Annotated in this window: 94 protein-coding genes, 1 tRNA gene and 1 pseudogene (2 of these 96 cut by a window edge); 45 read left to right on the plus strand and 51 right to left on the minus strand. The window is 70.5% G+C overall.

Annotation, left to right across the window (positions count from 1 at the left end):
• From WA675_RS23135 to WA675_RS23155, 5 genes are all read right to left on the minus strand, one after another.
• Window positions 1-2,861, minus strand: partial view of an amino acid adenylation domain-containing protein gene (locus WA675_RS23135; RefSeq protein ID WP_336087020.1) — the beginning only. The gene continues 14,083 nt to the left of window position 1, outside the view; 2,861 of the gene's 16,944 nt are visible here — the first part of the coding sequence; the start codon lies at window positions 2,859-2,861; its stop codon lies off the left edge, out of view.
• A gap of 58 nt (window positions 2,862-2,919) precedes the next feature.
• Window positions 2,920-10,338, minus strand: a complete 7,419-nt coding sequence (locus WA675_RS23140; protein WP_442945701.1) for an amino acid adenylation domain-containing protein — start codon at window positions 10,336-10,338, stop codon at window positions 2,920-2,922.
• A gap of 160 nt (window positions 10,339-10,498) precedes the next feature.
• Window positions 10,499-16,669: an amino acid adenylation domain-containing protein gene (locus WA675_RS23145; RefSeq protein ID WP_442945706.1), complete on the minus strand. Its 6,171-nt coding sequence runs from the start codon at window positions 16,667-16,669 to the stop codon at window positions 10,499-10,501.
• A gap of 96 nt (window positions 16,670-16,765) precedes the next feature.
• Complete coding sequence (locus WA675_RS23150) at window positions 16,766-24,049, minus strand: amino acid adenylation domain-containing protein (protein ID WP_442945702.1); 7,284 nt, start codon at window positions 24,047-24,049, stop codon at window positions 16,766-16,768.
• Between the two features lie 312 nt (window positions 24,050-24,361).
• Entirely contained in the window at window positions 24,362-25,219 is an 858-nt protein-coding gene (locus WA675_RS23155; protein ID WP_336087028.1) for a M23 family metallopeptidase, read from the minus strand.
• Between the two features lie 263 nt (window positions 25,220-25,482).
• On the opposite strand from WA675_RS23155, the gene WA675_RS23160 reads away from it, so the two are divergent.
• A complete protein-coding gene (locus tag WA675_RS23160) occupies window positions 25,483-26,514 on the plus strand; it encodes a nitronate monooxygenase (protein WP_336087031.1) in 1,032 nt (343 codons plus the stop codon).
• A 75-nt stretch (window positions 26,515-26,589) separates the two neighbouring features.
• Window positions 26,590-26,982 carry an SCO5389 family protein gene (locus WA675_RS23165; protein WP_278264599.1) on the plus strand — a complete coding sequence of 131 codons (393 nt, stop codon included), beginning with the start codon at window positions 26,590-26,592 and terminating at the stop codon, window positions 26,980-26,982.
• Window positions 26,983-27,097: 115 nt separating this feature from the next.
• On the opposite strand, the gene WA675_RS23170 is transcribed toward WA675_RS23165, so the two are convergent.
• From WA675_RS23170 to WA675_RS23180, 3 genes are all read right to left on the minus strand, one after another.
• Complete coding sequence (locus WA675_RS23170) at window positions 27,098-28,735, minus strand: long-chain fatty acid--CoA ligase (RefSeq protein ID WP_336087034.1); 1,638 nt, start codon at window positions 28,733-28,735, stop codon at window positions 27,098-27,100.
• A gap of 113 nt (window positions 28,736-28,848) precedes the next feature.
• A complete protein-coding gene (locus tag WA675_RS23175; protein WP_336087036.1) occupies window positions 28,849-29,229 on the minus strand; it encodes an ArsR/SmtB family transcription factor in 381 nt (126 codons plus the stop codon).
• A gap of 99 nt (window positions 29,230-29,328) precedes the next feature.
• Window positions 29,329-29,925, minus strand: coding sequence for a TetR family transcriptional regulator (locus tag WA675_RS23180; protein WP_336087038.1), 597 nt, complete (start codon window positions 29,923-29,925; stop codon window positions 29,329-29,331).
• Between the two features lie 72 nt (window positions 29,926-29,997).
• On the opposite strand from WA675_RS23180, the gene WA675_RS23185 reads away from it, so the two are divergent.
• Together WA675_RS23185 and WA675_RS23190 are read left to right on the plus strand one after the other, a co-directional pair.
• Window positions 29,998-31,137: an acyl-CoA dehydrogenase family protein gene (locus tag WA675_RS23185; RefSeq protein ID WP_336087040.1), complete on the plus strand. Its 1,140-nt coding sequence runs from the start codon at window positions 29,998-30,000 to the stop codon at window positions 31,135-31,137.
• Window positions 31,138-31,235: 98 nt separating this feature from the next.
• Entirely contained in the window at window positions 31,236-32,009 is a 774-nt protein-coding gene (locus WA675_RS23190) for a DUF1542 domain-containing protein (protein WP_336087042.1), read from the plus strand.
• 77 nt (window positions 32,010-32,086) lie between these two features.
• Here WA675_RS23190 and WA675_RS23195 read toward each other — a convergent pair whose 3' ends face one another.
• Window positions 32,087-32,728, minus strand: a complete 642-nt coding sequence (locus tag WA675_RS23195; protein WP_336087044.1) for a hypothetical protein — start codon at window positions 32,726-32,728, stop codon at window positions 32,087-32,089.
• 200 nt (window positions 32,729-32,928) lie between these two features.
• Between WA675_RS23195 and WA675_RS23200 the strand changes: the two genes are divergently transcribed.
• The 4 genes from WA675_RS23200 (at window position 32,929) to WA675_RS23215 (ending at window position 34,184) form a co-directional block, all read left to right on the plus strand.
• A tRNA-Arg gene (locus WA675_RS23200) sits at window positions 32,929-33,004 on the plus strand.
• Between the two features lie 246 nt (window positions 33,005-33,250).
• Window positions 33,251-33,442 carry a hypothetical protein gene (locus tag WA675_RS23205; protein ID WP_336087046.1) on the plus strand — a complete coding sequence of 64 codons (192 nt, stop codon included), beginning with the start codon at window positions 33,251-33,253 and terminating at the stop codon, window positions 33,440-33,442.
• 179 nt (window positions 33,443-33,621) lie between these two features.
• Window positions 33,622-33,906 carry a type II toxin-antitoxin system Phd/YefM family antitoxin gene (locus tag WA675_RS23210; protein WP_336087048.1) on the plus strand — a complete coding sequence of 95 codons (285 nt, stop codon included), beginning with the start codon at window positions 33,622-33,624 and terminating at the stop codon, window positions 33,904-33,906.
• On the plus strand, window positions 33,903-34,184 hold the full coding sequence (locus tag WA675_RS23215) for a type II toxin-antitoxin system RelE family toxin (protein ID WP_336087050.1): 282 nt from the start codon (window positions 33,903-33,905) through the stop codon (window positions 34,182-34,184). Before WA675_RS23210 ends, WA675_RS23215 begins: the two co-directional genes overlap by 4 nt.
• Window positions 34,185-34,340: 156 nt before the next feature.
• Here WA675_RS23215 and WA675_RS23220 read toward each other — a convergent pair whose 3' ends face one another.
• Both WA675_RS23220 and WA675_RS23225 read right to left on the minus strand, forming a co-directional pair.
• Complete coding sequence (locus WA675_RS23220) at window positions 34,341-34,622, minus strand: type IV toxin-antitoxin system AbiEi family antitoxin (RefSeq protein ID WP_336087051.1); 282 nt, start codon at window positions 34,620-34,622, stop codon at window positions 34,341-34,343.
• 210 nt (window positions 34,623-34,832) lie between these two features.
• Window positions 34,833-35,720 (minus strand): exodeoxyribonuclease III, encoded by an 888-nt coding sequence (locus WA675_RS23225; protein ID WP_336087053.1) that lies wholly within the window; start codon window positions 35,718-35,720, stop codon window positions 34,833-34,835.
• Window positions 35,721-35,922: 202 nt separating this feature from the next.
• Between WA675_RS23225 and WA675_RS23230 the strand changes: the two genes are divergently transcribed.
• The 4 genes from WA675_RS23230 (at window position 35,923) to WA675_RS23245 (ending at window position 43,358) form a co-directional block, all read left to right on the plus strand.
• Entirely contained in the window at window positions 35,923-36,570 is a 648-nt protein-coding gene (locus WA675_RS23230) for a Uma2 family endonuclease (RefSeq protein WP_336087055.1), read from the plus strand.
• Between the two features lie 169 nt (window positions 36,571-36,739).
• Entirely contained in the window at window positions 36,740-38,137 is a 1,398-nt protein-coding gene (locus tag WA675_RS23235; RefSeq protein ID WP_336087057.1) for a lipase family protein, read from the plus strand.
• Between the two features lie 114 nt (window positions 38,138-38,251).
• Complete coding sequence (locus WA675_RS23240) at window positions 38,252-38,638, plus strand: effector-associated constant component EACC1 (protein WP_336087059.1); 387 nt, start codon at window positions 38,252-38,254, stop codon at window positions 38,636-38,638.
• Window positions 38,619-43,358, plus strand: a complete 4,740-nt coding sequence (locus WA675_RS23245) for a caspase family protein (RefSeq protein ID WP_336087061.1) — start codon at window positions 38,619-38,621, stop codon at window positions 43,356-43,358. Before WA675_RS23240 ends, WA675_RS23245 begins: the two co-directional genes overlap by 20 nt.
• Before the next feature lie 55 nt (window positions 43,359-43,413).
• Here WA675_RS23245 and WA675_RS23250 read toward each other — a convergent pair whose 3' ends face one another.
• Window positions 43,414-43,593 carry a hypothetical protein gene (locus WA675_RS23250; protein WP_336087063.1) on the minus strand — a complete coding sequence of 60 codons (180 nt, stop codon included), beginning with the start codon at window positions 43,591-43,593 and terminating at the stop codon, window positions 43,414-43,416.
• A 148-nt stretch (window positions 43,594-43,741) separates the two neighbouring features.
• On the opposite strand from WA675_RS23250, the gene WA675_RS23255 reads away from it, so the two are divergent.
• The 3 genes from WA675_RS23255 to WA675_RS23265 are packed head-to-tail and all read left to right on the plus strand — an operon-like array spanning window position 43,742 to window position 46,796.
• Complete coding sequence (locus WA675_RS23255; RefSeq protein ID WP_336087066.1) at window positions 43,742-45,013, plus strand: hypothetical protein; 1,272 nt, start codon at window positions 43,742-43,744, stop codon at window positions 45,011-45,013.
• The gene (locus WA675_RS23260; RefSeq protein WP_336087069.1) at window positions 45,013-46,332 is read left to right on the plus strand and encodes a lipase family protein; all 1,320 of its coding nucleotides are present in this window, start codon (window positions 45,013-45,015) and stop codon (window positions 46,330-46,332) included. The genes WA675_RS23255 and WA675_RS23260 overlap by 1 nt, the downstream gene beginning before the upstream one ends.
• A gap of 35 nt (window positions 46,333-46,367) precedes the next feature.
• The gene (locus WA675_RS23265; RefSeq protein ID WP_336087071.1) at window positions 46,368-46,796 is read left to right on the plus strand and encodes a hypothetical protein; all 429 of its coding nucleotides are present in this window, start codon (window positions 46,368-46,370) and stop codon (window positions 46,794-46,796) included.
• Window positions 46,797-46,800: 4 nt separating this feature from the next.
• Here the strand turns inward: WA675_RS23265 and WA675_RS23270 are convergent, their stop codons facing one another.
• The 3 genes from WA675_RS23270 to WA675_RS23280 form a co-directional block, all read right to left on the minus strand.
• Complete coding sequence (locus tag WA675_RS23270; RefSeq protein ID WP_336087073.1) at window positions 46,801-47,097, minus strand: hypothetical protein; 297 nt, start codon at window positions 47,095-47,097, stop codon at window positions 46,801-46,803.
• A gap of 123 nt (window positions 47,098-47,220) precedes the next feature.
• The gene (locus WA675_RS23275; RefSeq protein WP_336087075.1) at window positions 47,221-48,219 is read right to left on the minus strand and encodes a helix-turn-helix transcriptional regulator; all 999 of its coding nucleotides are present in this window, start codon (window positions 48,217-48,219) and stop codon (window positions 47,221-47,223) included.
• 116 nt (window positions 48,220-48,335) lie between these two features.
• Window positions 48,336-48,776 (minus strand): DUF6194 family protein, encoded by a 441-nt coding sequence (locus tag WA675_RS23280; protein WP_336087077.1) that lies wholly within the window; start codon window positions 48,774-48,776, stop codon window positions 48,336-48,338.
• Between the two features lie 61 nt (window positions 48,777-48,837).
• Here WA675_RS23280 and WA675_RS23285 point away from each other — a divergent pair, with 61 nt between their 5' ends.
• Complete coding sequence (locus tag WA675_RS23285; RefSeq protein ID WP_336087079.1) at window positions 48,838-49,599, plus strand: MerR family transcriptional regulator; 762 nt, start codon at window positions 48,838-48,840, stop codon at window positions 49,597-49,599.
• Here the strand turns inward: WA675_RS23285 and WA675_RS23290 are convergent.
• From WA675_RS23290 to WA675_RS23300, 3 genes are all read right to left on the minus strand, one after another.
• Window positions 49,533-50,042 (minus strand): pyridoxamine 5'-phosphate oxidase family protein, encoded by a 510-nt coding sequence (locus WA675_RS23290; protein ID WP_336087081.1) that lies wholly within the window; start codon window positions 50,040-50,042, stop codon window positions 49,533-49,535. The two genes, WA675_RS23285 and WA675_RS23290, sit on opposite strands and share 67 nt — an antisense overlap.
• A gap of 106 nt (window positions 50,043-50,148) precedes the next feature.
• On the minus strand, window positions 50,149-51,849 hold the full coding sequence (locus WA675_RS23295) for a SulP family inorganic anion transporter (RefSeq protein WP_336087082.1): 1,701 nt from the start codon (window positions 51,847-51,849) through the stop codon (window positions 50,149-50,151).
• A 10-nt stretch (window positions 51,850-51,859) separates the two neighbouring features.
• Window positions 51,860-52,519: a GAP family protein gene (locus WA675_RS23300; protein WP_336087084.1), complete on the minus strand. Its 660-nt coding sequence runs from the start codon at window positions 52,517-52,519 to the stop codon at window positions 51,860-51,862.
• A 122-nt stretch (window positions 52,520-52,641) separates the two neighbouring features.
• On the opposite strand from WA675_RS23300, the gene WA675_RS23305 reads away from it, so the two are divergent.
• Entirely contained in the window at window positions 52,642-53,100 is a 459-nt protein-coding gene (locus WA675_RS23305; RefSeq protein WP_336087086.1) for a hypothetical protein, read from the plus strand.
• Here the strand turns inward: WA675_RS23305 and WA675_RS23310 are convergent.
• A complete protein-coding gene (locus WA675_RS23310) occupies window positions 53,097-53,954 on the minus strand; it encodes an imine reductase family protein (RefSeq protein WP_336087088.1) in 858 nt (285 codons plus the stop codon). The genes WA675_RS23305 and WA675_RS23310 overlap by 4 nt on opposite strands.
• A 198-nt stretch (window positions 53,955-54,152) precedes the next feature.
• Here WA675_RS23310 and WA675_RS23315 point away from each other — a divergent pair, with 198 nt between their 5' ends.
• Together WA675_RS23315 and WA675_RS23320 are read left to right on the plus strand one after the other, a co-directional pair.
• Entirely contained in the window at window positions 54,153-55,145 is a 993-nt protein-coding gene (locus WA675_RS23315; RefSeq protein WP_442945703.1) for an adenylate/guanylate cyclase domain-containing protein, read from the plus strand.
• Between the two features lie 50 nt (window positions 55,146-55,195).
• Entirely contained in the window at window positions 55,196-55,960 is a 765-nt protein-coding gene (locus tag WA675_RS23320) for an RluA family pseudouridine synthase (RefSeq protein WP_336087209.1), read from the plus strand.
• Between the two features lie 129 nt (window positions 55,961-56,089).
• Here the strand turns inward: WA675_RS23320 and WA675_RS23325 are convergent, their stop codons facing one another.
• Complete coding sequence (locus WA675_RS23325; protein WP_336087092.1) at window positions 56,090-56,530, minus strand: type II toxin-antitoxin system VapC family toxin; 441 nt, start codon at window positions 56,528-56,530, stop codon at window positions 56,090-56,092.
• A complete protein-coding gene (locus WA675_RS23330) occupies window positions 56,527-56,793 on the minus strand; it encodes an antitoxin (protein WP_336087094.1) in 267 nt (88 codons plus the stop codon). Before WA675_RS23330 ends, WA675_RS23325 begins: the two co-directional genes overlap by 4 nt.
• Window positions 56,794-57,051: 258 nt before the next feature.
• On the opposite strand from WA675_RS23330, the gene WA675_RS23335 reads away from it, so the two are divergent.
• The 5 genes from WA675_RS23335 to WA675_RS23355 all read left to right on the plus strand — a co-directional run bounded on the left by WA675_RS23335 (window position 57,052) and on the right by WA675_RS23355 (window position 62,285).
• The gene (locus tag WA675_RS23335; RefSeq protein ID WP_336087096.1) at window positions 57,052-57,831 is read left to right on the plus strand and encodes a metallophosphoesterase; all 780 of its coding nucleotides are present in this window, start codon (window positions 57,052-57,054) and stop codon (window positions 57,829-57,831) included.
• A gap of 69 nt (window positions 57,832-57,900) precedes the next feature.
• Window positions 57,901-59,985, plus strand: a complete 2,085-nt coding sequence (locus tag WA675_RS23340) for an ABC transporter ATP-binding protein (RefSeq protein ID WP_336087098.1) — start codon at window positions 57,901-57,903, stop codon at window positions 59,983-59,985.
• A complete protein-coding gene (locus WA675_RS23345) occupies window positions 59,982-60,722 on the plus strand; it encodes a CbiQ family ECF transporter T component (RefSeq protein ID WP_336087100.1) in 741 nt (246 codons plus the stop codon). The genes WA675_RS23340 and WA675_RS23345 overlap by 4 nt, the downstream gene beginning before the upstream one ends.
• A gap of 48 nt (window positions 60,723-60,770) precedes the next feature.
• Window positions 60,771-61,448 (plus strand): DUF1345 domain-containing protein, encoded by a 678-nt coding sequence (locus WA675_RS23350; protein WP_336087102.1) that lies wholly within the window; start codon window positions 60,771-60,773, stop codon window positions 61,446-61,448.
• Between the two features lie 195 nt (window positions 61,449-61,643).
• Window positions 61,644-62,285, plus strand: a complete 642-nt coding sequence (locus WA675_RS23355) for an ammonium transporter (protein WP_336087104.1) — start codon at window positions 61,644-61,646, stop codon at window positions 62,283-62,285.
• Between the two features lie 150 nt (window positions 62,286-62,435).
• Here the strand turns inward: WA675_RS23355 and WA675_RS23360 are convergent, their stop codons facing one another.
• The 5 genes from WA675_RS23360 to WA675_RS23380 form a co-directional block, all read right to left on the minus strand.
• A complete protein-coding gene (locus WA675_RS23360) occupies window positions 62,436-62,615 on the minus strand; it encodes an antitoxin (protein WP_336087105.1) in 180 nt (59 codons plus the stop codon).
• 72 nt (window positions 62,616-62,687) lie between these two features.
• Complete coding sequence (locus WA675_RS23365; RefSeq protein WP_336087107.1) at window positions 62,688-64,946, minus strand: ATP-dependent DNA ligase; 2,259 nt, start codon at window positions 64,944-64,946, stop codon at window positions 62,688-62,690.
• Between the two features lie 48 nt (window positions 64,947-64,994).
• Window positions 64,995-65,243 (minus strand): antitoxin, encoded by a 249-nt coding sequence (locus WA675_RS23370; RefSeq protein WP_336087109.1) that lies wholly within the window; start codon window positions 65,241-65,243, stop codon window positions 64,995-64,997.
• A 27-nt stretch (window positions 65,244-65,270) separates the two neighbouring features.
• Complete coding sequence (locus WA675_RS23375; protein WP_442945707.1) at window positions 65,271-66,404, minus strand: MBL fold metallo-hydrolase; 1,134 nt, start codon at window positions 66,402-66,404, stop codon at window positions 65,271-65,273.
• A complete protein-coding gene (locus tag WA675_RS23380) occupies window positions 66,404-67,132 on the minus strand; it encodes an enoyl-CoA hydratase (RefSeq protein ID WP_336087113.1) in 729 nt (242 codons plus the stop codon). Before WA675_RS23380 ends, WA675_RS23375 begins: the two co-directional genes overlap by 1 nt.
• 91 nt (window positions 67,133-67,223) lie before the next feature.
• Here WA675_RS23380 and WA675_RS23385 point away from each other — a divergent pair, with 91 nt between their 5' ends.
• Entirely contained in the window at window positions 67,224-68,342 is a 1,119-nt protein-coding gene (locus WA675_RS23385) for an NAD(P)-binding domain-containing protein (RefSeq protein WP_336087116.1), read from the plus strand.
• Here WA675_RS23385 and WA675_RS23390 read toward each other — a convergent pair.
• The 6 genes from WA675_RS23390 to WA675_RS23415 form a co-directional block, all read right to left on the minus strand.
• A complete protein-coding gene (locus WA675_RS23390) occupies window positions 68,323-69,177 on the minus strand; it encodes an aldo/keto reductase (protein ID WP_336087118.1) in 855 nt (284 codons plus the stop codon). The two genes, WA675_RS23385 and WA675_RS23390, sit on opposite strands and share 20 nt — an antisense overlap.
• Window positions 69,178-69,269: 92 nt before the next feature.
• Window positions 69,270-70,787 carry a carboxyl transferase domain-containing protein gene (locus WA675_RS23395; protein WP_442945704.1) on the minus strand — a complete coding sequence of 506 codons (1,518 nt, stop codon included), beginning with the start codon at window positions 70,785-70,787 and terminating at the stop codon, window positions 69,270-69,272.
• Between the two features lie 63 nt (window positions 70,788-70,850).
• The gene (locus tag WA675_RS23400) at window positions 70,851-71,453 is read right to left on the minus strand and encodes a GTP-binding protein (RefSeq protein WP_019044951.1); all 603 of its coding nucleotides are present in this window, start codon (window positions 71,451-71,453) and stop codon (window positions 70,851-70,853) included.
• Window positions 71,434-71,808 carry a DUF742 domain-containing protein gene (locus WA675_RS23405; RefSeq protein WP_019044950.1) on the minus strand — a complete coding sequence of 125 codons (375 nt, stop codon included), beginning with the start codon at window positions 71,806-71,808 and terminating at the stop codon, window positions 71,434-71,436. The genes WA675_RS23400 and WA675_RS23405 overlap by 20 nt, the downstream gene beginning before the upstream one ends.
• A 7-nt stretch (window positions 71,809-71,815) precedes the next feature.
• Entirely contained in the window at window positions 71,816-72,229 is a 414-nt protein-coding gene (locus WA675_RS23410; protein WP_011207200.1) for a roadblock/LC7 domain-containing protein, read from the minus strand.
• Window positions 72,226-76,092 (minus strand): ATP-binding protein, encoded by a 3,867-nt coding sequence (locus tag WA675_RS23415; protein ID WP_336087129.1) that lies wholly within the window; start codon window positions 76,090-76,092, stop codon window positions 72,226-72,228. Before WA675_RS23415 ends, WA675_RS23410 begins: the two co-directional genes overlap by 4 nt.
• Before the next feature lie 330 nt (window positions 76,093-76,422).
• Between WA675_RS23415 and WA675_RS23420 the strand changes: the two genes are divergently transcribed.
• The 3 genes from WA675_RS23420 to WA675_RS23430 all read left to right on the plus strand — a co-directional run bounded on the left by WA675_RS23420 (window position 76,423) and on the right by WA675_RS23430 (window position 80,673).
• Window positions 76,423-78,465 carry an AMP-binding protein gene (locus WA675_RS23420; protein ID WP_336087131.1) on the plus strand — a complete coding sequence of 681 codons (2,043 nt, stop codon included), beginning with the start codon at window positions 76,423-76,425 and terminating at the stop codon, window positions 78,463-78,465.
• 139 nt (window positions 78,466-78,604) lie between these two features.
• Entirely contained in the window at window positions 78,605-79,309 is a 705-nt protein-coding gene (locus WA675_RS23425) for a response regulator transcription factor (RefSeq protein ID WP_336087133.1), read from the plus strand.
• 41 nt (window positions 79,310-79,350) lie between these two features.
• Complete coding sequence (locus WA675_RS23430; RefSeq protein WP_336087135.1) at window positions 79,351-80,673, plus strand: sensor histidine kinase; 1,323 nt, start codon at window positions 79,351-79,353, stop codon at window positions 80,671-80,673.
• Window positions 80,674-80,728: 55 nt separating this feature from the next.
• Here WA675_RS23430 and WA675_RS23435 read toward each other — a convergent pair whose 3' ends face one another.
• Complete coding sequence (locus WA675_RS23435; protein WP_336087137.1) at window positions 80,729-81,382, minus strand: hypothetical protein; 654 nt, start codon at window positions 81,380-81,382, stop codon at window positions 80,729-80,731.
• Window positions 81,383-81,660: 278 nt separating this feature from the next.
• On the opposite strand from WA675_RS23435, the gene WA675_RS23440 reads away from it, so the two are divergent.
• A complete protein-coding gene (locus tag WA675_RS23440) occupies window positions 81,661-82,821 on the plus strand; it encodes a hypothetical protein (RefSeq protein ID WP_336087140.1) in 1,161 nt (386 codons plus the stop codon).
• Between the two features lie 53 nt (window positions 82,822-82,874).
• Here WA675_RS23440 and WA675_RS23445 read toward each other — a convergent pair whose 3' ends face one another.
• The 5 genes from WA675_RS23445 to pdxH all read right to left on the minus strand — a co-directional run bounded on the left by WA675_RS23445 (window position 82,875) and on the right by pdxH (window position 87,766).
• The gene (locus tag WA675_RS23445) at window positions 82,875-83,513 is read right to left on the minus strand and encodes a hypothetical protein (protein ID WP_336087143.1); all 639 of its coding nucleotides are present in this window, start codon (window positions 83,511-83,513) and stop codon (window positions 82,875-82,877) included.
• Between the two features lie 173 nt (window positions 83,514-83,686).
• Entirely contained in the window at window positions 83,687-84,046 is a 360-nt protein-coding gene (locus WA675_RS23450) for an FKBP-type peptidyl-prolyl cis-trans isomerase (protein ID WP_336087145.1), read from the minus strand.
• Window positions 84,047-84,117: 71 nt separating this feature from the next.
• Entirely contained in the window at window positions 84,118-85,428 is a 1,311-nt protein-coding gene (locus tag WA675_RS23455) for a citrate synthase (protein ID WP_336087147.1), read from the minus strand.
• Window positions 85,429-85,723: 295 nt separating this feature from the next.
• A complete protein-coding gene (locus tag WA675_RS23460; RefSeq protein WP_336087149.1) occupies window positions 85,724-87,007 on the minus strand; it encodes an MFS transporter in 1,284 nt (427 codons plus the stop codon).
• A gap of 63 nt (window positions 87,008-87,070) precedes the next feature.
• Complete coding sequence (gene pdxH, locus WA675_RS23465; protein WP_442945705.1) at window positions 87,071-87,766, minus strand: pyridoxamine 5'-phosphate oxidase; 696 nt, start codon at window positions 87,764-87,766, stop codon at window positions 87,071-87,073.
• 127 nt (window positions 87,767-87,893) lie between these two features.
• Here pdxH and WA675_RS23470 point away from each other — a divergent pair, with 127 nt between their 5' ends.
• Window positions 87,894-89,018, plus strand: a complete 1,125-nt coding sequence (locus tag WA675_RS23470; RefSeq protein WP_336087151.1) for a citrate synthase 2 — start codon at window positions 87,894-87,896, stop codon at window positions 89,016-89,018.
• 109 nt (window positions 89,019-89,127) lie between these two features.
• On the opposite strand, the gene WA675_RS23475 is transcribed toward WA675_RS23470, so the two are convergent.
• Both WA675_RS23475 and WA675_RS23480 read right to left on the minus strand, forming a co-directional pair.
• Window positions 89,128-89,700 carry a PIN domain-containing protein gene (locus tag WA675_RS23475; RefSeq protein WP_336087153.1) on the minus strand — a complete coding sequence of 191 codons (573 nt, stop codon included), beginning with the start codon at window positions 89,698-89,700 and terminating at the stop codon, window positions 89,128-89,130.
• A gap of 9 nt (window positions 89,701-89,709) precedes the next feature.
• Entirely contained in the window at window positions 89,710-90,243 is a 534-nt protein-coding gene (locus tag WA675_RS23480) for a helix-turn-helix domain-containing protein (RefSeq protein WP_336087155.1), read from the minus strand.
• A 117-nt stretch (window positions 90,244-90,360) separates the two neighbouring features.
• On the opposite strand from WA675_RS23480, the gene WA675_RS23485 reads away from it, so the two are divergent.
• Window positions 90,361-91,170, plus strand: a complete 810-nt coding sequence (locus WA675_RS23485) for an alpha/beta fold hydrolase (protein WP_336087157.1) — start codon at window positions 90,361-90,363, stop codon at window positions 91,168-91,170.
• Window positions 91,164-91,601, plus strand: coding sequence for a GbsR/MarR family transcriptional regulator (locus WA675_RS23490; protein ID WP_336087158.1), 438 nt, complete (start codon window positions 91,164-91,166; stop codon window positions 91,599-91,601). The genes WA675_RS23485 and WA675_RS23490 overlap by 7 nt, the downstream gene beginning before the upstream one ends.
• A 135-nt stretch (window positions 91,602-91,736) precedes the next feature.
• On the opposite strand, the gene WA675_RS23495 is transcribed toward WA675_RS23490, so the two are convergent.
• Window positions 91,737-92,420: a hypothetical protein gene (locus WA675_RS23495; RefSeq protein ID WP_336087160.1), complete on the minus strand. Its 684-nt coding sequence runs from the start codon at window positions 92,418-92,420 to the stop codon at window positions 91,737-91,739.
• A 372-nt stretch (window positions 92,421-92,792) separates the two neighbouring features.
• Here WA675_RS23495 and serC point away from each other — a divergent pair, with 372 nt between their 5' ends.
• The 3 genes from serC to WA675_RS23510 all read left to right on the plus strand — a co-directional run bounded on the left by serC (window position 92,793) and on the right by WA675_RS23510 (window position 95,977).
• Window positions 92,793-93,914 carry a phosphoserine transaminase gene (serC, locus tag WA675_RS23500; protein WP_336087162.1) on the plus strand — a complete coding sequence of 374 codons (1,122 nt, stop codon included), beginning with the start codon at window positions 92,793-92,795 and terminating at the stop codon, window positions 93,912-93,914.
• A 292-nt stretch (window positions 93,915-94,206) separates the two neighbouring features.
• Complete coding sequence (sepH, locus tag WA675_RS23505) at window positions 94,207-95,205, plus strand: septation protein SepH (RefSeq protein ID WP_336087164.1); 999 nt, start codon at window positions 94,207-94,209, stop codon at window positions 95,203-95,205.
• A 49-nt stretch (window positions 95,206-95,254) separates the two neighbouring features.
• A complete protein-coding gene (locus WA675_RS23510) occupies window positions 95,255-95,977 on the plus strand; it encodes a DUF6928 family protein (protein ID WP_336087165.1) in 723 nt (240 codons plus the stop codon).
• Here the strand turns inward: WA675_RS23510 and WA675_RS23515 are convergent, their stop codons facing one another.
• Window positions 95,978-96,280 (minus strand): DUF2537 domain-containing protein, encoded by a 303-nt coding sequence (locus WA675_RS23515; protein ID WP_336087167.1) that lies wholly within the window; start codon window positions 96,278-96,280, stop codon window positions 95,978-95,980.
• The gene (locus WA675_RS23520; protein ID WP_336087170.1) at window positions 96,277-97,080 is read right to left on the minus strand and encodes a TrmH family RNA methyltransferase; all 804 of its coding nucleotides are present in this window, start codon (window positions 97,078-97,080) and stop codon (window positions 96,277-96,279) included. The genes WA675_RS23515 and WA675_RS23520 overlap by 4 nt, the downstream gene beginning before the upstream one ends.
• 25 nt (window positions 97,081-97,105) lie before the next feature.
• Here WA675_RS23520 and WA675_RS23525 point away from each other — a divergent pair, with 25 nt between their 5' ends.
• Entirely contained in the window at window positions 97,106-97,507 is a 402-nt protein-coding gene (locus WA675_RS23525) for a YccF domain-containing protein (protein WP_336087172.1), read from the plus strand.
• Here WA675_RS23525 and WA675_RS23530 read toward each other — a convergent pair whose 3' ends face one another.
• Window positions 97,508-97,939 carry a MarR family winged helix-turn-helix transcriptional regulator gene (locus tag WA675_RS23530; RefSeq protein WP_336087174.1) on the minus strand — a complete coding sequence of 144 codons (432 nt, stop codon included), beginning with the start codon at window positions 97,937-97,939 and terminating at the stop codon, window positions 97,508-97,510.
• A gap of 68 nt (window positions 97,940-98,007) precedes the next feature.
• On the opposite strand from WA675_RS23530, the gene WA675_RS23535 reads away from it, so the two are divergent.
• On the plus strand, window positions 98,008-98,268 hold the full coding sequence (locus WA675_RS23535) for a DUF2530 domain-containing protein (RefSeq protein ID WP_336087176.1): 261 nt from the start codon (window positions 98,008-98,010) through the stop codon (window positions 98,266-98,268).
• On the opposite strand, the gene WA675_RS23540 is transcribed toward WA675_RS23535, so the two are convergent.
• Window positions 98,265-100,304 carry a neutral/alkaline ceramidase gene (locus tag WA675_RS23540; RefSeq protein WP_336087178.1) on the minus strand — a complete coding sequence of 680 codons (2,040 nt, stop codon included), beginning with the start codon at window positions 100,302-100,304 and terminating at the stop codon, window positions 98,265-98,267. The two genes, WA675_RS23535 and WA675_RS23540, sit on opposite strands and share 4 nt — an antisense overlap.
• Before the next feature lie 119 nt (window positions 100,305-100,423).
• On the opposite strand from WA675_RS23540, the gene WA675_RS23545 reads away from it, so the two are divergent.
• A complete protein-coding gene (locus tag WA675_RS23545; protein ID WP_336087180.1) occupies window positions 100,424-101,050 on the plus strand; it encodes a TetR/AcrR family transcriptional regulator in 627 nt (208 codons plus the stop codon).
• A gap of 2 nt (window positions 101,051-101,052) precedes the next feature.
• On the opposite strand, the gene WA675_RS23550 is transcribed toward WA675_RS23545, so the two are convergent.
• Both WA675_RS23550 and WA675_RS23555 read right to left on the minus strand, forming a co-directional pair.
• Complete coding sequence (locus WA675_RS23550; protein WP_336087182.1) at window positions 101,053-104,109, minus strand: sacsin N-terminal ATP-binding-like domain-containing protein; 3,057 nt, start codon at window positions 104,107-104,109, stop codon at window positions 101,053-101,055.
• 868 nt (window positions 104,110-104,977) lie between these two features.
• Window positions 104,978-105,725: pseudogene (locus tag WA675_RS23555) on the minus strand (DUF3027 domain-containing protein); the annotation flags it as partial.
• An 8-nt stretch (window positions 105,726-105,733) separates the two neighbouring features.
• Here WA675_RS23555 and WA675_RS23560 point away from each other — a divergent pair.
• From WA675_RS23560 to WA675_RS23570, 3 genes are all read left to right on the plus strand, one after another.
• A complete protein-coding gene (locus WA675_RS23560) occupies window positions 105,734-106,510 on the plus strand; it encodes a glutaminyl-peptide cyclotransferase (protein ID WP_336087184.1) in 777 nt (258 codons plus the stop codon).
• Window positions 106,511-106,577: 67 nt separating this feature from the next.
• Complete coding sequence (locus WA675_RS23565) at window positions 106,578-108,500, plus strand: MFS transporter (protein WP_336087187.1); 1,923 nt, start codon at window positions 106,578-106,580, stop codon at window positions 108,498-108,500.
• Window positions 108,497-109,012 carry a DUF2771 domain-containing protein gene (locus WA675_RS23570; RefSeq protein WP_336087189.1) on the plus strand — a complete coding sequence of 172 codons (516 nt, stop codon included), beginning with the start codon at window positions 108,497-108,499 and terminating at the stop codon, window positions 109,010-109,012. Before WA675_RS23565 ends, WA675_RS23570 begins: the two co-directional genes overlap by 4 nt.
• Window positions 109,013-109,052: 40 nt before the next feature.
• Here WA675_RS23570 and WA675_RS23575 read toward each other — a convergent pair whose 3' ends face one another.
• Window positions 109,053-109,472 carry a cold-shock protein gene (locus tag WA675_RS23575; RefSeq protein WP_336087215.1) on the minus strand — a complete coding sequence of 140 codons (420 nt, stop codon included), beginning with the start codon at window positions 109,470-109,472 and terminating at the stop codon, window positions 109,053-109,055.
• Window positions 109,473-109,634: 162 nt separating this feature from the next.
• Between WA675_RS23575 and WA675_RS23580 the strand changes: the two genes are divergently transcribed.
• Window positions 109,635-109,850, plus strand: coding sequence for a hypothetical protein (locus WA675_RS23580; protein WP_336087191.1), 216 nt, complete (start codon window positions 109,635-109,637; stop codon window positions 109,848-109,850).
• Window positions 109,851-110,183: 333 nt separating this feature from the next.
• Complete coding sequence (locus tag WA675_RS23585; RefSeq protein ID WP_336087193.1) at window positions 110,184-110,789, plus strand: transglycosylase family protein; 606 nt, start codon at window positions 110,184-110,186, stop codon at window positions 110,787-110,789.
• Between the two features lie 66 nt (window positions 110,790-110,855).
• On the opposite strand, the gene WA675_RS23590 is transcribed toward WA675_RS23585, so the two are convergent.
• The gene (locus WA675_RS23590; RefSeq protein WP_336087195.1) at window positions 110,856-111,047 is read right to left on the minus strand and encodes a hypothetical protein; all 192 of its coding nucleotides are present in this window, start codon (window positions 111,045-111,047) and stop codon (window positions 110,856-110,858) included.
• 79 nt (window positions 111,048-111,126) lie between these two features.
• Here WA675_RS23590 and WA675_RS23595 point away from each other — a divergent pair, with 79 nt between their 5' ends.
• A complete protein-coding gene (locus tag WA675_RS23595; protein ID WP_336087197.1) occupies window positions 111,127-113,427 on the plus strand; it encodes a helicase-associated domain-containing protein in 2,301 nt (766 codons plus the stop codon).
• Window positions 113,428-113,437: 10 nt separating this feature from the next.
• Here WA675_RS23595 and WA675_RS23600 read toward each other — a convergent pair whose 3' ends face one another.
• Window positions 113,438-113,956: an LppU/SCO3897 family protein gene (locus WA675_RS23600; protein WP_336087199.1), complete on the minus strand. Its 519-nt coding sequence runs from the start codon at window positions 113,954-113,956 to the stop codon at window positions 113,438-113,440.
• Window positions 113,957-114,050: 94 nt separating this feature from the next.
• On the opposite strand from WA675_RS23600, the gene WA675_RS23605 reads away from it, so the two are divergent.
• A complete protein-coding gene (locus WA675_RS23605) occupies window positions 114,051-114,935 on the plus strand; it encodes a hypothetical protein (RefSeq protein WP_336087201.1) in 885 nt (294 codons plus the stop codon).
• A 143-nt stretch (window positions 114,936-115,078) separates the two neighbouring features.
• On the opposite strand, the gene WA675_RS23610 is transcribed toward WA675_RS23605, so the two are convergent.
• On the minus strand, window positions 115,079-115,343 hold the 3' portion of the coding sequence (locus WA675_RS23610) for a M1 family metallopeptidase (protein WP_336087203.1). The gene runs 1,127 nt beyond the window's last position; 265 of the gene's 1,392 nt are visible here — the last part of the coding sequence; its start codon lies beyond the right edge, outside the window; its stop codon occupies window positions 115,079-115,081.

Below are 115,343 nucleotides of genomic sequence, written 5' to 3' on the forward strand. Positions count from 1 at the left end.
ACCGGGTCGAGCAGTTCGACCAGCCGCTCGAAGGGCAGGTCGGCGTGGGCGAAGGCGGCCAGGTCGGCCTGCTTGGTGGCGCGCAGCAGTTCGGCGAAGCTGGTCCGCTGGTCGATCTGCGAGCGCAGCACCAGGGTGTTGACGAACATGCCGATCAGGTCGTCGAGTTCGCGGGCGCCGCGCCCAGCGACCGGGGTGCCGATGGCGATGTCGTCGGCGTGCGCGATCCGGCTCAGCAGCACCGCGAAGGCGGCGTGCACCACCATGAACTCCGACGCGCCGCTGCGCTGGGCCAGCGCGGCCAGGGCCGTGTGCACCTCGGCCGGGATCTGGAAGCTGTACTCTGCGCCGCGGCCGGAGAACACCGGCGGGCGCGGGCGGTCGGTGGGTAGGTCGATGCGGTCGGGCAGTCCGGCCAGCGCCGCGCGCCAGTAGGTGATCTGGGCGGTGGCGAGCGAATCGGGATCGTCCTCGGCGCCGAGCAGTTCCCGATGCCACAGCGTGTAGTCGGCGTACTGCACCGGCAGCGGCTGTTCCCTGGGCCGGGAGCGGTTGCGGCGCGCGAGGTAGGCGCCGAGCAGATCACGCAGCAGCGGGGCGATCGAGGCGCCGTCGGCGGTGATGTGGTGCAGGGCGATGGCGAGGACGTGATCGCGCGGACCGAGCTGGGCCAGCGCCACCCGCAGCGGCACCCCGGCCGCCACATCGAAGCCGGTGGCCGCGAATTCGCCCAGCCAGAGCGGCAATTCGTCCTCGGTGAGCGAATCGACCAGCACATCGGGCACGGCGTCCTCGATCGGCAGCACCACCTGGTGCCCGACCCCGTCAACCGCCGGATACCAGGTGCGCAGTGATTCGTGCCGCCGCACCAGGTCCGACAGGGCGGTGTGCAGGGCGCGCGCGTCGAACGGTCCGGCCAGGCGCAGCGCGAACGGGATGGTCTCAGCGGTGGAGGCCGGGTCGAACTGATTGAGGAACCACATCCGCTGCTGCGCGGGCGAGAGCGGGATGAGCTCGGGACGCTCGCGCGGGGTCGGCGCGGCGTGCCCACCGGCGCCCTCGAGCGGTTCCAGCAGCGCGGCCAGTCCGGCGACGGTGGGGCTTTCGAAGACATGACCGGCGGGCACCCGCGCGGACAGCTCGGCGCCGAGGCGCGCGGCCGCCTGGGTGGCCAGCAGCGAGTTGCCGCCGAGGGCGAAGAAATCGTCGTCGGCGCCGACCGGCTGTTCCGGGGTCAGCAGCTCGGTGAAGACGTGCGCGACCAGTTCCTCCATCGCCCCCGAGGGCGCGCGGAACTCGGTGGCGCGCAACGACGGCGCGGGCAGGGCGGCGCGATCGAGCTTGCCGACCGGGGTCAGCGGGATGACGTCGAGTTCGGTGATCGCGGTCGGCACCATATGCGCGGGCAACCCGGCCTTGGCGTGCGCGAGCAGCTCGTCCGGGTCGATCCGGGCACCCGGGGTGGCGTGCACGTAGGCGGCGAGAATCGTGGTGCCGTTGTCGAGTTCGTGCCCGACGGTCACCGCGAAGTCGACGCTGTCGTGCGCGGTGAGCACCGTGTCGATCTCGCCGAGCTCGATCCGGAAACCGCGCACCTTCACCTGGAAGTCGTTGCGGCCCACGAACTCCACCGCGCCGTCGGGGCGGCGGCGCACGAGATCACCCGTGCGGTACATCCGGCTACCAGCCGTGTCGAACGGGTCGGTGACGAAGCGGGCGGCGGTCAGCGCGGGCTGGTGGTAGTAGCCGCGGGCCAGGCCGTTGCCCGCGATGTAGAGCTCGCCGACCATGCCGTCGGGCACGCGGCCCAGCCGCTCGTCGAGCACGTATTCGGTGACCCCGCGCAGCGGCGCGCCGAAGTTCATGGTGTCGCCGACCAGCAGCGGTGCGCTGATATTGGTGACGATGGTGGTCTCGGTCGGGCCGTAGCAGTCGTGGAAGCGGCGGGTGCCGGTGGCCCAGCGCCGGATCAGGTCCGGCGGACACGCCTCGCCGCCGGTGGTGACCACCGCGAGCTCGTCGAGCCCGGCCGGATCGAGCCCGGCCAGCGCGGCGGTGGTGATGAACATGTGCGTCACCGACTCGCGGCGCAGCACCTCGGCCAGCTCGGGACCACCGAGAATGCCCGCGGGCACGATCACCATGGTGGCCGCGGCACCGACCGCCATCAGCAGTTCCAGGACCGCGCCGTCGAACGAGGGCGAGGCGAAATGCAGAGTGCGCGAGGTGGGTTCGATGACGTACTGCGCGCGCTGCTCGGCGCTGTACCCGGCCAGCCCGGCGTGGGTCACCGCGACACCCTTGGGCAGACCGGTGGAGCCGGAGGTGTACACCACGTAGGCGGGGTGGGTCAGGCGCAGCGGGCGCACCCGGTCGGCGAAGGTCACCGGGTCGCCGGACTGCTCCTCGACGGCGCGGCGCACGGCCGGGTCGTCCAGGCACAGCCAGTCCACCGCGGCGGGCAGGCGGTCCAGGTCGGCGGTGCTCGACAGCCCGGCCACCGCACCGGAATCGGCGAGCATGTGCTCGACGCGGGCGCGCGGATAGTTCGGGTCCACCGGCAGGAAGGCCGCGCCTGCCTTGGTGATCGCCCACATGGCCAGCACCGAGGCGGGTGAGCGCGGCAACCCGACGGCGACCACGTCCTCGGGACCGATGCCGCGCGCGATGAGCAGCCGGGCCAGCCGGTTGGCGCGCTCGTCGAGTTCGGCGTAGGTCCAGCGCACCGGCGCGGACACACCGTCGTCCCAGGTCAGCGCGAGGCCGCCCGGGTTGGATTCCACCGCGACGGACAGCAGTTGCGGCAGCGACTTTCCGCGCTGCCGGGCACGGGCACCGGACGCCCGAGACGCCCGGGTCACGCCAGTTCCCTCCGATCGAGGGTGAGGACTAGCCGCTGCCCGGTCATGCGCTTTCCACCTATCCATCCATGCCGATCACCGCGCGCCGCTGCTGCGGCACTCCGGCGTCGCCGATCATCTCACCCAGCGCCACGATCGTCGCGCCCGCGCCGTCCCCCGGTGCCGCCACCGCCACCGCCGATTCGGTGAACACGTGACTCACCTCGTCCTGCCCGTCGTCGGGGGCCAGCACCACGGTCGCGCCCGCGATACCCGCCGCGACGATCTCCAGCACCGCCGCCACCGAATCGGGCCGCCCGGCGGCGCGGGTGCGCGATTCGAAGTTCAGCCCGGTGCGCTGGGCCACCCGTTCGGCGGCCCCGGCCAGCTCGTCGTAGCTGAGCGTGCGGCCACCGCCGACCAGGGCCACGTCGTCACCGCGCAGGGCACGGGTGCGGTGGGCGTAGCCGATCGGGCGCGGCGACTCGGCGGTCAGCTCGGCTTCGAGCGCCGGGTCGGCCAGGTCGTACCAGTCCAGACCGTCGGGTACATCGTAGATGTCCAGGGTCAGACCGAGTTTCACCTCGAGGCCGTGCGGCAGCCGGGCGTCGAGCCGGGCCAGCGGCACCACGGCCGCACCGGCCTTGAGCACCGCCCAGGTCGCGATCGACGCGTGCACGCCCCGGTCCAGCCGCACCGCAACGCCGGTGCCGGGGCCCGCGCCGCGCGCGATCAGCGAGCGCGCCAACTGCGAAGAGCGGGCGTCGAATTCGTGATAGGTCAGCTCGGTGTCGCCCAGGTCGAGGGCGGGCGCCTCCGGGTCCTCCTCCACGGCCGAGGCAAGTTCCTGGGCCAGGGCGGCGCCATTGGCCGAGGGCACCGGCGCGTAGGCCGCGGCGGTGAGTTCGCGCTCGCGCTGGCGGGCGTCGCGCAGGTCGATATCGCCGATGCGCACGCGCGGGTCGGCGGCCACCGCGGTGACGATCTCGGTGAGGCCGTGGGCGAACATCGTCACGGTGTGCTCGTCGAAAAGGTCGGTGGCGTAGGTGAACACGAGGCCGACCTCGTCGGGGTCGCCCTCGGCGGTGAGCCGCGGTTCCACGTTCACCTGGAGGTCGAACTTGGCGGGCCGGGCGGCCAGGTCCATCGCCTCGATGGTGAGCCCGGGCAGCCGCAGCACCGGCGCCTCGTTGTTGTGGAACGACAGCACGACCTGGAACAGCGGGTTGTGCGAGACGGTGCCGGTGGGGGCCACTTCCTCCACGATCCGCTCGAACGGCAGGTCGGCGTGCGCGAAGGCGGCCAGATCGGTTTCCCGTGCGGCGGTGACCAATTCGTCGAAGCCATGCTGCGGCGATACCTCGGTGCGCAGGGCGAGCGTGTTGACGAACATGCCGACCAGGTCGTCGAGCTCGGGTTCGCCACGGCCCGCGATCGGGGTGCCGATGGTGACATTGGAGCTGCCGGACAGCCGGGCCAGCAGCACGGCCAGCGCCGCGTGCACCACCATGAACAGCGAGGCGTTGTGCGCGCGGGCGATCTCGGTCAGCCGCACGTGGATGTCGGCGGGCAGGGTGCTGGTCACATCGGCGCCGCGCAGCGAGGCGTGCGGCGGCCGGGGGTGGTCGTGCGGGAGCTCGACGGTGCCCGACTGCCCGGCCAGGGTGTGCCGCCAGAAGTCGAGTTGCCGTGCGGCGGTGGAGTTCTCGTCGCTCTCCTCACCCAGCACCGCGCGCTGCCACAGCGCGTAGTCGGCGTACTGCACCGGCAGTGGCGCCCAGCTGGGCGAGCGGCCCTCGACCCGGGCGCGATAGGCGATCACCAGGTCCCGTGCCAGCGGCGCCAGCGAGGCGCCGTCGGCGATGATGTGCTGCACCACCACGGCCAGCACGTGTTCTTCCTCGGCCAGCGGATCGTCGTCGGGGGCGGTGAACAGCCCGGCGCGCAACGGGACTCGCTCGGCGACGTCGAAACCGCCCGCGAGCAGGCGCATCACGCGTTCGCGCGGGTCCTCGCACTCCTCCACCGGCAGGCCGTTCGGCAGCACCGCGCTGACCGGCAGGATCTCCTGGTACGGCACCGCGTCGGGGCCGTCGGCGGGGAAACGGGTGCGCAGCGCCTCGTGGCGTTCGAGCAGGTCGGCCACGGCGTAGCGCAGGGCCGAGGTGTCCAGGGCGCCGCGCAGGCGCAGCACCAGCGGGATGTTGTAGGCCGGGGAATCGGGGTCGATCCGGTTGAGCAGCCACATCCGCTGCTGGGCGGGCGAGAGCGGCACCCGGCCGCGCTCCTGGGCCGGGACCAGCGGCGGGCGCGGGGCGGCCAGCGCGCCGGGACGCACCCGGCTCGCCAGGGTGGCCACCGTGGGCGATTCGAACAGGTCGCGCACCACCAGGTCGGCGCCGAGGGCCTGGTCGATGCGGGCGATGGCCCGGGTGGCCAGCAGCGAGTTGCCGCCGCGATCGAAGAAGTTGTCGTCCAGGCCCACCTCGGGCACGCCGAGCAGCGCGGCGAAGACCTCGGCGATACTGAGCTCGATCGGGGTGGTCGGCGCCCGGAAGACGGTGGCGGCGGTGAACTCCGGGGCGGGCAGCGCGGCCTGGTCGAGCTTGCCGTTGGCGGTCAGCGGCAGGGCCTCGACCACCACCACGGCGTCGGGAATCATGTAGCCGGTGAGGAAGTCGCCGACGGCGCCGCGCACCGCGACCGGGTCGAGCGCCGCACCGGCGACCGGGACGACATAGCCGATCAGCCGGTCACCCGCGTGTTCGTCGGCACGCACCACCACCGCGGCCTGGCCGACGCCGGGCACGCCGAGCAGCGCGGTCTCGATCTCGCCGGGCTCGATCCGGAAGCCGCGCAGCTGGACCTGCTGGTCGCCGCGGCCGCCGTACTCGAGGGTCGGGGTGCCGCGGAAACCGATCCAGCGGCCGAGGTCGCCGGAGCGGTAGCGGCGGGCGCCGGGCGGGCCGAACGGGTCGGCCACGAACCGGGTGGCGGTGAGCCCCGGCTTGCCGAGATAGCCGCGGGTCACCTGGTTGCCCGCGATGTAGAGCTCCCCGGCGACGCCGAAGGGCACCGGTCGCAGCCGGTCGTCGAGCACGGCCACCGACAGTCCGGGCAGGGCCCGGCCGATCAGGCTGCCGGGCAGGTCGACCACCTCGCCGTCGCGGTCGGCCGGGCGCGGCGCGATGGCCAGGTGCGAGACGTGCACGGTGGTCTCGGTGATGCCGTACATGTTCACCAGTTGCGGTGCGTCCGGGCCGAATCCGTAGCGGTCGTACCAGCGGTGCAGCTTGCGCGGATCCAGCGCCTCACCGCCGAAGACCACGTAGCGCAGGGCCAGCGGCGCGGCACCGGCGGCCTGGGCGGCGCGGTCGGCCTCGTCGAGCTGGGCGAAGGCGGTGGGGGTCTGGCTCAGCACCGTCACCTGTTCGCGGGCCAGCAGCTCGCGGAACTCGATCGGCGACCGCGAGGTGTAGTGGTCGACCACCACCACCGCGGCGCCACCGGCCAGCGCGCACCACAGTTCCCAGATGGAGAAGTCGAAGGCGACCGAGTGGAACACCGTCCACACATCGGTCTCGTCGAAGGTGAACAGCAATTGGGTATTGGCGAACAGCTCCAGCACGTTCCGGTGGCTCACGGCGACGCCCTTGGGCAGGCCGGTGGAACCGGAGGTGTAGATGACGTAAGCGAGGTGGTCCGGGCGCAGCGGCGCGTGCCGCTCGTTCGGGCGCAGCGGCGCGGTCGAGTAGGCCGACTGTTCCTCGAGTAGCACCACGGGCAGGCCCGCCGCGGGCACCCGCTCGGCCTCGGCCGAGGTCGTCAGCAGCACAGTCGGTTTGGCGTCGGTGAGGATGTACTCGAGGCGTTGCGCCGGATAGCTCGCGTCGATCGGCAGGTATCCCGCGCCCGCCAGCAGCACCGCCAGCAGCGCGACCGGCAGTTCCTCGGTGCGCGGAACCGCCACGGCCACCAGGGTTTCCGGGCCAGCGCCGTGGGTGATCAGGGCGCGGGCGAGCGCGGAGGCGCGGCCGAGCAGTTCGGCGAAACTCAGCGAGTACTCCCCCGCCCGCACCGCGACGGCGTCGGGACGCTGCTGGGCCTGCGCGGTGATCAGGTCGGCCAGGGTCACCTCGGGCACCGCGATACCCGGCGAATCCCCTTCGCGCAGCACGAGTTCGCGCTCGCCGGGCGCGAAGACGTCGATATCGCCGACCGGGACGGCCGGGTCGGCGACCACGGCGGCCAGCACCCGCGACCAGCGGTCCGCGAAGTCCGCGACGGTGGCCCGGTCGAACAGGTCGGTGGCGTAGACGAACGAGACCGCCATGCCCTGCGGCGCGCCGTCGGCGCCGATGCGCTCGGCCAGCTCCACCTGGAGATCGAATTTGGCCAGCGGCACCGTGAAGTCGGCGCCGGACACGGCCAGGCCCGGCAGTGCCAGGTCGGTGCGGGCCAGGTTCTGGAAGGTCAGCATCACCTGGAACAGCGGGTGCCGCGCCGTCGAGCGGACCGGTTCCAGCAGTTCCACCAGGCGCTCGAAGGGCACGTCGGCGTGGCCGAAGGCGGCCAGGTCACCGGCCCTGACCTCGGTGAGCAGGTCGGTGAAGCGGGTGCCGGGGTGCACCTCGGTGCGCAGCACCAGGGTGTTGACGAACATGCCGATCAGCTCGTCGAGGGCCTGCTCGCCACGCCCGGCGACCGGGGTGCCGATGGCGATGTCACGGGTGCCGGACAGTCGCGCCAGCAGCAGTGCGAGCGCGGTGTGCACCACCATGAACAGGGTGGCGTTGTGCTCGCGGGCGAGCCCGGCCAGCCCGGCGTGCACCGAGGCGGGCACCTGGATGCTCATGGTGGCGCCGCGGCGGCTGGCCACCGCCGGGCGCGGCCGGTCGGCGGGCAGGTCGAGCTGTTCGGGCAGACCCGACAGAGTCGTGCGCCAGAACGCCACCTGGGCGGCCAGCAGCGACTGCGGGTCGTCCTCGGTGCCGAGCAGTTCACGCTGCCACAGCGTGTAGTCGGCGTACTGCACCGGCAGCGGCGGCCACTGCGGCGCACCCCCGCCGCGACGCTCGGCGTAGGCGGTGAGCAGGTCGCGGGTCAGTGGCGCGAAGGAGAATCCGTCGGCGGCGATGTGGTGCACCACGCACACCACCACGTGCTCGGTCGCTGTGCTCGATGGCGCCGCGACCGAGGGCTCTGCGTGGTCACGCTCCGCTACCGCCTCCGAGCCCGCCGGTCGCGACGCGGAAAGGACCAGCACCCGTACCCGCACGGGCGGTCGGGCGGTGACATCGAAACCGGTGAGCGCGGCCTCGGCGATCGCGTCGGTCAGCTCGCTCTCGTCGACCTCGACGACCTCGAATTCGGGGGCGGCGGCGGGATCGCCGGGGGCCAGCACCACCTGGTGGCCCTCACCGTCGAGCACCGTGTCGGCGGCCACGCCGTCGAACACCGGGTAGACGGTGCGCAGCACTTCGTGCCTGGTCACCAGGTCGGCGACGGCGGCCTGGAGGGCGGGCAGATCGAGCCGCCCGGACAGCCGGACGGCGACCGGGATGTTGTCCACGGCCGAGGCGGGATCGAAGCGGTTGAGGAACCACATCCGCTGCTGCGCGTACGACAGCGGGATCACCGCGGGGCGCGGGCGCGGGGTCAGCGCGAGCGCGCGGGCCGACACCCGGTGCTGCTCGGCCTTGTTCGCCAGCGCGGCCACGGTCGGCGCCTCGAACACCGCCTGCACCGGCACCCGCACGTCCAGCGCGGCACCGATCCGGGCGACGGCCTGCGCGGCCAGCAGCGAGTCGCCGCCGAGTTCGAAGAAGTCGTCGTCGGCGCCGACCCGGCCCGCGCCATCGCGCAGCAACAGCGCGGCGAACACATCGGCGACGACCTGTTCGGCCGGGGTGGCGGGCGCGCGGAACCCGCGCACGGTGAACACCGGCGTGGGCAGCGCGGCGCGATCGAGCTTGCCGACCGGGGTCAGCGGCAGCTCGTCGAGCACCATGATGACGGCCGGAATCATGTACGCCGGAAGGGATTCGGCGAGGAACTCGGCCAGCGCGCCGGTATCGACGGTGCGGCCCACGCGCGGCAGCACATACGACACCAGACCGGTCGCCCCCGAAGGCATGGCCTTGCCGAGGGTGACCGCGTAGTCGAGGTCGGGGTGCGCGGTGAGCGCGTTGTCGATCTCGCCCAGCTCGATCCGGAAGCCGCGCACCTTCACCTGGAAATCGGTGCGGCCCAGGTATTCCAGCGTGCCCTCCGGCTCGAGCCTGCGCACCACATCACCGGTGCGATAGAGCCTGCCCGCCCCGAACGGCGAGGCCACGAACCGTTCCGCGGTGAGTCCCGGCCTGCCCAGATAGCCCTGCGCCAGCGCGGGTCCGGACAGATACAGCTCGCCGACCACGCCCGCGGGCACCGGCCGCAGCCGCGCGTCGAGGACATACAGCCCCATGCCCGGGATGGCGCCGCCGATGGTGACCGGCGCGTGCGGGTGCAGCGGTCCGGTGCTGGTGGCCAGGATGGTGGCCTCGGTGGGGCCGTAGCCGTTGTGGAAGGCGCGGGTGTCGGTGGCCCAGCGGCCGACCAGTTCCGGGCCGAACCGGTCACCGGCGACGACGACGGTCCGCAGGTCCGGCAGCCCGGCGGGGTCGACCGACTCCAGCGCGCCCGGGGTGATCAGCAGATGCGTGATCCGTTCGCGGCGCAGCAGATCCGACAGCTCGAAGCCGCCGAAGATGCGCGGCGGTGAGATCACCAGGGTGGCGCCGGTCGCGAAGGCCAGCAGCAGCTCCAGCACGGACACGTCGAAGTTCGGCGAGCACACATGCAGCACACGCGAATCCGGCTCGACGCCGTAGTGCTCGCGCTCGGCGGCCACCAGCGCGGCCAGACCCGTGTGGGTCACCACCACGCCCTTGGGCTTGCCGGTGGAACCGGAGGTGTAGATGACATACGCCGGGTGGTGGTCGTCGATCGGGCGCAGCCGGTCGGCGTAGCTGACGGCGTGCGCGGGCCGCGCGGCGATCCGCTCGGCGACCACCGGGTCGTCGAGTTCGATCCAGTACAGGCTGGTGCCGAGCAGGGCGCGGTGCGCGGCGGTGGTCAGGCCGAGGACGGCGCCGGAATCGGCGACGATGTGGGCGATCCGCTCGCTCGGATAGGCCGGATCCACCGGCACGTACGCGGCACCGGTCTTGGCGATGGCCCAGACCGCGAGCACCGATTCGATGGAGCGGGCGATGGCGACGGCGACCACGTCACCCGCGCCGACCCCGCGATCGATGAGCTCGCGCGCCAGCCGTGAAGACTCCTCGTCGAGCTCGCGATAAGTGAGTTCGCGTTCACCACCGGGCATTCCGGTGGGGTTGTAGCGAACAGCTATCGACCCGGCCGCGGATTCGACGGCGGCCGTGAGCAACTGGCCGAACAATGTACCGGTAGGTCGACGCCTACCGGCACGGCCAGAGCGGCGGGGGTTTTCCACAGACCAATACACCTCTCGCGTCCGGCGGGCCGATTCGGACACAGCATAGCCACACCTACCTTGCTACCGCCGACCGTCGCCGTGGTGTGCGCCACGACACACCAACTCTCTCGAAACGAAATCGTAATCCCCCGGCGACCCGTTACGGGCCGCTATCCGACTACCGCTCGAAAAGGGCGAGGACCTGCGCCGTTACCGGGCCGACCGTGGCCGAGGACACGGGTGAGAGCATTTCGTTATGGGTCGCGTCGACGGGATGATCCGCGATGACCCCAGTGATATGGGCACGCCAGCGCGAGGCGCCACCGCGCAGCGAACGCGGGGTACGCACGGCGGTGAAGTAGGTGAGATCACCGTCGTATCGGCTGGGCGACAATTCGGTCACCGCGGCCACCGCGTGCAACGCGCCGCGATACATGCCGACGAACTGCTCGCGCGAGATCGGCAGATCCGCCGCCAGCGTGGCGTGCAGCGCGGCCACGGCCTCGTCGCTCAGGTCGGTCAGCCGGTCGGCGGCGGGCAGTTGGTGATCCGGGATTCCGAGCTCGACCAGGGCGTGGCGGAGCTCGTCGCGGAAGTCGGCCAGCTCGGCGCCGGGCACGCTGTCGAGCATGATCAGCGAGGCCACCGTCTCGCCGTCGGCCTGTAGCCGGGTGGCGACGGCCTGGGCCAGCACGCCACCCAGCGACCAGCCGAGCAGGTGATAGGGACCGTGTGGTTGCGCGGTGCGGATCTCGGCCAGATACCGGCCGACCAGTTCGTCGGCCGAGCCGGGCCGGAAGTCCGGCTCGCTCAGGGCCGGGGACTGGATGCCGATGATCGGCTGATCGGCGGGCAGGTGCGGTTCGAGGCTCGCGTACGCCCACGCCAGGCCCGAGACCGGGTGCAGGCACAGCAGCGGTGGGCGGGTGCCACCCGCGCGAATCGGCAGCACCACCGCCAGCGCGGCGGCGAGGTCGCCCGCGCCCGCGTGTTCGTCGCCGACGCGAGCGGCCAGCCCGGCCACCGTCGGGTCGACGAAGAAGGCGGCCACGGTGAGTTCGGCGCCGGTGCGCTCGCGCAGCAGGTGCACCACCCGGGTGGCCAGCAGGGAGTTGCCGCCGAGGGCGAAGAAGTCGTCGTCCAGGCCCGGACGTTCGGCGCCGAGCACTTCGGTGAACACCGCGGCCACGGCGATCTCCTCGGGGCTCGCCGGTGCCCGGTAGGTGCGGGGTTCGAGCGCCGGTGCGGGCAGGGCGGCGCGGTCGAGTTTGCCGTTGGCGTTGAGCGGGAGGCGATCGAGGACAACGAACGCGGCGGGCACCATGTACGACGGGAGTACCTGCGCCACCGCGGCTTTCGCTGTCACGGCGGACAGGTCGGCGCCTTGCGTCGGCACCACGTAGGCGATCAGGCGATCACCGAGCTGCGGATCGGTCTGCGCGACCACCGCGGCCTGCGCGATGCGCGGCGCGGCCAGCAGGGCGGCTTCGATCTCACCCAGCTCGATGCGGAAACCACGGATCTTCACCTGGAAGTCGGTGCGGCCCCGGTATTCCAGTTCGCCGTCGGCGGTCCAGGCCACCAGGTCGCCGGTGCGGTACATGCGTGCGGCGGGCGCGGGTCGCTCGCGATCGGCGGCAGGGGCGAACGGATCGGGCTGCCCAGCGCCGGTGGACGCGGGTCGCCCGCGATCCCCGCCGGGCGCGAACGCACCAGGCTGATCGGCGCCAACGGACGGGCGATCGGTGGGTCCACTGGGGACAGCCGCGGCGAACGGGTCGGCGACGAAGCGGTCGGCGGTGAGGTCGGGGCGGGCGAAGTAGCCGCGGGCCAGCTGGTCACCGGCGAGGTAGAGCTCGCCGGAAACGCCGACCGGGACCGGGCGCAGGCGGGCGTCGAGCACATAGACGCGACTGTTCCATTCGGGGGCGCCGATCGGGACGGTGGTGCGGTCCTTCGCGGTGACGCGGTGGTCGGTGATGGAGACCGCGGCTTCGGTGGGGCCGTAGAGGTTGTGCAGGGCGGCGGTATTGCCGTCGAGGAAGCGCTGGGCCGTGGCGGCGGGCAGCGCCTCACCGATGGCGAGCACGCGACGCAGCGAATCCGGCAGGGCGCCACCGGCTTCGGTGAGCACGGCGTCGAGCATGGACGGGACCGCGTGCAGGGTGGTCACTGCCTGTCGCGCCAGGATCTGGAGCAGGTACGCCGGATCGCGATGCCCGTCGGGCGCCGCGATGACCAGCCGCCCACCGCACACCGCCGCCGACCAGAACTCCCACACCGAGAGGTCGAAGGTCGCGGCGGTCTTCAGCAGCACCGAGTCGTCGCGCCCGAGTCCGAATCGTTCTGTCTTCCAGAGCAATTGGTTGACGATCGCGCCGTGCGAGACAGCGACACCCTTGGGCTTGCCGGTCGAACCGGACGTGAAGATCACGTACGCGGTGTTCTCCGGCCGCAGCACACCCCGCCGCTCGCTCGCGGCGATCCGCGTGCCAGGGATGGCGGACAGATCGACGGTGTCGATCACGATGACCGGCGGGGCGGCGTGGAGCACGTCGCCGCGGTCGCCGATGCCGCGATCGACGGCGGTGGGTGCCGCCGCGCCGTCAGCGAGTTCATCCGTCGCTGCCCCGCCCGGTGCGGGCGAGAGGCCGGTCGCATCGACGTCGGGCAGCGGGTGGTCGGCGGTGACGACCCGATCCGCGACCGTGAAGGTCGCGCTGCCGTGGCTTTCCCCGACCGTGGTGATCCGTGCGGTCGGACGACCATCGGAGTCCGGGACCTGGTCGGCGGGGGCGGTGAACGCCTCGCGGGTGGTGGTCAGCACGCAGACCGGCGCGGCGGTGTCGAGGATGTGGGCTACCCGGTCGGTGGGCTGGTCGGGGTCGATCGGGACGTAGGCGGCGCCGGTCTGGGTGACCGCGTACATGGCGACGACCAGGTCGGTGGAGCGGCGGATGGCCAGGGCGACACGGTCTTCCACGCCGACGCCCTGGGTGATGAGGTGGCGGGCGAGGCGGTTGACCCGGTCGGCGAAGGCGCGGTAGGTGAGTTCGGTGCCGTCGGGGTCGACCAGGGCGACACCGGCCGGGTAGGTGGCGGCGGTGTCCGCGAACAGGGCGGCCAAGGTGGTCGGGGTGACCGGATGACCAGTGGTGTTCCAGCCGTGCAGGATTCGCTCGCGCTCGGTGTCCGAGAGCAACTCCAGTTCGTCGACCGGGCGCGCGGGGGCGGCGGCGATGGCGGTGAGGACGCGGGCGAAGCGGTCGGCGTAGGACTGGGCGGTGGCCTCGTCGAAAAGGTCGGTGGCGTAGGTGAAGACGCCGCTGATGCCCTGGGCGGTGCCGTCGGCGTCGTAGTGGTCGGCGACGATGGCGTGCAGGTCGAACTGGGAGACGGCGAGGTCCACGTCGACCGCCTCGACCGCCGCCTGGCCGAGTTCGAGGCCGGTGCGGGTGAGGTTCTGGAAGGACAAGCCCACCTGGAACAGCGGGTGGCGGGCCGTCGAGCGGGCGGGGTTGATCGCCTCGACCAGGCGCTCGAAGGGTAGGTCGGCGTGCGCGAAGACCTGGAGGTCGGTATCGCGCTGGCGGGCGAGCAGGGCGGCGAAGGGCTCGCCGGGGGTGAGGGTGGTGCGGAAGACGAGGGTGTTGACGAACATGCCGATGAGATCGTCGAGCGCGGCCTCACCACGGCCCGCGATCGGGGTGCCGATGGCCAGGTCGTCGGTGCCAGCCAGCCGGGCCAGGGTCACCGCGAGCGCGGTGTGCACCACCATGAACAGGGTCGCGCCCTGCTCGCGGGCCAGGGCCACCAGCGCGCGATGGGTCCGCGCGTCGATCTCGACCGGCACGCGCCCACCGGCGAACGACTGCACGGCTGGACGCGGCCGGTCGGCGGGCAGGTCCAGCTGGTCGGGCAGGTCGGCCAGCGCGTCACGCCAGTAGGCCAGCTGGGCCGAGGCCAGCGAGTCCGGGTCGTCCTCGCTGCCGAGCAGCGCTCGCTGCCACAGCGCGTAGTCGGCGTACTGCACGGCCAGCGGCGCCCAGTCCGGCGCGGTACCGGCCGCGCGGGCGCCGTAGGCGAGCATCAGATCGCGGGTCAGCGGGGTCAGCGAGGAGCCGTCACCGGCGATGTGGTGCACCACCACGGCCAGCACGGACGCGTCGTCACCGAGCTGGAACAGCGCCACCCGCACCGGCACCTGGCCACGCACATCGAATCCGGACGAGCCGAGTTCGTGCATGGCGGCGGTGAGCTGATCGGCAGTGATCCGCCGCACCTCGAGCTGCGGAGTCGCGTCGGAGGCGGCCAGCACCCGCTGCACCGGACCGTCGGCGGTCTCGGGGTAGATGGTGCGCAGCGTCTCGTGCCGGGCGACCAGATCGCCCACCGCGGCCCGCAGCGCCTCGACATCGATGGCCCCGTCGAGCCGCACCGCCATCGGGATGTTGTAGGCCACCGAGCCGGGATCGAACTGGTTGAGGAACCACATCCGCTGCTGCGCCAGCGAGAGCGGAATCCGGTCGGGCCGCTCCCCCGCCACCAGCGCGGGCCGCGCCCCGGCACCCGCGGTCTCGGTGAGCCGCTGGGCCAGCGCGCCCACAGTGGGCACCTCGAACAGCAGCCGCACCGGGAAGTCGGTGTCCAGCGCGGCACCCAGGCGCGCGGCCACCTGGGTGGCCAGCAGGGAATTGCCGCCGAGGGCGAAGAAGTCGTCATCGAGGCCGAGGGTCGCGTCCTCGGCCAGGTCCAGCACCTGGGCGAAGGTCCCGGCGACGATCTGTTCCACCGGCGTGGACGGCGCGCGGAATTCGGCGTGCTCGAGCACCGGGTCGGGCAGTGCGCGCCGGTCCAGCTTGCCGACCGGGGTGAGCGGGATGGTGTCCAGCGCCATGATCACCGTGGGCACCATGTGCGCGGGCAGGCTGCGCTCGGCGAAGGCGGTGAGCGCGGCGGCGTCGACGGTGGCACCCGGGGCGGCGTGCACATACGACACGAGAATGGTGGCGCCGCTGTCGAGTTCGTGGCCGAGGGTGGCGGCGAAATCGAGGCTGTCATGACCGGACAGCACCGCGTCGATCTCGCCGAGCTCGATCCGGAAGCCGCGGATCTTCACCTGGAAGTCGTTGCGGCCCACGTACTCCAGGGCTCCGTCACCGGTCCAGCGGACCAGGTCACCGGTGCGGTAGAGCCGGGAACCGGCCGGGTCGAACGGATTCGCGACATAGCGCGCGGAGGTCAGGCCGGGGCGGGCGTGGTAGCCGCGGGTCAGCTGGGCGCCGGTGATGTAGAGCTCGCCGGTCACCCCGGGCGGCACGGGGCCGAGCCGGTCGTCCAGGACATATTCGGCCACACCACCGATCGGCCCGCCGATGGTCAGCGGATCACCGGGCTTCAGCGGCACACTGATATTGGTGACGATGGTGGTCTCGGTCGGCCCGTAGACATTGTGGAACTCGCGCAGCGTCCCGTCGGCCAGCGGAATCGCCCAGCGCCGCAGCAGATCCGGCGGGCACGCCTCACCACCGACGGCGACCACCCGGAAGTCGTCGAGCCCAGCCGGGTCGATCGAGGCCAGCGCGGCGGGGGTGATGAACGCGTGGCTCACCCGCTCGCGGCGCAGCAGCGCGGCCAGGTCGTCACCGCCGAACACGCTCGGGTCGACGATCACCATCGTCGCGGCGGCACCGACCGCCAGCAGCAGTTCCAGCAGCGACGCGTCGAACGAAGGCGAGGCGAAATGCAGGGTGCGCGAGCCGGATTCGACACCGTAGAGCCTGCGCTGCTCTTCACAGAACGGCGCCAGCCCGGCCTGGCTCACCGCCACGCCCTTGGGCAGGCCGGTGGAACCGGAGGTGTAGATGATGTAGGCCAGATCCTCCGCGCGGACCGGACGCAACCGGTCGGCATTGGTGATCGGCTCGCCGGACACCTCGTCGAGCAGCGCCGACGCGTCCGGCCCGTCGATGGCCAGCCAGTCGACCTCGGCGGGCAGCCGGTCGGCCACCCCGGTGACGGTCAGGCCGAAGACCGCGCCGGAATCGGTGACCATGTGCGTCACGCGATCCGGCGGATAGTTCGGGTCCACCGGCACGAAACCGGCGCCGGTCTTGGTGACCGCCCACACCGCCAGCACCGACTCGATCGAGCGGGAGATGCCGATGGCGACCAGGTCACCCGCGCCGATCCCGCGCGCGATGAGCAGCCGGGCGATCCGGGTGGAGCGGTCGTCGAGTTCGGCGTAGGTGCGGGTGCCGAGGGTGCGGGTGGCGTCGGCGAGCACGACGGCGGTGCCGTCGGGCGCGGTCTCGACGGCGGCGGCCAGCAGCTGCGCCAGGGTGGTCACCCGGGGGCGCCGGGTGCGTACCGGTCGGGTCCGTGCCGGACGTGTCATTGCTGTTCCACCTCACCCATCACCGAAACTTGTTGCGCGAAGGCCGGTTCAGGCGACCGGCGCGCGCAGCTCACCGAGTACCAGGACCACCTCGGCGGGGCCGGGGTTGCCCGGCGCCGCGTCCTCGGCGATCACGGCCCGCAGGTCTTCGAGCGCCGCGGTGTCGAGCGACTCGAGACCGGCCCGGTCACCGAACAGGTGACTCACCCATTCCTCGGCGAGCTCGGCCGAGCTCGCCAGCACCATCGACGCACCGGCCACACCGGCCGCGACGGGTTCCACCAGGGCGGCGAAGCTGTCGGCCGCGGCGTGCCCGAAGGTGCGCGATTCGTAGGTCAGCTCGGCCTCGGCGCGCACCCGCGCACCGGCGGTGGCGAGTTCGTCGTAGCTGCGGACGCCGTCGGTGCCGACGAAGGCCGGGTCGCCGCCGCGCAGGGCGCGGGTGCGGTCGGCGTAGGTGACCGGACGCGCGGACTGCGTGGACAGCTCGGTGCGCACCGCCGTGTCGTCGAGCACCACCCAGTCGATCTCGCCCGCGGGCGCGCTGCCGCGGGTGATGCCGATCTTGGCGCACGGCTCGTCGACCGCCCGCGCACCCGGCAGCGGGACAACGGCGGCACCGGACTTGAGCACCGCCCAGACCGCGACCGCCCAGTCGACGCCACGCGGAAGATCCAGGGCCACACCGGTTCCCGGGCCGAAACCGCGCCCGATCAGCAGCCGGGCCAGGCGCGAGGAACGCGCGTCGAGCTGCTCATAGCTCAGCGCTTCCTCGCCCCACACCAGGGCCGGACCGTCCGGGTCGTCCTCGGCCGCGGCGGCGAAGGCCTGGGCCAGGGTGGTGCCGCCGGTCGGCGCGCTCGCCGCGGCGGCCGGTTCGGCGCCGCCGAGCAGCCGGGCGCGTTCCTGCTCGTCGAGGATGTCGATATCGCCGACACACAGCTGCGGGTCGGCGGCGACCGCGGTCAGGATGCGGGCGAAGCGGGTGCCGAGGGTGCGCACGGTGGCCTCGTCGAACAGGTCGGTGGCGTAGTTGAACAGCGTCACCAGCTCGTCCGGCTCCCCGGCCGCGGTGAAGCGCGGTTCCACGTCGACCTGCAGATCGAACTTGGCCGCCACCGCGGTCTCCAGCGCGTTGACCGTCAGGCCCGGCAGTTCGAGCGCGGCGGCCTCGTTGTTGGAGAAGGTCAGCGCCACCTGGAACAGCGGGTTGTGCGCGCTGCCCTTGCCCGGCGCGACGACCTCGACGACCCGCTCGAACGGCAGGTCGGCGTGCGCGAAGGCGCCCAGGTCGGTGTCGCGGGCCAGGTCGACGGCCTCGTCGAAGGACCCGGCCGGATCGAGCGCGGTGCGCAGGGTCAGCGTATTGACGAACATGCCGACCAGCTCGTCGAGGGCGCGCTCGCCACGACCGGCGACCGCCGTGCCGATGGCGATGTCGGAGGTGCCCGAGAGCCGGGCCAGCAGCACCGCCAGCGCCGCGTGCACGACCATGAACAGCGACGACTTGTGGTCGCGGGCAAGCTGATTCAGCCGCGTGTGCACCTCGGCGGGCAGCCGCAGTTCGGTGGTGGCGCCGCGCAGCGTCGGCACGGCCGGACGCGGGCGGTCCTGCGGGAGTTCGAGCAGCGGCGGCAGCCCGGCCAGCTGTTCGCGCCAGTAGTCGAGCTGTCCGGCGGCCACCGAGCCCGGCTCGTCGTCGGCGCCGACCACCTCGCGCTGCCACAGCGCGAAGTCCGCGTACTGCACCGGCAGCGGGGTCCAGGCCGGAGCCTGCTGCCCGGCGCGGGAGACATAGGCGGTCATCAGGTCGCGGGCCAGCGGGGCCAGCGAGGCGCCGTCGGCGGAGATGTGGTGCACCACGAAGACCAGCAGCCAGTCGGCGGCCGAACCATCGGTGAGCAGCCGGACCCGCAGCGGCACCTCCCTGGTCACGTCGAATCCGGCCTCGGCCAGTTCGGCGACCCGGGTGAGTATATCGGCGCTGGTCTCGACCTCGAGACCGTGCGGCAGCACCTCGGCCACCGGCAGGATCTCCTGGGTCGCCGTGCCGTCGGGCACGCCACCGAGTCCCGCGCTACCGGGCGAGTCCGCGGCCGTGGGCACCGGATCGGACCCGGCCGTATCGCCCCCGCGTCCGGCGAGCCGGGAGCCCGCCACCGGGAAGCGAGTGCGCAGCGACTCGTGCCGGTCGAGCACATCGAGCACGGCGGCGCTCAGCGCGGCGGTGTCGAGTTCGCCGGTGAGCCGGATGGCGAAGGGGATGTTGTAGGAGCCCGAGGCGGGATCGAGCTGGTTGAGCACCCACATGCGCTGCTGGGCCAGCGAGAGCGGAATCCGCTCCGGGCGCGCGGCGGCGACCAGGGCGGGCCGGGCCGACCCGTCGCGCGGCACCACGCGCGCGGCCAGCGCCGCCACGGTGGGTGCCTCGAACAGGTCGCGGATGGCGAGCTCGGCGTCGAGAGCCTCGTTGATCCGGGCGACGGCGCGGGTGGCCAGCAGCGAGTTGCCGCCGAGCGCGAAGTAGTCGTCGTCGGCGCCGACGCGGGCCAGGCCGAGCAGATCGGCGAAGACGCCCGCCACGATCTCCTCGGTGGGGGTGCTCGGCGCGCGGAACGCACCGGCGGTGAAGGTCGGCGCGGGCAGTGCCTTGCGGTCGAGCTTGCCGCTGGTGTTGAGCGGGAACGCGTCGAGGGAGACCAGCGCGGCCGGAATCATGTACGCGGGCAGCGATTCCCCGATGGCGGCCAGCAGCGCCGCCTGCTCGATCTCGGCACCCGGCTTGGGCACCACATAGGCGACCAGCTGCTCCCCGGCCGCCGAATCGGCGACGATGGCCACGGCCTGGCTCACCGCGGGCTGGGCCAGCAGGGCGGTCTCGATCTCGCCGAGCTCGATGCGCTGACCACGGAACTTCACCTGGAAGTCGGTGCGGCCCAGGTATTCCAGCACGGGCGTCTCGGCGGTGGGCGTGCGCCAGACGACGAGGTCGCCGGTGCGATACATGCGCGCGCCGGGCTCGAAGGGGTTGGCCACGAACCGATCCGAGGTGAGATCCGGCCGGGCGACATAGCCGCGGGCGAGCTGGTCACCGGCGAGGTACAGCTCGCCGACCACCCCGGCGGGCACCGGACGCAGCCGCGCGTCCAGCACGTAGACCCGGGTGTTCCACTGCGGCACACCGATCGGCACCGAGCCGCGGTCGGTCTCCCCGGCGGGCCAGTAGGTGACCGAGACGGCCGCCTCGGTCGGGCCGTACAGGTTGTGCACCTGCGCGGTGGACACCGCCCGCAGCGCCTCGACCGTCTCCGGCGGCAGCGCCTCGCCGATGGCGAAGACATCACGCAGCGTGGGAATCGAGCCCGCGGGGGTGTGCGCGGCGAACACGGTCAGCATCGACGGCACGAAGTCGGTCACCGTGACGCCCTGGGCGGCAATGGTTTCGGCGATGTAGGCCGGGTCGCGATGCCCGTCGTGGGTGGCCACCACCAGCTTGGCGCCGGTGCGCAGCGGCATGAAGTAGCCCCACAGCGACACGTCGAAGGTGGTGGCGGTCTTCTGCAGGTACACATCGCCCGGGCCCAGCGGGTATTCCGCGAGCATCCAGGCGGTCTGGTTGTCGATGGCCGCGTGCGAGACCGCGACACCCTTGGGGCGGCCGGTCGAGCCCGAGGTGAAGATGACGTAGGCCGGGTGCTGCGGCAGCACCGGGCGCAGCAGCTCGGAGGCGGTCAGTGGCCCGGCCGGGAAGTCTTGCAGCGCAACGGTATCCATGGTGATCACCGGAGTACCGGCGGGCACCTCCACGGCGTCGGCAGTGGTGGTGAGCACGCACACCGGCTGCGCGGTGTCGAGGATGTGCGCGATGCGCTCGGCCGGGTGGTCCGGGTCCAGCGGCACGTACGCGCCACCGGCGGTGACGATCGCGTACATGCCGACGACCAGGTCCAGCGAGCGGCGCACGGCCAGGCCGACCAGCGATTCCGCGCCGACCCCGCGCCGCACCAGCAGCCGGGCCAGCCGGTTCACCCGCTCGTCGAACTCGCGGTAGGTCAGCTCGGTGCCCTCGTAGGCCACCGCCACGGCGTCGGGGTGGGCGGCGACGGCCGCGCGGTAGCCGTCGAGCAGCAGTGCCGACGGCAGCGCGTGCGCGGTGTCGTTCCAGCCCACCAGGATTCGCGCGCGCTCGGCGGGCTCGAGCAGCTCGATCGCGCCGACCGGGCGGGCCGGATCGGCGACGACCTGGCCGAGCAGGCGCACCAGCCGGTCGGCGAATCCGGCGACGGTGGCCTCGTCGAACAGGTCGGTGGCGTAGGTGAACGCGGCCGAGACGCCGTCGGCGACCCCGTCGGTCTCGCGCGGCACCATGGTCAGTTCCAGATCGAACTTGGCGAACGGCGTGGCCAGGTCGACCCCGGCGACGGTGAGCCCGGGCAGCTGGAGTTCGGTGCCCGCCAGGTTCTGGAAGGTGAGCATCACCTGGAACAGCGGATGCCGGGCCATCGACCGGGCCGGGTCGAGCAGTTCGACCAGGCGCTCGAACGGCACGTCGGCGTGGCCGAAGGCGGCCACGTCGGTGGCACGGACGGTACCGAGCAGCTCGTCGAAGCTACGAGCCGGGTCGATCTCGGTGCGCAGCACCAGGGTGTTGACGAACATGCCGATCACGTCGTCGAGCACGGCCTCGCCGCGCCCGGCCACCGGGGTGCCCACGGCGATATCGGTGGTGCCCGAGAGCCGGGCCAGCAGCACCGCCAGCGCGGTGTGGACCACCATGAACAGCGTCGAATTGTGTTCGCGCGAGAGCCGATCCAGCGCGGCGTGCACCTCGGCGGGGATCGCGAAGTCGTAGCTCGCGCCGCGGTTGGTCATGGCGGCGGGGCGCGGACGGTCGGCGGGCAGGTCCAATTGTTCGGGCAGCCCGGCCAGTTCGTCGCGCCAGAACGAGATCTGCTGGGCCAGCAGCGAATCCGGGTCGGATTCGGCGCCCAGGGTGGCGCGCTGCCACAGCGTGAAGTCGGCGTACTGCACCGGCAGCTCGTGCCAGCGGGGGGCACCGCCGCGCAGGCGGTCGGAGTAGGCCGCGATCAGGTCGCGGGTCAGCGGGGCCATCGAGAAGCCGTCGGCGGCGATGTGGTGCACCACGCACAGCAGCACGTGCTCCTCGGCGCCGAGCCGGAACAGGCGCAGCCGCACCGGCGGCGCGAGCGTCACGTCGAAACCGGCCACGGCCTGTTCGCCGATCAGCGCGGGCAGCTGCTCGGCGGTCGCGTCGACCACCTCGAGCCGCGGGACCGCGCGCGGATCGCGCACCGGCAGCACCAACTGCACGGCGTCACCGTCGACCTCGGGGTAGATGGTGCGCAGCACCTCGTGCCGGGTGACCAGATCGGTGACCGCGGCGCGCATGGCGGCCAGGTCGAGCACGCCCGACAGGCGCACCGGCAGCGGAATGTTGTTGGCGCCACTGGCCGGATCGAACCGGTTGAGGAACCACATGCGCTGCTGCGCGTAGGACAGCGGGATCTGCTCCGGGCGCTCCTGCGCGGTGAGCGGATTGCCGGTGCCCACGCCGACGTGCGATTCCACCCGGGCCGCCAGCGTCGACACCGTCGACGCCTCGAACACCAGCTGCACGGGCACCCGGGTGTCGAGCGCGGTACCGATGCGGGCCACCGCCTGCGCGGCCAGCAGCGAGTTGCCGCCGAGCTCGAAGAAGTCGTCGTCCGCGCCGACCCGCTCCCCCTCTTCGGGCACCAGCAGATCCGCGAATACCCGCGCCACGATCTCCTCGACCGGGGTGCTCGGGGCGCGGTAGGCGCGGGCGGTGAAGGTGGGCTCGGGCAGGGCCTTGCGGTCGAGCTTGCCGACCGGGGTCAGCGGGATCTCGTCGAGCAGCATGACCGCCGCGGGCACCATGTACGCGGGCAGCAGCCCGGCCAGGTGGGTGGTGAGCTCGGCCGGGGTCACCGTGGCGCCCGCGCGGGGCAGCACATAGGACACCAGCGAGGTCGCGCCGCTGGGCAGCGTGCGGCCCAGGGTGGCGGCGAAATCCACGTCGGGGTGGGTGGTGAGTGCGTTGTCGATCTCGCCCAATTCGATGCGCAGGCCACGGATCTTGACCTGGAAGTCCGAGCGGCCCAGGTACTCGAAGTCGCCGGAGGTGTTGCGGCGCACCAGGTCACCGGTGCGGTAGAGGCGGCCACCGGGCGCGCCCGCGTCGGCGCCGAACGGATTGGCGACGAAACGCTCGGCGGTGAGACCCGGGCGGTCCAGATAGCCCTGGGCCAGTGCGGGACCCGCGAGATAGAGCTCGCCGACCACCCCGGCGGGCACCGGCCGCAGCCGCGCGTCGAGCACGAACGCGGCCACCCCGGGGATCACCGAACCCAGCGTCACCGGCTGACCGGCGACCATCTCGCCGGTGGTCACCATGACGGTGGCCTCGGTCGGGCCGTAGGCGTTGAACACCGAACGGCCCTGCGCCGCCCAGCGATCCACCAGTTCCGGGCCGAGCTTGTCACCACCGGTGACGACCACGCGCACGCTGTCCACGGCGTGCACGTCCACCGACTCCAGCGCGCCCGGCGTGATCAGCAGATGCGAAACCTGCTCGCGGCGAACCAGATCGGCCAGCTCCACACCACCGAAGACCGTCGGCGGCACCACCACGAGGGTCGCGCCCGCGCTGAAGGTGAACAGCATCTCCATCAGCGAGAAGTCGAAGCTGGGCGAGCTCAGGTGGGTCACCCGCGCGCCCGCCTCGATGCGGTACTGCCTGCCGACCGCGGCCATGGTGGCCAGTCCGGCCTGGGTCACCGCGACGCCCTTGGGCAGACCGGTGGAGCCGGAGGTGTAGATGAGATAGGCCGGGTGGCGCTCGTCGAGGGTGCGGACCCGGTCGCTGTAGGAGATGGCGTGCGCGGGGCGGGCCGCGACGGCGGCGGCCAGGGTGGGGTCGTCGAGTTCGAGCCAGGCGGTGCTGTCGCCGAGGCTGTCGCGATGCGCGCCGGTGGTGATGCCGAGCACGGCCCGCGAATCGGTGACGATGTGGGCGATGCGGTCGGCCGGGTAGGCCGGGTCGATGGGCACGTAGGCCGCGCCGGTCTTGGCGACCGCCCACACGCTCAGCACCGACTCCACCGAGCGGGTGCTGGCGACGGCGACGATGTCACCGGGGCCCACGCCGCGGTCGATCAGTTCGCGGGCCAGCTGGGAGGAGCGCTCGTCGAGTTCGCGGTAAGTGAGTTCGCGCTGGTCGGCGGGGTCACCGGTGGGGTTGAACCGAAGGGCGACGGCCTCGGCGGCCGATTCGACCGCTGCCGTCAGCAACTGCCCGAATGTCGGACTGCTCGACCGGCGACGGCGGCTACCGCGGGCAGAACGACGGGCAGTTTCCATTCGGGTTCATTCACCTCTCATCGAGCCTGGACGCGCGGCGACACCGCACCGTGCAGATCGAGCCATCATATCGACCGGTCACATCGCGCTGCCGGTCGCGCCGGTGCCCCCGGCACTCGGGGCCCTGAGGAGTATCGGCCGCAGCACAATCATTGTTGCCGGATCAATAGCAAAGTGACGGGGGTCATACCAACCACCGCCACTGTGCCTACGCGAACGATCCGCGTGGGAGGAAACGCGCACTCAGTGCGAGGAGGGACCCCATTCCAGCGGGACACCCTTGGAAGCGAGGTACGGCATCGGGTCCATCTTGGCGCCGCCCTGGTCCCAGATCTCCAGGTGCAGGTGCGGGCCGGTGGACTGGCCGCGGTTGCCGACGGTGGCGATGACGTCACCGGCGTTGACCCGCTGACCCTCGCTGACCAGCATCTCGTTGACGTGGCCGTAGACGGCGGTGGTGCCGTCGTCCTGGAGCACACGCACCCACAGGCCGAAGCCCGAGGCCGGGCCCGCCTCGATGACGGTGCCGCTGGACACCGAGTGGATCGGCGCGCCGAGCTGGTCGGCGAAGTCGATGCCGTAGTGCATGGCGCCCCAGCGGGAGCCGAAGCCGGAGCTGATCGGGCCCGCGACCGGGCGCACGCTCTGCGGCGGCGCGACCTGGTGCTGGATGCCCTGGAGGATGTCCTCGACCTGGCTGAGCGGGCCCGCGATCTCCGGCGGCAGGTTGCCGATGCCGAACGGCGCGGCCACGGGGGCGGCGATCGGGGCGGCCACGGCGTCGACCTGGACGGGGGCCTCGGTGTGCGCGGAGACTTCCTGCGCGGCGACCAGGTTCACGTCCTGGCGGGCCGACTCGGGGACGACGGAATCCTGCACGTCGTTGTGGGTCGGTAGCAGCGGGGTGGCGTTGGCGATGGTCGGGGCGATCTGCGCGGCGACGCCGACCAGGGCGCCGGTGGCGACCGCGGCGCTGGCGGCGGCGCGCACCCGGTCGGTGCGCGAGGGCTCGGCACGGTGCCTGCTGGGGCGCCCGGCCACTCCGTCACCCAGCAGGGCCTGCACGGAGATCGATTCGGGGCCAACCCGGTGCTGCGACAACGTTTCGTCCTAGCGTCCGACTACAGGGATAACGTCACCGGCGGGCCGGTCCGGGAGCCACCGAAGTGTTCCCCGGTGCCGAACTGTCTGTAACGGTTCGGCATCCGTTGTGACGGGAACTCTACTCGGCCGTGATCATTCCGCAACCTTCTGGGGAATAAACGCAGGTAGATGACGTGTCTCATAGTCACCGAAGCCGTGTCCGGCGGCTCACACGCCCGTCATGGGGGCTGAACGCGCGCCGAACGAGCAGACTCGAGGCCATGGTGATCGAGAGCTTGCGTGTCCCCATCGTCGCCGCGCCCATGGCGGGCGGCCCGACCACTCCGGAACTCACCGCCGCGGTCTCGGCCGCGGGCGGCTTCGGCCAGGTGGCCGCCGGATACCTCACCGCCGATGCACTGGCCGACCAGATCGCGGCCACCAGAGCCGCCACCGCCGCGCCCTTCGGCGTCAACCTCTTCGCCCCGGGACCGGTCACCGAACCGGCCACCTACGCGGGCTTCCTCGCCGAACTCGGCGCGCGGTTCCCCCTGGGCACCCCCAAACACGACACCGACGCCTGGACCGAGAAGCTCGACCTGCTGGTCGCCGACCCGGTCGCGGTGGTGTCGACGACCTTCGGCTGTCCCACCGCCGTGGAGATCGACCGGCTGCACGCGGTCGGCACCGAGGTCTGGGTGACGGTCACCTCGCCCGCCGAGGCGCTGATCGCCGTCGACGCGGGCGCCGACGCGCTGATCGCCCAGGGCGCCGAGGCGGGCGGGCACCGCGCGAGCTTCCTCGACGACCCCGCCGATGACCCCGTCGACCCGCTCGGCCTGCTCACCCTGCTGCAACTGCTCACCGCCACGACCGACCGGCCGCTCGTCGCCGCGGGCGGCATCGCCACCGGCGCGGGCGTGGCCGCCGTGCTCGCCGCGGGCGCGCGGGCCGCCCAGCTCGGCACCGCCCTGCTGCGTTGCGCTGAGGCGGGCACCAATGCCGTGCACCGCGGCGCGATCGGCTCGGCCGAACCGACCATGCTCACCCGCGCGTTCACCGGACGCAGGGCCCGCGGCATCCGCAACCGTTTCCTGGTCGAGCACTCCGCCGACGCGCCCGCCGCCTACCCCGAAATCCACTACGCCACCGCACCGTTGCGGGCTACCGGCCGGGCCGCGGGCAACCCCGACGAGGTGAACCTGTGGGCAGGCCAAGCGCACTCGCTCAGCACCGGGCAATCGGCAAGCGAACTGGTCAGCGACTTGGCCGCGGACGCGAAAAGCGCACTCCGGAAAGCACTTTCGGAATGAATCCAGGGTTATTGACAACGAATTTCGTTTAGACTCGGAGGGGCAGACAGCCCGCCCCAAGCAGGAGGAAGCGCCATGTCCCTCGATGTACCCGCCGCCTTGCTCGAACGCGCCGAACAGGGCGATATCGACGACGCGGAATTCGTCGAATGCGTCCGCACATCACTGCCCTACGCCTGGGAGGTGGTGAGCCGCGTGGCCGGTGAACTGCGGGACGGTGACGCGGAATTCGCCGACAATGTGGTGCCCCCGCCGGACGAGGTCGCCCGCGGCCAGCTGCTGCGCGCCCTGGCCTCCGACGCCATCCGCGGCGGCCTCGAGCGCCACTTCGGGGTGAAGCTGGCCTTCCAGAACTGCCACCGCGTCGCGGCGTTCCCGCTGTCCTCGGTCGGCGGGGAGACCTACACCCGCTACATCAGCCCCCGCGCCCAGCTGCTCAACCAGAGCCCGGAGCTGCGCAACTGCTGACTTTTCGATCGACAACTGAATATCGACAACTGCATCGCACAACAGAATCCGACAACTGAATACGACACAGCGGGCGTGGAAGCGAATTCCACGCCCGCCGTCGTTGTTCGGGACCTCAGCCCAGGGTGACGACGTCCAGCTCGCCCTCGGCGTACTGGGCCCGCAGCCGCTTCTTGTCGAACTTGCCGACGCTGGTCTTGGGCACCTCCGCGATGAAGGTCCAGCGCTCGGGCAGCTGCCACTTGGCGAACTTGTCGGCCAGGAAGTCGCGCAGCTCGGCCGCCTCGGTGCTCACGCCGTCGGCCAGCACGATGGCCACCAGCGGGCGCTCGTCCCACTTCTCGTCCGGCACGCCGATCACGGCGGCCTCGGCGACCGACGGGTGGCCCATCACCGCGTTCTCCAGGTCCACCGAGGAGATCCACTCACCGCCGGACTTGATCACGTCCTTGGAGCGGTCGACCAGGGTGAGGTAGCCGTTCGGGCTGATCTTGCCGACGTCGCCGGTGCGCAGCCAGCCGTCGTCGAACTTGTCCGGGTCGATCTCGGCGCCGGTGGGCGAGTAGTAGGAGCCGGTGATCCAGGCGCCGCGCACCTCGAGCTCGCCGAGCGATTCGCCGTCGTTGGGCACGACCTTGCCGTCGTCGCCGACCAGGCGGGCCTCGACATTGGCCGGGAAACGGCCCTGGGTGTAGCGGTAGGCCCAGGCCTCCTCGCCCTCGGCACCGGCGGGCGCGTGCGCGACGCTGCCCAGCGGGGAGGTCTCGGTCATGCCCCACGCGTGCAGGATGCGCACGCCGTGCTTCTCCTCGAACGCGCGCATCATCGACGGCGGCACCGCCGAACCGCCGACCACGGCGGTGCGCAGGTGCGAGATGTCCTGCGGCTGGGCGGCCAGCGCGGCCAGCACGCCACCCCAGATGGTCGGCACGGCGGCGGCGAAGGTCGGCTTCTCGGCGGCCATCATCTCCAGCAGCGGCGCGGGCTGCAGGAAGCGGTCCGGCATCAGGATGTTGGCACCCGACATCAGCGCCGCGTACGGCAGGCCCCACGCGTTGGCATGGAACAGCGGCACGATCGCCAGCACGTAGTCCGAGCCCTCGAAACCCATGCCGTTGGGCGAGTTCACCTGCATGGCGTGCAGCCAGTTGGAGCGGTGCGAGTAAACGACGCCCTTCGGGTCACCGGTGGTGCCCGAGGTGTAGCACATGGCGGCGGCCGAGCGCTCGTCGATCACCGGGAAGTCGAACTCGGCGGACTGGCTGTCGAGCAGCTCGCGGTAGGCGTGCACCTGGATGCCCTCGGGCGCGGTGAGGGCGGCGGCGTCACCGTTGACGACGATCACGTGCTTCACGGTCTTCAGATTCGGCAGGTACTGCGCGAACAGCGGCAGCAGCGTGCCGTCGACGAGCACGACCTGGTCCTCGGCGTGATTGGCGACGAACACCAGCTGCTCCGGGAACAGGCGGATATTGAGCGCGTGCAGCACCGCGCCCATGGCGGGCACCGCGATGTAGGCGGTCATGTGCTCGTTGTTGTTCCACATGAAGGTGCCGACGCGGTCGCCCTCGCCGATGCCGAGCCCACGCAGCGCGTTGGCCAGGCGGGCCGAATCGGCGCCCAGCTCGCGGTAGGTCATGGTCCGCACGCCGTCACCGGTCCAGGTGGACACGATCGAATCGCCCTGGAAAGTGGCGGCGTACTTCAGCAGTGTGGCCAGCGACAGCTGGTCGTTCTGCATGGTGCTCAGCATTGTGGTGCTCCTTCGGTCCCTGCCATGGCATGAGCCACGTCACACCGGATGCTACCGAAAAGTATGCGTTCGGAGATCGTTTCCTCCGGCAACATTCCTGCAGGTCTGTAGGGTCACCGCGAAGTCGGCGGCACCTCGTGCGGCGGCTCGGCGCCGGGGCCGCGATGGTGCGCCGGAACGCCCGGTCCGGCGTGCTCGGCGTTGTGCACCGCGTCGACCACCAGGCGCCGGACGTGGTCGTTGTCGAGGCTGTAATAGATGGTGGTGCCCTCGCGCCGGGTACGCACCAGCCGGGCCATCCGCAGCTTGGCCAGATGCTGGGACACCGAGGGGCCCGGCTTGCCGACCCGCTGGGCCAGTTCGTTGACCGACAGTTCGGCGTCGGCCAGCGCCCACAGCACCTGCACCCGGGTGGGGTCGGCCAGCATCCGGAACACCTCAACCACCAGGCCGACCTGGTCCTCGGCCAGCGGCGGGCGCTTGTCTGCGGTCATGCGCAGATAGTAGAGAACCGCCGAGGGTCGTGTCGTCGACGAGCGCGGCGAGCTCGTCGCTCGCGGCACATGACCTGCCTGATCCAGCCGCTCGGCTGATCAGCGCAGGGCGGTCTCCGCCAAAGTGGTCCAGTCGGCGAGCACCTGTTTGCGGCGGGCGCGGTCGCGGCCGACCATTTCGTCGAGGGTGGCGCCCCGGACGAGGTTGATGGTGAGCCAGAAGGTGCTCTCCAGGCGTTCGCGGGCGATATCGCGGGCGATCAGTGCGGCGCAGCGGTCGAGGAGTTCGACCGTGAGGTCGTGCTGGACGCGCAGCATCTCGCGGCGCAGGGGCGCGTCGTTGGCTATGCCGACGTAGAGCTCGACAGCGGCCCGGCCCAGTTGCCCCGCGAAGGTCGCGGTGACCAGCTGCACCAGCACCGCACCGGCGGTCTCCCCGACGAGGGCTCTCGCCTTGCGCTGCATGGCCTCTCGCTGCCGCTCGGTGAGATGCCCGATGGTCTGGGCGAAAAGCTCCGCGCGCGTGTGGAACTGGTGCAACTGCGCCCCGCGCGTCACTCCGGCGCGGGCGGTGATGTCGGCGATCGAGGCACCCGCGTATCCCACCTCGGCCAGGCTCTCGATGGCCGCGTCGAGCAGCAGCGTGCGCGTGCGCAGGCTCTTCTCCTGATGCTTGTTCGGTGGCAACCCCGGCATCCGCCCAGTATAGAGGGAGAAAATTCCGTGCTCCCTTGCATGCAATTCAGTGCTACCCGTACTGTGATCGGCATGGCTGTTGACCGGATGCTGCCCACCGACGAGGCGCGCGAGCTGATCGAGCTGACCCGCGACATCGCCGACAAGGTGCTCGAACCCCGCGTCGCCGAGAGCGAGAAGACCGGCGTCTTCCCCGAGGGCGTGTTCCCCGCGCTCGGCGCGGCCGGGCTGCTGAGCTTGCCGTACCCGGAGGAGTTCGGCGGCGGCGCGCAGCCCTACGAGGTGTACCTGCAGGTGCTCGAGGAGCTGGCCAGCCGCTGGGCCGCCGTCGCCGTCGCCGTGAGCGTGCACGGACTGAGCTGCCATCCCCTGTTCACCTACGGCACCGACGAGCAGAAGCAGCAGTGGCTGGCGGGCATGCTCTCCGGCGAAACCGTCGGCGCCTACAGCCTTTCCGAGGCCCACGCCGGGTCCGACGCGGCCGCCCTGCGCTGCCGCGCCACCCCCGTCGACGGCGGCTACCGGATCACCGGCACCAAGGCGTGGATCACCAACGGCGGCCGCGCCGACTTCTACACCCTGTTCGCCCGCACCGGCGAGGGTTCGCGCGGCATCTCCTGCTTCCTGGTCCCGGCGGACACCGAGGGCCTGAGCTTCGGCAAGCCCGAGGAGAAGATGGGCCTGCGCGGCATCCCCACCACCACCGCCGCCTACGACGACGCCTTCCTGCCCGCCGAACGGCGCGTCGGCGAAGAGGGACAGGGCCTTTCGATCGCCTTCAGCGCCCTGGACGCGGGCCGCCTCGGCATCGCCGCCGTCGCCACCGGCGTCGCCCAGCGCGCCCTCGACGAGGCCGTCGCCTACGCCAAGGAACGAGAGGCGTTCGGCCGCAAGATCATCGACCACCAGGGTCTCGGTTTCGTCCTCGCCGATATGGCCGCCGCCGTCGACACCGCCCGCGCCACCTACCTCGACGCAGCCCGCCGCCGCGACGCCGGGCTGCCGTACTCGCGCCAGGCCAGCGTCGCCAAGCTGGTCGCCACCGACGCCGCCATGAAGGTGACCACCGACGCCGTGCAGGTCTTCGGCGGTTACGGCTACACCCAGGACTTCCCGGTGGAGCGCTACATGCGCGAGGCGAAGGTCATGCAGATCTTCGAGGGCACCAATCAGATCCAGCGCCTGGTGATCGCCCGCCACCTCGCCGGGTAGCTATCCCGCCACGCGCTGATCAACACGGGTCGGCGCGTTCGGGCAACCAGCCAGTAAACTGGACGGCATCTCGAGACCTCGGGCGAAAGAGGTGCGCGATGCTGTGGTGGCTGGTCGTGATCGTGATCGTCTGCGTGGGGCTCCTGCTGTACCTGCGGGCCGAACAGAATCGGCGCACCGCCAGGGAGCTCGAGGAGGCTCAGGCCGAGGCCAGGGTGACCATCGAGCGGCTCGGCGGGCAGGTCTACCAGCTCACGCCCCGCAACGAAGCCGCCCGGCAGGCCCTGGCCGACGCCGCCGAGCGTTACAACGCCGCGGGCGGCCAGCTCGACCGCGCCACCTCCCCCGCCCAGGCGGGTCTGGCCAAACAGTCCGCCGTCGAGGGCCTCTATTACATCGCCGCCGCCCGCACCGCCATGAACATGGACCCGGGTCCGCCGATCCCCCCGCTCCCCGGCCAGGACATCGCGGGCCGCGTCGACCAGCCCCGCGTGATCGAACACAACGGCCGCCGCATCGCCGCCTCCCCCGCCGCCTCCCCCGGGACTCCCAACTACTACCCCGGCGGCCGCGTCGCCGGGCGTCCGGTGCCCGCGGGCTGGTACTCCGAGCCGTGGTGGCGGCCCGCCCTGATCGCCGGTGCCTGGGGTGCGGGCACGGCGCTGCTGTTCACCTCGCTGTTCGCCGGGATGCCCGGGGTCGGTTACGACGCGCAGGCCTTCGAGGACGGGACCGGCGAAGCCGAGCCGGACATCGGCGACGCGGGCGTCGACCCCACCGGATTCGACGATCCGAGCGGGTTCGACGACCCGAGCTGGGGTGGCAGCACCGACGGCGGGTTCGACGGGGGCTTCGATGGCGGGTTCGCCTGAGCCCAGCACGATCCGAGCCGACAGCAGGCGCCCGCGACCAGGTCAGCCGGGACCGGGCAGACCCCTGGTCGACGCGGTCAACTCCGCGTCTGGCACTCGGCCAGCTCCGAGGTCGCCCGCCGCACCGGCTCGGAGGCGGGCAGCCGATCGGCGACCAGCCGCACCCGCGGATTCTGATTCTCGATCTGCTCGGCCGAAGCGGCGATGAGATCACGCGCGGCGGTCTTCAGATGCTCCGCATCGGCCGGATCGACTGCGGCCATCTCACTCGCCCGCGCGCGATCGGCCAGGTGCAGACCGTCGAAGAGCAGGATCAATTCCGCCTGCGCGGACCGCCATTCCTCCGGGAACAGATCCGGGATGGGCAACTCCGCGACCCCGCGCCGCGCGGAATCGGCCGCCGCGGCCCGCGCGCTCAACATGCCCGCCGCCGCATCGCGATACCGCACCGGCGTGAGCTGTCCACCCGCCGCCTCCGCCGCCTGCAGATCCGCCCGATACCGCGTCTGCACCACACACACCGACCGGAAGAACGCCACCATGCTCGCCTGCGTCCCCGGCCCCGCCCCCTCGATCTCGGCCGCCCGCGCCACCACCCCCGGATCCGCCTCCCGCGTCACCGCCGACCCCACCAGCCCACCCTCGACCGCACACCCACCCAGCACCCCACCCGCCGCCACCGCGACCACAACCCCCAAGAATCCCGCCCGACCAGCCATGACCACGCACTCCTCAGAAGAAGAACACTCAGCATGTGCACCAGAGCCCCAGGGGGCCGAACCGAACCGAACGCTAGATCACCACCCCCCGAGTACCCCCACCCACACCCATTTCACTTCCCCGTGTCGCCCCACCGCCCATGTTTGTCACCACCCCACCCCCACCCGGTAGACTCCCTACTCGTCCACCGAGGACCCCCGCCTTCGTAGCTCAGGGGATAGAGCACCGCTCTCCTAAAGCGGGTGTCGCAGGTTCGAATCCTGCCGAGGGCACCAGCATTTATGCAGGTCAGGCAACTTTCCTGTCGTCGCCATCGAACCCTTCCGCCGCTTCTGTACGCAGTTTGTACGCAGTAGCGGCGTAGCCCTTGCGCGCGGAGTCGAGTTTGAAGGCCCACGTCGTCCAGGTCGTCATCGAACAGGCCCGAGTAGAAGTCCAGGGTGGTACTCGGCTTGTCGTGTCCAAGCATCCGCTGGAGCGCCAGCACCGAGGCACCTTGCGAAACGGCGAGCGAAGCGGCGGTGCCGAAGCTCGTGCGGGGTGAGCCCTTCCAGCCTGGCGGCTTTCGCGGCAGCGTCGAACCAGTCCCGTCGCATGTTCCGCAGCAGTCCCTCGCGCTGATCGGATCGGTCGCGCTGGCGGTGGCACTCGGCGTCGCTTCGGACGAGATCCTGGATTCCGATGAGAAGGTCGACTCCTACTTCCTCGACTAAGTGAGCGAGGGCCGAACTCGGGCGCGTGCTACGGGCCGAGATTGCGTCGGAGGCCCGCGGGCGGCATGGTCGACTGCCCGGACCAACTCGTTGCCGGATATCGACAGCTGCCGCTACCCTTGCCGAGCCAACAGGTCAGAGTACTGGTCGCAATTATGACCGACTGATACCATGTACAGATGGAGATCATCCCCATCACCGATGCCAAGGCGCGCATTGCCGAGCTCGCCGACCGAGTGGCGCGCGAGCACGATCACTTCACCATCACTCGCAACGGCCGTGCCGACGTCATGCTGATTTCCGTCGCAGAGTACGAGTCGATGCAGGAGACGCTGGAGATCCTGAGCGACAGCGACACCATGTCCGACCTCCGCCAGTCCAAGGAAGACTTCGCTTCCGGCGACACCTTCGATGTCGATGAGGTCCGCGCCGAGCTGGAGAAGCGCCGTCGCGGTGCGGCGTGACCACAGCACCTGAGCCCTACTCCGTGATCATGTCCGCCCAGGCTCGCCACAATATCCACGAGAACCTGCCCGCTGATGTCGCGTTCGCCGCCATGGAGACCATTACCGGACCGATCTCCACCAATCCACACCGAGTTGGCAAGCCCCTGGATGAGCCATTCGATGGATTCTACTCAGCTAGACGCGGAACTTATCGAATCGTATACCGCATCAACGAGGACAAGCACGCGGTCGAAATCCACTCGGTTCGCCACCGGCGCGACGCCTACCGGTCGTAGACAGACCCCCGCAGCGCCGACGGAGAACGCGATGCGGGCCGAACTCGGATTGCCTCTATGAGGCAGTGGATTTCGACTTCGATGAGCAAGTGAACATCTGCGCGTTCCAGTCGCGCTCGTCCGGTGCACGATCGAACAATTGCGGAGTGGGGATACTCATGCCCCCGCCCAATCCTTCGCACGCCGAAGCGCCGCGCCCAGACGTTGGTCCGTGGCGAGCTGTGCGAGTCTGGCGGAATCGCACCGATAGTAGAGCGTCTCGATCGCTGGACGAACCTTCGTTTCGGCATTGCCCAGTTCGGGTCGCCGGGCGAGATCGAGTACGGTCTGCTCGGGCGTCGTGACCAGTGCCGGGCCCAGCGGCGTTTCGACACGCTCCGCGTCGAGCGCCTCGGTGTCGCGGCGGACGAACCGGTGCAGCGCGCCCCGATCGACCATCCGCGCGATCTCGGGTCGCGGTTGGGCGTAGATGTGAGCCAAGTCCTGCGGCCGCAAAGTCCGAAGCGGTGCCGCCAGAGGTCACCGAGGAGCACGGTGCTGCGATGCTCAGCCACCGGCACCACCTTCCCGGAAGTATGCAGATAGTTGGCTTATTCCCAACTATTTGCATACTTATCGCCACCTTGCCTGCCATTGCCCCAGAGCTTCTCAGTCAGGCATCGCCGAGTAGGTCACCACGAGGGGCGCGTGATCGGAGAGTCGCTCGGTGGGTGACGGTTCCTTGTCGACGACGACAGACGTGGCGTGGCGGGCGAGACCGGGTGTGGCGAGTTGGTGGTCCACTCGCCAACCAACATCCTTGGCGAACGATTGGCCCGCCCAACTCCACCAGGTGAGTGGACCAGGATGATCGCCGTGCACCTGTCGCACCACGTCGACGAGGCGGCGCGTGCCGAGAATCGAACTGAACCATTCGCGGTCGGCGGGCAGGAAGCCGTCCATCGTGCGGGCGGCGCGCCAGTTGGTCACATCGTGCTGGGTGTGCGCGATGTTCAGATCCCCGGTGAGGACGAACTCGCGTCCCGCACTCAACGCGGCGAGCCGGTTCCGGTGCACTTCGCGGGCGAACGCCGCGAGGAACCGCTGCTTGCGTTCGTACTTGACCCCACCGTCGGGCTGTTCGCGCATCGATCCCGGGCGTTGGAGGTGCGCGGGCAGACCGCCCTTGGGGAGATAGAGAGAGGCCACCGTCACCGGACGGTCGGCCAGATCCACCTCGATATAGCGTCCCTGCGCGGCGAACTCACCGAGTCCGCGGGCCCTGGGTGGGTGGGTCACCCAGGTCCGCACGGCAGCGGCGGGAACCCTCGTCAGTACCGCCACGCCGTTACGACCGGCGACGGAACCGACGTCCACCGCCGCCGAATAGCCCAGGAAGGTGCCTACATCGGCTGCGGGACAACGCAACTCCTGCAACGCGACCACATCGACCGACCGCGCCCGCAACCACTGGTCGAATCCACGACGACATGCCGCGCGGATTCCGTTCACGTTGAATGTGGCGACAGTGAAAGTGTCAGCGACCGACGAACCCATGGCAACACTGTGCCGGAGCCCCCGGCCACCCACCCGGGCAGCTCCGGTACGCGACCCGCGACCAGTGCGTGTCGCAGGTTCGCATTCCGCCGTGGGCACATCGGAGATGGGGACGCGATAGGATCGGCACCGGCGAACCGGAATCGCTGGATCGTGGCCTGACGAGGACACCAGAGTACGCCTGGCGCGAGGAAGAACGGCCATGTCGAACCCGTCGACGCACGTCCCCCCGCTGCCCGATCGCATGACCTGGGCCGAGTTGAGTGCCCTGCCCCCCGACCAGGCAGCACGCATCGAACTGATCAAGGGGCGCCCGGTGTGGGTTCGTACCGGCCCGCCGGAACACCAGCGCTTCGCCACTCGCCTGCGCAACGCGCTGGAGAACGCCGCGCGAGGCAGCATGAAAGCCCGGCCCGGTGAGCGCTGGCAGGTGGACACCGAGACCAATGTCTTCCTGAGTCGCGCCAAGGATGATTTCCTCACCCCGGATTTCCTGGTCTATCACTGCCCTGACGAGCCGTGGACGCCGATCTTCGCCGAGGATGTCGTCATCGTCGGCGAAGTGCTCTCCCCGTCCAACCACATCGGCCAGATGCTGACGAAACAGGCGCGCTACGCCGAGGCCGGGATCGACGAGTACTGGGAAGTGCTGCTCGATCGCGAAGGCCGCCGGATCGACACCATCTTGACCTACGTGCTGGCGACTCCCACCGACCTTCCGCCCGGTGTCACCCCCTTGCGCCCGCGGCAGTACGCACTGGTCAGCGAGTGGTCCCCGAACGTCCACCCCGAAATCGACCTGAACCACCCCTTCCCACTCACCCTCAGCTGGGCCGACCTCGAATACTGAGAACCGGTCGAGCCCGCGTTGCCCAGTTCTGGCGGCCGAGCGAGCCGAGAACGCCCGCGCACGGTGGCCCGCGACTGACTCAGACAGGCCCTTGCCAGTGAGCTGTGACCCAGGTAACCTCACCCTCCAGATTTGAGACGATCGCGTCTCAATGATGGAGGAGCGGAACATGATCATGCGGACACGGTTGTCTCGCAGGGTGGCGGCGCTGGCTGTCGCCGTCACGGCCATCGGCCCCATGGTGAGCGGCGCAGTGGCGTCGGCGGAACCCGCTGGGACAGTTCCGGTGCAGCCCGCGCCCGCGATCGCGGTGCCGCCGGAGCTCGACGCGGCGTTCTATCGACCGCCCGCGGAGGTGGTGGCGGGTAAGCGGCCCGGGGAGATCATCGCCGCGCGGGAGGTCCACGTGGCCAACGCGGGGCTGATTCCGCTCAATGTGGACGCGTGGCAGGTGTCGTATCGGTCGAACAACACCAGGGACGAGCCGATCGCGGCGGTCGCGACCTTGTTGAAGCCGCGGGGGTCGGCGCCGGACAAGATGGTGTCGATGCAGATCGCCGAGGACTCGCTGGCGGCCTACTGTTCGCCCTCGTACGCAGTGCGGCAGTGGTCGGTCGCGACGGCGGTCGGGCAGATCGTGGTGCCGCTGGAATTCGTTGTCGCCCAGGCGCAATTGCAGCAGGGGTGGGCGGTGGTCATCCCCGATCACCAGGGGCCCGACAGCGCGTTCGGGGCCGGGCCGCTCGGCGCGCGGATCACCCTCGACGGCATGCGCGCGGCGCGCGACTTCGCGCCGATGCGCCTCGCGCCGGACACCCGGATCGGCATGTACGGCTACTCCGGTGGGGCGATCGTGACCGGGCACGCCGCCGAGCTGAAGCAGACCTACGCGCCGGAACTGAATATCGTCGGCGCGGCCGAGGGCGGTGTCCCGGCGGACTTCGGGCCGCTGCTCGATATCGGCAACGGGCAGATGTGGTCGGGCATGATCATGGCCGCCGTGCTCGGGCTCGGGCGCGAGTACCCGGAGTTCGGCGAGCTGCTCGCCCGCGACCTGGACCCGCTCGGCCAGGGACTGGCGCTGATCAAGGGCGGGCTGTGCGTGCAGTACAACACCGCGCTGCTGCCGTTCGCGAATCTCAAAGGCATGCTGCGGGTTCCCGAGGGCGACCCGATGCGCAACCCGGTCGTGCGCGAGGTGCTCGACCAGACCCGGATGGGCAAGGCCGTCCCGGACATGCCGATGTTCATCTGGCAGGCCAACCCCGACGAACTGATCCCGGTGGGTCCGGTCAACACCTTGGTCGACACCTACTGCCGGAACCCGGAGGCCGATGTCCAGTACGTCCGTGAGCATCTCGGCGAGCACATCACCACCGAGGTCTCCGGTTCGGCCACCGCGCTGCTGTGGCTGCGCGACCGCCTCGACGGGGTGCCGGTCGCCCAGGGGTGCAGTACCTCCGACGCGGGGCTGCTCGCGCTCAACCCGGACGGGTTGTCCCTGCTGGCAGGCACTTTCGGGGAGACGATCGCGTCGCTGTTCGGCAAGGCCGTCGGGACTCGCTGAGCGCGCGTAGACTTCGAAGGTGTTGGTTGCGAAGGCATCTGCGGTAACGCCGGGCGAACGGTAGCCGACAAGGTAGCGAAATCTCCGTCTGTCCCGTTCGAGAATGGACGTGCCATGCCTGATGCCGGTTTCCCTGTGTTGCTCATTCCCGCCGACGAGCGGTTCGACGAGGATGATCCGATGTTCCTGGACGAGGTCGGGTTGCTCCGCCGGGAGTTGCGGGCGGCCGAGGTGGAGGTGGTGGAGCAGCCGTCCTCGGGGGGTAAGGGTGCCGAGCTCGCGGTGCCGATCATTCAGGCGGTGGTAGCCGGGGGTGCCGGGATGGGCACGATCGGGTTCGTCATCCGGGAGTGGATCAAGCGGCGGGGGACGCGGTCGGTGCGGGTGGAGATCGAGGCCGGGGGGAAGAAGTCCACCTATGACGTGACGGCGAAGAACGTCACCGACGAGACCTTCATGGCCGGAATGCGGGAAATCCTCGATGCCGCAGAGGAATCGTAGCCGCCAGCGCCGCCCCCCTCGTGCGCTGCTCATCGGCGTCACCGACTACACCGAGGGCTTCGATCCGCTGGTCGGCCCGAAGAACGACGTCGCCGAGCTGGGCAAGCTGCTCGACTCGACGACGGGAGGGATCTATGAGGTCACGCCGGTCGACAATCCCACCTTCGAGATGGGCAACACGATCGGCGATTTCCTCAAGGCCGCGACATCGAAGAGCGACCTGCTCATCTATTTCAGCGGCCACGGAGCGGTGGATGATCGCGGCAGGCTTCACCTGACCCACGCGAAGAGCCAGCCTTCGCTCGGGGCATCCGCACTCAAGTACGACGACCTGAATGAATGGGTACTCGATTCACCGGCGCGCTCGGTGCTTGTGGTGCTCGATTGCTGCCGGGCAGGCAAGGCGGGGGCGAAGGGGTCCGACACCGCCGCCGCCGACGTGCGAGAGGCCCTGCGGAAAGCCCGCACCCAGACCGAAAAAGTACGGGTCGTGCTCGCCGCGGTGCCCGCGCATCTGCGGGCCGAGGACGCCGAACGCCCCGGCGACATGAGCCCGTTCACCGAGCGCTTCGTCGCGGCGATCAAGACGGCCTACCCGCACGACGACGGCATCGTCGACCTGACGCAGTGCCTGACCCGGCTCGGGGAGATCTACGACGAGGCCGATCTGGTCCGGCCCACGCCAGCGGGCTCGCATCGACTCGACGACATTCACCTGGCCCACCGGCCGGATTTCGTGGTCAAGCTGCTCGAACGCGAAGGGCTGACACCGAATCTGCCGCAGCGCAACGGCGGTGCGACGCATCGCGGTGTGGCGATCGTCGTGCCGACGGCGGCGGCGAATTCGGTGTTCAGCGGGCTGGAGAAGAATCATCCGGCGGCCGTGCTGGTGGGTGGCAAGGAAGGCACCGGTAAGACCTGGCTGCTGTGTGAGGTCGTCGAACGGATGCGGGCGGCGCAGTGGAACGTGCACGGGTTCCGGCCGAGTGGGAACGCGCCCGCGCAGCCGACGGCGCTGGTCGACGCGATCGGTACCTATCTCGAGGCCCATCGCTCCCCCGACAAGACGCTGGTGGTGGTCGACGGAATCGAGTGGAGCGAGCAGTGGCGGCGGGTCGTCGAGGAGATCAGCCGGATCGTCTACGAGCGGGATGTGAGCCTGCTCGTCGCGGTGGAAGGGCTGAGTACGACCGAGTGGAAGATGCCCGGCGCCACCACCGTCGCCGCCCCGGGGACCATGACGGCGATCAACGAGTTCCTCCGTGACCTGCTCGCTGGCGACTACTACCCCGAACTCGCCCAGCTCCCGATCGCCGATCGGCAGGGCTTGGCGGCGGAGTTGAAACGGCAGGCGACCACCGACCTGTGGGCGGCGGTGCATCTGGCGCCGCTGGTCACACAGCCCGACGGGCTCCGGATCGCCGGGGAGCGGCTGTGGCGTGATCGGGTCGGCAATATCGACGACCCCGACCTGTTGCTGGCCATGAAGGTGATCGCCGGGCTCTCCTCGTTCGGGATCTGGGCACCGATCGAGCCGTGGACCGAACCCGGCGTCGCGGCCGCGCAGCGTCTCGGGGCCGATATCAGCGCGGCCGGGATACGGATCAACAGCTTGTTCGTCAACCGCGCGCTGCTGGCCCGGATCGGCGGCGGCGGTCTCCATCTCGACTTCAACTGGCACTCCGCCACCAGGGAAGCCAGTGCCTTCATGCGTGAGTACATCACCACCAGCCTGAAGACACCCAGCAGACACAAGGACGCGACCGCCGCACTCGCGCGTCTCAAGCTGTACAACAAGGGTTTCGACGACTATGTGACCGACCTGGCGGAAGCCCCGTCGTTTTCGTGGCAGACGTGGGAGACGATCAGCGTCTCGGCGGCCTCGGTGGCCGCGACCTTGCTGGTGATCCGCTCCAGCCTGCCCCCCAAAACGGCTATCGCGCTGGGCAGACGGCTCGCCGGACGGGTCGAGGACGGCCAGCTCGACCATGCCACCTTGCCGGTGGTGCTGGACTGTCTCCAGGTGTTGCGCCTGACCCCGGGCATGCAGAACGACGCCGATATGAGCGCGGCGTGGCAGACGCTGCTCACCCTGGTCGAGCGGCAACTGACCGACCAGAGGTATGGCGCGGAGACCCGGATCCGCGCGCTGAAGGTGATCCACCGGTTCGGCAACGCCGATTCCATTGCCGCGCTGCGCAGAATCGGACCGCCGCTGATCGCGCGACACGGTGAAGTCGGGCAGGAGGACCTACGTGTACTGATCGAACTGAACCGGTTGCTCGAGCGATCCGGGACCGCGGATGGCCGGGGCCTGCGCGATCAGCTCGCCGCTTGGCCGGAGGCGGTGGACCTGGTGCAGGAAGGGACCAGGAGTACGGCCTCGCGGTCAGCGGGCTACCTCGCGAGATGGCTGGTCGCCGCCCGGATCATCGACCGCCTACCCGTCGACAGCCCCCAGCAACAGCGGCTCCTGCGCGTGCTGCGGTCGGCGGCGGTCAACGAGCTGCGCCCGATCGTCGACTTCTGCCACACCCACCATCCAGCCCTCGCCGCCAAGATCCTCGACACCCTGGAACAGGACCAGTGGCTGCGCAGGCGGCTGCTCGATACCTCGCCCACCGACCTCGCCGACTGGATACAGACCTTCGGGCGGCGCAGTCCGCGCAAGGCCGCGATGCAATTGCGCAGTGGCCCACGCACTCTCGATCACGCGCTGCTCAACGCGCAGGAGAAGGCGCTGCGGGTGTCCTCGGACCGGGTGGCGTGCAGCAAGCTGCTGACCGTCACCGCCCGCATCGAGGATCAGGCCGGGCTGCTCGAAACCGGGTTCGCCGCGGCGCTCGCCGCGCGGCTCGGCACGAAATTCCTGGCCGACCAACTCGTCGCCGAGCATCGGCCGTCGGTCATGGCGCATCTGGTCGCCGCCTTTCTGGGAGCGGGCACCGCGCTCGACGACGAGTTGGTCAAGGTGGCACTGGAGATCGTCAGCGAGGGTGTGCGTTCCGATCGGACCGGGCGAAGTCCCCGGCTGGCCCTGATCCTGGCCGCCGACAGCGCGGATGGACAGCAGTTCCTGGAGCAGCTGCGCGGCTTCGCGCCCCGCTCGCGCGACAAGCCGATGTCGCGCGACAAGATGCGCGTCTACATGCAGACGACGCGGGATCCCGGCGCGTTGGCGGCGTTCCATCGGCTCGGCGTGCTGCTCTATCCCGATCTCGCCGCCGACTACCTCGACTGGCTCGACGAGGGCGATCTCAAGAACCGGACCTTCCTGCGTGACGTCAAGGAAGGCATGGAGCCGCTTCCCGCGCTGACGGCGGCCGCGGCGATCGCGTCCACGTTGCGCAATGCCGGTGACGTCGAGGTCGGCAGGCACATCCTCGGAGTGCTCGAACAGCACTCGCCCCAAGCCAGTTGGGCGCGGGAGATCCTGCAGTCGGAGCTGGTGGATCTCCCACCGTCCCTGTCGCTGCTGTACAAGCTCTCGCCCGAGGACGCGCACGCGCTGGTCGCCGAGCCGACGAACGCGAAGATGTTGTTCCGGAAACTGTCGAGCTGCGCGGAGATTCCGTCGATCTTCTTTGCCATCCTGCACGTGGCCGCGCGTGCGAACGGCGCGGCCGTCGGCGAGTTGATCGACCTGCTGGACGCGCAGGGCACCTTCGTCCTCGCCGTCGAGCATCTCGGCACCGAGGCCGATCTGTTCACCCAGATCGAGATCCTGCGCCAGATCATCTACACCAGCGACCGGGCCGCCAAGCGGATGGTGCCGGACGTCCTGCTCGACGAGCTGTTCACGACCGCGCGGGAGAACCTGCCGGTGCTGACCAATCCCCGGGCGGTGGCGCGGCTGCTGGAATCGCTGGCCGCCTGGCGGCGCCCGGTGGCGGACCGGGCGGTGACGACCCTGAACACCACCGGGCTGCGGATGCGGTTCGGTCATCGCAAGCAGACCGAGAGCCAGGACACCGTGCATCTGGCCGATGTCGTCTTCGACCTCGACCCGGCGCGGGCCCGCGACCTGCTGGACGAGGAGACCTTCGCCTGGCTGCTCGCCAAGACCCCGGTCGAATACCTCGGCAATCTCGTGGAGATCGGGCTGCGGCAGTTCCCCGGGGTCGACACCGTGCGGATCGTGGGTGACCGCTTCGCCGATATCGGTGTCCGGCCGTTCACCCACGACATGTGGGAGGTGTGTACCGCGCTCGGCGATGTCGCCTGGGCGATCCAGCGCTTCGGTCTCGCGCCGCTGGAGATTCCGGAGCCCGCCGATATCGAGTTGATCACGCGGTTGCCCGCCGACACCGTGCTGCACGGCCTGGCCTGGCTCGCCCCGAGCGACTGGCGTGACCAGGCGCTGGCCGGACTGCCGACCAGCGCCGCCTCGACGCCGAACGACGCCGCCACCCGCTTGGCCGCCTACCTGCACCTCGGCCTGCGCGACCGGTGGGCGGCGGCGGACGCGGCGGAATCGGTGTGGCGACCCGCCCTCGCCGCCGCTGCCCCGCGCTTGCGGCCGCTGCTGGGCGCGCTGGCCGGGTTGCCACCGGCGGATCGAGAGGTCGTCCGCCGCCATCTCGACGACCTCGATGCGGTGCGCGCACGGCTGCGTTCCGGAGCCGCCGCCTGGCGACGCCACGCGACGGAGTCGATCGTCCTGCTGGACACCGTGCTCGACCCCACCTGGCTGGGGAGCCCGGGGCCGGTGACGAGCTGACGTGGCGGTCCCCGCCGACCAGGTATCGGGGGGCGGCGGGGATTCGCGGGCGGGGTCAGTGGGAGTAGTCGCGGAAGGTCATGACGCCGCCGACGAGGACGAGCATCACCGTGAGAATGTAGACGGTGACGCGGATCCAGGTGGGGCCGTAGAAGCTGACCGCCATCGACGCGCCGAGTGCCGCGAGAATCAGCACCACGCCGTAGAAGGGTGTGCGTTGCTCTCTGTCAACCATTCTTCCAGTGTCCGCCGTGCGGGGGCGGGCGGCAATGGTCGGGGGTGACGCGGCGGGTCACCTTGCTCTCGGGGGAGAACGTGTGTTTGCGTAGCCGGAGTGTGTCGTGCTCGGTCAGACGGTCGTCTTTCGGAAGGCTGGAACACTGATGCGGATCGGCAGATTTCTGCGGGTGGCCGCGCTTTCTCTCGCTACTGTCGCCGGGCTGGGGCTGGTGGCGGCGCCGGTGGGCGCCGAGGACGAATTGGCGCGTTATCTGGATTTGCCGCTGGTCAACCGGGACGCGGCGCAGGGACCGGGTGGGGTGAATCCGGAATTGCCCTATGACGGGGCGCGGTTGCGGGAGTTGCTGGACGCGGCCAGGGCGCGTGGGGTGGCGCCGCCGCGTTATGCGGCGTTGCTGTATCAGTACTGGCTGGTCGATGTCACCGGGAAAGCGGGGATCGACCTGCGAAGCTGGGATCCGCGGGCGGGGGTGCGGGCCAATCGGCAGAATCTGATCAATTCGTATCGGTATTACGAAGACCTGCAATTGGCACACCGCGAGTTGCAGTGGGCGGGAATGGGCGGGCAGGTCGGCGCCGATTTCGGAGGCGGGCTCGAGGATTTCGAGCTGATGACCGATATCTACAGCACGCCGGGCATCGCCGAGTCGGCGCGGGCGGTGATCGGGGCGGTGCGGCAGGTGGCGGGCCCCCAGGCACTGGCCCTGCTGCCGCGCGGGCTGTTCGCGCTGGCCGAGGCCGGATCGCAGATCACGCCCGCGGACCTGCGGTATCTGATCGGCGCGATCCTGGTGATGCAGAAGAACATCTTCTCGGATCTGATGCCCATGCACGACGCGTATGTCACCGAGGGGCTCGGCGCGCTCGCCGAATTCCAGGCGGCGGGGCTGTTCGGCGAGGACATCATGAACGCCTGGCGCGATATCGCCTCCGGTGACGACGACCGCGTCGCGCGCGGCAACGGCCTGCTGCTGCGGCGCGAGCAGGACTGGGTCATCGGCGAGCAGTGGAATCAGGCGCGGGCCTACAAGGGCGCGGTCGGCGAGGCGATCACCTATGCCAGCGGGGCGGCGGGCTCGCCGTCGGTGGCGGGCGTGCGGCCGCCGCGGGAATTCCGGCCGGTGCGGATTCCGTTCACCATGGCCGACGGGAAACCCGCGCTGCTGACCTTGCCCCTGCCCGACTGGAACTGGTCGGAACTGGATCCGCGCTGGGACTACATCACCACCGAACTGCTCCCCAAATACAAGGACCAGGTCGAGCACAACTGGCCCGCGCTGGAAGCGACCATGCGCACCCCCTACGAGGTCCAGATGGAATCGCACCGGCCGCTGCTGACCATTCCGCAATTGCTGGACTCGGCGATTCGCGGCTTGCGGATCACGCCGGTCGAGCGGGAAACGGCGGTGAATTGATGAAGTATTCGATCGCGGCATTGGCCGCCACGCTGGTGCTGGGTGGTGCGGGAATCGCGGCGGCGCAACCGGTGCCGCCGCGCACGCCGGGCCTGGGCGAGATCTTCAACGGGTATGTCGTCGGTTCCCTGCAGGGCGCCACGCCCGGTTCGCCGGAAGAGATCTTCCACGGTCTGCTCGCGAACGACCCGTTCTACGCCGAACCGCCGCTGACCGGCACCGAGCGGCCGGGCACGCTGCTGAAGTCGAAGAAGGTCGACGTGCTGTTCAGCGGCCTGAAACCGGCGAATCTGGACGCCTACAAGCTCATGTATGTCACCACCGGGCTGGACGGGGTGACCCCGGAGATCAGCACCGGGATCCTGATGATCCCGCGCGACGGGCAGCCGGTGGCGGACAAGAAGCTGATCTCGTATCAGGAGGCCAACGACAGCGTCGGCTGGTCGTGTCATCCGAGCACGCAGTGGACCGGCGGCGCCCCGTTCGACGGGTCGTCCTGGTCGGCGCTGGGTCCGCTGGCGCTGATGTTCGGCAAGGGCTACGCGGTGATGATCTCCGATGTCGGCAATGACGCCGACCGCGCGCCGCACGGGGTGTTCGCGGGCAAGTACGCCGCGCACACCCAGCTCGACGGGGCCCGCGCGGCACTGAACTTCGGCGAGGCCGGGCTGGATCCGGCGGCGCAGATGGCGCTGTTCGGGATCGCGGGCGGCGGGGTGGGGGCGGCGTTCTCGGCCGAATTGCAGCCCACCTACGCGCCGGAGCTGAATGTGAAGTCGACGGTGCTGGAGGGGATGGTCGTCGATCAGCGCAATTTCCTGCGGGTGGCCGACGGGTCGGTGGGCTCGGGGTTCGGGTTCGCGACGCTGCTCGGGCTCGAGCCGCGGTATCCGGAGATGCGGGTCGACGAGAAGCTGAATCCGATCGGGCGCGCGGTCGCCGATTTCTACCGCACGCGCTGCCAGGACGCCTATTTCACGATGCCGTTCGTCCCGCTGCACGCGCTGTTCGCGACCGGCCGCAGCCCCGCCGACGAGCCCGATTTCCAGCGCGCCTTCGACGACAATCTGCTCGGCCGCTCCGGCGCGCCCGGCACGAAGGTCCTCATCGCCTCGTGCGCGGCCGACGACTCGTTCATGTCGCTGGTGCCCGCCCAGGACGCGCGTAACCTGGCCGACGCCTACCGCGCGCAGGGCACCGACGTGACCTACCAGCCCACCGACTGCGGCATGCTCACCATGCTCACCGACCTCTACGGCTGGGGCACCGATCTGTTCGGCATGCAGACCATCGACTGGCTGGCCGCCCAGTTCGACTGACCCCACGCGGCGGCGTCGTCGGTCAGAATCGAGGCATGGGTACCGCATCGGCTGTCGCCGTCGCCGTCGTGTTCGTCTGGCTGGGCATGGTGCTGGCCATCTCGTTCCTCGAGGCTCCGCTGAAGTTCCGCGCGCCGGAGGTGACGCTGGCGATCGGGTTGGGGATCGGGCGGCTGGTGTTCCGCGCGCTCAACGGGTTCGAGATCCTGTGGGCCGCGGCGGTGCTCGTGACGCTGATGCTCGACCCGCCCGGCGCGACCGCGCTCGCCGCCCTGGTGACGGCGGTGCTCGCGCTGGCGGTGCAGCTGATCGCGGTGCGGCCCGGGCTGACCCGGCGCAGCGACGCCGTGCTGGCCGGGCTGGACGCGCCCCGCTCGGGCGGCCACTACGTCTACATCGGGCTGGAAGTGGTGAAGACGCTCGCCCTGCTCGTCGGCGGGATCGCGCTGCTGGCCGCGGCCTGAGCCGTCAGCGGGAGTGGGTGCGGCGGTAGGCGGCGACGAACATCGCCACGCCCACCGACAGGGCCGCGACGACGGCGATCGCCAGCAGGATCACCGGCGTGGTCGCGGCGGCGTCGGTGCGGCCCGCGCCGTTGTAGCGGATGAGGACGGCGGCGGCCAGCGGGCCGATCATCGCCAGCCCGACGGCGCTCAGCAGCATGCCGCCGGTGATCAGTTCGACCGGGCCGAGCGAGACGCCCGCCGAGCGGGCCCGTCGCACGGGTCTGACTCCGGCACCCAGCAAACGATGCTCGACGGACATGGCTACCCCTTTCGGTTACCACGCGGACACCCTGTTGAACTGGTAACTGAAAGGTACCCGTCGCTGGGCTGTCCCACGCCGCACCGTGATCCGACTGACGCCGGGACCGACAACAGCTACTTTCTAGCGACCGTCCGTGCCACTCCGGCCGATCGACAGCACGATCTCGCGGTACTCCGCGGGCGTCATTCCGGTCTCGCCGCGGAAGACCCGATAGAAATTGCGGTCACCGGTGAACCCGCAGGCGTGCGCGATGGAGGCCACCGTGCGGTCCGGCGCGGCGGCCAGCAACTGGCGCGCGCGATCGATGCGCAAGGTGCGCAGCAGGGCCATCGGCCCGCCGGATTCGTCGCCGAGCAGGCGGAACAGGGTGCGCCGGGACATGCCGCAGGCGTCGGCGATGCGGTCGACGGTCAGGCGGGGGTCGGCGAGGTTGTCGCGCAGGTAGCGCAGCAGATGCTCGCGTTCGAGGGTCTCGCTCGCCGGGCTCGCCGCGACGCCGCCACCCAGCGCCAGCGCCGCGCCGAGCAGTTCGATGCCCGCGTTGAGCACCGGGACGGCGCCGATCGTCTCCCCCGGCAGGGTGATCAGCCTGCGGAAGAAGTCGGTGACCAGCGCGCCGTGGGCGACCGGCTCGACCAGGGTGAAGGCCGGAAAACTGTCCTCACGCAGGCCCGATGCCCGCATGAGCGCGTCCTTGCGCACCCGGATCAGCAGCGCGGTGTAGGCCGAGGTCCTGGCCTCCTGCGGCCGCTCGCCGTCGATGAGGAACATCGACCCGATCGGCACGCGTTGCCGGTGCTCGCCGGTGGTCACCTCGGACACGCCCGCGAGGGTGAGCCCGGCGAGCACATACGGCGCGGGCACCCGGGCGATGTGGCGCGGGGTGCGCCGGGCCAGTTCGGCGGAGTTGGACGCGACGGCGATCGAGATGGCCTCCGCCATCACCTGCGGTGTCAGCGAGCCGTAGTGCGGCCCCTCGCCGAGCGGCTCCATCGAACACGGCAGGACCGATTCGCTCATGATCGAGGACCACATGTCGAAGGACTCGCGCGGCGTCACCGCCGCCGTCGAGATCACCGGGCCGCCGACCACGACCTCGCCGTCCACCATGTTCTCCATGCTGGCACCGATTCCTGTCCCCTGCCTGCATCAACACCCCGCCGAGCGGGTTGTCGAGCTTCGCAGATCGAGGCGCGGTTCGTCCGGGAAACGCCGGAATCGATAGCGGCGGGCGCTCACCCGGCGTGGCGTTCGACGCGTGCCCGCGCGCGTTCGTGGGCCGTGCGCAGGAGCGCGCGGACCGTGGCTTCGGTGCGCTCGGCCGGGTCGACCACGGCCAGCCAGGAGGCCGCGCCGTAGACCGGGTGGGCGTGGACGGTGTCGGGGACGCTCGGGTCGGTATCGGGCCGGGCGTGGTCGAGGAATGCCTGTTTGCCCGCGGCGATATTGACGCGGAAGGCGCCGGGACGGTCGAGGTGGGAGCGGTCGTCACCGGGGTAGTCCTTGGTGACGATGGTGGCGAAGGGCTGGGTGCGGGTGGGGACCTCGCCGTCGGGGGCGTAGTAGAAGAAGTGGTCGCCCAAGCTGAGTTCCGGGTGGCCGCTGCCCTCGGTGGGGCTGAGGACGAGCACGCCGCCTAGGCCGCGGATGTAGTCGATGATGTCGGTTATCGTCATGGTTCGAGCGTCTCATTCATGTGCTTGTGTGGACTTTTCCGACGATGTCCTGGGGGTTTCGGTGGATAACCTCAACTCGGTGGTCGGGCGCACCGCCGATGTCGCGCGGGGCGCGGGGTACTCGGTGCAGCAGGTGCGGAATCTGGAGCGGGCGGGGGTGCTGCCGCCCGCCGAGCGGACGGCCGGGGGGCATCGGGTGTATCGGCGGGTCCATCTGAGTTCGGCGCTGGCCTATCGGGCGCTGGCGGCGGGGGCGGGGCCGGTCGAGGCCAGGGCGATCCTGCGCGCGGTGCAGGCGGGGCGCACCAGAGAAGCCCTGGCGGCGCTCGACGAGGTACACGCGCGGCTGCACACCGAGCGGGTCGATCTCGGGCTCGCGGTGCGGGCCGCGGCGGCGATGTCGGGCGAGCCGATCGCCGAGGTGCGGGGTTCGGACGCGCTGACCATCGCCGAACTCGCCGGTGCGCTCGGCATCCGGGCGTCGGCGTTACGGCATTGGGAGGTGAGCGGTCTGGTGGTGCCGGATCGGGCCGGTACCGCCCGGCGCTACTCCCCCACGCAGGTGCGGGACGCGCGGATCGTGCATCAGTTGCGGCAGGCCGGGTATCGCATTCCGCAGCTGCGCGCGGTGCTGCCGGAGCTGGTGCGGGCTGGGGGATCCGGGGATCTGCGGGCCGCGCTGGCGGCCAGGGAAGACGCGCTGACCGCGCGCTCGCTGGCCCTGGTCGACGGTGCCGCGGCGCTGGCCGCGGTGCTTCAGTCCGCGGCGGGCTCGGCCGTGCTGCCCGACAGCGGCATGGCGGGCAGGCCGAGCTTGCGGTGATCCCAGGAGCGGACCCGGGCGGGCTCGACGCGCACCACGATGCGCTTGTTCATCATGGCCTCGACGAGCGGGTGCGCCTCGGGGCTGTACGGGCCGACATAGCGCTCGTAGATGTCGACGGCCGCCTTCCAGTACTCCGGGTCGGCGGTGTCCTCGAGCAGGCGCGCGGTGCCCTCGATCGCGACACCACGCAGCTGGTCGTAGGTGTCGCCCGCCTCGGCCATACAGGTGATGGTGGGGTCGCGGCGCAGGTTCACCGCCTTCTGCGACTTGGCCTTGGTCTCGAAGTAGATCACCCCGTCGATGTGCCCGAACCACATCGCCGTCAAGTGCGGTTTACCCGCCCGGTCGAGCGTGGCCAGCGTGAGCACCCGGCTCCGGTCCAGAAACCGCGCGATCTCGTCGGCGCTCATCTGCACCGCCGCCCGCTGATTGACTCCCACCACGCCCACCTTCCACTCCGAACCCCCGACCCTACCCACCCCGACCTCCCCCCGAACCGAAACGAACGAACCCCACCGACGACCGAGCCCCTGAGACGGATGACGCTCACTTCTGGCGGGGGGTCGGCGGGTGTTCGGGGAGGTCGGTGGCGGCCGCGGCGACGGTGGGGTAAATGCCGATGGGGGTGTCGCCCGCTTCGGCGGAGCCGAGGGTGTCGCCGAACTGGGCGACCGAGCGGGCGATGCGGAAGTCGATGCGGCGGTGGGCCAGGGTGTTGCGCAGGTCGAGCAGCATTTCCGCGGCGCTCACGTCGAGGCCAGGGGAGGTTTCGGCGTCGAGGACAACCAGGCGGGTGCAGTCGGTGCACAGGTGCTGGATGCGCTCCTTGACGTAGTCGGCGTTGGCGAAGAACAGGCCCGATTCCACCCGGACGACGAGCAGGTCGGGGCGGGGGGTGAGGTCGGGGTGGCGGGCCGTATCGACCCACAGCCCACCCGATTTCGCCAGTGCCGCGATGTGCGGCTGGGAGGCCCGATAGACCAGCAGCAGCACCGAGACGCCGACGCCGATCAGCAGGCCGGGCAGGGTGTCGAACAGCAGCACGCCGAGCATGGCGGCGAGGGCGGCCAGGAAGTCGGCGCGGGCGGCGTGGCCGTAGATGCTGCCGAGCAGGTGGGTCCAGACCCGGTAGAGGCGGCGCAGGGCGGCGATATCGACGAGTTCGATCACCGCGGCGATCACCACCGCCGCCAGCGTGGCCTCGGGTAGCTTCTCGAACAGGCCGGTCAGGAACAGCAACGTCAGCACCGTGAGCGCGGCGACGACGAGCCCGCTGACCTGCGTCTTCGCCCCGGCACCACCATTGACCGCGGTCTTGGACAGGCTGCCGTTCACCACCATGCCCGACCCGAGCCCGGACCCCAGGTTCGCCGCACCCAGCCCGAGCAGCTCGCGGTTGGCGTCGATGGAGTATCCCGCCTTGGCCGCATAGGTTTTCGCCGCGCCGAGCCCCTCGGCGAACCCGATCAGCAGCACGCCGACGGCCGGTCCGAGCAGGTCGATGTAGTCGTCGAAGCCGACACCGCCGGGCAGGCCGACCGTGGGCAGGCCCGCGTCGATGTGGCCGACGATGTCGACGCCCTTGTCGTCGAGCCCGAACAGCCGCACCGCGACGATGCCGAACACCACGGCCAGCAGCGAACCGGGCACCAGCGGCAGCCAGCGCTTCACGCCGAGCACGATCGCCAGGCTGAGCAGGCCAATCAGCAGTGTGCGCCACTGGGTGTCACCGAGATTCCCCAGCAGTCCCCAGGTCTGTTCGAAGAAGTTTCCCTCGTGCTTGGGCACGCCGAACAGCTTGGGGACCTGGCCGATGATGATCGTCAGCGCCAGGCCGACGATGAAACCCTTGAGCACCGGTTCGGAGATGAACGCGGCGATGAAACCGAGCCGGATCAGCCCGGCCAGCAGGCCCGCGATGCCGGTGGCCACGGCCAGTGCCGTGGACAGCGCGAGGTAGCGTCCACCGTCGGCACCGGCCAGCGGGGTGATGATCGCGGCCGAGAGCGCCGCCGTCGCCGACATCGGCCCCACCACCAGGTGCCGTGAACTGCCCGCCACGGCGTAAAGGACCAGCGCGGGCACCGCCGCGTAGAGACCGACGACCGGCGGCACCCCGGCGATGGAGGCGTAGGCCAGCGCCTCGGGCACCAGCACCGCCCAGACCGTGAGCCCGGCGATCACATCGGGTCTGATCCAGCCGCGCTGATACCCGCGCAGCGACTCGAACACCGGCCACGACTTCACCCCAACCCCCTCAGAGCCCGCCGATGCCCTTGCCGACCACCACCGCGCCCATCACCAGCAGCACGATCGCCATCACCGCGTGGTTGTTGGCCTGCAACCACTGCCGGGCGCGGTCGAGGGTGGGGCCGAGCTTGTCGGCGGCGAGCGCGTAACCGATCACCACGGCGAGCACGCTGGACGAGGCCAGCAGGGTGAACACCACGATCGCGATGAGGTCGCCGCCCGCGCTCAGCCCGCCCGCGCCGATGGCCACACCCGCCGACACGCACAGCAGCAGGTTCTTCGGGTTCACCGCCGAGAGCACCGCGCCCAGGCCCGCGGCCTTGACCACGGTGAAGGTGTCGATCGCCTGCATCCAGCCGGGGACCGCGATGTCGGCGCGGGCGGCCCACTGTTTGGCGGCCAGCGCGAGCAGCAGCACGCCCAGCACGATCTTGATCCAGGCGGCCGCGGCGGAGGGTTCCTTGGCGCTGGAATCGCCCAGCACGCCCGCGAGCAGCGTCACCACCACGGTGACGGCCAGGATCCCGCCGACCCACCCGGCCGCGAATCCCTTCGCCGCACCGCCCGCGTTCTTGGACAGGATCATGAGAATGGCAGCGACGATCGGGATCGGCGAGATCGCCACACCCACCGCCAGCGGAAGCAGATCACCGATGACAGAGCCCATGCGGCTCACGCTAGGAGCGGGGAACCCCTGGCGCGTCACACGTTGCGGGTGATATCCAGGCAGGCGTTAACAGAGTTCGTGAGCAAGGCGAAATATCAGAAACACGAGAGGGAGGACGTCGTATGTCGTATCGATCCATGCTCGCCGCACTGTCCGGGCTCGCGTTGGCGCTGATCGCCGCCGGTCCCGCCACCGCCCAATCGGAACTCGACGACTACACCCCGCTGGACCCCGTCGACTTCCAGGTGCCCGGCCCCGAACACGCTGGCTCGGTCTTCTTCACCACCCCCGACGGCCGCCACTGCGCCATCTACTGGAACAACGGCCCCGCGGGTTGCGACGCGGTGCCGATCGACGCGCCGGAGGGCAGCAATCAGCTGCGTGTGGGGATCGTCGAGCCCGCGCACTTCGTCACCGCGGAAGAACCCGGCTTCACCCACCCGGACGCGCGAGTGCTGCCGGAGGGCCATCGGATCACGCTCGAGAACACCACCTGCGGTGTCGGGTATCAGGGCACGGTCAGCTGCGAGGTGGGTGAGCACGGCTTCGTGCTGGCGGCCACCTACAGCGTGCTGCGTTAGGCCCGGATCAGCTCGAACAGCGCGGTGACGCTTTGATCGCCACGGCCTGCCGCGACCGCGCGTCGCAGCAGGTCGTGCATCGGGGCGTGCCAGGACAGGTCGACCCCGGTTTCGGCGGCGAGCTGGGCGTCGTCGTCGAGCGCGGTGTGGAACAGCGCGATCGACGAGCCGAGCCGGGTGTAGTCGGCGCTGTCGATCTCCTCGGCCAGCACCGGCAGGATCGACTCGATCATCCGCAGCCACTTCACCGAGTGCCCGACCATGGTGTGCGCGGGCAGCCCCCGCGCGGCCAGCATCGCCGCGCCTTCGAGGAAGCCGAACAGGGCCGGGAGCAGGGTGGCGCCGACGGCCGACTCGTAGAGGGCGGCCAGATCCGGTGCGGGGCCGAGGAATTCGAGGTCGCCGCCGAGGACGCGCAGGGTGTCGGCGTGGTCGTCGAAGACCTGCCGGTCACCGCCGAAATACAGCAGCGTGTCCGGATCGCCCACCGCCGCCGGGACATTCTTGATCGCGCCACCGAGATAACGGGCGCCGCCGCAGTGCGCCCAACGGGCGAATTCCCGTGCCTGGGCCGGTGTTCCGCTGTTCAGGGTGACGAGGTCACGACCGGCGAGCGCATCGGCGGGCAGGCTCTCGCGGATCGCGTCGAAACCGACCGGAACCGCGATGGTCAGCGCGCTCGCGGCGACGGCCTCGGCGCTCGCGGTGTGCGCGATCGCGCCCGCGGCCACCAGGGGCGCGGTGCGCGACGCGGTCCGGTTCCAGACGTGGGTGCGGTACCCGGCCGCGAGCAGGGCGGTGGCCAAGGCACTGCCCATCGACCCGGTTCCGAGCACGGTCACCGACTTGTTCATCCCGACTCCGATCGTCCGGGAGATCCGGCGATCTCCGCTGCTGACGAGTCTCGGCGCGACCCGCGCGGCCCCACAAGTACGCACTTTGCCCGGTAGTTGCGCACTTTCGGGTAAGGAACCAGCTCCGGTGGCTGTGAAGTGTCCAGGGTCGGTGCGCGGAATCGCCGGGGTGTCGGGCGGGCGTCGTAGAGTTTGCGTATGTCGGACGGCGAAATGACCGAATTGGTGCAGCGCGAGGTGGACGAGGCGCTGCTCGGTGGGCCCCGGGTCTACACGCGCACCCAGGTGGGCGAGCAGTCCGGGGTGCCGGAGGCCGAATCGCGGCGGCTGTGGACCGCGCTGGGGTTCCCCGCCACCGATGACGACCAGGTCGACTACACCCAGCTCGACATCACCGCCGTCACCAATTTCCGCAGCATGAAGGTGGTGGCAGCCTCCGGCCTGCGGCAGCAGGCCGCCGCCGCCCGCACCATCGGACAGGGCATGGCGCGGCTGGCCGAATGGCAGGCCGACCTGGTGGTCGCCGAGATCAAGGCGCGCGTCGCCGACGCCGATCCGGCGCTGCCGCTCGACGAACGGGTCAGGGCAGCCACCGAATCGACCATGGCGAGCATCGAGCAGCTCCAGTCGTATGTGTGGCGCAGGCATCTGGCCGCCGCGGCCGCGCGGGTCATGGACGACACCACCGGCGCCGAGGGCTCGCTGCGCACCCTGGCCGTCGGCTTCGCCGATATGGTCGGCTTCACCCGCCTGACCAGGCACCTGCACCCGGACGAATTGTCCACGCTGCTGGAGGCTTTCGAGTCCACCACCACCTCGGCCATCACCGACAACGGCGGCTGGGTGATCAAGAACGTGGGCGACGAGGTGATGTTCGCCGCCGAGACCGCCGAGGACGCGGCCCGCATCGCGCTGTCCATCCAGGAGTCCACCATGCTGGTCGGCGGCACCCCCGAGCTGCGGGTGGCCCTGGCCTACGGCGAGGTCCTCCAGCGCTTCGGCGACCTCTACGGCTCGGTCGTCAATATCGCCGCCCGCCTCACCGGCGTGGCCCGCCCCGGCAATATCCTCATCGACGACGCCGCCGCCGCGGCCCTCGACGGCAACCCCGAATTCGCCATCCGCCACCTGCGCAGCGTCCGCGTCCGCGGCTTCAACCGCCTGCGCCCGCACCGCCTGCGCCCGGCCTGAGCACCGACGTGCGGCGAGACGACACCGTTGCCTAGGGTATGCGGGTGGAGATGGACTGGGAGGGCGTGCGGGACCGGTACACGGTGTTCGCCGACGACGCGGTGCTCGCGCTGAACAAACCGGCCGGGATCTCGGTGACCGGGGAGCGGCACGACACCGATCTGGTCGAGTTGGCCCAGGCCGCCGGGACGCGGCTGTATCCGGTGCACCGGATCGACAAGGTGACCTCCGGGCTGGTGCTGCTGGCCACCGACCTGGCCGCGCACGGGCAGCTGACCAAGCAGTTCAACAAGCAGACGGCGCGCAAGCGGTATCTGGCGATCGTGTCGGGGGCGGAGCTGCCCGAGCGCGGTGAGATCGATCTGCCGTTGAGCGTGGGGCGCAAGAACCGGGTGCGGATCGCGGCGCAGCGCGAGGCCATCCAGCGCGCGGGTGATCGCTGGTTCGTCGACGAGGCCGACCTGCTGCCCGCCAAGAACTACCCCTCACGGACCCGTTTCGTCACCGTCGCCCGGCACGGCGACCACGCGCTGCTCGCCGTCGAACCGATCACCGGCCGCCGCCACCAGATCCGCGTCCAGCTGGCCTGGATCGGCCACCCCATCCTCGGCGACCCCCTCTTCGACCGCACCGCCACCCACCCCCGCACCCACCTGCACTCCTGGCGCCTGACCCTCGACGCCGACTGGCTGACACCCCCGATCCTCGCCCTCGAGGCCACCCCCGGCCCCGACTTCTGGACGCCCTTCGGCGCCGGAGCCGGGACCGAACTCCTCCACACCGCCGCCCAGGCGGTCGACGGTTCACGCGGCTAGCTCGCCGTTGGTATCAGGCGGATTCGGCCGTCAGCCGGGTTTCCACGTCGGAGTACATGGTCGGCACCATCAGGCTGACCAGCAGCAGCAACAGCACCGGCCACAACTTCTTCGGCCGTGCGGGGCCCCTCACCGACCGGTCGGCTGGAGCGGGTTTCGCCAGCGGAGTTGTCCGAACCTGGCGAAGTCGGAATCGTTGGAGACCATCTCCGCGTCGTATTCGATCGCGAGAGCAGCGAGTTGGGCGTCTGTTGTCAGGTTGGCGCCCGTCCCTTCTTTACGCAGCAGCTCGAAGGCGATTTCCAGATGGCGCGGCCCGGGAACCACATGGCTGACGTTGGGCTGACGCAACCAGTCGGAGACGAAGTCCAGCGCGGTATCGATGGACATCGGTGGCGACATCACCCGTGGATTCGTCGCGATCCGGATGAACCCGAAGACGGCCGGTGCGGCGAGCCCGATCTCCTCGCCGGAGTTGATCGCGTCCTCCCACCACGACTTGGCTGCCTCATGCTGTGGATACACCGAGATCGTGGCGTAGAGCAGGAGGTTGACGTCGGGAACGATCACGACGCGCCACGCTCGCGCATCGAATCGACAATGGCCTGGTCCTCGAGCTCGTCGGCCAGCCGGTTGAATCCGGCCAAGTCCAGCCCGGGCGCGAGGGTGGCCACATGCACCTGCTGCTGAAACGCCTCGCCCTGCGCGCGTGGCTGACTCAGCGCTCGACGTAGCGCATCGTTGATGACCTGCTTCATCGATGACCGGGCACGATGCACCGCGTCCTCGACCAGCCGTGCGACATCCGCATCCAGAGTCAATGTGGTTCGCATGATGACATCATAGTGCCGTCAAGTTCAGGCATCAAGATGCCTTACCTGCTCCGCACAGCCCGCAGACGACTCAGGGACGAAGGCGCGCACAGATTTCCGGACAGTGAGGGCCGACACAGACCGGGGGTCGGGTTTCGGGTGGTGGTGCGGCTCATGGAGACGGATAAGCGCAGGTCATCTAGCCTGGATGGGTGCCGATGAGTCATACCGGCGCACTCTGACGCAACGGAGCGATCCCAGAGAAGAAAGCGACTGCCGATGATCCTGGCGGCTCAGCTCAGCGACACCCACTTCGACCTCAGCGCACGCAATACCGAACGGGTAGCGGCGGTGATGGGCTACCTGGCGGAGCTGCCGCGCAGGCCCGACGTCATTCTCGTGACCGGCGACCTCACCGATTCCGGCAAGCCCGAGCAGTACGCCGAGGCCCGCCTCGCCCTGCGCTCCGACATCCCCGTACACGTGCTGCCCGGCAACCACGACGACCGCGCCACCCTGCGCACCGAATTCCTCGGTGAACCCGCCACCACCACCCCCGTGAACAGCGCGCACCGCGTCGGCCCGCTCACCGTACTCATGCTCGACTCCAGCATTCCCGGCGAACCCAGCGGCCGCCTCGACGAGGACACCTACGACTGGCTGCGCGCCGCCCTCGCCGACGCACCCGCCGACGGCCCCATCCTGCTGGCCCTGCACCACCCCCCGAAACCCCTGTTCAGCCCCATCGTCGACGTGATCGCCCTGGCCGACCCCGGCCGCCTGGCCGCCGTCGTCGCCGGTGACACCCGCATCGTCGGCACCCTCACCGGCCACGCTCACTCCCCCATCGCCACCACCTTCGCGGGCAAACCCATGATCACCTGCCCCAGCACCGCCTCTGTCCTCGGCGGCACCTGGGAGGTCACCCCACCCCACCGCGTCATGGACTACGCCCCCGACCCCGCCATCGCCCTCCACGTCATCGACGAATCCTTCGGCCTGACAACCCACTTCCGCACCGTCGCGATGGGCGGCTGGCTTTCCGAACCCCCGGCCTGACGACTTCGGGGCCGGAAACCCCCCACCAGCTCTCACAGTTCGCACAGCCGCTCCTGGCAGACTGGACGCGTGACAGACACGCCCGCGGCGCAGCTCCGCGGACCCCTACGCCCGATCGAACTGGCCACCGCCGCGGTGATGGCCGGTCTCACCGTCGGCCTGATCACCGTCGGTTCGCTGGTCCCGATGGCCGCCGCGCTCCAGCTGGTCGCGGCCGTCCCGCTGGGCTTGCTGGCGCACCGCTACCGCCTGCGCGCCCTGGTCACCGCGACCATCGCCGCCACCCTGGTCACCTTTGTGGCCGCGGGGATCATGCCCGCGTTGGGGGTGCTCGGCGCGGCCACCCTGGCGGGCATCATCGGCACCGTGAAGCGCCGCGGTGGCGGATTGCCCACCGTGCTGGCGTGGTCGGTGGTGGCGGGGATCAGCTGGTCGCTGTTCACCGTGGGCACCCTGCTGCTGTTCAGCCGGACCAGGCAGCTGTTCTTCGACGCCATCCGCAATACCGCCGAGGGCATCGAGAAGCTGGCCGCGCGCCAGCCCCAGCTCGAGCCGCTGGGCCGGATGACCGCCGAGGCCACCGACGCGGTGCTGCGCTGGTGGTGGCTCTATATCGGCGGTTCGGTGGCGCTCGGCGTGATCACCAGCGCGGTGATCTCGTGGTTCGTGCTCGGTTCGGTGCTGGACCGGCTGGCCTGGCTGCCTGGCAGCGACCGCCTCGACGCCCCCGCCGACGACCGGCCGATCGCCCCGCTGCCGGTCAGCCTGCACGAGGTCGGCTACCGGTACGACGGGGCGAGCACCGAGGCGCTGTCAGGGATCGAGCTCACCATCCGGCCCGCCGAGTTCGTGGCCGTGGTCGGCCACAACGGGTCCGGCAAGTCCACGCTGACCCGCGTGCTGGCGGGCAGGCCGCCGACGACCGGCACCGTGGTGCGTCCCGGCTCGGCCGGGCTGGGCGAGCTCGGTGGTACCGCGCTGGTGCTGCAACGCCCGGAGAGCCAGACGCTGGGCGTCTCGGTCGCCGACGACGTGGTGTGGGGCCTGTCGGCCGAGCTGGCCGCCGAGGTCGACGTGGACGGCCTGCTGGCCGAGGTCGGCCTGGCCGGGATGGGCGCGCGCGAGACCGCGGCCCTGTCCGGTGGCCAGCAGCAGCGCCTCGCGGTGGCCGCGGCCCTGGCCCGCAGGCCCGCCCTGCTCATCGCCGACGAGGCGACCTCGATGATCGACCCCGATGGCCGCCGCGACCTGGTCGCCCTGCTGGCCGAACTCCCCCGCCGCCACGGCACCGCGGTGGTCCTGGTGACCCATCACGAAGCCGATGCCGCCGCCGCCGACCGGGTGATCCACCTGGCGAACGGCCGGATGGTCGAGCACCTGGCCAGCTGGCCGCAACCGGCCCGCGACCAGCGCCGCCGCCCGATGGGCGCGCCGATCCTGGAACTGTCCGGCGTGCGCCACACCTACCACCGCGGCACGCCGTGGGAGGCGCCCGCGCTGCACGGCGTCGACCTGTCGGTGCGCCAGGGCGAAGCGCTGCTGATCGTCGGCGGCAACGGCTCGGGCAAGTCGACACTGGCCTGGATCATGGCCGGGCTGGTCGACCCGAGCGAGGGCCGCGCCACCCTGCGCGGCGCCCCGGTCGCCAGGAAGATCGGCGATATCGCGCTGGCCTTCCAGCACTCCCGCCTGCAATTGCAGAAGCAGACCGTCGGTGCCGAGATCGCCGACTGGGGCGGCCGGGCCACCGGGTCCGGCGCGGTCGGGCAGGCGCTGGACGCGGTCGGCCTCGACCGCACGCTGGCGGCCCGCTCGATCGAGGAACTCAGCGGCGGCCAGGCCAAACGCGTGGTGCTGGCCGCGATGGTGGCCAGCCGCCCGCAGGTGGTGGTGCTGGACGAACCGCTCGCGGGCCTGGACCCGCAGGGCCGCGCCGAGATCGTGGAACTGCTTGCCCGGCTGCGGGATTCGGGGCTGACGCTGATCGTCATCTCGCACGACGTGGCCGATATGGCCGCGGTGTGCGACCGCACGGTGCACCTGGACACGGGCGTGATCGTGGAGACCGCCCGCCAGCCGGTCGCCACCGCGGCCGGGCGCGGACCGATCTGGCGCCTGGACAATCCACCACACAAGGAACCGGGGATCCGATGAGCACCGTTCTGCTACGCGAGGTTCCGGTCGACAGTGTGGTGCACCGGCTCTGGGCCGGTACCAAGATGATCGCCGCGTTCGGCATCAGTCTGCTGCTGATGTTCCTGCCGATGTGGCCGGTGCTCGGCCTGGTGATCGCCTTCCTGGTGGTGATCTGGCTCGCGGCCCGGCTGCCGATCCGCACGGTGCCGCGGCTGCCGTGGTGGTTCTGGGGGCTGGTCGCGGTGGGCGCGCTGATCAACGCGCCGATCGGCACCAAGGCGCTGCTCGGCTACGCCCAGGTGTTCGTGTTCGGCATGGTGCTGGTGGCCGCGTCGTTCCTGATCGCGTACACCACGCCGATGGGTGAGGTGGCGCCCGCGCTGGCGAAACTCGGTGCGCCCCTGCGCAAACTGGGCCTGCCCGTGGACGAGTGGGCCGTGGTCGTCGCGCTCACCCTGCGCGGCCTGCCGCTGCTGCTCGACGAGATCCGGGTGCTGCGCGCGGCCCGCAAGCTGCGCCCCAAGGACAACCTCCTGCACCGCGCCGCCGACCAGAACCCGCTCATCGACATCCTCACCGCCTGCATGGCGGTGGCCTCGCGCCGGGCGGGCGAACTCGGCGAGGCCATCACCGCGCGCGGCGGCACCGGCATGCTCACCGCGCACCCGAGCAAGCCCGGCCGCGACGACGCCGTCGCGCTGCTGATCGTCGGCGTGGTGTGCGCGGGCGGCGTGGTGCTCGGCACCGCGCTCTGAGGCCCGGCCTCCCCGCCACCGCGCCCACCACGGGCGATACTGACTCGCGTGACCGACAGCGAGCGCGCGGTACCCACCTGGCAGCTGCCCAGCGAGGGCGAGTCCCGGCTCGCCGCCACCGCCGCGGTCCTGGGCATCGTGGTGGTACAGGTGTTGCTGCCCAACGAGTTCCTGCCCTCGCCCGCCTGGGTGCTGCCCGCGCTGGAACTGGGCGTGCTGGCGATCCTGGTGATCGTCAACCCGAGCCGGATGGACCGGGAGGAGCGCTGGATTCGCGGCCTGAGCCTCGTGCTGACCGGGCTGATCAGCATCACCACCGCGCTCTCGGCGATGCGCCTGGTGCGCGATATCGTCGCGAGCCAGGTCGACCAGGAGCCGACCGAACTGCTGGGCAGCGGCGCGCTGATCTGGGCGACCAACGTGATCGCCTTCTCGCTCTGGTACTGGGAGTTCGACCGGGGTGGCCCCGCGGCGCGGGCCAACGGCCGGGAACCGGTGCCGGACTTCCTGTTTCCGCAGATGCAGGACCCCACGACCGCCGACAAGGACTGGCGCCCGGAGTACCTGGACTACCTGTACCTCTCGTTCACCAACGCCGCCTCCTTCGCGCCCGCCGACGTGCTGCCGCTCTCGCGCTGGTGCAAGGCGGTGATGCTCGCGCAGTCGGCGATCTCGCTGGTCATCGCCACGCTGGTGATCGCGCGGGCGATCAGCATCCTGCACTGATCTCATAGCAAATATCTATGAGAAAACTCAGGTTTAAAATCGGAATTCCCTCGTCGGCAACCCGATAGCGGGCTATGGTTCAACGACAATTCGAGCTGGACCGCTTTACGCGCCGTCACTCGGTTCTCGGGGGAGCCACGACCGCGGCGCTGTCGTTTGGGTACGTCACCTGATGAACCAGATGGGAATGGTTACATGATCATCCGTAAGATCGCCGCGGTCGCTATCCCTGCGCTCGCGGCAGCACTGGTCGGCACGGGAATCTCGCACGCCGACCCGGTCACCCCCAATGTCGACTACCGCACCGAGCTGGTCGGCAACAAGGTGGTTACCACGCTGACCCACGGCACCTTCGAAGTCACCGGCAGCGGGGTCGAGATCCGCGACGAGGCCGGTGGGACGCTGGTCGCGCTGCCGCTGTCCGTGCGCGACGGGAGCTTCGAATACCCGCTGCCGCACTCCGTCAGCCAGGATCGGACAGTCCTCGAGATCACCCCGGTCAAGGATGTCGCGGCGGCCAAGCCGAACCTGACGCCGGTCGCCTCGCCCGCGGAAAACTATGCCGCACAGGCGAACTTCGCCTCCACCTTCGGTCTGGCGACAGCTATCGGCAGTTTCGTCGGTATGGGCCTGGGCGCGGTCATCGGCCTCATCGTCGGCGGCGTGGTCATCCCCGGCATCGGCGCCGTTCCCGGCTTCATCACCGGAGCCAGCGTCGGTGGCATCATCGGCAGCCTGATCGTCGGTGGTCCCACCCTGATCGTGGCGGGCATGGACCTGATCAACACCCTCGCCGCTCCGCCCGGCACCACCCAGTGGGCTCAGCAGACCAACTAGCCCGCACCACAGCCACTCTCGCGCCGAAGCCACGACCGGCCCGGCGCGAGAGTGCCAGCGGAACAATCGTGCCGAGCCCGGCGAACAATCTCCGGGCAAACTCTCGGCACGCTGATCCTGCGGGCCCGTGGCGGCGGGCCCGCAGGATTATCAGCGCTGTTCGCGCAGCGCCTTCTTGGCGGCTTCCTGGGCCGAATCGACCTGACCCGCGAACTTCCCGCCGGTCTTGGCGTCGACCACATCACCGGCCTTGTCGATGACGCCGTCGACCTTGTCGGCGTTCTTGACCGCCAGATCCATCGCCTTGCCCGCCAGGTTCTTGAAATCCACCGTGCACTCCTCGTGTGTCCAACCGGTCCAACGCGATCACCCTAGCAACACCACAGCTTTCGTGGACAGGGCTCAGTGCCGGGAACCGGTCAGACCGTCCCACACCGGGTGCCACAGCCTGCCGGTGTCGGTCCAGGCCTGGAAGCGGACGGTGCCGGTGAGTTCGGGTTCGACCCACTGCGCGTCGCGGCGTTCGTCGGCGGTCATCTCATTGGCGAACGGCGAGGTATCGCGACGCAGGCGCTGTAGTTCCGCGGCGATCCGGCCCGCCTGTTCGTCACCGAAGCCGGTGCCGACCCGGCCGATGTAGATCAGCCCGGTCTCGTGCGGAATCCCCAGCAGCAGCGACTTGAACTGCCGCTTCTCGCTGCGCCGCCAGCCGCCGACGACCACCTCCCTGGACCGCCAGTTGCGTTCCTTGAGCCAGGTCTGGGCCCGTTTGCCCGGCTGATACACCGAGTCCCGGCGCTTGGCGACCACGCCCTCCTGCCCCTGATCACGACTGTCGGCCATGGCCTCGGCACCCGAACCATCCAGCAGCTCCGACACATTCAGCGACGGCGCCAGCCTGCCCAGCGCCTCGAGCACGGCCCGCCGGTCGGTGTATTTCTTGCGCAGCAGCGAGGTGCCGTCCAGGTGCAGCACGTCGAAGGCGACGAAGATCGCCCGTGCCGAATCCGCTTGCAGCGCGGAGATATCCGAGAGTCCGGCGGCATCGAGGACCACCGCTTCCCCATCCAGGACCACCCGGTGATTCGCCAGTTCCTGACCGAGCGCGGCGAACCGGGGGTACCGGGCGGTCACGGTATTGCCCGCCCGGCTGCGCACGGTGACGGTGCCGTCGTCGACCTCGACGATCACCCGGAACCCGTCCCATTTGGTCTCGAACGCCCACTCGCGGGCCGACAGCGCAGTCACCTCACCGGCAGTGGCCAGCATGGGCGACAGGCCGCGCGGGAGTGCACCGGACCCGTTGTCCGGCACCGCTTCCCGTCGGCTCTGATCACGCATGTAGTGCATGAGCCACTGGTCGCCCTTGGTCTGGATGAAGGCGTAGCGACCCTGGAGACGCTCACCGTCGAGTTCGACGATCACCTCGTCCTCGCGCCACTTCTCGGTGAGAAAGGTCCCCGAGTCCCAGATGGTCATCTCCCCCGCGCCGTATTCGCCTTTGGGGATGGTGCCGTGGAAGTCCAGGTACTCCATCGGGTGGTCCTCGGTGCGCACGGCGAGGCGATTGTGCTTCGGCTCGGTGGGCGGGCCCTTGGGGACGGCCCAGGAGGCGAGCACGCCGTCGTGTTCGAGGCGCACGTCCCAGTGCAGGCGGCGCGCGTGATGTTCCTGGACGACATAGCGATTGCCGGGGCCGGGCGCGGGCGCGGCGGCGGGCACCGGTTCCGGGGTCCGCTCCGGATCGCGCATGCTGCGGTACTTGCTGAGCGCGTCGGGCAGTGCCGGGTCGAGCTCCGCGAGCAGGTCGCCATCGGCGTGCCACCGGGCCAGTACCTCGTCGAAACGCAACTGGCGCAAGGTATCCGAGTCCTCGAGCTCGGCCCAGGTGCGCGGGGCGGCGACATGCGGTTGAGCGCGACCGCGCAGGGAGTACGGGGCGATGGTGGTCTTGGCGGCATTGTTCTGGCTCCAGTCCAGGAACACCTTGCCGGTGCGCGCGGATTTCGCCATGGTCGCCGTCACCAGATCCGGGTGCAGCTGTTCGAGATTGGTGGCCACCTGCTTGGCCACGGTCGAGGCACCGCGCGAACTCAGCGGCGGGTCCAGTGGCACGTAGAGGTGAATTCCCTTGCTACCACTGGTGACCGGGAAGGCACGCATGCCGATCCCGGCGACCATCTCGCGCACGGCCAGCGCCACCCGCGCGCACTCGGCCAGCCCGGCCTCGGGCCCGGGGTCGAGATCGAGCACGATACGGGTGGCGGGCCCGCGCTGGTCACCGTCGAAACGCCATTGCGGCACATGGATTTCCAGCGCGGCCTGCTGACCCAGCCAGGCCATGCCCGCCTCGGAGTCGATCAGCGGATACACCACCCGACGGCTGGAATGCTCCATGGCGACCCGCGTGATCCAGGCGGGCGCGTGCTCGGGCAGGTTCTTCTCGAAGAAGTCGGCGTGATCCACGCCGTTGGGCCACCGCTTACGAGTGACCGGCCGCCCCACGACGTGGGGCAGCAGGGCGGGGGCGATCGCCGAATAGTAGGCGATCACCTCGCCTTTGGTCGTTCCGGTCGCCGGGTACAGCACCTTGTCGAGGTTGCTGAGCTCAACCTCGATGCCCGGTTCACCCGGCGCGCCCCGGAACTCCCGGCGGACCATCGACGCGGTCCGGCGGCGGGGACCGATGCCCGGCCCCCGCGTGCCGAATCAGGCCTGCGGTCCCGGATCGGTCGGGGCGGGGCCGCCGGTGGCAGGCCCGCTACCGGGCTGCTGCGGCGGAACGACCTTCTTGGCCGCGTCCTTGCCCTTCTCGATCTTGTCGCTGTACTTGCCGCCGGTCTTCTCATCGATGAACGAACCGGCCTTGTCGACCGCGTCGTTGATCTTGTCGGCGTTCTGGGCGGCCGCGTCCTTGCCCTTACCGAGCAGGCCCTTCAAGGTATCCACGAGACTCATCTGCCGAAATTCCTTTCGCGAGGAGGTTCACTCCACATCTTCCCACCACGTCACCCGTGGTGGGAGGTCATTCGGAACCACCCGCTGGCCCGGCTTGGGCACCACCGTCGCCGTTCCGGCCGCGTCGGCGGCCTCGACCAGCCGCCGCACGGGCTCGGCCCAGCGATGGAAGGCCAGATTGAAGGTGGCCCAGTGGATCGGGACCAGCAGCCCGAAGCCCGGATCGCCCAGGCACAGGTCGGCGTGCGCGCGCACCGCCTCCTCGGGATTCATGTGCACATCGGTCCAGCGCTCGTCATAGGCGCCGATGGGCAGCAGGGTGAGGTCGAACGGGCCGAGCACCGCGCCCGCCTGCGCGAACGCCTTGGTGTAGCCGGTGTCGCCGCCGAAATAGACCCGCTTGCTTGGCCCGGCCAGCGCCCAGGACGCCCACAGCGTGGTGTTGCGGACCAGGCCGCGCCCGGAGAAGTGCCGGGCCTCGGCGCAGGTGATGGTGAGGCCGCGATCGTCCTTGCCGTGCCCGAGCGAGACCGAGCCACCCCAGTCCAGCTCGATGATGCGGTACTCGGGCACACCCCAGTGCCGCAGGTGCGCGCCGATCCCGGTGGGCACCACGAAGGGCGCGAGCTGGCCGCGGACCAGGGCGTCGACGGTGGCCTTGTCCAGATGGTCGTAGTGATCGTGGGAGATGATCACCGCGTCGACCTTGGGCAGCGTCGCCAGCGCGCCGGGCACCGGGTGCAGCCGGGCCGGGCCGATCAGCGGCGAGGGCGAGACGCGCTCGCTCCACACCGGGTCGGCCAGCACGCGGTAGCCGTCGAGCTCGATCAGCGCGCTCGCGTGCCCGTACCAGGTCACCGCGAGCTCGGCGGCCTGCTCGGGCACCGCGGGCGTGACCAGCGGCACCGGCTTACCGGGCCTGCCGACTCGGCCCTTGGTGAGTCCGGACCACAGCAGCGAGGGCGCGGCACCGGCCGCGAGCATGCTGCTGGGTTCGGTGTTGTGGAAGCGGCCGTCACGATAGGACGACTTGCCAAGGGCGGTCGGCTCGATGGCCGACGGCCCGGCGCCGAGCGCGGTAGGCAGACCCCACACCGCGCGCGCCACCCAGGCGAGCCCGAGCGAGCTCGCCACCGACCCCGCGACGCGCGCGAGGCGTATCACCGGCCCACGAACTTCGCGGGGCGCTTCTCCTGCCGAGCCAATCGGCCCTCCTTCGCGTCGTCACTGCTCCAGGCGGCTTCCAGCGCGGCCTGCTGGATCGCGCTGGCTGGTTCCCTGGTGCCGTCGTCGTTGAGCATGAGCTTCATCGCCCGCAGCGAGAGCGGGGCCAGCGCGGCGATGGACTTGGCCCAGTCCTTGGCATCGGCCAGGGTGCCGAGTTTGTTGGCGAAGCCGTAGGCGTAGGCGTCGTCGGCCGAGACCGACTCGGCGCCGAGCAGGATGGTGCGGGCCGGTCCGCCGCCGATCAGCGAGACCAGCCTGCTCACCGTCCAGCGGTCCACCGAGATGCCCAGCTTGGCGGCGGGCACCGCGATGTACGCGTCGGGCTCGATCACCCGCAGGTCCGAGGCCAGCGCCAGCTGCACGCCAGCGCCGAGCGCGCCGCCGTTGATCGCCGAGATCACCGGCACCGGAAGCGCTTCGATGGTGTGCAGCATGTCGAGCAGGCCGGTCAGGAACGACTCGGAGTACACCCCGGTCAGATCGGCGCCCGCGCTGAAGATGGGACCGCGGCCGGTCAGCACGATGACGCGGGCACCCTGGTCGACCGCGTCGAGCATGGCGGTCCGCAGCTGACCGACCAGCTCCTCGTTGAGCGCGTTGCGGCGCTGTTCGCGCTGCAATTCGATCGTGATCACGTCACCGTCACGGGTCACGCCGAGCATGGATCCTCCCCAGTAAGGACGGGTTCACTGAACGTCTTCACTTTGCCACAGGCCGGGGTCGACGCCACGCAAGGCGATACCATCGGCGGCTGTGGCGACCGACTTCGACATCCTGGTGATCGGCGCGGGCCAGGCCGGGCTGTCGGCCGGGTATCACCTGCGCAGGCGGGGGCTGGTGCCCGAACGCGATTTCCTGATCGTCGACCACGCGCCCGGTCCCGGCGGCGCCTGGCAGTTCCGCTGGCCCTCGCTGACGCTCACCACCGTCAACCGGGTGCACGATCTGCCCGGAATGTCCTTCGCCGAGACCTTGCCGCCCGGTTCGGCATCCGCGCCCGCCGCGACCGCGGTGCCACACTATTACGAACTCTACGAAAAGCGCTTCGACCTGCGCGTACACCGCCAGGTATCGGTGCGGGTGGTCTGCGATCGCACCGCCGACGGCCAGACCTGCGCCGGGCGCGGCGAGGTGCTGCAAGTCGAGACCGAAGGCGCGGGCACGCTGCGGGTGCGCGGCCTGATCAACGGCACCGGCACCTGGGAACACCCGTTCATCCCGGTGTATCCGGGCGCGAGCGGCTTCGCCGGACGCCAGCTGCACACCCGCGACTACCGCACCGCCGCCGAGTTCGCTGGCAAGCACGTGGTAGTGGTCGGCGGCGGGATCTCGGCGGTGCAGCTGCTCGACGAGATCTCCCGGGTGACCTCCACCACCTGGGTCACCCGCACCGAACCACGCTGGCGCGAGACACCGTTCGCCGAACAGGACGGCCGCGACGCGGTGGCGATCGTGGAGGACCGGGTGCGGCGCGGACTGCCGCCGGGCTCGGTGGTCTCGGTGACCGGGCTGCCCCTCGACGACCGGCTGCGGGCCGCCCGCGATCGCGGCGCGCTGGACCGGCTGCCGATGTTCGAGCGGATCGAGCCCGACGGCGTGCGCTGGGCCGACGGGCGGTTCCAGGCGGCCGATGTCATCCTGTGGGCCACCGGGTTCCGCAGCGCGCTGGATCATCTGGCGCCGCTGCGGCTGCGCGGACCCGGCGGCGGGATCACCATGACCGGGCGGTTGGCCACCCAGGTCGAGGTCGACCCGCGCATCCACCTGATCGGCTACGGACCCTCGGCCAGCACCATCGGCGCCAACCGGGCCGGGCGCGCGGCGGCCGCCGAACTGACGGGGTATCTCGGGATCAGTCCAGACCGGCGCTGAAGGTGCCGGGGTCGGGGCCCACGCGGGTGCCGTTGTCGAGGCGGTTGATCGCCTCCATGGCCTCGGCGCCGAGTTCGAAGGTGAACACGTCGAAGTTCTCGGCGATCCGGGAGGGCGTCACCGACTTGGGGATGACGATATTGCCCAGCTGCAGGTGCCAGCGGATGATCACCTGGGCGGGCGTGCGGTCGAGTTCCTCGGCGATGCTCGCGATGGTGGGGTTGTCGAGCAGGGTGCCCTGGCCCAGCGGGCTCCACGCCTCGGTGGCGATGGCGTGGTTGGCGCCGTACTGGCGCAGGTCGCGCTGGGCGAGGGTGGGATGCAGTTCGATCTGGTTGACCGCGGGGGTCGTGCCGGTGTCGGCGATCAGGGTCTCCAGGTCGATCACCCGGAAGTTGGAGACGCCGATCGAGCCGATCCGGCCGTCCGTCTGGAGTGCTTTGAACGCGCGGAAGGTGTCGACGTAGCGCGCGGCCGAGGGCACCGGCCAGTGGATGAGATACAGGTCTAGATAGTCCAGACCAAGACGTTTCATGCTGGCATCGAAGGCCCGCAGGGTGGTGTCGTACCCCTGATCGGCGTTCCACAGCTTGGTGGTCAGGTAGATCTCGTCGCGCGGGATGCCCGACTCACGGATGGCGCGGCCTACGCCTTCCTCGTTTCCGTAGACCGCGGCCGTGTCGATACTGCGGTAGCCGACCTTCAACGCCTCGGCCACCACTCCGGTGACATCGTCCGCGGGCACCTGGAACACGCCGAACCCCAGCTGCGGGATCACGTTCCCGTCGTTGAGCACGATGGTGGGAACGGGGCTGCTTGCGCTACGGAAGGTCACCCTTCCGACCGTAGAAGTGCTTCGCCGTACCGTCAACGACGCCGACCTGCGTGTTTCCCCGAGTCCGGGTTGGGTAGGAACCGGGGCGCGAGTCAGTAGACCACCCCCGTGAGCCCGAGGCGGCGGTAGCGCACCTGCCGCAGGGCACGCAGCTCACCGGTCGGGGTGGCGCGCAGCGCGGCCAGCTCCTCGGTGACGGCCAGTACCATGCGCCGGGCGAAGGCCACGGGTTCGGCTGCGGCGTCCGGGTATTCGCCGACGATCCGGTCGACCACGCCGTCACGGTGCAGGTCGATGGCGCGAATGCCTTGCGCGTCGGCCAGTTCCGGCGCGTGCGCGGTATCGCGGAAGACGATGGCGCTCGCGCCCTCCGGCGGCAGCGGCGCGAGCCAGCCGTGTCCGGCGGCCAGCACCCGGTCGGCGGGCAGCAGCGCGAGCGCGCCACCGCCGGTGCCCTGGCCGAGCAGGATCGACACGGTCGGGGTGTCGAGGGTGACCAGATCGGCCAGGCAGCGGGCGATTTCGGGGGCCAGGCCGCGTTCCTCGGCCTCCTTGGACAGGGCCGCGCCGACGGTGTCGATCACCAGCACGAGCGGCAGCCGCAGCTCCTTCGCCAGCGCCATCGCGCGCCGGGCCTCACGTAATGCGGCCGGGCCCATGGTGTGTTCGCCGCGCTGACCCGCGCGATCGTGGCCGAAGACCACACAGGGCTGGCCGCCGAAGCGGGCCAGGGCCAGCACCACGGTGCGATCGGACTCCCCCTGGCCGGTGCCGCTGAGCGGAACCCGTTGCGTGACATGGCGTAACAGGTCACGAATGCCCGGTCGGCCGGGCCGCCGGGTACTCAACACCGAATCCCAGGCGCTGGCCGAGGGATTGGCCGCCGTCACCGGACTCAGCACGGGCGCAGCCCATCCCGGCTCCGCCGACACCGGCAGCACCGCGCCACTGGCCACGCTCAACGCGCGATGGGCGATGCGGCGGAACACCTCCACCGGCACCACCCCGTCGATGACGCCATTGCGATAGAGGTTCTCGGCGGTCTGCACCCCGGGCGGGAAGGGCTTGCCGTAGAGCGCCTCGTAGACGCGCGGGCCGAGGAAACCGATGAGCGCGCCGGGCGCGGCGAAGGTGATATGACCGAGCGATCCCCAGGAGGCGAACACACCGCCCATGGTCGGATCACGCAGGTAGACGAGATAGGGATAGCCCGCGGCCTTGTGCACGGTGACCGCACCGGCGATCTTCACCATCTGCACGAAGGCGACCGTGCCCTCCTGCATGCGGGTCCCGCCGGAGGTCGGCGAGGCGATCAGCGGCAGGCCCAGTTCGGTCGCGCGCTCGACCGCCGAGACGATCCGCTCGGCCGCGGCCACACCGATCGACCCGGCCAGGAACGCGAACTCGCACGCGATCACCGCCACCCGGCGCCCGCGCAGCAGGCCCTCGCCGGTGAGCACCGACTCGTCGGTGCCCGCGCGCACGGCGGCCTCCACCAGCTCCTGGCGGTAGCGCGGCGTGATCGGGGGCTCGACCGGAGGCCGATCCCAGCTCACGAAGGTCCCGGAATCGAGCAGCTGACCCAGCAGCTCATTCGCCGATATGCGCACGAACAGAGCCTAGCGGGAGCCGGGAACAGGGGCTGCGGCCTTCATCGCGGCAGCCCCGTCCGGTCAGTAGCCCTGCATGACCTTGCGCAGCGCGTACTCGGTGAGGGAGACCAGGGCCTGCTTGGCGGGCTCCCGGCGACGCGCGTCGATCGACATGATCGGCACGTCGGCGGGGACGGCCAGGGCCTGGCGGATGTCCTCGAGCGGGTACTTGGGCGCGTCGTCGAACTCGTTGAGCGCCACCAGGAACGGCAGACCGCGAGCCTCGAAGTAGTCGACAGCGGCGAAGCTGTCTTCCAGCCTGCGGGTGTCGACCAGCACCACGGCGCCGATGGCACCGCGGATCAGGTCGTCCCACATGAACCAGAACCGGTACTGGCCCGGGGTACCGAACAGGTACAGGACCAGGTCGTCGGCGAGGCTGATGCGGCCGAAGTCCATCGCCACCGTGGTGGTCGACTTCATCGGAATACCGGTCAGGTTGTCGATTCCGGTACTGGCGTTGGTGACCAGCGCCTCGGTGCGCAGCGGAACGATCTCCGACACCGCACCGACCAACGTGGTCTTACCGACACCGAAGCCACCGGCGACAACGATCTTCGCCGAAGTCGGCTTGCTCGTGCGGGTGTCGACCTGCGCCGTCGAATCAAATACGCCGGAGTCCACTGAGAACCCTTTCGATCAGCTCGCGACGTTCATCGTCGCTGGAATCGTCTTTCAAAGTCGCCGAGACTCGCACGTGACCGGCCTCGATGAGGTCGGCGACGAGAACCCGCGCTACACCGATGGGTATACCCAATTGGGCAGCTATCTCGGCAACGGACGGCGATTGCCTGCACAACTCCACGATGGACGTTTCGAGGTTGTTCAGTTCGAACTGCCGCTCCATGGCGACCGGATGCGATGCGACGAGTGCCTCCAGCGCCAACTCGACCGCCGGCCTGGTGCGGCCGGCAGTCAAGGAGTACGGGCGAACGAGGCTGGGCTCGGCGCTCCCCATGCGGTGATCGTCTATGTCCATCCCACCATCAGGAACCCATCGTGACGCGTGGCGTGGCCTGGACGGTCTGGCCCACACGCTCGACCAACAAAGCCATTTCGTAGCCAACCTGACCGATGTCACACGAGGTGTTGGTCAGGACCGCGAGGTAGGAGCCGTCGCCCACTGCCATCAGCAGCAGGTAACCGTGCTCCATCTCGACGACGGACTGCAGTACAGTACCGCCTTCGAACAGATTCGACACGCCGACGGACAGACTCGCCAGGCCGGCGGTCACCGCGGACAGCTGCTCCGCGCGGTCGACCGGGAGCTGGGCGCTCGCGGCCATCAGCAGGCCGTCAGCCGAGACCAGGACGGCATGGGCTACGCCAGGAACCTCGTTGGCGAAGTTCGAAACCAGCCAATCCAGCTGACGGTTCGTACCACCTAGATCGGGGTTCATCGGTCTCCTTTATCTCCGGTTAGGTTCATTGCCTTCATTGCGCGGCCATCCCGGACGCCCTGCTGGTGACGACTCAAGCTGGACCTGATCGTTTCGGGATCACGTTGCGGAGTGCTGTCGGCCTTGCCGGTGACACCACCGGGCACGAGCCTGCCGCCCGGATTGCGCTGAGGCAAGCCCGCGGCGGTACGGACCTCGGGTTTGGCCTCGCTGGCCCGGCGCGCGGCCTGCCAACCCTCGTCACCGGGTGATTCGAAGGCGGCGGCCATCTGGGACCGGTCGGAATTCTCGTCCGTGAGCCACGCCGACATCATCTCCGCGAAGATCGGCGTTCCGCCCATGACGGAATCGCCTTCCGGTGCCGGCTGCAACCTGGTCTGGAAGAACGACGCAGCCTTGGCCGGATTCGACCGGAAACTGTGCCGACCCGGATCGCGCCCTGCCGACGCAGCGTTCTCCGGCCCCGCAGGTTCCCGATCCCGTTGCGGCAGAGCCACTCCTGGCCCCGCGGTCGCCTGCGGTACCACAGTAGCGCCGGGGGCGCGCTGCGGCAGCCCATTCGGGCCGGACGGATCGTCGGCCGGGGGCTGTGGCTGACCGGCCGCGGGCGCCCGCTGGGGCAGACCCGAGCCCGCGCCCCGCTGGGGCAGGCCGCCGGCCGGATCACGCTGCGGCAGACCACCTGTGGTTTCCCGCTGCGGCAAGCCACTGGCGGGGTCACGCTGCGGAAGGCCGCCGGTCTGGTCGCGGTGCGGCAGACGCGGGGTCGGCTCACGCTGCGGGAGACCGTTGCCCGCGCCGCGCTGCGGCAGGCCGGACGACGGGTCACGCTGGATCGGTGCCGAGTCACGCTGCGGCGCACCGGTACCGCGCTGCGGGAGCCCGGTGGCCGGGTCACGCGGGGTGGCGGCGGAATCGCGCTGGGGCAGGCCCGTCACCGGGTCACGCTGCGGGAGTCCACCGGTGGTGTCGCGCTGCGGCAGGCCACTGGCCGGATCACGCTGCGGGAGAACACCAGTCGTCTCACGCTGGGGTAGACCACCGGTCGTCTCACGCTGCGGCAAGCCGCCCGGGGTTTCGCGTTGAGGCAAGCCACCAGCCGGATCACGCTGCGGGAGTCCACCCGTTGTCTCACGCTGGGGCAGACCACCAGCGATGTCACGCTGCGGGAGTCCACCGGTCGACTCACGCTGAGGCAGACCGCCCGCCGGGTCACGCTGGGGCAGACCACCAGTCGTCTCACGCTGCGGCAAGCCACCGGCGGGATCACGCTGCGGGAGACCGCCGGTCGACTCACGCTGCGGCAGGCCACTGGCCGGATCACGCTGCGGCAGACCGCCGGGCTGGTCGCGCTGGGGCAGGCGGTTGGCCTGGTCGCCGCGCTGCGGAAGTCCGGCCGACGGGTCACGCGGCGGGGCGCCGTTGGCACCCGGCGAGCGCTGCGGCAACCCACCCGGGGTCTGCTGCGGCTTGGCCGGTTCGCGCGGCGGCAGGCCGCCCGCGGGCGCGGCCGACTCGCGCGAAGGAGCGCCGTTGGCACCCGGCTGACGCACGGGTAGGCCACCGGCCGAAGACTGCGGGGCACCGGCGGGCTTGGACTCGCCGGGCTGGCCGGGGGCACCCGGCGCGGCGGGCGGACGCGGCGGTCCACCCGGGGACAGGGTGCGCTTGGGCAGCGCGGCGGCGGCGAGCTTGCCCCGCTGCGGGGCATTGCCCTGACCGGGTGCGGACGGGCGCAGGGTCGGCGCCGACTGCTCGGCCGCGCCCTCCTGGGCACCCTGGGCCATCGAGTTGCCCGGCTGCCGTTGCGGCAGCCCGCCCTCGGTCCCGCTGACGCCGGGATCGACGGTCACCATCATGTTGCCGCCGGGCGTGCGGGTGATCGCCCGGGTCTGCATGGTGCTGGGCTGGTTCTGCGGGGCCGGGCGCTGCTGCTGGGGCTGCTGCGGCGCGGGCGCCTGCTGCGGTGCCACGACCGGGCCACCGGCACCGGAGACGATCAGCCCGACCGGCACGTGCACCGTGACGGTGACGCCCGGATCGCGCGCGGTGTCGAAGGTCGCCCGCAGCCGCACGGTGAGCCCGTGCCGCTCGGCCAGGCGGCCGACCACGAACAGACCCATGTGGCGAGCGGTGTCGGGACCGGGCTCGGCGGTCTGCTCGAGCCTGCGGTTGATCTCCGACATCTCCTGCGGCGGCATACCGATACCGCGGTCGGCCACCTCGATCAGCAGACCCTGGTCGTGGGCCTGGGCGAAGGTGAACTTGACGTCGGTCTCCGGCGGGGAGGCCCGCAGCGCGTTGTCGAGCAGCTCGGCGAACAGGTGCGCCAGGTCGGAGGCGGCCGGTTCGACCAGCGAGCCACGCGGGGTGGCACCGAGCTTGACCCGCTCGTAGTCCTCGACCTCGGAGATCGCGGCACGCAGCACGTCGGCGATCTCGACCGGGGCCGACTTGGTCCGGCGCTGCTTGGTACCAGCGAGGATGAGCAGGTTGTCGCCGTTACGGCGCATGCGCGCGGCGAGGTGGTCGAGGCGGAAGAGGTTCTCGAGCAGGCGCGGGTCCTTCTCGTCGTACTCCATCGCCTCGATGAGGGTGAGCTGATGGTCGACAAGCGACTTGGAGCGCCGGGCCAGGGTCTCGAACATGTCGTTGACCTGGGAACGCATCTGCGCCTGATCACTGGCCAGGCGCAGCGCCTGCCCGTGGATGTCGTCGACGGCGCGGGCCAGCTGGCCGATCTCCTCGTCGGACCGCACCGGCATCGGCTCGAGCGGCACGTCCTCGGGGGCGGCGCCGTTGCGGAGCTGGGCGACCTCGTGCGGGAGGTCGGACTCGGCCACGCGCAGCGCGGCCAGGCGCAGGCGGTGCAGCGGCACGATCATCGAGCGGGCCACGAACACCGCGAGCAACAGCGCGGCGAGGATGGTCGCGATGACGACCGCCGTGTAGGACCAGGCGCCGGTGGCGGCGGCATTGGTCAGCTCGTCCATCGAGGACTCGATGGCCTTGGTCGCCTGCGAGACGACGCCCTCGTAGCCGGACAGACTGGAGTACAGCGAGGTCCGCAGGTCGCCGACGGGCAGCTTGCCCGCCTGGACCTCGGGGCTGCTGATGGCGTTCTTGCGGAGGTCGGCCTGGGCCTTGAGGTCGGCGACCACGCGGTCACCGTCGGGGAAGCGGTTGGCGAGCACGTCGAGCAGGTGCCGCTCGGTGCTGACACCGGTGAGGAAGTTCTGCACGCCGGTCGGCATGCCGCGCAGCATCTCGGAGGCACCGGCGAGCTGGTCGACCAGCAGCGAACGGGTGTTGAGCGAGTCGACCAGGCGCAGCTTGGCCGTGTCCATCACCGGGTCGCTGACCTGCGCGACGGTGGTCTCGACGATGTCGACGCTGTCTTTACGCATCTGCTCGACGGCGGCGAGCGCGGGCTCCGGCGAGGCGGTCAGCGCCTTGCCCTGCGCCCGCACCGCCTTGGCCTGGCCGATCATCCGCTCGAGCGCGGCGTGCGCGCGTGGCAGCTCGCTGACCCGGCCGATCGACTTCTCGGCGGCGGCGATGGCGGCGTCGAGGTCGGACAGGTCCTGGTCGGAGACCAGGGTCGCGCTCGGCCCCGCGGGCACCATCTGACCACCGGCCACCTTCGCCGAGGTAGCACTCAGCGCGGTGACCGACGGAATCGTGTCTACCTGCTCGTTGATGCTGGAGAGCCGGTTGGCCTCCGAGAACTCGGAGGTAATCCTCGACACGCCGAGCCCGACCGCGACCGCGAGTGGCACGGCCAGTACGGCCGTAACCTTCCAGCGCAGGTCCCAGTTGCCGAGCGCCCAGCGCTTGCTGCCGGACCTAGCGGCGTCACGCATCTCCCACTCACTTTCCAAACTGGCCTCGTATACCAAGCGGTCTACCAAGCGCCACCAGCGAACCTTCACACCAATGCTGGCTCGCCAGGCGGTGCTGGCCGAGAACTGCGGCTGGCCGAGAAATTGCGTCTACGACTGCCCTAATAAGTGACATCAGATTCTAACGGATCAATAACTTCTTGGCTCACTCCCGGTAGAGGTCCGCGCGATGACCTGCCCGTTCCAGGCAAAACCAAAGGTCGCGGCACCCCCTCGGGTGTCGCGTGAAGTCTGCCACAATCATCTGGATCTATCGAGCGGGCATCGAAGCGAGGCTAGGGAGTCACGGGCTTGGACACCGAACACGAGTACCGGCCGGTCTATCAGACCAGTCTGGTCGATCCAGCCCACTTCTGGTCCGCCGCAGCTCAGGCGATCGAGTGGGACGTGGCACCGGAGCAGATCGTCGACGCGGCGGACAAGCGTTCGGCCCGCTGGTTCCCCGACGGCAGGCTCAATACCTGCGTGAACGCGCTGGACCGGCACGTGCGCGCGGGCACCGTCGCCGAGGGGGGACACGCCGATCAGGCCGCCCTCATATATGTCTCCGCTATGACGGACACCACGACCGTTTATACCTATGCCGAATTGCTCGACGAGGTCGCGCGCTTCGCCGGCGCGATGCGAGATCTCGGCGTGGTCGCCGGTGACCGGGTCGTGATCTATCTGCCGATGGTGCCCGAGGCCGTGATCGCGATGCTGGCCTGCGCGCGCATCGGCGCGGTGCATTCGGTGGTCTTCGGCGGCTTCGCCGCGCCCGAACTGGCCGCCCGGATCGACGACGCCGAGCCGGTATTGGTGGTCACTTCCTCGGGCGGGATCGAGCCCGGCCGCCGCATCGACTACCCGCCGATCGTGCTGCAGGCGCTGGATCTGACCACCACCACCTCGGTGCGCACGGTGATCGTCAAGCAGCGGCCGCAGTTCGCCACCATCGAGTTCCCCGCTCCCCTGCCCGCCACCGACGTGCTGCCCGCCTCGGAGCAGACCGTGGCCGCGCGCTGGGTGGACTGGGACGCCACCGTCGCCGACGTCGAGCCCGCCGAGCCGGTGCCGGTCGCGGCGACCGATCCGCTCTACATCCTCTACACCTCCGGCACCACCGGAAAGCCCAAGGGCGTGGTGCGCGACAACGGCGGGCACGCGGTGGCGCTGTCCTGGTCGATGCGCAATATCTACGACGTCGGCCCCGGTCAGGTGTTCTGGGCGGCCTCGGATGTGGGCTGGGTGGTCGGCCACTCCTACATCGTCTACGCGCCGCTGCTGGTGGGCGCCACCACCGTGCTCTACGAGGGCAAACCGGTCGGCACCCCCGACGCGGGTGTGTTCTGGCGGATCATCGACGAGCACGACGTGCGGGTGCTGTTCACCGCGCCGACCGCCCTGCGCGCGATCCGCCGCGCCGACCCCGAGGCCACCATCGCCCGGCGCTCGGATCTGTCCAAGCTGCGCGCGCTGTTCTGCGCCGGGGAGCGGCTGGACCCGGCCACCTTCGAATGGGCCACCGACACCCTGCTCGCCGAGCACCCCGACATCCCCGTGGTCGATCACTGGTGGCAGACCGAGACCGGCTGGCCCATCTGCGCCGACCCGCTCGGCCTGCAGGAACTGCCGGTCAAGCCCGGTTCGGCGTGCGTGCCGGTGCCCGGCTACCGGCTGCGGGTGCTCGACGCCAACGGCAATGCCGTGCCCGCCGGGGTCGAGGGCAATATCGTCATCGGGCTGCCGCTGCCGCCCGGCACGCTGACCGGCCTGTGGCGCGACCGCGACCGGTTCATCCGCTCCTACCTGGCCACCTTCCCCGGTCACTACCTCACCGGCGACTCCGGTTACTTCGACGAGGACGGCTATCTCTACGTCCTCGGCCGCAGCGACGACGTCATCAATATCGCCGGTCACCGCCTGTCGGCTGGCAGCATCGAGGCCGCGATCTCCGGGCACGATGCGGTGGCCGAATGCGCCGTGATCGGCATGCCCGACGAGCTCAAGGGCAGCCTGCCGCTGGCGTATGTGGTGCTCAAGCAGGGTGTCGAGATCGATCAGGAGCAGTTGCGCGCCGAGCTTGTCGAGCGGGTGCGCACCCAGATCGGGGCCATCGCCAGCCTCTACGACGCGATCATCGTCACCGGGCTGCCCAAGACCCGCTCCGGCAAGATCCTGCGCAAGACCATCCGCCAGCTCACCGCGGGCGAGCACGTCGAACCCCCCGCCACCATCGAGGACCCCGCCGTCCTCACCGCCCTGGCCGACCGCATCCTGGCCAACCCACCCCTGGGCATCCCGGCCACCGACACCCCGGACCTCGACGGCGACCCGGTCGCACCCACCTCCTGAGGGCGGCACCCTGCGTCCCGTTCTCGGCGCGCCTCCGCCTCTGGACTGACCGGAGGGTGCGACGAAGGAGTGCCCGCAGGGAGGGAAGAGGCGGAGTCAAGCGCCGAGAACCGCGGCGCCAGCCGCTAGTGTCACAGCCGTGACCGAACGTGCCGCCGCTACTGTCCTGGTCGTCGATGACGACGAGGACGTCCTCGCCTCCGTCGAACGTGGCCTGCGACTGTCCGGCTTCCGGGTGCTGGTGGCTCGCGACGGTGCCGCGGCGCTGCGCGCGGTGGCCGAGCACGGGCCCGACGCGGTCGTGCTGGACATGAACATGCCGGTGCTCGACGGTGCCGGGGTGGTGACGGCGCTGCGGGCGATGGGCAACGAGGTGCCGATCTGCGTGCTCAGCGCCCGCTCCTCGGTGGACGACCGGATCGCGGGTCTGGAATCCGGCGCCGACGACTACCTGGTGAAACCCTTCGAGCTGGCCGAGCTGGTAGCCCGGATCCGCGCGCTGCTGCGCCGCCGCACCGACACGCCCGAGCCGAGCGCGCCCGGCGCCATCGCGGTGGGCCCGCTGCAGGTGGATGTGGCCGGTTATCGCGCGCTGCTGCACGGGCGGGAAATCGAGCTCACCAAACGCGAATTCGAATTGTTGTCGACCCTGGCCAGGAATGCCGGTGTGGTGCTCACGCGGGAACGGCTGCTGGAATTGGTGTGGGGTTACGATTTCATAGCGGATACGAATGTCGTCGATGTGTTCGTCGGATACCTCCGGCGCAAACTCGAAATAGATGACACGCCAAGGATTCTGCATACGATCCGTGGCGTCGGATTCGTGTTGCGGGAACCCAAATGACCGAGGCACCGCCGAAACGCCGTCGGAGACAATCGTTTTCGTTGAGAACGAGGGTCGCGGGGGCGGCCGCGGCCGGTGCCGTCCTGATCGTCGGAATCGCGACTTTCGTCAGTTTCCAGGCCATCGAACGCAATAACGTGACCCAGACCGATCAGCAGCTGGAGATCGCCTCGCGCATCGTGCTGATCGAGCCGGTGCTGGCCACCGGTTTCGTCAACCTGACCGGCCTGCAGAACACCATGGCGCTGACCGTGCGCGACGACGGCCAGGTGACCGCCTCCAGCTCCACCCAGCTGCCCGCGCTGGCCCCCGGTTCGCAGACCGTCGAGGTGAACGACCAGCCCTACCGCGTGCTCACCACCACCGAGAACCAGCCGGAGGGCCGCACCGTCTCGCTGGCCATCCCGACCACCGAGTCGGCCAAGGCCACCGCCGACCAGCAGCGCTGGGTGCTCGCGGGCGCCGGTGTCGCGGTGGCCGCGGCCGCGGCGCTGGGCTGGCTGCTGGCCGGGCGGGCGGTCGGACCCATCGTCACGCTGACCCGGCAGGTCTCGGCCCGCAGCGCCGTCCCCGATCCGGCGAATCCGGCGCGCCCGGTGGACGGTTCCGGTGTCGACGAGGCGGTGAAGCTGGCCGACGCGGTGAACACCATGCTGGCCCGGGTCGACGAGGCCCAGGCCGAGACCGCCGCCGCGCTGGAGACCGCACGCGATTTCGCCGCCGTCTCCGCCCACGAGCTGCGCACCCCGCTCACCGCCATCCGCACCGACCTCGAGGTGCTGCGCACCCTCGACCTCACCGACGAGCAGCGCCGCGAGATCCTCGACGACCTGGCCCGCAACGAGACCCGCGTGGAGACCACCCTCACCGCGCTGGAACGGCTGGCCCGTGGCGATCTCACCGCCGAGGCCGACCACGTGCCCACCGATGTCGCCGACCTGTGCGACCAGGCCGCCCACGACGCCATGCGGCACAACCCCGGCCTGCGGGTGCGCATCGAGACCGATGCCGAGCTGATCACCCTCGGCCTGCCCGCCGGGCTGCGCCTGGCCGTCGACAACGCGCTCACCAATTCGGTCAAGCACGGCGGCGCCACCCACGCCGTGGTCTCGGCGCACCGCTACCCCGGCGACCACATCGTGATCGCGGTGGACGACAACGGCACCGGCGTCCCGCCAGGCGAGCGCGAGGCCGTCTTCGCCCGTTTCGCCCGCGGCACCAATGCCACCAAGGGTGGTTCGGGCCTCGGCCTGGCGCTGGTGGCCCAGCAGGCCCAGTTGCACGGCGGGCACGCCTATTTCGCCGAGAGCCCGCTCGGCGGCGCCCGGCTGGTGATCGATCTGCCCATCCGCCGGGCCTACTGACGACGAGACCCCCGCGTCCGGCTGGACGCGGGGGTCTCGGTTATCGATCAGCTGATCAGGGCAGCACCTGCGGCACCGACTCCGGGATCACCAGGCCGATGACCGCGCCGATCACGGCACCGGTCAGGGCGCTGGAGACCACCGAGGGCAGCGCGCAGACGAAGTAGCCGATGATGAAGGCGGCCAGCGCGGGCAGGCACAGGATGGCCGAGGCGATCGCGCCGATGGCCGCACCCGCGGCCGCGGCGTTCTGCACCGGGTCGGAGTTGGCGGCGTTCGGGTCGGTGGCGATGTTCTTCAGCTCGGTGCTGGTGTCGGTGGACAGCTGCGGCGCCATCTGCAGGGTCTTGCCGTCGGCGGAGACCACCGAGGCGACCGCGATCGCGTTGCCGGTGACGGTCTCGAACTTCAGCGGCAGCTCGCCCACGGTGGCGCCGGAGTCGGAGACCACGGTGACGGCGTCGGGGGTGAGCACGAAGCGGCCCGCGTCGACGGTGGCGGAGATGGTGCGCAGGTCCGGGGAGACCGTGGTGGTGTAGGCGACCCCGTCGGCGACGCCCTGGCTCGACAGCCCGGTGGCGATCTCGGCCTGACGCTCGACGGTCACATCGGCGGCCGCGGTGCCCGCGGTGACCAGCGAGGTGGCCACGGCCAGCGGCAACGCGGCGACGGCCACGCGACGGGTCGCGCGAGTGATGGTGTGGAACATGTTCGGTGTCTCCCTCCCGACGCCCCCAAGGATTCCCCGAAACCCCCGGACGAATCGAAACGTTCTCGATGTCGATTGACTCGAGATTTGTACCTGACCGAACACGATCTTGTAAGCCGTTGTGACACAAGGCATATCGAGCCGAGGAGGCGTCGCCGGGCAAACGCCGGGTAACCGTGGGCCAGCATCCGGGCAGCTACCGCCGCGCACCGGGTTCCTCAACGAACTCTCAGACCTCTCCCAGAAGTCGCAGCCAACTGGCCGGATACCGTCGCCCCGTGATCGACAAACGCGCCCGCTTGCTCAGCCTCACCGTCGCCGCGCTGCTGACCGGCGGCGCGCTGGCCGCCTGCGCCGGGCCGGACTCCGCGCCGACCGGCATCGCCCTGGTGAACGCCGATACCGGCCCCACCGGCGAACGCGTCGCCAAGGCCGTGCAGGACGCGGGCGGCTACGAATGGACCCTCGCCAAACCAGGCGAGGTCGATGCCGCCGACTACGCCGCGGTGATCACCCTGCCCGCCGACCTCACCGCGTCCATGGCGACCCTGGCCACCCCGGACCCGAAGCGCGCCAAGGTCACCGTGACCACGCACGAGGGCGCCGACACCGGCACCGTGAACGGCGCGGTCGACGTGGTGACCCATCGCATCGGCGCCTCGGGTGTGGACGCGGCACTGGCCGCCGTCGCCCAGGCCCGTAACCAGATGACCTCGGTGCAGTTCACCGCCCAGCTGCTGAGCGCGGGCGTGAACGCGGCCGCCGCGGGGGCCGACCAGTTCAGCGGTGGCGCCGAAGAGATGCTCGGCTTCCTCGATTTCGCCAAGCAGGGCGCGGGCGAGCTCACCGCGGCCATCGAGTTGCTGAACCAGACCGTGGACGGCGCGGCCAAGCAGGCTACTCAGCTCGCGGACGCGCTGGACGCCACCGGGGTCACCGTCGCCGGGGTGCAGCGCAGCGCGGCCGCCATGGGTTCCGGGCTCGATCAGATCCTGCCGCCGCTGCGGAGCCTGCCGTTCGCCAACGATCCCCAGCTCGCCGAGATCATCACCAAACTCGAAGCGCTGCAGACCGTCTCGAAGCAGGCGGGCACCCAGCTCGACGGGCTGAGCGAGCTCACCGGCGCGGCCGTCGACCCGAATACCGAGCTGGGCACGCTGCTGCGCACCGTGGTCGAACGGCTCAATACCGCCCGCGACCAGCTCACCCAGGGCGCCGCCCTCGCCGAGGGTCTGCCCGCGCTCGCCGAACAGGGTGGCGCGCAGTTGGTCTCGGCCATGGAGCAGCTCACCAGCGGGGTGGGCGCCATGCAGAACATCGTCGGCAACCTCAATACCCAGACCGGCAAGGCGCTGGAAGCGCTGCCGCCGCGTGGGCAGGCCCAGCAATCCGCACTGGCCCTGGCGCTGACCGACCCGGTCGAGGTCGTGCGCGAATAGTCGAAACGGCCCGCGCCGGAGAACCGGTGCGAGCCGCTCGCGAACTCAGCCGATCAGGGCAGCACCTGCGGGATGATATCCGGCGCGACCGCGCCGACCACCGCGCCGATGAGCGCGCCAACCAGTGCGTTCGGCAGCCCGACCAGGCCGACGCACGGCAGGTACAGGATCATCGTGGTGATCATCGGAATGCACACGACGGCAGCGGCGATCACACCGATGCCCGCTCCGACGGCGGCGGCATTCTGCACCGGATCGGGGAACTGGGCGGTGGGCGAGGTGGCGATGTCCTTCAGTTCGGTGGCCGCCGCCGGGGTGATCCGCGGGGTCACCGTGAGCCCGCGCCCATCGGCGGCGATCTCGGTGGCCAGCGCGATGACCTCGCCGCCGGCCGTGTGGAACTCGGCGGGGATCTCCCCGATCCGCTCCCCCGCCGCCGACTCGACGACGACACCGTCCTCGGCCACGACGAACCGGCCCGAGTCGATCGAGGCGGACACGGTCTTCAGATCCGGTGCCACCGTGCTGCGGTAGCCGACGCCGTCGGTCACCCCCACACTGGACAGGCCTTCGGCGTAGCGGGTCTGCTGATCGACCTCGGCCGAGCCGGTGCCCGCGCCCACCAGACTCACCGCCACCGCGATCGGCAACGCCGCGGCGAGTACGTGTCGAGCACCCTTGCGATGGAACATGATCGAGAAACTCCCTCCCGAAACCCCCGAAGAAAGCCCCGAACCCCGGGCGAATCGATCAGCGCACTGTCATGGACACCAGCAGTAGTAGCCCACGGACCGACTGATAGCAAATCGACACGACCGCGGCCCGCCTTCCGGGGTGGAAAGCGGGCCGCGGTGCGGTTTTCGGATCAGTTCGCGTTGAGCAGGTCGATCACGAAGACCAGGGTCTTGCCCGAGAGGCCGTGGCCGGAACCGGCCGGGCCGTAGGCGAGCTCCGGCGGGATGGTCAGCTGACGGCGGCCGCCGACCTTCATGCCGGGGATGCCGTCCTGCCAGCCCTGGATCAGGCCGCGCAGCGGGAAGGTGATGGATTCGCCGCGGTCCCACGAGGAGTCGAACTGCTCGCCGGTCTCGAACTCGACGCCGACGTAGTGCACCTCGACGGTGCCGCCGGGCACCGCTTCCTTGCCTTCGCCCTCGACGAGGTCCTTGATCACGAGCTGGGTGGGCGCGGGGCCCTCCTGGAATTCGATCTCCGGCTTGGTCATGCGCTATCCCCTTCGATAGGGCTCATCCCCGCGCGTACGGGGAACACGGTCGTCAGTGACAGGGTGCTCGGTCAGCGAGTACCGATGTCGAGGTAATCACGCTCACCGTAACCGGTGTAGATCTGGCGCGGGCGGCCGATCTTCAGCGGCTCGGAGTGCATCTCGCGCCAGTGCGCGATCCAGCCCGGCAGGCGGCCCATCGCGAAGAGCACGGTGAACATGCGGGTCGGGAAGCCCATGGCCCGGTAGATGACGCCGGTGTAGAAGTCGACGTTCGGGTACAGGCGGCGCGAGACGAAGTAGTCGTCGGTGAGGGCGGCCTCTTCGAGCTGCTTGGCGATGTCGAGCAGCTGGTCGTCGCCGCCGATCTTCGACAGGATCTTGTCGGCGGCCTGCTTGACCAGGGTCGCGCGCGGGTCGTAGTTGCGGTAGACGCGGTGCCCGAAGCCCATGAGCTTCACGCCGTCTTCCTTGTTCTTGACCTTGCGGATGAATTCCTTGACGTCGCCGCCGTTGGCCTTGATCTCGTCGAGCATCTCGAGCACGGCCTGGTTGGCGCCACCGTGCAGCGGGCCCCACAGCGCGTTGATGCCACCGGACACCGAGGTGAACAGGTTGGCGTCGGAGGAGCCGACCAGTCGCACGGTCGAGGTGGAGCAGTTCTGCTCGTGATCGGCGTGCAGGATCAGCAGCATGTCCAGCGCGGCGGCGATCTCGGGGTCGACCTCGTAGGGCTCGGCCGGGAAGCCGAAGGTCATCCGCAGGAAGTTCTCGACCAGGCTCAGCGAGTTGTCCGGGTAGAGGAACGGCTGGCCGACCGACTTCTTGTAGGAGTAGGCCGCGATGGTGGGCAGCTTGGCCAGCAGGCGGATGGTGGACAGCTCGACCTGCTCGGGGTCGCGCGGGTCCAGGGAGTCCTGGTAGTAGGCCGACAGCGCGTTGACCGCCGAGGACAGCACCGGCATCGGGTGCGCGTTGCGCGGGAAGCCGTCGAAGAACCGCTTGAGGTCCTCGTGCAGCAGCGTGTGGCGGCGGATGCGGTCGGTGAAGTCGTCGAGCTGGGCCTGGGTCGGCAGCTCGCCGTAGATGAGCAGGTAGCTGACCTCGATGAAGGTCGAGCGGCCCGCGAGCTGGTCGATCGGGTATCCGCGGTAGCGCAGGATGCCCGCCTCACCGTCGATGTAGGTGATGGCCGACTTGGTCGACGCGGTGTTCATGAAACCGGGGTCGTAGGTGACGTAACCGGTGCTGGCCAGCAGCTTGCCCAGGTCGAGTCCGTCGTTGCCCTCCGCGGCCGAGGTGACCGAGATCGGGAACTCGCCCCCGGGGTACTGGAGTACCGCCTTGGCGTCGGCGACGTTGGTGATGTTCTCAGCGGGCACGGAAGGATCCCTCTCAGGCTAGTTGAGATTCTCGCCGAGCCCTGAAACCCGGCGCCGAACCGAAGACGCCGATGCGGTCGGCATAGGCGCGCTTGATGTAACGCTAACTGTTGCCGACCCGGGAGTAGCAATCAGGGTTGGCATGCGCTCTCCTCACACTCGGACCATCACTCGGTGAGGTCGGCGCAGGTCGCTGGACCTGCGCTGATCCTCGGTTCTCGGCAGTGGCACGCCACGGCGGCGCCCGCCGCGGGGGACCCGTGCCGCCCCGGCCGGTATCCCCGCCCTGACCAGGCTATTCCGCCGCGGTCACCGCATGCGCACGGACCACCCGGTAGCGGATGAACGCCGGGAAGGCGAGCGCCGCGAGAACTACGCCGATCACCACCAGCACGCCGCCACCGGCAGCCGCTACAGCGGTACCCAGGCTGGCCGCGGCGAAACCGTGGGCAACGTCACCGATCCGCGGCCCACCTGCGACGACCACGATGAACACGCCCTGCAACCGCCCGCGCATCTCGTCGGTGGAGACATTGAGCAACATCGCCGTGCGCAGGGCCGCCGAGATCATGTCCACCGCGCCACCCAGCGCCAGGAACGCCACCGCGATCCACAGCCACACCCCCAGCCCGAACAGGTGCCCGGTCAACCCGACCGCCAGCCCGAAACCGACCATCGCCACACCCCAGATCGCGATGCACACGATCACCGCCAGCCCCTGCCTGCGGATACGCGGCACCCAGCCGGAGAACACCCCGCCCAGGACCGCGCCCGCCGAGATCGCGGCGAACAGCAGGCCCAGCGCGACACCGCCCTCGGCCGGGTCGTGGAAGGTCTCGTGCGCGATCTGCGGGAACAGCGCGCGGGGCATGCCGAAGACCATGGCGATGATGTCGACGACGAAGGAGGCCAGCAGGATGCGCTGGGCGGTGAGATAGCGGAAGCCGTCGATCACCGTGCGCAGCCCGGCGCGACGCTGGTCGCCGGTCGGCGGGAAGGACGGCAGCTTGCTCACCGCCCAGAGCGTGGCGAGCAGGGCGATGGCGTCGAGCAGATACAGCGTGGGCAGGCCGAGCACCGGGATGAGCAGACCGGCCAGCACCGGACCGGCGATCATGCCGACGTTCTGCACCGTCATCGACAGCGAACTGGCCGCGGCGATCTGTTCCGGTGGCAGCAGCCGGGCGATGGCGGCGCCGCGGGTGGGCTGGTTGACCGCGAAGAACGCCTGCTGCACCGCGAACAACCCCAGCACCAGCCACACATTGCTCATCCCCAGCGCGGCCTGCACCCAGAACGCGACCGCGGTGACGCCGGTGCCCGCGGTGGTGATGATCAGCAGCGTGCGCCGGTCCATCACGTCGGCCAGCGCCCCGCCCCACAGCCCGAACACCACCAGCGGCACCAGGCCGAACAGCCCGGCCAGGCCGACATAGCCGGAGCTGCCGGTGATCTGGAAGATCTGCTGCGGCACCGCGACCACCGAGAGCTGCGCGCCGACGACCGTGACGATATTGGTGGTCCAGAGCCTGCGATAGTCGCGATTGCGCAGGGGTTCGGTGTCGGCGAGCAGTTTCACTTACGGCACGTTAGCCAGTGCACCGGTAAACGTCCCACGATTTTTCTCGGTGAGATAGCCCACTCAGGGCTGCAGGCGCTCGACGTTCACCTGCGCGCCGTCGACGCGCACCACGATCCGGTTGTGCAGGCGGCCGTGCCTGCCTTGCCAGAACTCCACTTCGTCCGGGCGCAGCAGGTACCCGCCCCAGTGCGGGGGCACAGGGATGTTCTCGGTGTCGGCGAAGCGGGCGGTGGTCTCGGCCAGCGCGCGGTCGAGGTCGGCGCGCGAGGCGACCGGGCGCGACTGCTGCGAGGCCCAGGCGCCCAGCCGCGATTCGCGCGGGCGCGACTGCCAGTAGGCGGCCGTCACCTCGGCGGAGACCCGCTCGGTGCGCCCGCGCACGTGCACCTGCCGGGCCAGCGACGGCCAGACGAAGGTAGCGGCGGCGTAGGGGTCGGCGGCGAGCTGGTCGCCCTTGGCGGAGTCGTAGTTCGTATAGAAGGTGACACCCTCGGGCGACAGCCCCTTGCACAGCACGGTCCGCGCGACCGGGCGCGGCGCCGGGCCGGTCAGCGCGACGGTGGCCAGCACCATCGCGTTCGGTTCGGCCACGCCGAGGCTGCTGGCCTGATCGATCCAGCGGCGCAGCAACGGTTCCCAGCCGCCGGCCACCCAGCTCTCGTCGAGATCGGCTTCGGTGGTGGGCACGGCCAGCGGGTCGCCGTAGTCCACGCGCATCGCGGCGAGATCGCCCGCCAGGGGTTCCGGGTCACGCATGGGCACAAACGCTACGCCGAGCTCGCCGGTGCTCGTCGCCACGGCGGGGCGAGGGGTGGGGTTACCAGCGGGTATCCACAGGTCTATCGTTCAGGAAGATCGGCATTTCCCGGCAAGGAGAGTCACCATGACGGCCAGCGCGGTACCCCAGGATTTCGTCAGCGGATTGGAAGGCGTGGTGGCCTTCACCACTGACATCGCCGAGCCGGACAAGGACGGTGGCGCGCTGCGATATCGCGGCGTCGACATCGAGGATCTGGTCGCCAATCGCGTCACCTTCGGCGATGTCTGGGCCCTGCTGGTCGACGGGGAGTTCGGGCGCGGCCTGCCGCCCGCCGAGCCCTTCCCGCTGCCGGTGCACACCGGTGACGTGCGCGTCGACGTGCAGGCGGGCTTGGCCATGCTCGCCCCCATCTGGGGCTACGAGCCGCTGCTCGACATCGACGACGAGACCGCCCGCGAGAATCTCGCCCGCGCCTCGGTGATGGCGCTGTCCTATGTGGCCCAGTCCGCGCGCGGCATCTACCAGCCCGCCGTCCCGCAGCGTCAGATCGACGAATGCACCACGGTCACCGAACGTTTCATGACCCGCTGGAAGGGTGACCCGGACCCGCGTCACACCGAGGCCATCGACGCCTACTGGGTCTCCGCCGCCGAGCACGGCATGAACGCCTCCACCTTCACCGCCCGCGTCATCGCCTCCACCGGCGCCGACGTGGCCGCCTCCCTGTCCGGCGCGATCGGTGCCATGTCCGGCCCGCTGCACGGCGGCGCCCCCGCCCGCGTGCTGCCGATGATCGAGGCCGTCGAGCAGTCCGGCGACGCCCGCGCCCTGGTCAAGGGCATCCTGGACCGCAAAGAGAAGCTGATGGGCTTCGGCCACCGCGTCTACCGCGCCGAGGACCCCCGCGCCCGCGTCCTGCGCGCCACCGCCCAGCGCCTCGACGCCCCCCGCTTCGAAGTCGCCGCCGCCCTCGAACAGGCCGCCCTCGCCGAACTCCGCGAACGCCGCCCCGACCGCGCCATCGAGACCAACGTCGAATTCTGGGCCGCCGTCATCCTCGACTTCGCCGAGGTCCCCGCCCACATGATGCCCGCCATGTTCACCTGCGGCCGCACCGCCGGTTGGTGCGCCCACATCCTCGAACAGAAACAACTCGGCAAACTGGTCCGCCCCGCCGCCATCTACACCGGCCCGGGCCCCCGCACCCCCGAACAGGTAGCAGGCTGGTCCACCATCGCCCGCTCCTGAATCACTGCACCTGAGTAGGTCCGGTCCGACCTCCCCGACCGGACCGACTCGGTTTCCTCCCGCTGACTACCTCGTCGGCAGGACCTCACGGAATGTTGTTCCAGCTAGCTCAACTAGCGGATCGCAAGAGTTCGACGGCATCATCCATCCCGTAACGCGATACCAGGATCTTCAGCGCGTCCTCCTCCGCGACAACCGGGTTCCGGTATCGGCTCAGCATGGTGCGCAGCGCGTATACGGCCGTATCCGGCGAGACCGCCACCGTGTCGGCAGCGAATTCTGCCGCCGTCCGAACCGATACCCCGTCCGGCATGCGATCAGCCGGGAAGTCACGCAGATTCTGGGTGACGATCGCGTCGGCTCCGCCGACAACCGCCGCCGCCACGACGTGCTCGTCATCGGGGTCAGGAAGTCCGAAGGTGCCCTCGTGCGGCTCCCAATTCAGGACCAGGGCATCGTCGAACCGCGACTCCAGCGTGGCGACGAGCCGACGGGCCCGCGATGCTCCGGTTCGGTCATCTTCGCCCCGGGCAACGAGTTTCGCCTGTTCGCTCAACTCCAACTCCAACAGGATCCGCTCGGACCACAGCGGTCGGTAGAGACCCTCGATGGCGAGCGACAGCAAGAAATCGCGCTGCAAGCTCGGCCAGAGAACACACGTATCGAGCAGTACCGCGAACACCGATCCCCCTCAGTCGTTGCGCTTGCCTCTGGTCCGTTCCGCTGCCAGGCGGCGTGCCTCACGCAGGTGACGCTCGATATCGGCGGGATCGTCTTCGATGGAGATGTCAACTGCCGTTTCAGCGAGGGCGTCGTACTGACGGCGACGGCGCACCTCGCGGTAGTCGAGGACATCATCGAGTTCGAGCCGGTGCCGCGTGCCGATCCGCTGGGCGGGCAGCTCACCCTTCTCGATGAGACGCTTGACGGTCGGCCGGCTGACACCCAGCAGGTCAGCCGCCTGCTGCGAGGTCAGAGTCATACTGCGCGGCGCGATCGTGACAGCCCGGCCGGCCAGCAAGGCCGCGACCACCTGTTTGAGTGCCTGGTGCACGTCGGCGGGAAGTTCGATCCGATCCCCTTCGTCGGTGCCTACCAGCGCATAGCTCGGCTTCGCCGCGGCACCCCACCGGCGCTCGTGCGCTTCCAGGAAGCTCATGACCGGTGCCAACCGGCCACGATCTTCAGGCAGGAACGTGCGCTCTTCGAGCGGTTCCGAGACCACCACACCTCCTCGGTTCCGAACGTTTCGAAATATCGTTCGATTCGTTCGAATACTACCTCGCTCCGTGTTGAAGCACTACGGGCGGCGCACCTCCATGATCTGATCTATATTCAGAGAATGGTGAAACTGAATCGGCGGATGCGGCGGGCTGGGGCGGAGATCGCGTTTGCCGACGGTGGGGGTGATGGGCCGGTGGTGGTTTTCACGCACGGCGCGGGGATGGATCACAGCATGTTCGACGCGCAGGTCGAGGTATTGGCCGCGAGTGGGTATCGGGTGATCACGTGGGATCTGCGGGGGCATGGGGAGTCGGTGTCGGGGGAGGGGGTGCGGTTCGTCGGGGTGGATGCGGTGGAGGATATGGCGGCGCTGATGGCGGAGTGCGGGGTCGGGCGGGCTGTGCTGGTGGGGCATTCGCTCGGGGGGAATATCGGGCAGGCTTTCGTGCGGGCGCACGGTGAGCGGGTGGCGGGGTTGGTGGTGCTGGATTCGGCGTGGAACGCGGGGCCGTTGACGTGGGGTGAGCGGGTCGCGTTGCGGGTGGCGGCGCCGTCGCTGGCGGTGGTTCCGGGGCGGGTGTTGCCGGGGGTGATGGCTCGGGCTTCGGCGGTGACGCCGGACGCGATCGCCAGGGCGGAGGCGGTTTTCGCGCGGATGCCGAAGCGGGTGTTTCTGGATGTGTGGCGGGCTACGGTGTCGTTCGTCGAGCCGGAGCCGGGGTATCGGTGTCCGGTGCCGCTGGCGTTGCTGCGGGGTGCGCGGGATCGGACGGGCAACATCGCGACCGCGATGCCGCGGTGGGCGCGGGCGGAAGGGGTTGCGGAGCAGGTGATTCCGGGGGCGGGACATATCGTCACCTGGGACGCACCGGAGGAGACCTCTCGGGTGCTGCTGCGGACGCTCGCGCACTGGGACCTGGCGTGCTGAGCCCGGAGCGGGAACAGTTCGTCAACGCCATGGGCGACACCCTGGCGACCTGGCACCTCCCCCGCGCGACCGGCCGCGTCTACGGCTACCTGCTCCTGCACAGCACCCCGTCGACCTCCGAACAGCTGCGCGCCGACCTGTCCCTGAGCTCCGGCGCGGTCAGCACCGCCATCCGCGAGCTGGTCTCCTGGGGCCTGGCCCACACCATCCCCAGCCCGGGCTCCCGCCGCCTGCTCGTGGAAGCCGCGGGCGGCTTCGAACAACTCCTCGCCGCCAGCCACGAACGCACCCGCGCCTTCATCCGCACCCTCCGCGGCGCCGAACACCTCACCGACGACCCCGCGACCCGACGTCTGCGCGATGTCACCGACCTGTTCACCACCTACGTCGACGCGGGCGAACGAGTCCTCCGCGAGCGCGCCCAGAGGTGAGCCGACTCCTCGACGACACCCCCGATCGGCCGCTGGGCGAGCGCACCCAGGGATTGAGCCCACACCTCGACGGCGGCCCCTGCGCAAGCGCGTCGAACGGGCTGACCGAGGCGGGTCGACGAGCACCAGGCGACGTCAGCTCGGGTCGGGCCCGCGGTTCATCGACCGGTCGGTGGCGGCGCCGCGCGTCAAGGCGGCGAAGTCGAGGGCGACGGAGTCGCCCCGGTCGACGGTGAAGAAGGCGGCGGCGAGGCGGGTGCCCAGTTCTATGTAGCCGACGGCGGCCAGCGGGACGGGCTGGATGAGGCGGACACGCCAGGGGGACGGTTCGTCCCAGGCGCGTAGTTCGAGGTCCAGGCGCAGGACCGGGTCGTCGCGGCCGGTGTAGTCGGCGGCGATGGGGGCTACGGCGAGGACGGTGGCCTCGGCGCGGCGGCCGTTGGCGAGAATCTTCGCGGCGGCGCTGCGGCCGGATTCGGGGACCTCGGGGACATACAGCACCACCCGGTCGCGGTCACCGGGGTCGACCCGGCAGCTCACCGCGTCGCCGGGCTGCATCCACTCCAGGTCCTGGCTGCGTACCCGCTGACGAACCCGCGCGTCGTAGGCGAGTTCGCCGGGAATTCGCACCCGCACCGAGAAGCGATACCCGCCCTCACCCCGCCGCGATCGCACCGAGAGCACCGTCGCGGTAGCGGGCATCCCCCGCATCAACAGCTCCCGCCGCGCCCCCTCCGTCAACAACCCCGGTCGGCGCCCCAATGCCCACGCGATCCGGTCGACCAGGCCCCACCCCGGATCGGCCACAACAAGGCTCATCCCGGAAGAGTAGACCGAACCCCGGCCCCACAAGGGCAAATTCCCCGCACCCGCACAACCACCCGAATCACACACCGCCACCTCCCCGCACTCCCAGCCACACAGCACCCCCGAAGTGCGTCACCTCCCGCACTCCCCAGCCCCGCACATCCCGACCCCGAGGAGGGATCCGCCGCGCAGCGGCGGGTCGCGGCCGGGTCGCCGGTCAGCGCTCGAAGCGCATGCGCCGCAGGCGCGAGTCTCGAGCGCTGACCGGCGGCCCCCAGGGGCCGCGACTCGAGCGCGCCAGCGCTCCAACAAACACAGTGGCCCGTCTCACAGGCGGGCACCCACCACCACCACGACAATCCCCCGACCACTAAACTCGCCCGCATGACCAGTGCGTTCCCGACGATTCCCGCCGACCTCAAGCCCGCCGACGGACGGTTCGGCTGCGGCCCTTCCAAGGTCCGCCCGGAGCAGCTGCAGTCCCTGGTGACTGTGGGCGCCTCGGTGTTCGGCACCTCCCATCGCCAGAAGCCGGTCAAGGACGTGGTCGCGCGCGTTCGCAACGGCCTGCGTGAGCTGTTCTCGCTGCCCGAGGGCTACGAGGTCGTCCTCGGCAACGGTGGCACCACCGCGTTCTGGGACGCCGCCGCGTTCGGCCTGATCCGCGAGCGTTCGCTGCACCTGACCAACGGCGAGTTCTCCTCGAAGTTCGCCTCGGTCGCCAAGGGCAACCCGTTCATCGGCGACCCGATCGTCGTCTCGGCCGAGCCGGGCAGCGCGCCCGAGCCCGTGTCGGACCCGAGCGTGGACCTCATCGGCTGGGCCCACAACGAGACCTCCACCGGTGTGTCCATCCCGGTGTCGCGTCCGGCCGGTTCGGAGAACGCCCTGATCGCCATCGACGCCACCTCCGGCGCGGGCGGCCTGCCGGTGAACATCGCCGACTCCGACGTCTACTACTTCGCCCCGCAGAAGTGCTTCGCCGCCGACGGTGGCCTGTGGATCGCGATCATGAGCCCGGCCGCGCTGGCCCGCGTCGCCGAGATCAAGGAGTCGGGTCGCTGGACCCCGGAGTTCCTGTCGCTGCCGATCGCCATCGACAACTCCACCAAGGACCAGACCTACAACACCCCGGCGCTGGCCACCCTGCTGCTGTTCGCCGACCAGATCGAGTGGATGAACGCCAACGGCGGCCTGGACTGGACCGTCAAGCGCACCCTGGACTCGTCCTCGCGCCTGTACTCGTGGGCCGAGTCGAGCTCCTTCGCCACCCCGTACGTCACCGATCCGGCGCACCGTTCGCAGGTCGTGGGCACCATCGACTTCGACGACGCGGTCGACGCCGCCCAGGTCGCCAAGATCCTGCGCGCCAACGGCATCGTCGACACCGAGCCGTACCGCAAGCTGGGCCGCAACCAGCTGCGCGTCGGCATGTTCCCGGCCATCGATCCGGACGATGTTTCGCAGCTGACCCGTTCGATCGACTGGGTCGTCGGCCAGCTCTGAGATAAGACCGCAATCAGCGCCGGTGCGCGGTGAACCATTTCGGTTCGCCACGCACCGGCGCTTTGCCATGTGTTCGCAATATTTGCATTCTCGAGCGTCGCTAAATGATGTTGATCCATCACCAAAGTCCCTGCACAGGACCGGAATTCGGGTGGGGAGCCGCTCAGATTAGCCGGAGCGGGAGCCCCCGTGCGCGATTTCGGTCGTGCGTGTCTGCTGCCGCGGGCAAGTAATGTGCACTACTGTCTAGGAAAGTGGGCGGTGTCGTAGCCGACTCGATAAGGAGGTAACGGTGCGTGAACTTCGAGTGATCGGGGTGACGCCCGACTCCACGCACATCGTGTGCAGCGACATCGAGTCCGGTACCAAGTTCCGGCTGCCCGCCGACGACAAGCTCCGCGCGGCGGCGCGCGGCGACCTCGCACGATTCGGCCAGATCGAGATCGAAACGGAGGCGTCGATGCGTCCTCGCGATATCCAGGCCCGTATTCGAGCCGGGGCGTCCGTCGAGCAGGTCCAGGCGGAGTCCGGCATGCCAGCCACCAAAGTCGAACGTTTCGCCTACCCGGTGCTGCTCGAGCGCGCTCGCGCCGCCGAACTGGCGCAGAAGGCACACCCGGTGCGGCCCGACGGCCCCGCGGTGGAGACGCTGCACGAGATCGTCACCGCGGCCTTCGCCGAGCGCGGCCACACCATCGAGCAGGCCGAGTGGGACGCCTGGAAGGACGAGAAGGGGTTCTGGGTCGCGCAGTTACAGTGGCGGCACGGTCATTCCGAGATCGCCGCGCACTGGCGCTACCAGCCCGACGCGCACGGCGGCTCGGTCTCCCCGCTCGACGACCCGGCCACCGACCTGATCGACCCCGATTTCGGTCGCGCGCTGCGCGGGCTGGCCACCATCCTGCCCGAGCCCGCCGCCCCGGTCGTCGAGTCGCCGATCCCGGTGGAACCGCGTCCGCGCGAACAGCTCACGCCCACCGCGCGCCCGACCGCCCGCCCGCAGCCCAAGTTCGACGAGTTCTACGAGCAGCGGCAGGTCGCCGCGGGTGGTGGCACGGCGGCGATTCCGGCCGCTCCGGTCCCCGCGCCGCCGGTCCCGGCCACGCCGATCCCGGCGGCTCCGGTGCCCGCGGCGCCGAGTCAGCCGGTGGCCCAGCAGGACCCGCCGACGGCGGAGGAGCCGGTGGCGGCCGAGAAGCCCGCCCCGAAGCCCACCCGCCCGAAGCGCGGCAAGGCCCCGATGCCGTCCTGGGAAGACGTCCTGCTCGGAGTGCGCAGCTCCGGCCACTAGGCACGCAGGTACCCCGGCTCTTGTTCGATGAGGTGGGAGGTGGGTTTCTGTGCGTTCGGCTTCCACGATCTGGTACATCGATACCGCTGATCCGCTGGCGGTGCTGAAAGAAGGACCCGATCCCGATCCGGCCGCCGCGGCCGCCCTGGCCGGGCAGCTCTACAGCGAGTACGACGTGCGGCCCATCATGATCGGCACGCTGGAGGGTTGCGCGGCACCGGATCGCGACGAGGTCTACATCGGCTGCTATCCGGGCCTGACGGTCGTCTGCACGGCCGAGGCCGCCCTGGTGCGGCCGACCAAGCTGCCGGATCTGCTGGTGCGCCCGCTGGCCTCCGAGCACACCTTCCTGGTCTCGTTCGACTCCACCGTGCACTGGGGTGCGTTCGCGCACTGGGAGCGTGGGGAATTCCGGCGCTCGTTCAGTTCCACCCGGGTCGACATCCTGGAGAACGAAGGGCTGCCGATGGTCTGGGAGCGGCCCTACTGGGCCGGCGACCATCCGGTGCCGTGGCGCGGGGCCGATCATCCGGAACCGCGGTCGCTGCCGTTCGATCCGCCGGAGTTCGCCGACGCGGCCAACGACGAATGGCTCGGTTTCCGCTATCTCGGCACCGGCGCGGAGGACCTGACCCCGGGCGCGCTGGCCGTCTGCGGCTTCACGCTGTATCCGAAAGGGCGCGCGCCCCAGCCCACCCCGCATCCGGTCGCCGCGCCGCGCAGCAGGCACCGCCTGTTCGGCTGGCTGCGCGGGGCCGATCGGGTGCGGTGATCAGAGCAGGCCGCTGATCCCGTCGACCAGGATCGCCAGCCAGCCCAGCACCAAGCCCACCGCGGCCCCGGCCAGCACCCAGCGCACCACCGGCGTGTACCGCCAGCGCCACGCCGTCGGCGCCACGCCGAGCACGGCGACCGCGTTGACCGCGATCGCGATGAGCGGGTGCACCGCGGCCAGCGCGGCCCCGAAGGCGTACACCGCGACCGCGCCCAGCGCGGCGACCAGCACCACCACGGTGCCGCCCGCCGCCCACGGGACGGAGTCCGGGTCGGCGCGGTAGGGCCCGTCGGGCTTCACGAGGTCCGCACCCGCTCGTAGAAGGCCATGGCGGCGGCGGTGGCCACATTGAGCGAATCGGTGCCCGGTGACATCGGGATGCGCGCGCGAACATCGGTGGCGCGCATGGCCTCCTCGGTCAGTCCCGGCCCCTCGGCCCCGAGCAGCAGGGCGACCCGCTCGCCGGTCATGGCCGTGGCCAGATTCGCCGCCTTCGGGTCGGGGGTGAGCGCGATGATCTGGAAGCCGCGCTCGCGCAGCAGATCCAGCCCACCCGGCCAGGACGGCAGCGTCGCGAACGGCACCCGCAGCACGTGGCCCATGGACACCCGCACCGCCCGGCGATAGAGCGGATCGGCCACCCGGTCGCCGAAGAGCACCGCGTCCGCGCCGAGTCCGGCCGCGTTGCGGAACATCGAACCGAGGTTCTCGTGATCGTTGACGCCCTCGAGCACGGCTACCGTGCGCGCGCCGTCGAGCACCTGCTCGGGCGTGAGCTCGGCCGGGCGCGGGGCCACCGCGAGCACCCCGCGGTTGAGGTGGAAGCCCACCACCTGGGCCATCACCTCGGCGGTGGCGCGGTAGTAGGGGATGTCGCGGTCGGCGAGATCGTCGGCGAGGGCCTCGTAGCGCTTCGCGACACCGAGCAGCGCGCTCGGGGTGAACCGGGAATCGAGCATTCGCTGCACCACCACCACGCCCTCGGCGATCACCAGGCCCTTGCGGCCGGGTAGATCGGGCCTGCGGTCGGCGGAGGACAGATCGCGGAAGTCGTCGACCCGGGGGTCGGCGGGATCGTCGATGTCTATCACTGCGGCCACGCGCTCATCCTGGCATGCTGGACACATGAAGGTCGTACAGTTGATCTTGAACATTCTCTGGGTGGTGCTGTGCGGTTTCTGGATGGCACTGGGCTACCTGCTCGCCGCCATCATCTGCTTCATCCTCATCATCACCATCCCCTTCGGCATCGCCTCGCTGCGCAACGCGGGTTATGTGCTGTGGCCGTTCGGCCGGACCGTGGTGAGCAAGCCGAGCGCGGGCGCGGGCTCGCTGATCGGCAATGTCATCTGGTTCGTCTTCGCGGGCTGGTGGCTGGCGCTGGGGCACATCACGACCAGCATCGCGCTGGCCATCACGATCATCGGGTTGCCCTTCGCCTGGGCCAATCTCAAGCTGGTGCCGCTGGCGCTGTTCCCGCTCGGCCACGAGGTGGTCGCCGCCGACGACGCGCGCGCCCAGGTCTGATCACTCCGAGTTCGCGACGATCTCATTCATGATCGCGACGGCCTGATCCAGCACCGCGAGCTGCTGGGAATCGAGGACCGACAGCTGGTCGGTCATCCATGCCTCGCGGGCGTGGGTCTCGTCGGCGACCAGGGCCCGGCCCGCGGGCGTGAGCGAGACGATGATCTGCCTGCCGTCGGTGGGGTGCGGGCGGCGGTGCACCAGCTCCAGATCCGACAGTGAGGCGATGACGCGCGTCATCGACGGCGGTTGCACGCGTTCCTTGCCCGCGAGCGTGCCGGGCGTCATCGCGCCATCGCGCGCCAGCGTGGCGAGTGCCGACAGCTGGGTGAGCGAGATCTGCGCGTCGGTACGGCGGCCGCGCAGGTGTCTCGTGAGCCGCACGACCGCCAGTGAGAGGTCACCGGCCAGGGCGCGGACGTCGGATGGCATTGTCACAGTGCAGAACTCTACGGTACGTCCGGCTGCCGGATCGCGTTTCACCCGGCTACTGTTTGGGTATGGAAGCCGGACCCGCCACCCCCGAGATTCCGCACCTGCCCCGATACCTGGTCGATCCGCGGCCGGTGGTGCTCGCCGGATTCGCCGCCTGGCTGGTCGCCACCGCACTGTCGTGGCTGGTCCCGGCCCTGGCCGAGGCCCGGCCGGTATGCCTGATGGGGCTCGCGGTGGGCGCGCTCGGGTCCTCGATCTTCCTCGCGCAGCGGCGCTCGGCCCGCCGTGGCGACAAGGGCGCCCAGGTCGGCCTCCAGACTGATTAGGCGCTGATTTCGAACTCCGCGCTTGTCCCGACCACCGGACGCAGGGTCCCATCGACCCCGAGAACATCCACGAAATGCACGAAACGGTGTAAACCCGGCTCGACAGATGTCGGGACATCCCAGGTGAATCTCGCGATCGAGATCGCCGGGCCGCCCGAGCGCCAGTGGAAACGCACGTCCCACTCCCCCTCGTTGGCCACCCGCGTCCACTCGCCCGTGCCGGTGCGGCGCTGCACCACCAGGAAGGTGTCCCCGCGCCGCGGATTGTGCTTGGGATGGGCCGAGACGAACTCGACCGCCGCCTGTGCGCCGCGCGCGGTGCGCACCGGCTGTTCCAGCACGTCACCGAAGGCGCGGCCCGGCGGGGTGGCGTCCGGGCCGGGCGCGGTGGCGAAGTTCGGTTGCAGCGCGGAGACATCGCGCGGCGCCGGACCGCGACCCAGGGCCGCGCCCGCCACGAACGCTTCGGCCACCCGGGTGAACTCCTGCACATAGCCGCACAGGGTGTAGCGGCCGAACAGCGTCGAGGCGCCCTCGTACTGCTGGGCGTCGTACTCCTCGGGCGTGGTCACGTACTCGTGATAGGCGTTCGCGTAGCCCTGCAACAGCACCTGATCCACCGCCACGCCGAGCACCTGGGCCACCGCGCGCCGCACCCGCAGCCCGGCGACGATGGTGAACTCCGCCCCGGCCGCGGCCAGATACAGCTCACCGATCCGGATCAGCTGCACTGGAACCACATTCGGCACCCACGGCACCGGCGGCAGCAGGCCCAGCGGCGCGAAGATCGCCTTGGGCGCCTGCGCGTCGGCCAGCCAGGCGGGATGCGGGTGGTCGATACCGCCGAGGAAGTCGACCATCGGATTGCGCACGCCCTCCGGGATCGGGCCGCCGGGCAGGCCGGGACCGTCCTCGACACTGCCCGCGGCCAGCGAGACGCCCGCCGCGGCGGGCGAGGTGCGACGCGGGGCCCCGTCGGGGGTGAAGCGGCCGTCGACGGCCAGATCGGCCAGATCGACATAACACAGCAGCGCGCCGACCGGACCGTTCATCGTGACCGCCTGGCGCGCGGCGGCTTTCGAGGCGTCGTACTGGCGTTCGCCGATGATGCGGGTATTGGCGAACTCGTCGGTGGTCGGCCCGTCACCGGGGCGCAGATTCAGGTTCGGTGACATATCACCGGCATTGGTCTGGGCGAAGGCGGCGATATAGCCGGGCCTGCCGTCGAGGTGCCGGACGCCGTGCTCGAGCTGTTCGGCGGCGTAGCTGGCGTAGCCCTTGTTGTCGGCGCTGATCAGGCGGTTGGCGTTGGTCATCGAGGTGTTGTGGGTGGCGAACCAGGTGAGCGCGCCCACCTCGCGCCCGTCACGGCGGAACACCAGCGTGGTGACCGCCGGGTCGACCGCCTCGGGGAACACCGCCCGGTCCTCGGCGGGATTGCGCTCGAAGGCCACCCGGGAGCGGTTCACGCTCGCGTCGCGCAGGTGCGCGCGGCCCAGCGCGATCGTGCCGGGCCCGAAGTCGGCGTCGGCCGCCTCGATGGCCTCGACGATGCCCGCCACCTCGGCGTCGTAGACCTGCTGCTGGAAGCCCAGCGTGGCCAGGGTGTAGGCGTAGTCGTGCGCGGAACCGCCGCAGCTCGCGTGGGTGTGGGTGGAGGTGAGCACGACATTGCGCTCGGTGTACCGATCGCCGAAACGCCGCGCGAGCGCGTGCAGCACCCCCGCGTGTACCGAGCCGAACACCGCGCCGTTCTCCACCGCCACATAGGCCACGCGATCACCGCCCGCGCCGATGACGAAAGCGCGCGCCCGGGGGCGCAGATGAATTCCCGCGGTGGTCTGTTCGAGTTGCGAGTAGCCCATCATCCCGCATTCCGCGGCGGGTCCGGTGAGATCGGCGATGCCCGTTCCGAATTCGAACTCACCGCTTTTCGGATTCGCGCGGGCCGCGGGCGCGCCCGGCATCGACACGAGCGGCACGGCGGCGGCACTCAGCGCCGAGGCGGCGAGCACAGTGCGGCGGGACAGGGGCATCAGGCGACTCCTTCGCTACTTCCGTTTCGGAGACAACCACATCAACTGGTCATATGTCCAGGATTTTCTGGCGGACCGGCGAATTGACTGTTCGCGACGCGAGCGCTTAACTCGCACACGTGTCCTCCCGATTGAGCGTCGAAGAACGACGAGCCCACCTGATCGAGGCAGCGATCGGTCTCGCCGAGAAAAAGGGCGTCGCGGGCGTGACCACGCGCGATGTCGCCCAAGCGGCCGGCGTCTCGCTCGGAGTGGTGCATTACTGTTTCGAAAACAAGGACGCGCTGATGACCGAGCTGGTCAAAGCGCTATCGATCGAATTGCGCGATTCCGTGGACGCCGAAGAGTCGGTATGGGAAGACGTCGGAACCGGAAAAGAAGCGCTTCAGAAATTGGTGCGACGTGCGCTGGAGCTGATGTGGCGCAACATCGAAGCCACTCCCGAACGTCAGCTGCTCACCTACGAGACCACCACCTATTCGCTGCGTGAGGGGGAGGCCACCCCCGCCAAGATCGCGATCGCGCGCGACCAGTACGGCTTCAACGACAGCACCGTGGCCGATGTGCTCGACCACTGCCGCGAGGCCACCGAGACCACCTGGGACACGGCGGTCACCGAGCTGAGCCGGTTCAGCCTGGCCGTGATCGACGGGATCGTGCTGCGCTGGCTGGTCGACGACGACAGCGAGTCGGTGCAGACCCAGCTCGACCTGCTCGCGGCCATGATCGCCACGCACGTGGCCTGAGGTCAGCCGCGCGGCACCTGCACGTGCACCACGCCGTCGGCGTACCACCACGGCACCCGCACGGTGCCGGTGATCGCCCCGCGCAGATGCACCTCGAGGGTGTCGTGCAGGACCAGTTCGCCGGTGGTGTCCGGCGGTGACCACAGCTGCCGCAGCACCACGCCCAGCGGCTCGGCGGCCCAGCTGGTTCGCCTGCCCGCACCGAGGATTTCGGCGCTGACCTCCTCGGAGACCAGCGGCAGGTCCAGCAGCGTGGCCAGCGCCTCGGCGTGCTCGCCCGCGATCAGCCGCTCGGTCGGGACCACCAGACCGAAGCTGGGCTGGTCCAGGATCATGGCCGTGCTCGCGGCGACGACCGCGCCCGACAGCGCCCGGACGTGTTCGGGGAGTTCGAGATCGCGCGGGTCCAGGGTGCCGTCGGCGACGGCGGCGGCCAGCCGGGTGTGAGTGCGCGCGACGGTGTCCGGGGCGGGGGTGTTGGCGGGGTCGGCGAGGGCGTCGAGGAGTTCCTCGGCGAGGCCGGCGGTCATCACCTCGGGACGCACCAGCAGCGGGCGCAGGGCGTCGAGGTCGCGCGCGTCGAAACCCTCGGCGGGGAAAGCCGGGAGCAGACCGGCGAATTCGGTGTCGTCGGGGTGGCGCAGGCGGCCCAGCGGGATGCCGTCGAGCTGGGCGTGGCGGTGCAGCCACCAAGCGGTGTAGCCGTCGCGGTCGGCGAGCAGGGCGCGGGTGCGCGGCTCGGCCAGCAGGTGGTGCAGGGCGGTGGCCCAGCGGTTCTCGTCGACCAGGTCGAGGTCGCGGACGGCGGCCAGTTCCCGGGGGTCCTCGGAAAGCGAGTCCCACCAGGCGGGTTCGTCGTCGAGGTCGTGGTCGGGTCCGACCGGGTCCGGTTCGGTGCGGACGGCGAAATCCCAGCCGACGCCGATCGCGCGCAGGGCCTGCTCGCCGTATTCGGCGACCGTCGCGGCGGCCACGGTGCCGAAGGGGGCGTCCTCGGCCAGCACGGCGGCCAGCGGGGCGTCCGGGAGCAGGAGTTCGTCGGCGGGGCGCAGGTCGCCGGTGTCGTCGGGGAGTTCGAGCTGGCCGAGCCAGTGCGGGAGTTCGTGCGGGGTGGCGAACGGGGCCAGCTGGAGGACGGCGGCGACGGTGTCCGGGTCGGCCGGGTCCTGGTCGAGCAGGTCGCGCAGGCCGGGGTCGGTGAGCAGGTCGTCGGCGGAGGCGCTGCGGGCGCCCAGGCGCGACAGCAGGGCGTGGGTGGCGTCCGGGTGCACCAGGCGGGCCCAGTGCACCGGCACGGCCACGGTGAGCTGGTCGTCGAGGACGACGGTGCGCGGGCCGGTCACCACCCGACCGTCGGCCAGCGGGACCGCGAGGGCGCCCAGTTCCTCGGCGATCCGGGAATCGGTGACGAAGGGTTCCAGCGCGGCGTAGAACCGCTGCCACCAGCGCGGTGCGCGATCCAGTCCGCTCGTCGCCTCGGCGAGGGCGGCGGGGCCGAGGCGGTGAACGTCGAGGACGGAGAGTCTGTCCTGGTGTTCGCGGCCGGAGAGTTCCGGGATCAGCAGGGGGCCGGTGATGTCGGCGAGGATCGGGGCGAGTTCCGGTGTGAGATCGGGGAAGACGGTAGCGCGGGTGGGGGTGACCACGTCGGCTCGTCGTAGATCGCGGGCGACCGGCGCCGATTCGAGGGTTCCGTCGAAGGTGCCGAGGAGAGGGTCCGCCGAGGAAACACCGTGCGCGGGGCCGTGACTCGCGATGGTAGGGCGGATCGTCGTCGCGTCGTCCGGGGCCGAGTGGCCGGTGTCGGCATCGGCGGGCGCGTCGGCACGAATCTCGGTGTCGGCGGGCGCGTCGGCACGAACCTCGGCATAGGCAGGCGCGTCGGCAACAACCTCTGCGTCGGCGGGCGCGTCCGCACGAACCTCGGCATAGGCAGGCGCATCGGTCAGGAGCAGGGAGTCGGTGGGATCTGCCGGGCAGACCGGGAGCCAGGGGTGGGTGCGGAGTTCGGTGATGATGGCTTCGCGGAGGAGAGTGTCGGCTTCGCTGCGGGGGAAGCCGGGGGTGGGGACCAGGGTGAGGCGGTCACGGGGCGGGAGGGCGCGGGCGAAATCGGCGTAGCCGGAGGCGATTTCGGCGAGGTGGGCGCCGGGGAGGATGCGGCGGCGGTCGGGTTGCATGGGGATGTCGGCGACGAGCAGGGCCGGGAGGGAGAGTTCCTCGTCGGAGCGGGTGGGGGCGCGCAGGACATCCGGGGCGGCCGGGGTCGGGCGGCCGTGGCGCAGTGGGAGCAGCCAGCGGGCGCGCCGCGTGCGGAATTGCCACCAGGTGCGGGTGGTTCCGGACGGGAGGGTGATGGTCAGTTCGTCGAGTTCGCCGAGATCGGTGACGGTACTGGTGAACTCGTCGTCGCCGATGTGGATGCGGTGCAGCGCGGGCAGTTCCAGGAGCAGGTCCGGGGCCTCGGCGCGCATCGCGTCGAGGAGGGCGTCGGCGTCGATGTCGTCGCGCAGGTGGACGACGATCTCGGTGTCGAAACCCTCGGGCGGGGTGGTGGGCACCGGCCAGGCCAGGCGCAGCACCGGGGGCGCGATCGCGGACAGGTCATCGGGGACGGCGATCCCGTTGTCGTGCAGGGCATTCAGCGTGGCGGTGCGCGAGAACCGGATCGATCCCGTCGACGACCGCACCTCGACTTCGTCGCCCACCGCCCGCACCGCCGTGAACCCCACCCCGAACCGCCCGACCTGCGCGGCATCCCCCTTCCCCGACGCCCGCAACGCCGTCAAGGCATGCACACCCGAAATATCCAGCGGCGCACCGGTATTCGCGACATGCAGGCGCCCGTCGAGCACCCGCACCGTCACCGCCCCGGCGACCCCGCCCTTCGCCGCCGCATCGGCCGCGTTCTGCGCCAGCTCGGTGAGCAACCGATCCCGGTACCCCGCGGCCACGAGATCGGCCTCACTGGCACTGTCCTCCCGCAACCGCGTCGGCGAACCCCGCCACGCGGCCAGCACCCCGTCCCGAAGCCCCCCGGTCCCGAACGGATCCGCCACTCCGTTCAGCGCGTCACCGGCAATCCGTGCCCCACATCGACCCCATCCTCCGCCTGCGCATCCCCACCGGCACCCTGCTCGGCGCCAGCGCGCTCCGCACCGGCGGACTCGTCCGCGCCGGACTCCACCGCGGCAACTGCCGCTTCCTCGGCGGAGGCGGTCTCCGAACCCGGCTCGGAAGTGGTGTCCCGAGCGGGCGACGGATCGGATTCACCCGTGGCCGGAACGTCGGCCTCGGTGGTGGTGATCGCCGACGAACCGGCGGTCTCGATGTCGACCGGCTGCTCGGTGGCGGTCTGCTCAGCCGGGGCGGACTCCGCGACGGGACCAGCTTCGACGGTGGCCGAGCTCGGTGCGGCATCGGTGGCGTCTGCTTCGGCGCTGACCGTCGGCTCGGACTCCGCGACAGGCGCGGCGTCGGTGGCAACCGAGCTCGGTGCGGGATCGGTGGCGTCTGCTTCGGCGCTGACCGTCGGCTCGGACTCCGACACGACCGGGGCGGGCTCCGCGACGGGACCGGCCTCGGCGGTGACCGAGCTTGGTGCGATGTCGGTGGCGCCCGCTTCGGCGGTAGTCGACGCGGACTCAGCGGCGACGACCTCGGCCGCCGACTCCGGTGCGGTGCCCTCGGCGAGGGCGACGTGCTCGGCGGCGGTCGCCTCGACCGCTGCTGCTTCGGCGGTCTGCTGGTCGTCGGCGGACTGCGCGGCAGACGCCTCGGCCACCGTGGTCTCAGTGGTCGGCTGTTCAGCGGACGCCGTCTCGGCGGACGGCTGCTCATCGGCGGGCTGGTCGGTGGATGCCGTCTCGGACGAGGACTGCTCGCCCGCGGGCTGGTCGGTGCCCGGCTGACCGGATGACGCCCGGACCTCCACGTACTCCACCGCGTGGTCGTCGAACGCCTCGTACCGAGGTGAGCCGTTCCCGCTGGGGGCGACCACATCGGAGTGCGCCCCGCAGCCGTATTCGACGTGGACCACGTGTCCGTCGGCCCCCATCGAGTTGGCGCACACGCCGAAGGATTCGCGCAGGGCACCGGCGAGGGGGACGTAGAAGCCGCACAGGCCGCAGGTGGAGGGGGCGGCCTTGGCCATCTCGGTGTCGGGGCCGTATTCGGTGTACCAGCGCTGGGCGGCGTCGACGCGGCCTTCGAGGCTGAGGACCTGGACGCGGCCGAGGCCGACCTCGCGGGCAACGTCGTCGACGACGGGATCGCCGGTGGCCACGTAGCCGGGGACCAGGCGGGGGTCGTCGGTGGGCGGGGCGAGCAGGTCGCCGGGACCGAGGTCGCCGGGGCGCACGCGCTGGTCCCACGGGATGAAGTCGGGGGCGATCAGGGCGTCGGGGCCGGGCAGTAGCGCCGACTCGCTCACCGTCGCGGACTCGGCACCGGGCGGGGCGGCGACGACGACGGCCCACTGCCAGCCGCGGTAGCCGGGCAGACTGGCCTCGAAGCGGTGGGTGGCCGCCGTCTCGTCCTCGGCGGTCACGCCCAGATGCGTTCCCACCCCGTCGGGTTCGAGCTCCACGAGCGCACGACGTGCGACTTCGGCCGCATCGGCCAGAACGGGACGCACGCCGGACTCCGAAACAGATACTGCGCTCACGGCATACATTTTGCCGTATGAAGTGCAATCGGAGTTCGTTGGCCGTCGCAGCGCTGGTCAGCCTGCTCGGCGTGGGCGCCTGCGGCGGTCCGGACGAGGCCGCGGTGCAACGGCTGCGGGTGGAGGTGATCGGCTCGTCACCGCACGATCCGCGGGCCTTCACCCAGGGCCTCGAGGTGGTCGATGGGGTGCGCTACGAGAGCACCGGCATGTGGGGCGTGTCGAGCGCGCGGGCCGCCGATCAGGCGACCGGCACCGAGACCGCGCGGGTCGACCTGCCGGACCCGCTGTTCGCGGAGGGCATGACCAAGGCGGGCGACATCGTCTGGCAGCTCACCTGGAAGGACGGGATCGCCATCGCCCGCGATCCGGTGACCCTTGCCGAGATCCGCCGCGTCGAATACCGGGGCGAGGGCTGGGGCCTGTGCGCCCAGGACGACCGGCTGGTGATGAGCGACGGCACCGCCACGCTCACCTTCCGCGACCCGGTGACCTTCGCCGAGACCGGCTCGGTGACATTGACCCAGTTCCGCGACCCGCGGCCCAACGAGCTGGACTGCGCCCCCGACGGCACCGTGTACGCCAACAACTACCCGACCGACGAGATCCTGCGCATCGATCCCGACACCGGCCGGGTGACCGCGGTGATCGACGCGGCCGGGCTGCTCACCGCCGAGGAACGGCAGCGCACCGATGTGCTCAACGGCATCGCGCATCTGCCGGGCACCGACCACTTCCTGCTCACCGGCAAGTACTGGCCGCACCTGTTCGAGGTCCGGTTCGTCCCGAAATGACGGGTTGTGGCCGACACCGCCGCGCCGCGGGTGAACGCCGATCGCCCGCGTGCGACAGAATTGGACTGTGACTACGCCCCGCGAACCATCCGGTCCCGACCGTGGTCGCCGGGACGGTACCGCCGCGGGCGCCCCGCCCGGCCGACACCCCGGCTTCGGGCAGTACCCGCCGCGCTCTGGTGATCCGGAGCTGCGCCGCGCGCCGCGCAAGGTCTTCCCCCGCCCCGATCCCCCGACCGCACGCTTCCGCGGCGCGGGCCGCGACGACGACACCCGTGACCTCGGCGCCCGGGATCCCCTACGCAAGCCCGACCCCGCGCGCGAGCCGAACCCGCGCCGGTCCGACGCCCGCAGCGGCGACCCGCGCGAGCCGAACCCGCGCCGGATCAACCCCCACAGCGGCGACCCGCGCGAGCCGGACCCGCGCCGAGCAGACCCACGCCGGGCCGACCCCCACCAACCCGAGGCAGGCCCGCCCCGCACCCGCCCTCTTCCCCGGCCCGACGAGCCCGCCGACGACGAGACCCGCCAGCGCGTCCCGCGCAAGCTGACCGTCACCCGCGTCGCCGCCATGCGCAGCCGCGAACTCACCGAACGCGGCATCGCCACCTTCCAGCGCGCCGCCAAGGCCGACGGCGCCGACCAGTCCGGCCTGACCGCGCTCACCTACGCCACCATGGCCAACTTCGCGCTCGACGCCGCGATCGCCGTGGCCCTGGCCAACACCCTGTTCTTCGCCAGCGCCACCGCCGAGTCCAAGGTGAAGGTGGCGCTGTATCTGCTGATCACCATCGCGCCCTTCGCGGTGATCGCCCCGCTGATCGGCCCGCTGCTGGACCGCCTCCAGCGCGGCCGCCGCCTCGCCCTGGCGACCACCTTCGGCCTGCGCGCCGCCTTCGCCGTGCTGCTGATCTTCAATATCGACACCTGGGGCCTGTATCCGCTGGCCCTGTGCATGATGGTCGGCTCGAAGTCCTTCGCGGTGCTCAAGAGCGCGGTCACCCCGCGCGTGCTGCCACCCGATATCGATCTGGTCCGCACCAATTCCCGGCTGACGGTGTTCGGCCTGGTCGGCGGCACTATCGGCGCTGGCGCGCTGGCCGCGCTGGCGGCGCTGATCGCCGGGTCCACCGGGGCGCTGGTCTTCGCCGTGGCGCTCGCGCTCACCGGCGCGTATCTGAGTCTGCGGATTCCGTCCTGGGTCGAGGTGACCGAGGGCGAGGTGCCCGCCACGCTGAGCTATCACGGCTCCGACGCGCACACCGAGGTGCTCGAGCCGGGCCAGGAGTCGAGCGTGCCCGCCCGGAAACGCCGTCAGCCGCTGGGCCGCGCGGTGGTCACCGGACTGTGGGGCAACAGTTCGATCCGCGTGCTCACCGGCTTCCTGACCTTCTATATCGCCTTCGTCGCCAAGGGCTCGGGCGGCAGCCCCACCGAGCAGGCGGCCATGCTGGCCGCGGTCGGCGCGGCGGCGGGCTTCGGCAATTTCGGCGGCAACGCCACCGGCGCCCGGCTGCGCCTCGGCAGGCCGTCGCTGGTGGTGCTCGGCTGCACCGCCGCGTGCGCGGGGGTGGCGCTGTTCGCGGTGTTCACCGGCAATCTGTTCGGTGCCGTGTTCGCCGCGCTGGTGGCCTCGGCGGCGAGCGCGCTGGCCAAGGTCTCGCTGGACGCGGCGATCCAGGACGACCTGCCGCCGGAGTCGATCGCCTCCGGTTTCGGCCGCTCGGAGACGGTGCTGCAGCTGAGCTGGGTGGTCGGCGGCGCGGCGGGTGTGCTGTTGCCGATCGAGTTCTGGAAGGGTTTCGCGGTGATCAGCGTGGTGCTGGTGGCCGGGCTCGCGCAGACCTTCGCCAGCTACACCGGCCACACCCTGCTGCCGGGTCTGGGCGGTAACCGCCCGCAGCACGCCGACCAGGAAGTACCGACAACCCATCCGTTCCGGGCAGGTCCCGGGACGGTTCCGCGAGGGACAGGAGACCCCATCCGGTGAGCAAGCTCAACGTCCGCACGACCCTGGCCCTGGTCGCGGCAGGCCTGGTGGCCGTCGCCGCGGTGACGGCCGTGTGGGTCGGGATCGCCGTGTCGAAGGCACCCGCGTACCAGCCGCAGATCACCGCCTACGCCTACGGCGAGTCCGTCACCGTGGAGCCGTTCATGTACTGCACGGTCCGGATGGAAGACTGCCGCTACGGCGAGACCACCCCGCTGACGGTCCCCTCGGGCCTGCCGGTCCAGCTGTCGCTGCCGGAGCGGATCTCCGAGTCGCCGTGGCTGATCCAGCTCATCTACCAGCGCCCCTCGGGCGAGCAGGTCGACCGCGTGCTGAGCTTCGCCGACTTCCCCGACGGCGCCCGCGCCATCACCGTCGAGTCCCAGCCCGAGCCGGACCTGCGCCTGGTCGGCATCGAGGTCCAGCTCCCCATCCTGGCCCGCGACACCGCCACTGGCCGCGAGACCTACATCCCGCACGCCGCCTGGTCGATCGTCACGCCCGAGCCGTGAGACAGCTCGGCCCCGGACAGTGGTCCGGGGCCGATTCCGCTCAGTGGTCGAGTTCGCGGGCGACGGCCCGGACGACCTCGGAGATGCGCTGGGACAGCTTGCGATCCGGGTACTTGCCGCGGCGCAGGTCCGGCTGGACCTTCGTCTCGAGCAGCGTGATCATGTCCTCGACCAGGCCGTGCAGCTCGTCGGGCGACTTGCGCGGGCCGGTGTCCTTGCGGGCGGTCGCGGACGCGCGCTCACCGCGCACGCTGGGCGGGGCCTCGAGCAGCTTGAGACTCAACGCCTGCGGGCCACGACGCCCGGCGGCCATGCCGAATTCGACGCGCTGACCGGGCTTGAGCCCGTCCACGCCCTCGGGCAGCGCGGAGGAGCGGACGTAGACGTCCTCCCCCTCGTCTTGGGAAAGGAAGCCGAAGCCCTTTTCGACGTCGTACCACTTCACCCGGCCGGTCGGCACTGCGCTCACCCGTTCATCATCATTCGATACCCGAGCCCCTGTGGCCCGGATCGGTCCCGCGTTGTCGCGAAAAGAACGCGCCCCACAACATGGCAGGACGCGATGTGCCCAGAGTCTACCCCGGTGGCCATACCCCGAGCACATCAGTTTTACGGTGCAACAGTGACCAACTCACCTCGGCGGCGCAGCGATCGCCTGCTGCAACTGGCCGTCGCCCTGTTCGGGATCGGCATCCTGGCGGTGATCGGCATCTTCGTGCTGTCGATCGTGTCCGACAGCGAGCCGGGCCTGTGGCTGTACCTGCTCGCCATGCTCGCGCCGGTCGGTTTCCTGCTCGCCCTGGTGTTCGCGTTGTGGTCGGGCCGCCGAGCTCGCTAAACATGTGACCTTCGTCACATCACAGCGGGATAACGAACTGAGCGTGCAACCGTCGCGAACACCCGGCATGCCGACTACCAGCGCGGACGCCTCGGGGATCACCCTGAGACCACCCCGAGACACCCAGGAACCCGCCGGTTACCAAATAGTGACTTTCGCCGCTGGGCGTCGTACCGTTTCTGGCAGCCGGGGCAAACCCCGGAACCACCGGCCCGCCGCACCGAGCCTCACCCCGCGGGTACCGGACCCCGATTGGAATCAGGGGTGAGGGCGGACCGGGAGACCTCTCAGTCCGGACCACATGCAGGTGCGCACGAGAGGAAGAAACCCGATATGAGTGGACGCCACCGCAAGCCGACTTCCACCGGGCGCACTGCTGCCAAGGTCGCCGTCACCGGCGCGATCTTCGGCACCGCAGCCGCTGCCCTCGCCGGAAACGCCAGCGCGGCCCCCGACTCCGACTGGGATCGCCTCGCGCAGTGTGAAGCCGGCGGCAACTGGGGTATCAACACCGGCAACGGCTACCAGGGCGGACTGCAGTTCTCCCCCTCCACCTGGAACGCACACGGTGGTGGCGAGTACGCCGCCACGGCCAACCAGGCCACCCGCGAAGAGCAGATCGTGGTCGCGGAAAAGGTTCTCGCCTCTCAGGGTTGGGGCGCCTGGCCCTCCTGCTCGGCCAAGCTGGGCCTGAGCAGCGGCCCGACCGAGCGCATCGCGCCGTCGCCGAGCTGGGTCCCCGAGGTCAGTGTCCCGCAGGTGCAGGACCCGAGCCAGGAAGTCTTCCAGGCCGTGGACCGCGCCCTCGAGGTCGTGCAGCAGCAGGGCATCGCGGTGCCGCAGCAGGCGCTCGACTTCGTCAACAACGCCAAGGGTTCGCAGCTGGACCCGGCCGTGATCGACTTCTTCCAGGCGAACAAGGGCCTGCTGCCCTCCTGATCGCCCCCGCAGACAACAAGAGCCCGCATCCTCGAAGGATGCGGGCTCTTGTCTTTCCCGTCCGAATTACACCCGGTTGATGGTGGTCTGCGGGTGCACGTAGGGCAGCTGCGTAGCGGGGACGGGAAACTCGGTCTCCTCGCCGAAGGGCGAGAGGTTACCGGCGCGGGTCGACGACAGTTCGGTCACGGCGTGCTCGCCGTCGGCCACCTGCGGCCAGCCGTTGTCGACGTAGGGTTTCTTCGATTTGTTCACCACGGCCTCATTCTGGCACAGGGGTGTGCTCTCGCGACCGGCACCACGGGCCGCGGCGGCCGGAAACGGTAGTCTGGATCGGATGATCGCGACGGACTCCCTCGCCGATTGGCTCGGTGCGCGTACCGACGCCCAACTGGTGAAACTGCTGCAGTTGCGGCCCGATCTGGCGGTGCCGCTGCCCGCCTCGATGTCGGTGCTCGCGGTACGCGCCCAGCAGCGCGCTTCGGTGCTGCGCGCCGCCGACGAGCTGGACACCCTCGAGTTCGCGATCATCGAGGCGCTCACCGCCAACGAGGACGCGCGCACCATCGGCACCACCGTCACCCCGCTGACCCGCGCGACCCTGCACGCCCAGCTGAAGGACCGGGTCACCAAGACCGCCTACACCGCCGCGCTGACCAGGCTGCTCGACCGCGCGCTGGTCTGGCAGACCGGCGACGACCTGCACATCACCCCGTCGGCCGTGGAGGCCCTGCCCTGGCCGGTGGGTGCCACCACCGCGCTGCCCGACGCGCTCACCGAGCCGGAGGCGAACGCCGCGCTGGCACAGGCGAGTCCGCCCGAGCGCGCGCTGCTGGAGAAACTGGCCACCACCGGCCCGCGCGGACGCACCCGCGACGCCGCGCCCGGCACCCCGGCGGACCGTCCGGTGCCGCGTCTGCTGGCCGCCCGGCTGCTGCATCGCATCGACGACGAGACCGTGGAACTGCCCGCGACGGTGGGCCAGCTACTGCGTGGCGAACCCGTCACGGACCCGCACGCACTGGCCCCGCCGAAGCCGTCGCCGGGCAAGAACGCGCCCGCCGAGGTGAACGCCGTCGGCGCGGGCGAGGTCGGGGAACTGCTGCGCGACTGCGCGGATCTGCTCGACGCCCTCGGCAAGCTGCCCGCCCCCGCCCTGCGCGCCGGTGGGCTCGGCGTGCGCGAACTGCGCAGGCTGGCCAAGCAGACCGGGATCGACGAACAGCGCACCGGACTGCTGCTGGAGCTGCTGGCCGCGGCCAAGCTGGTGGAGAAGGGTCTGCCCGAACCACCGCCGGAACTCGACACCACCGATGACTTCTGGGCCCCCACCCCGGCCGCCGACGCCTGGTCCGACGCCCCGCCCGCCACCCGGTGGGTCGTGCTCGCGCAGGCATGGCTGGAGCTGGACCGGATGCCGTGGATGATCGGCCTGCGCGACGCCGCCGACAAACCGATTGCCGCGCTCTCGGCCGAGCTGCGGATTCCGCACGCCGTGCGTGACCGGCACGCCATCCTCGGGCTGCTCGCCGAGTACCCCAGCGGCACCGCCCTGTCCCCCACCGAGATCGGCAAGCTGCTGGCCTGGCGGATGCCACGGCGGCGCAGGCACTTCCGCCTCGACGCGGTGACCGCGACACTGGCCGAGGCCGCCACCCTGGGCCTGCTCGGCCGCGGCGCGCTGGATTCCGCCGCGCGGGCGCTGCTGCACGGTGCCGAGAACAGCGTCGCCGACGCCGAGGCGGAGATGACCGCCGCGCTGCCCGAGCCGGTGGATCACGTGCTGGTGCAGGCGGATCTGACGGTGATCGCGCCCGGCCCGCTCGTTCCCGAACTGCGGCACCGGATCGCGCTGGTGGCCGATGTGGAGTCGGCCGGTGCGGCCACGGTCTACCGGGTCGGCGACGCCTCGGTGCGCCGCGCGCTGGACGCGGGCCTGACCGCCGCCGAACTGCACGCCCTGTTCGCCACCCACTCGCGCACCCCGGTCCCGCAGTCGCTGACCTATCTCATCGACGATGTCGCCCGCCGCCACGGCCAGCTGCGCGCGGGCATGGCCCAGTCCTTCCTGCGCAGCGACGATCCCGCGCTGCTGGCCCAGGTCCTGGCCGCCCCCGTCGCCGAGACCCTGGCCCTGCGCGCCATCGCGCCGACCGTCGCCATCGCCCTGGCACCGCTGGGCGAGCTGCTCGAGCAGTTGCGCGCGGCCGGTTTCGCCCCCGCGGGCGAGGATTCCGCGGGCGCCATCGTCGACCTGCGCCCGCGCGGCGCCCGCATCGCCGTGCGCCCCCTGGCCCGCAAGCCCTACCGCCCGAGCCCGCCCACCGACACCCAGCTCGCCCAGCTGGTCACCGAACTGCGCGCGGGCGAACGCGCCGCGGGCGCCCGCACCGGCCAGTCCGTCCGCAGCGACGGCACCCGCACCGGCACCGCCGCCACCCTCGCCCTGCTCCAGCTGGCCGCCCGCGTCCGCCGCCCGGTGAACATCGCCTACGTCGACGCCCAGGGCACCGCCACCCAACGCGTAGTGGAACCCCTCCGAGTCGGCAACGGCCAACTAGACGCGGTAGACCCCGTCACCGGCGCCACCCGCCACTTCACCCTGCACAGAATCGCGTCGGTCGCCCTACTGGACTGACGCGATGGGGTTACGGCTTGGCGAGGCAGAACGTGGTCGCGGGGTCCGGGACGGTGCGGAACTGGGTGGCGTCGGCGCCGCAGAGCAGCTCGTCGGTTTCCCCATCGATGCGCTTGACCACCTTGAACGTGGCCTCGGGGGCCGAACAGCCGACCGCCTCGGCCGGACGCGTTCCGGCGTCGGCGTAGCACTGGCCCTCGGCGAAGTTCGGGGTGAGGCAGAGGCCGGTCTTCGTATCGCCGACGGTGCCGTTGAAGGTGGCGGCGTCGGCATCGCAATCCAGGGGTGCGGTGCCGGTCGTGGCGATGCGGTAGGCCGCGGAGCTCGACGCGCAGTCGGCGAGGGTGGCGGTCATGGCGTCGGCGGTGTTGTCGGAGACATGAACGCACGAGCCTGCCGCGACCGACGGTGCCGCGTCCTCCTCGGCGGAGCAGGCGACGACCGCACCGGCCAGCGCGAGGGTGGCGACGGGGGCGAACACGAGCCGTGCCAGCAGCCGCTTTCCTGGGTTGAACACTGAAAACCTCACTCACCGAACGGTTCAGGCATACACGAACGCCGGTGACGATACCCAAGACCGCGCCTGCCGCGCTCGTCCGCGTCGGCTGGCTACCATCGGGGGGATGAGCATCGACGCTGTCGCGGACGAGCTGTACGGTCTCGACCCCGCCGACTTCGTGTCCGCCCGCACCGAGCGCGCCGCCGCGGCCCGCGCGGACGGTGACCGCGAGCTCGCCGCCGCCGTCACCGCCCTGCGCAAACCCACCGTCGCCGCGTGGACGGTGAACCTGCTCGCCCGCCACGCCCCCGCCGAGATCGCCGCCCTGCTCGACCTCGGCGACGCCCTGCGCGCGGCCCAGCGCCAGCTCTCCGGCGACAAGCTGCGCGCTCTGGGCACCCAGCGCCAGCAGGTGGTGAACGCGATGACCAAGCGCGCGGGCGAACTGTCCGCCGAACACGGCCGCACCGCCACCGAACAAACCCTGCGCGAGGTCGGCCAGACCCTCACCGCCGCCCTCGCCGACCCCGATGTCGCCGATCGGGTCCGCGCGGGTGTCCTGCCCGCCACGGTCACCTACGAAGGCTTCGGGCCCGCGGGCCTGGTGGCGATCTCCGGCGGCAAGGGCCGCACGGATACCGAGCCCGGCGGCAAGCCCACCAAGCGCAAGGCACCCGCCCGCCGCACCGGCCCGTCACCGGAGGAGGTCGAAGCCGCCCGCCGCGCCGAGGCCGAACAGGAACTCGCCGACGCCGAAGCCGGTCTCGCCGAAGCCCGCACGGCCCGCGACGACGCCGAATCTTCCGCCGCCCGCACCAGATCCGACCTGGCCGAAGCCGAATCCCAGATCGACCGCCTCCGCACCGAACTCGAACACGCCGAACAGCAACGCCACTTCGCCCAAACCGCCGACCACCGCGCCCGCGGCGAACTCACCGCCGCGCGAAGCCAATTCGACCGTATGCAACGCTGGGCCGAACGCGCTCGCACTCGCCTCGCTGACGACTGACCGTCGCGGCGTGACGCCTCGTCCGCTCGCGGGCCCGAGCGGAAGGCACCAGGGGGCTACGTGCCCGGGTCTGCGGCACCGGGACGGTTACCCAGGTCAGCGGCGCCGCGACATAGCGGAGCGGCCCACGATCGCGGCGCGGTTCAGCCGCCCAGCGTCCCCGGATACAGGAACGCATCCCTCGGTGCCCGCGTCCCGTCCAGCCATTCGGCGAGGAAATCCCGCAGCGGTAGCGACGTGCGCGTTTGCAGGAACTCCCGGAACTCCGGCATCGAGGCGTGCCCGTCGCGGTGGGCGGTCACGAAGTCCTTCAAGGCGGCGAAGAAGACGTCCTCGCCGATCAGCTTGCGCAGGGCGTGCAGAAACAGCGGCCCGCGGTAGTAGACCGAGGTGAACTCGGTGCCCGCG

The organism is Nocardia sp. SSK8 (assembly GCF_037034205.1).
Classification (GTDB): Bacteria; Actinomycetota; Actinomycetes; order Mycobacteriales; family Mycobacteriaceae; genus Nocardia.

What these genes read in the sequence shown, in the direction of transcription:
- WA675_RS23160 (WP_336087031.1), top strand. Translation starts at nt 25,483, where the DNA reads ATGGTGATCGAGAGCTTGCGTGTCCCCATCGTCGCCGCGCCCATGGCG.
- WA675_RS23165 (WP_278264599.1), top strand. Translation starts at nt 26,590, where the DNA reads ATGTCCCTCGATGTACCCGCCGCCTTGCTCGAACGCGCCGAACAGGGC.
- WA675_RS23170 (WP_336087034.1), bottom strand. Translation starts at nt 28,735, where the DNA reads ATGCTGAGCACCATGCAGAACGACCAGCTGTCGCTGGCCACACTGCTG.
- WA675_RS23175 (WP_336087036.1), bottom strand. Translation starts at nt 29,229, where the DNA reads ATGACCGCAGACAAGCGCCCGCCGCTGGCCGAGGACCAGGTCGGCCTG.
- WA675_RS23180 (WP_336087038.1), bottom strand. Translation starts at nt 29,925, where the DNA reads ATGCCGGGGTTGCCACCGAACAAGCATCAGGAGAAGAGCCTGCGCACG.
- WA675_RS23185 (WP_336087040.1), top strand. Translation starts at nt 29,998, where the DNA reads ATGGCTGTTGACCGGATGCTGCCCACCGACGAGGCGCGCGAGCTGATC.
- WA675_RS23190 (WP_336087042.1), top strand. Translation starts at nt 31,236, where the DNA reads ATGCTGTGGTGGCTGGTCGTGATCGTGATCGTCTGCGTGGGGCTCCTG.
- WA675_RS23195 (WP_336087044.1), bottom strand. Translation starts at nt 32,728, where the DNA reads ATGGCTGGTCGGGCGGGATTCTTGGGGGTTGTGGTCGCGGTGGCGGCG.
- WA675_RS23210 (WP_336087048.1), top strand. Translation starts at nt 33,622, where the DNA reads ATGGAGATCATCCCCATCACCGATGCCAAGGCGCGCATTGCCGAGCTC.
- WA675_RS23220 (WP_336087051.1), bottom strand. Translation starts at nt 34,622, where the DNA reads ATGGTCGATCGGGGCGCGCTGCACCGGTTCGTCCGCCGCGACACCGAG.
- WA675_RS23225 (WP_336087053.1), bottom strand. Translation starts at nt 35,720, where the DNA reads ATGGGTTCGTCGGTCGCTGACACTTTCACTGTCGCCACATTCAACGTG.
- WA675_RS23230 (WP_336087055.1), top strand. Translation starts at nt 35,923, where the DNA reads ATGTCGAACCCGTCGACGCACGTCCCCCCGCTGCCCGATCGCATGACC.
- WA675_RS23235 (WP_336087057.1), top strand. Translation starts at nt 36,740, where the DNA reads ATGATCATGCGGACACGGTTGTCTCGCAGGGTGGCGGCGCTGGCTGTC.
- WA675_RS23240 (WP_336087059.1), top strand. Translation starts at nt 38,252, where the DNA reads ATGCCTGATGCCGGTTTCCCTGTGTTGCTCATTCCCGCCGACGAGCGG.
- WA675_RS23245 (WP_336087061.1), top strand. Translation starts at nt 38,619, where the DNA reads ATGCCGCAGAGGAATCGTAGCCGCCAGCGCCGCCCCCCTCGTGCGCTG.
- WA675_RS23250 (WP_336087063.1), bottom strand. Translation starts at nt 43,593, where the DNA reads ATGGTTGACAGAGAGCAACGCACACCCTTCTACGGCGTGGTGCTGATT.
- WA675_RS23255 (WP_336087066.1), top strand. Translation starts at nt 43,742, where the DNA reads ATGCGGATCGGCAGATTTCTGCGGGTGGCCGCGCTTTCTCTCGCTACT.
- WA675_RS23260 (WP_336087069.1), top strand. Translation starts at nt 45,013, where the DNA reads ATGAAGTATTCGATCGCGGCATTGGCCGCCACGCTGGTGCTGGGTGGT.
- WA675_RS23265 (WP_336087071.1), top strand. Translation starts at nt 46,368, where the DNA reads ATGGGTACCGCATCGGCTGTCGCCGTCGCCGTCGTGTTCGTCTGGCTG.
- WA675_RS23270 (WP_336087073.1), bottom strand. Translation starts at nt 47,097, where the DNA reads ATGTCCGTCGAGCATCGTTTGCTGGGTGCCGGAGTCAGACCCGTGCGA.
- WA675_RS23275 (WP_336087075.1), bottom strand. Translation starts at nt 48,219, where the DNA reads ATGGAGAACATGGTGGACGGCGAGGTCGTGGTCGGCGGCCCGGTGATC.
- WA675_RS23280 (WP_336087077.1), bottom strand. Translation starts at nt 48,776, where the DNA reads ATGACGATAACCGACATCATCGACTACATCCGCGGCCTAGGCGGCGTG.
- WA675_RS23300 (WP_336087084.1), bottom strand. Translation starts at nt 52,519, where the DNA reads ATGGGCTCTGTCATCGGTGATCTGCTTCCGCTGGCGGTGGGTGTGGCG.
- WA675_RS23305 (WP_336087086.1), top strand. Translation starts at nt 52,642, where the DNA reads ATGTCGTATCGATCCATGCTCGCCGCACTGTCCGGGCTCGCGTTGGCG.
- WA675_RS23310 (WP_336087088.1), bottom strand. Translation starts at nt 53,954, where the DNA reads ATGAACAAGTCGGTGACCGTGCTCGGAACCGGGTCGATGGGCAGTGCC.
- WA675_RS23315 (WP_442945703.1), top strand. Translation starts at nt 54,153, where the DNA reads ATGTCGGACGGCGAAATGACCGAATTGGTGCAGCGCGAGGTGGACGAG.
- WA675_RS23320 (WP_336087209.1), top strand. Translation starts at nt 55,196, where the DNA reads ATGGACTGGGAGGGCGTGCGGGACCGGTACACGGTGTTCGCCGACGAC.
- WA675_RS23330 (WP_336087094.1), bottom strand. Translation starts at nt 56,793, where the DNA reads ATGCGAACCACATTGACTCTGGATGCGGATGTCGCACGGCTGGTCGAG.
- WA675_RS23335 (WP_336087096.1), top strand. Translation starts at nt 57,052, where the DNA reads ATGATCCTGGCGGCTCAGCTCAGCGACACCCACTTCGACCTCAGCGCA.
- WA675_RS23345 (WP_336087100.1), top strand. Translation starts at nt 59,982, where the DNA reads ATGAGCACCGTTCTGCTACGCGAGGTTCCGGTCGACAGTGTGGTGCAC.
- WA675_RS23355 (WP_336087104.1), top strand. Translation starts at nt 61,644, where the DNA reads ATGATCATCCGTAAGATCGCCGCGGTCGCTATCCCTGCGCTCGCGGCA.
- WA675_RS23365 (WP_336087107.1), bottom strand. Translation starts at nt 64,946, where the DNA reads ATGGTCCGCCGGGAGTTCCGGGGCGCGCCGGGTGAACCGGGCATCGAG.
- WA675_RS23370 (WP_336087109.1), bottom strand. Translation starts at nt 65,243, where the DNA reads ATGAGTCTCGTGGATACCTTGAAGGGCCTGCTCGGTAAGGGCAAGGAC.
- WA675_RS23380 (WP_336087113.1), bottom strand. Translation starts at nt 67,132, where the DNA reads ATGCTCGGCGTGACCCGTGACGGTGACGTGATCACGATCGAATTGCAG.
- WA675_RS23405 (WP_019044950.1), bottom strand. Translation starts at nt 71,808, where the DNA reads ATGGACATAGACGATCACCGCATGGGGAGCGCCGAGCCCAGCCTCGTT.
- WA675_RS23410 (WP_011207200.1), bottom strand. Translation starts at nt 72,229, where the DNA reads ATGAACCCCGATCTAGGTGGTACGAACCGTCAGCTGGATTGGCTGGTT.
- WA675_RS23415 (WP_336087129.1), bottom strand. Translation starts at nt 76,092, where the DNA reads ATGCGTGACGCCGCTAGGTCCGGCAGCAAGCGCTGGGCGCTCGGCAAC.
- WA675_RS23435 (WP_336087137.1), bottom strand. Translation starts at nt 81,382, where the DNA reads ATGTTCCACACCATCACTCGCGCGACCCGTCGCGTGGCCGTCGCCGCG.
- WA675_RS23445 (WP_336087143.1), bottom strand. Translation starts at nt 83,513, where the DNA reads ATGTTCCATCGCAAGGGTGCTCGACACGTACTCGCCGCGGCGTTGCCG.
- WA675_RS23450 (WP_336087145.1), bottom strand. Translation starts at nt 84,046, where the DNA reads ATGACCAAGCCGGAGATCGAATTCCAGGAGGGCCCCGCGCCCACCCAG.
- pdxH (WP_442945705.1), bottom strand. Translation starts at nt 87,766, where the DNA reads ATGCGTGACCCGGAACCCCTGGCGGGCGATCTCGCCGCGATGCGCGTG.
- WA675_RS23470 (WP_336087151.1), top strand. Translation starts at nt 87,894, where the DNA reads ATGACGGCCAGCGCGGTACCCCAGGATTTCGTCAGCGGATTGGAAGGC.
- WA675_RS23485 (WP_336087157.1), top strand. Translation starts at nt 90,361, where the DNA reads ATGGTGAAACTGAATCGGCGGATGCGGCGGGCTGGGGCGGAGATCGCG.
- WA675_RS23495 (WP_336087160.1), bottom strand. Translation starts at nt 92,420, where the DNA reads ATGAGCCTTGTTGTGGCCGATCCGGGGTGGGGCCTGGTCGACCGGATC.
- serC (WP_336087162.1), top strand. Translation starts at nt 92,793, where the DNA reads ATGACCAGTGCGTTCCCGACGATTCCCGCCGACCTCAAGCCCGCCGAC.
- WA675_RS23525 (WP_336087172.1), top strand. Translation starts at nt 97,106, where the DNA reads ATGAAGGTCGTACAGTTGATCTTGAACATTCTCTGGGTGGTGCTGTGC.
- WA675_RS23530 (WP_336087174.1), bottom strand. Translation starts at nt 97,939, where the DNA reads ATGCCATCCGACGTCCGCGCCCTGGCCGGTGACCTCTCACTGGCGGTC.
- WA675_RS23535 (WP_336087176.1), top strand. Translation starts at nt 98,008, where the DNA reads ATGGAAGCCGGACCCGCCACCCCCGAGATTCCGCACCTGCCCCGATAC.
- WA675_RS23540 (WP_336087178.1), bottom strand. Translation starts at nt 100,304, where the DNA reads ATGCCCCTGTCCCGCCGCACTGTGCTCGCCGCCTCGGCGCTGAGTGCC.
- WA675_RS23560 (WP_336087184.1), top strand. Translation starts at nt 105,734, where the DNA reads ATGAAGTGCAATCGGAGTTCGTTGGCCGTCGCAGCGCTGGTCAGCCTG.
- WA675_RS23585 (WP_336087193.1), top strand. Translation starts at nt 110,184, where the DNA reads ATGAGTGGACGCCACCGCAAGCCGACTTCCACCGGGCGCACTGCTGCC.
- WA675_RS23595 (WP_336087197.1), top strand. Translation starts at nt 111,127, where the DNA reads ATGATCGCGACGGACTCCCTCGCCGATTGGCTCGGTGCGCGTACCGAC.
- WA675_RS23605 (WP_336087201.1), top strand. Translation starts at nt 114,051, where the DNA reads ATGAGCATCGACGCTGTCGCGGACGAGCTGTACGGTCTCGACCCCGCC.